The 115343-nt window shown below is 40.1% G+C and carries 104 protein-coding genes and 1 tRNA gene (1 of these 105 running past the window's edge); 61 read left to right on the top strand and 44 right to left on the bottom strand.

The window, feature by feature from the left end; genetic code table 11:
* Window positions 1-111, top strand: the end of a protein-coding gene (locus ACYZ0U_RS00525; RefSeq protein WP_461448703.1) for a peptidase associated/transthyretin-like domain-containing protein. Its footprint begins 666 nt before the window's first position; the window shows 111 of its 777 coding nt (coding positions 667-777); its start codon lies off the left edge, out of view; it ends in the stop codon at window positions 109-111.
* 94 nt (window positions 112-205) lie between these two features.
* On the opposite strand, the gene ACYZ0U_RS00520 is transcribed toward ACYZ0U_RS00525, so the two are convergent.
* From ACYZ0U_RS00520 to ahcY, 3 genes are all read right to left on the bottom strand, one after another.
* Window positions 206-769, bottom strand: a complete 564-nt coding sequence (locus ACYZ0U_RS00520) for a dihydrofolate reductase family protein (RefSeq protein ID WP_461448701.1) — start codon at window positions 767-769, stop codon at window positions 206-208.
* A 65-nt stretch (window positions 770-834) separates the two neighbouring features.
* Window positions 835-1389 (bottom strand): YceI family protein, encoded by a 555-nt coding sequence (locus ACYZ0U_RS00515; RefSeq protein ID WP_461448700.1) that lies wholly within the window; start codon window positions 1387-1389, stop codon window positions 835-837.
* Window positions 1390-1922: 533 nt separating this feature from the next.
* Window positions 1923-3239, bottom strand: coding sequence for an adenosylhomocysteinase (ahcY, locus tag ACYZ0U_RS00510; protein WP_461448698.1), 1317 nt, complete (start codon window positions 3237-3239; stop codon window positions 1923-1925).
* A gap of 312 nt (window positions 3240-3551) precedes the next feature.
* Here ahcY and ACYZ0U_RS00505 point away from each other — a divergent pair, with 312 nt between their 5' ends.
* Window positions 3552-3878 carry a hypothetical protein gene (locus tag ACYZ0U_RS00505; RefSeq protein ID WP_461448696.1) on the top strand — a complete coding sequence of 109 codons (327 nt, stop codon included), beginning with the start codon at window positions 3552-3554 and terminating at the stop codon, window positions 3876-3878.
* Here ACYZ0U_RS00505 and ACYZ0U_RS00500 read toward each other — a convergent pair.
* Both ACYZ0U_RS00500 and ACYZ0U_RS00495 read right to left on the bottom strand, forming a co-directional pair.
* Window positions 3875-4291 carry a bactofilin family protein gene (locus ACYZ0U_RS00500; protein ID WP_461448694.1) on the bottom strand — a complete coding sequence of 139 codons (417 nt, stop codon included), beginning with the start codon at window positions 4289-4291 and terminating at the stop codon, window positions 3875-3877. The genes ACYZ0U_RS00505 and ACYZ0U_RS00500 overlap by 4 nt on opposite strands.
* Window positions 4292-4303: 12 nt before the next feature.
* Window positions 4304-5176: a peptidoglycan DD-metalloendopeptidase family protein gene (locus ACYZ0U_RS00495; RefSeq protein ID WP_461448692.1), complete on the bottom strand. Its 873-nt coding sequence runs from the start codon at window positions 5174-5176 to the stop codon at window positions 4304-4306.
* Between the two features lie 234 nt (window positions 5177-5410).
* Between ACYZ0U_RS00495 and ACYZ0U_RS00490 the strand changes: the two genes are divergently transcribed.
* Together ACYZ0U_RS00490 and ACYZ0U_RS00485 are read left to right on the top strand one after the other, a co-directional pair.
* On the top strand, window positions 5411-5821 hold the full coding sequence (locus tag ACYZ0U_RS00490; protein ID WP_461448690.1) for a BrxA/BrxB family bacilliredoxin: 411 nt from the start codon (window positions 5411-5413) through the stop codon (window positions 5819-5821).
* A gap of 598 nt (window positions 5822-6419) precedes the next feature.
* Window positions 6420-7610 carry a class I SAM-dependent rRNA methyltransferase gene (locus tag ACYZ0U_RS00485; protein ID WP_461448688.1) on the top strand — a complete coding sequence of 397 codons (1191 nt, stop codon included), beginning with the start codon at window positions 6420-6422 and terminating at the stop codon, window positions 7608-7610.
* A gap of 64 nt (window positions 7611-7674) precedes the next feature.
* Here ACYZ0U_RS00485 and ACYZ0U_RS00480 read toward each other — a convergent pair whose 3' ends face one another.
* The 3 genes from ACYZ0U_RS00480 to ACYZ0U_RS00470 are packed head-to-tail and all read right to left on the bottom strand — an operon-like array spanning window position 7675 to window position 10050.
* Complete coding sequence (locus tag ACYZ0U_RS00480) at window positions 7675-8952, bottom strand: hypothetical protein (protein WP_461448686.1); 1278 nt, start codon at window positions 8950-8952, stop codon at window positions 7675-7677.
* Complete coding sequence (locus ACYZ0U_RS00475) at window positions 8933-9493, bottom strand: hypothetical protein (protein ID WP_461448684.1); 561 nt, start codon at window positions 9491-9493, stop codon at window positions 8933-8935. Before ACYZ0U_RS00475 ends, ACYZ0U_RS00480 begins: the two co-directional genes overlap by 20 nt.
* The gene (locus tag ACYZ0U_RS00470) at window positions 9490-10050 is read right to left on the bottom strand and encodes an RNA polymerase sigma factor (RefSeq protein WP_461448682.1); all 561 of its coding nucleotides are present in this window, start codon (window positions 10048-10050) and stop codon (window positions 9490-9492) included. Before ACYZ0U_RS00470 ends, ACYZ0U_RS00475 begins: the two co-directional genes overlap by 4 nt.
* A 311-nt stretch (window positions 10051-10361) precedes the next feature.
* Here ACYZ0U_RS00470 and ACYZ0U_RS00465 point away from each other — a divergent pair, with 311 nt between their 5' ends.
* A complete protein-coding gene (locus tag ACYZ0U_RS00465; protein WP_461448680.1) occupies window positions 10362-11051 on the top strand; it encodes a hypothetical protein in 690 nt (229 codons plus the stop codon).
* 2 nt (window positions 11052-11053) lie between these two features.
* On the opposite strand, the gene ACYZ0U_RS00460 is transcribed toward ACYZ0U_RS00465, so the two are convergent.
* A complete protein-coding gene (locus ACYZ0U_RS00460) occupies window positions 11054-11698 on the bottom strand; it encodes a hypothetical protein (protein WP_461448678.1) in 645 nt (214 codons plus the stop codon).
* Between the two features lie 102 nt (window positions 11699-11800).
* On the opposite strand from ACYZ0U_RS00460, the gene ACYZ0U_RS00455 reads away from it, so the two are divergent.
* The gene (locus ACYZ0U_RS00455) at window positions 11801-12115 is read left to right on the top strand and encodes a hypothetical protein (RefSeq protein ID WP_461448676.1); all 315 of its coding nucleotides are present in this window, start codon (window positions 11801-11803) and stop codon (window positions 12113-12115) included.
* A 93-nt stretch (window positions 12116-12208) separates the two neighbouring features.
* Entirely contained in the window at window positions 12209-12796 is a 588-nt protein-coding gene (locus ACYZ0U_RS00450; RefSeq protein ID WP_461448674.1) for a DUF4142 domain-containing protein, read from the top strand.
* A gap of 102 nt (window positions 12797-12898) precedes the next feature.
* Here the strand turns inward: ACYZ0U_RS00450 and ACYZ0U_RS00445 are convergent, their stop codons facing one another.
* Window positions 12899-13756, bottom strand: coding sequence for a sigma-70 family RNA polymerase sigma factor (locus ACYZ0U_RS00445; protein ID WP_461448672.1), 858 nt, complete (start codon window positions 13754-13756; stop codon window positions 12899-12901).
* Between the two features lie 289 nt (window positions 13757-14045).
* Window positions 14046-14528, bottom strand: coding sequence for a PRC-barrel domain-containing protein (locus ACYZ0U_RS00440; RefSeq protein ID WP_461448670.1), 483 nt, complete (start codon window positions 14526-14528; stop codon window positions 14046-14048).
* Window positions 14529-14593: 65 nt separating this feature from the next.
* Here ACYZ0U_RS00440 and ACYZ0U_RS00435 point away from each other — a divergent pair, with 65 nt between their 5' ends.
* From ACYZ0U_RS00435 to xth, 15 genes are all read left to right on the top strand, one after another.
* Window positions 14594-15085 carry a DUF1003 domain-containing protein gene (locus ACYZ0U_RS00435; protein WP_461448668.1) on the top strand — a complete coding sequence of 164 codons (492 nt, stop codon included), beginning with the start codon at window positions 14594-14596 and terminating at the stop codon, window positions 15083-15085.
* Between the two features lie 170 nt (window positions 15086-15255).
* On the top strand, window positions 15256-15786 hold the full coding sequence (locus tag ACYZ0U_RS00430; protein ID WP_461448666.1) for a YceD family protein: 531 nt from the start codon (window positions 15256-15258) through the stop codon (window positions 15784-15786).
* Between the two features lie 17 nt (window positions 15787-15803).
* Window positions 15804-15995, top strand: coding sequence for a 50S ribosomal protein L32 (rpmF, locus tag ACYZ0U_RS00425; protein ID WP_158990824.1), 192 nt, complete (start codon window positions 15804-15806; stop codon window positions 15993-15995).
* 14 nt (window positions 15996-16009) lie between these two features.
* Complete coding sequence (gene plsX / locus ACYZ0U_RS00420) at window positions 16010-16945, top strand: phosphate acyltransferase PlsX (protein ID WP_461448664.1); 936 nt, start codon at window positions 16010-16012, stop codon at window positions 16943-16945.
* A 12-nt stretch (window positions 16946-16957) separates the two neighbouring features.
* On the top strand, window positions 16958-17956 hold the full coding sequence (locus ACYZ0U_RS00415) for a beta-ketoacyl-ACP synthase III (protein WP_461448662.1): 999 nt from the start codon (window positions 16958-16960) through the stop codon (window positions 17954-17956).
* 146 nt (window positions 17957-18102) lie between these two features.
* Window positions 18103-18585, top strand: a complete 483-nt coding sequence (gene accB, locus ACYZ0U_RS00410) for an acetyl-CoA carboxylase biotin carboxyl carrier protein (RefSeq protein WP_461448660.1) — start codon at window positions 18103-18105, stop codon at window positions 18583-18585.
* Window positions 18586-18705: 120 nt separating this feature from the next.
* The gene (gene accC, locus ACYZ0U_RS00405) at window positions 18706-20046 is read left to right on the top strand and encodes an acetyl-CoA carboxylase biotin carboxylase subunit (RefSeq protein ID WP_461449982.1); all 1341 of its coding nucleotides are present in this window, start codon (window positions 18706-18708) and stop codon (window positions 20044-20046) included.
* 71 nt (window positions 20047-20117) lie between these two features.
* On the top strand, window positions 20118-20969 hold the full coding sequence (gene tatC / locus ACYZ0U_RS00400) for a twin-arginine translocase subunit TatC (protein WP_461448658.1): 852 nt from the start codon (window positions 20118-20120) through the stop codon (window positions 20967-20969).
* Between the two features lie 662 nt (window positions 20970-21631).
* Window positions 21632-23359 (top strand): OmpA family protein, encoded by a 1728-nt coding sequence (locus tag ACYZ0U_RS00395; RefSeq protein ID WP_461448656.1) that lies wholly within the window; start codon window positions 21632-21634, stop codon window positions 23357-23359.
* A gap of 143 nt (window positions 23360-23502) precedes the next feature.
* Window positions 23503-23892 carry a hypothetical protein gene (locus ACYZ0U_RS00390; protein WP_461448654.1) on the top strand — a complete coding sequence of 130 codons (390 nt, stop codon included), beginning with the start codon at window positions 23503-23505 and terminating at the stop codon, window positions 23890-23892.
* Between the two features lie 170 nt (window positions 23893-24062).
* Window positions 24063-25445, top strand: a complete 1383-nt coding sequence (locus ACYZ0U_RS00385; RefSeq protein WP_461448652.1) for a TolC family protein — start codon at window positions 24063-24065, stop codon at window positions 25443-25445.
* A gap of 12 nt (window positions 25446-25457) precedes the next feature.
* Window positions 25458-28697, top strand: coding sequence for an efflux RND transporter permease subunit (locus ACYZ0U_RS00380; protein ID WP_461448650.1), 3240 nt, complete (start codon window positions 25458-25460; stop codon window positions 28695-28697).
* Window positions 28694-29773, top strand: coding sequence for an efflux RND transporter periplasmic adaptor subunit (locus ACYZ0U_RS00375; protein ID WP_461448648.1), 1080 nt, complete (start codon window positions 28694-28696; stop codon window positions 29771-29773). The genes ACYZ0U_RS00380 and ACYZ0U_RS00375 overlap by 4 nt, the downstream gene beginning before the upstream one ends.
* Before the next feature lie 126 nt (window positions 29774-29899).
* On the top strand, window positions 29900-30862 hold the full coding sequence (locus ACYZ0U_RS00370; RefSeq protein WP_461448646.1) for a Gfo/Idh/MocA family protein: 963 nt from the start codon (window positions 29900-29902) through the stop codon (window positions 30860-30862).
* Window positions 30863-30901: 39 nt separating this feature from the next.
* The gene (gene xth / locus ACYZ0U_RS00365; RefSeq protein ID WP_461448644.1) at window positions 30902-31678 is read left to right on the top strand and encodes an exodeoxyribonuclease III; all 777 of its coding nucleotides are present in this window, start codon (window positions 30902-30904) and stop codon (window positions 31676-31678) included.
* A gap of 467 nt (window positions 31679-32145) precedes the next feature.
* Here the strand turns inward: xth and ACYZ0U_RS00360 are convergent, their stop codons facing one another.
* Entirely contained in the window at window positions 32146-33084 is a 939-nt protein-coding gene (locus ACYZ0U_RS00360) for an SDR family oxidoreductase (protein ID WP_461448642.1), read from the bottom strand.
* A 268-nt stretch (window positions 33085-33352) separates the two neighbouring features.
* Between ACYZ0U_RS00360 and ACYZ0U_RS00355 the strand changes: the two genes are divergently transcribed.
* The gene (locus ACYZ0U_RS00355; RefSeq protein ID WP_461448640.1) at window positions 33353-35095 is read left to right on the top strand and encodes an ATP-binding response regulator; all 1743 of its coding nucleotides are present in this window, start codon (window positions 33353-33355) and stop codon (window positions 35093-35095) included.
* A gap of 2 nt (window positions 35096-35097) precedes the next feature.
* On the opposite strand, the gene ACYZ0U_RS00350 is transcribed toward ACYZ0U_RS00355, so the two are convergent.
* The 3 genes from ACYZ0U_RS00350 to ACYZ0U_RS00340 all read right to left on the bottom strand — a co-directional run bounded on the left by ACYZ0U_RS00350 (window position 35098) and on the right by ACYZ0U_RS00340 (window position 38951).
* Window positions 35098-36066: a zinc-binding alcohol dehydrogenase family protein gene (locus tag ACYZ0U_RS00350; protein ID WP_461448638.1), complete on the bottom strand. Its 969-nt coding sequence runs from the start codon at window positions 36064-36066 to the stop codon at window positions 35098-35100.
* 109 nt (window positions 36067-36175) lie between these two features.
* Window positions 36176-37486: a BamA/TamA family outer membrane protein gene (locus tag ACYZ0U_RS00345; RefSeq protein WP_461448636.1), complete on the bottom strand. Its 1311-nt coding sequence runs from the start codon at window positions 37484-37486 to the stop codon at window positions 36176-36178.
* Window positions 37487-37886: 400 nt separating this feature from the next.
* Window positions 37887-38951 (bottom strand): glycoside hydrolase family protein, encoded by a 1065-nt coding sequence (locus ACYZ0U_RS00340; protein WP_461448634.1) that lies wholly within the window; start codon window positions 38949-38951, stop codon window positions 37887-37889.
* Window positions 38952-39102: 151 nt separating this feature from the next.
* Between ACYZ0U_RS00340 and ACYZ0U_RS00335 the strand changes: the two genes are divergently transcribed.
* Entirely contained in the window at window positions 39103-40425 is a 1323-nt protein-coding gene (locus ACYZ0U_RS00335; RefSeq protein ID WP_461448632.1) for an APC family permease, read from the top strand.
* A 254-nt stretch (window positions 40426-40679) separates the two neighbouring features.
* Here ACYZ0U_RS00335 and ACYZ0U_RS00330 read toward each other — a convergent pair whose 3' ends face one another.
* Window positions 40680-41195, bottom strand: a complete 516-nt coding sequence (locus ACYZ0U_RS00330; protein ID WP_461448630.1) for a pyridoxamine 5'-phosphate oxidase family protein — start codon at window positions 41193-41195, stop codon at window positions 40680-40682.
* A 44-nt stretch (window positions 41196-41239) separates the two neighbouring features.
* Here ACYZ0U_RS00330 and ACYZ0U_RS00325 point away from each other — a divergent pair, with 44 nt between their 5' ends.
* The 4 genes from ACYZ0U_RS00325 (at window position 41240) to ACYZ0U_RS00310 (ending at window position 44875) form a co-directional block, all read left to right on the top strand.
* A complete protein-coding gene (locus ACYZ0U_RS00325; RefSeq protein WP_461448628.1) occupies window positions 41240-42097 on the top strand; it encodes a universal stress protein in 858 nt (285 codons plus the stop codon).
* 6 nt (window positions 42098-42103) lie between these two features.
* Window positions 42104-43696 (top strand): oleate hydratase, encoded by a 1593-nt coding sequence (locus tag ACYZ0U_RS00320; RefSeq protein WP_461448626.1) that lies wholly within the window; start codon window positions 42104-42106, stop codon window positions 43694-43696.
* Window positions 43697-43709: 13 nt separating this feature from the next.
* A complete protein-coding gene (locus ACYZ0U_RS00315; RefSeq protein WP_461448624.1) occupies window positions 43710-44438 on the top strand; it encodes a YoaK family protein in 729 nt (242 codons plus the stop codon).
* Window positions 44439-44527: 89 nt separating this feature from the next.
* Window positions 44528-44875: a hypothetical protein gene (locus tag ACYZ0U_RS00310; protein WP_461448622.1), complete on the top strand. Its 348-nt coding sequence runs from the start codon at window positions 44528-44530 to the stop codon at window positions 44873-44875.
* A 58-nt stretch (window positions 44876-44933) separates the two neighbouring features.
* On the opposite strand, the gene ACYZ0U_RS00305 is transcribed toward ACYZ0U_RS00310, so the two are convergent.
* Window positions 44934-45329, bottom strand: coding sequence for a lactate dehydrogenase (locus ACYZ0U_RS00305; protein WP_461448620.1), 396 nt, complete (start codon window positions 45327-45329; stop codon window positions 44934-44936).
* Between the two features lie 90 nt (window positions 45330-45419).
* Between ACYZ0U_RS00305 and ACYZ0U_RS00300 the strand changes: the two genes are divergently transcribed.
* The 6 genes from ACYZ0U_RS00300 (at window position 45420) to ACYZ0U_RS00275 (ending at window position 50824) form a co-directional block, all read left to right on the top strand.
* Entirely contained in the window at window positions 45420-46268 is an 849-nt protein-coding gene (locus ACYZ0U_RS00300; protein ID WP_461449980.1) for a universal stress protein, read from the top strand.
* 181 nt (window positions 46269-46449) lie between these two features.
* The gene (locus tag ACYZ0U_RS00295) at window positions 46450-47055 is read left to right on the top strand and encodes a YceI family protein (RefSeq protein WP_461448618.1); all 606 of its coding nucleotides are present in this window, start codon (window positions 46450-46452) and stop codon (window positions 47053-47055) included.
* A gap of 2 nt (window positions 47056-47057) precedes the next feature.
* Entirely contained in the window at window positions 47058-48401 is a 1344-nt protein-coding gene (locus tag ACYZ0U_RS00290) for a hypothetical protein (RefSeq protein ID WP_461448616.1), read from the top strand.
* A gap of 2 nt (window positions 48402-48403) precedes the next feature.
* Window positions 48404-48976, top strand: a complete 573-nt coding sequence (locus tag ACYZ0U_RS00285; RefSeq protein WP_461448614.1) for a YceI family protein — start codon at window positions 48404-48406, stop codon at window positions 48974-48976.
* A gap of 11 nt (window positions 48977-48987) precedes the next feature.
* On the top strand, window positions 48988-50025 hold the full coding sequence (adhP, locus tag ACYZ0U_RS00280; protein WP_461448612.1) for an alcohol dehydrogenase AdhP: 1038 nt from the start codon (window positions 48988-48990) through the stop codon (window positions 50023-50025).
* Entirely contained in the window at window positions 50018-50824 is an 807-nt protein-coding gene (locus ACYZ0U_RS00275; protein ID WP_461448610.1) for a L,D-transpeptidase scaffold domain-containing protein, read from the top strand. The genes adhP and ACYZ0U_RS00275 overlap by 8 nt, the downstream gene beginning before the upstream one ends.
* 156 nt (window positions 50825-50980) lie before the next feature.
* Here ACYZ0U_RS00275 and ACYZ0U_RS00270 read toward each other — a convergent pair whose 3' ends face one another.
* Complete coding sequence (locus ACYZ0U_RS00270; RefSeq protein WP_461448608.1) at window positions 50981-51130, bottom strand: hypothetical protein; 150 nt, start codon at window positions 51128-51130, stop codon at window positions 50981-50983.
* Window positions 51131-51294: 164 nt separating this feature from the next.
* Window positions 51295-51368: transfer RNA gene (locus tag ACYZ0U_RS00265), tRNA-Met, on the bottom strand.
* Between the two features lie 136 nt (window positions 51369-51504).
* Here ACYZ0U_RS00265 and ACYZ0U_RS00260 point away from each other — a divergent pair.
* The 3 genes from ACYZ0U_RS00260 (at window position 51505) to ACYZ0U_RS00250 (ending at window position 54725) form a co-directional block, all read left to right on the top strand.
* Window positions 51505-51885: an START-like domain-containing protein gene (locus ACYZ0U_RS00260; RefSeq protein WP_461448606.1), complete on the top strand. Its 381-nt coding sequence runs from the start codon at window positions 51505-51507 to the stop codon at window positions 51883-51885.
* Window positions 51886-51982: 97 nt separating this feature from the next.
* Window positions 51983-53419, top strand: a complete 1437-nt coding sequence (locus ACYZ0U_RS00255) for an LptF/LptG family permease (RefSeq protein ID WP_461448605.1) — start codon at window positions 51983-51985, stop codon at window positions 53417-53419.
* Window positions 53420-53522: 103 nt separating this feature from the next.
* Window positions 53523-54725, top strand: a complete 1203-nt coding sequence (locus ACYZ0U_RS00250) for a bifunctional 3,4-dihydroxy-2-butanone-4-phosphate synthase/GTP cyclohydrolase II (RefSeq protein WP_461448603.1) — start codon at window positions 53523-53525, stop codon at window positions 54723-54725.
* Here the strand turns inward: ACYZ0U_RS00250 and ACYZ0U_RS00245 are convergent.
* Entirely contained in the window at window positions 54722-59188 is a 4467-nt protein-coding gene (locus ACYZ0U_RS00245) for a translocation/assembly module TamB domain-containing protein (RefSeq protein ID WP_461448601.1), read from the bottom strand. The genes ACYZ0U_RS00250 and ACYZ0U_RS00245 overlap by 4 nt on opposite strands.
* A gap of 216 nt (window positions 59189-59404) precedes the next feature.
* On the opposite strand from ACYZ0U_RS00245, the gene tsaD reads away from it, so the two are divergent.
* The 6 genes from tsaD (at window position 59405) to ACYZ0U_RS00215 (ending at window position 63455) form a co-directional block, all read left to right on the top strand.
* On the top strand, window positions 59405-60406 hold the full coding sequence (tsaD, locus tag ACYZ0U_RS00240) for a tRNA (adenosine(37)-N6)-threonylcarbamoyltransferase complex transferase subunit TsaD (protein WP_461448599.1): 1002 nt from the start codon (window positions 59405-59407) through the stop codon (window positions 60404-60406).
* 70 nt (window positions 60407-60476) lie between these two features.
* Window positions 60477-60668 (top strand): hypothetical protein, encoded by a 192-nt coding sequence (locus tag ACYZ0U_RS00235; protein ID WP_461448597.1) that lies wholly within the window; start codon window positions 60477-60479, stop codon window positions 60666-60668.
* 223 nt (window positions 60669-60891) lie between these two features.
* Window positions 60892-61470, top strand: coding sequence for a LemA family protein (locus ACYZ0U_RS00230; protein WP_461448595.1), 579 nt, complete (start codon window positions 60892-60894; stop codon window positions 61468-61470).
* Window positions 61471-61562: 92 nt separating this feature from the next.
* Window positions 61563-61997, top strand: coding sequence for a TPM domain-containing protein (locus ACYZ0U_RS00225; protein ID WP_461448593.1), 435 nt, complete (start codon window positions 61563-61565; stop codon window positions 61995-61997).
* Window positions 61998-62008: 11 nt separating this feature from the next.
* Window positions 62009-62800: a TPM domain-containing protein gene (locus ACYZ0U_RS00220; RefSeq protein WP_461448591.1), complete on the top strand. Its 792-nt coding sequence runs from the start codon at window positions 62009-62011 to the stop codon at window positions 62798-62800.
* Window positions 62801-62909: 109 nt separating this feature from the next.
* Window positions 62910-63455 carry an NUDIX hydrolase gene (locus ACYZ0U_RS00215; protein ID WP_461448589.1) on the top strand — a complete coding sequence of 182 codons (546 nt, stop codon included), beginning with the start codon at window positions 62910-62912 and terminating at the stop codon, window positions 63453-63455.
* A 323-nt stretch (window positions 63456-63778) separates the two neighbouring features.
* Here the strand turns inward: ACYZ0U_RS00215 and dnaA are convergent, their stop codons facing one another.
* From dnaA to ACYZ0U_RS00200, 3 genes are all read right to left on the bottom strand, one after another.
* Complete coding sequence (gene dnaA, locus ACYZ0U_RS00210; RefSeq protein WP_461448587.1) at window positions 63779-65206, bottom strand: chromosomal replication initiator protein DnaA; 1428 nt, start codon at window positions 65204-65206, stop codon at window positions 63779-63781.
* A gap of 377 nt (window positions 65207-65583) precedes the next feature.
* Complete coding sequence (locus tag ACYZ0U_RS00205; RefSeq protein WP_461448585.1) at window positions 65584-67131, bottom strand: acyl-CoA mutase large subunit family protein; 1548 nt, start codon at window positions 67129-67131, stop codon at window positions 65584-65586.
* Between the two features lie 5 nt (window positions 67132-67136).
* Window positions 67137-67667, bottom strand: a complete 531-nt coding sequence (locus ACYZ0U_RS00200; RefSeq protein WP_461448583.1) for a DUF7935 family protein — start codon at window positions 67665-67667, stop codon at window positions 67137-67139.
* Between the two features lie 93 nt (window positions 67668-67760).
* On the opposite strand from ACYZ0U_RS00200, the gene ACYZ0U_RS00195 reads away from it, so the two are divergent.
* Window positions 67761-68108, top strand: coding sequence for a HesB/IscA family protein (locus ACYZ0U_RS00195; RefSeq protein ID WP_461448581.1), 348 nt, complete (start codon window positions 67761-67763; stop codon window positions 68106-68108).
* Window positions 68109-68240: 132 nt separating this feature from the next.
* Here ACYZ0U_RS00195 and ACYZ0U_RS00190 read toward each other — a convergent pair whose 3' ends face one another.
* The 4 genes from ACYZ0U_RS00190 to ACYZ0U_RS00175 all read right to left on the bottom strand — a co-directional run bounded on the left by ACYZ0U_RS00190 (window position 68241) and on the right by ACYZ0U_RS00175 (window position 74073).
* Window positions 68241-71993, bottom strand: coding sequence for an ATP-binding protein (locus ACYZ0U_RS00190; protein WP_461448579.1), 3753 nt, complete (start codon window positions 71991-71993; stop codon window positions 68241-68243).
* 51 nt (window positions 71994-72044) lie between these two features.
* Window positions 72045-72932 (bottom strand): ACP S-malonyltransferase, encoded by an 888-nt coding sequence (gene fabD, locus ACYZ0U_RS00185; protein WP_461448577.1) that lies wholly within the window; start codon window positions 72930-72932, stop codon window positions 72045-72047.
* 76 nt (window positions 72933-73008) lie between these two features.
* Window positions 73009-73647, bottom strand: coding sequence for a GTP cyclohydrolase I FolE (folE, locus tag ACYZ0U_RS00180; protein WP_461448575.1), 639 nt, complete (start codon window positions 73645-73647; stop codon window positions 73009-73011).
* A gap of 9 nt (window positions 73648-73656) precedes the next feature.
* Window positions 73657-74073: a 6-pyruvoyl trahydropterin synthase family protein gene (locus ACYZ0U_RS00175; RefSeq protein ID WP_461449978.1), complete on the bottom strand. Its 417-nt coding sequence runs from the start codon at window positions 74071-74073 to the stop codon at window positions 73657-73659.
* A 79-nt stretch (window positions 74074-74152) separates the two neighbouring features.
* Here ACYZ0U_RS00175 and mqnB point away from each other — a divergent pair, with 79 nt between their 5' ends.
* Both mqnB and ACYZ0U_RS00165 read left to right on the top strand, forming a co-directional pair.
* Window positions 74153-74824: a futalosine hydrolase gene (mqnB, locus tag ACYZ0U_RS00170; protein ID WP_461448573.1), complete on the top strand. Its 672-nt coding sequence runs from the start codon at window positions 74153-74155 to the stop codon at window positions 74822-74824.
* Between the two features lie 53 nt (window positions 74825-74877).
* Entirely contained in the window at window positions 74878-75732 is an 855-nt protein-coding gene (locus ACYZ0U_RS00165) for a menaquinone biosynthesis family protein (RefSeq protein WP_461448571.1), read from the top strand.
* A gap of 100 nt (window positions 75733-75832) precedes the next feature.
* Here ACYZ0U_RS00165 and hflX read toward each other — a convergent pair whose 3' ends face one another.
* The 7 genes from hflX to ACYZ0U_RS00130 all read right to left on the bottom strand — a co-directional run bounded on the left by hflX (window position 75833) and on the right by ACYZ0U_RS00130 (window position 84503).
* Window positions 75833-77017, bottom strand: coding sequence for a GTPase HflX (gene hflX / locus ACYZ0U_RS00160; RefSeq protein ID WP_461448569.1), 1185 nt, complete (start codon window positions 77015-77017; stop codon window positions 75833-75835).
* 95 nt (window positions 77018-77112) lie between these two features.
* Entirely contained in the window at window positions 77113-77898 is a 786-nt protein-coding gene (gene trpC / locus ACYZ0U_RS00155) for an indole-3-glycerol phosphate synthase TrpC (RefSeq protein WP_461448567.1), read from the bottom strand.
* Entirely contained in the window at window positions 77895-78467 is a 573-nt protein-coding gene (locus ACYZ0U_RS00150; RefSeq protein WP_461448565.1) for an anthranilate synthase component II, read from the bottom strand. Before ACYZ0U_RS00150 ends, trpC begins: the two co-directional genes overlap by 4 nt.
* 1 nt (window position 78468) lies before the next feature.
* The gene (locus ACYZ0U_RS00145) at window positions 78469-79878 is read right to left on the bottom strand and encodes an anthranilate synthase component I family protein (protein ID WP_461448563.1); all 1410 of its coding nucleotides are present in this window, start codon (window positions 79876-79878) and stop codon (window positions 78469-78471) included.
* A 208-nt stretch (window positions 79879-80086) separates the two neighbouring features.
* The gene (locus tag ACYZ0U_RS00140) at window positions 80087-80533 is read right to left on the bottom strand and encodes a cytochrome B (protein WP_461448561.1); all 447 of its coding nucleotides are present in this window, start codon (window positions 80531-80533) and stop codon (window positions 80087-80089) included.
* A gap of 152 nt (window positions 80534-80685) precedes the next feature.
* The gene (gene recA, locus ACYZ0U_RS00135; RefSeq protein ID WP_461448559.1) at window positions 80686-81696 is read right to left on the bottom strand and encodes a recombinase RecA; all 1011 of its coding nucleotides are present in this window, start codon (window positions 81694-81696) and stop codon (window positions 80686-80688) included.
* 218 nt (window positions 81697-81914) lie between these two features.
* The gene (locus ACYZ0U_RS00130) at window positions 81915-84503 is read right to left on the bottom strand and encodes a ligase-associated DNA damage response DEXH box helicase (protein WP_461448557.1); all 2589 of its coding nucleotides are present in this window, start codon (window positions 84501-84503) and stop codon (window positions 81915-81917) included.
* Window positions 84504-84557: 54 nt separating this feature from the next.
* On the opposite strand from ACYZ0U_RS00130, the gene ACYZ0U_RS00125 reads away from it, so the two are divergent.
* A complete protein-coding gene (locus ACYZ0U_RS00125; protein WP_461448555.1) occupies window positions 84558-85148 on the top strand; it encodes a hypothetical protein in 591 nt (196 codons plus the stop codon).
* A 49-nt stretch (window positions 85149-85197) separates the two neighbouring features.
* Here ACYZ0U_RS00125 and ACYZ0U_RS00120 read toward each other — a convergent pair whose 3' ends face one another.
* Complete coding sequence (locus ACYZ0U_RS00120; protein ID WP_461448553.1) at window positions 85198-88065, bottom strand: M16 family metallopeptidase; 2868 nt, start codon at window positions 88063-88065, stop codon at window positions 85198-85200.
* Window positions 88066-88131: 66 nt separating this feature from the next.
* Entirely contained in the window at window positions 88132-89397 is a 1266-nt protein-coding gene (locus ACYZ0U_RS00115; RefSeq protein ID WP_461448551.1) for an acyltransferase family protein, read from the bottom strand.
* 120 nt (window positions 89398-89517) lie between these two features.
* Here ACYZ0U_RS00115 and ACYZ0U_RS00110 point away from each other — a divergent pair, with 120 nt between their 5' ends.
* Together ACYZ0U_RS00110 and ACYZ0U_RS00105 are read left to right on the top strand one after the other, a co-directional pair.
* Complete coding sequence (locus ACYZ0U_RS00110; protein ID WP_461448549.1) at window positions 89518-90711, top strand: anhydro-N-acetylmuramic acid kinase; 1194 nt, start codon at window positions 89518-89520, stop codon at window positions 90709-90711.
* An 81-nt stretch (window positions 90712-90792) separates the two neighbouring features.
* Window positions 90793-93087 (top strand): GH92 family glycosyl hydrolase, encoded by a 2295-nt coding sequence (locus tag ACYZ0U_RS00105; RefSeq protein ID WP_461448547.1) that lies wholly within the window; start codon window positions 90793-90795, stop codon window positions 93085-93087.
* 672 nt (window positions 93088-93759) lie between these two features.
* Here ACYZ0U_RS00105 and ACYZ0U_RS00100 read toward each other — a convergent pair.
* The 5 genes from ACYZ0U_RS00100 to ACYZ0U_RS00080 all read right to left on the bottom strand — a co-directional run bounded on the left by ACYZ0U_RS00100 (window position 93760) and on the right by ACYZ0U_RS00080 (window position 100177).
* Entirely contained in the window at window positions 93760-96318 is a 2559-nt protein-coding gene (locus ACYZ0U_RS00100) for a phosphocholine-specific phospholipase C (RefSeq protein ID WP_461448545.1), read from the bottom strand.
* A gap of 46 nt (window positions 96319-96364) precedes the next feature.
* Window positions 96365-97489 (bottom strand): TIGR03364 family FAD-dependent oxidoreductase, encoded by a 1125-nt coding sequence (locus ACYZ0U_RS00095; RefSeq protein WP_461448543.1) that lies wholly within the window; start codon window positions 97487-97489, stop codon window positions 96365-96367.
* Window positions 97486-98790, bottom strand: coding sequence for a DUF5690 family protein (locus ACYZ0U_RS00090; RefSeq protein WP_461448541.1), 1305 nt, complete (start codon window positions 98788-98790; stop codon window positions 97486-97488). The genes ACYZ0U_RS00095 and ACYZ0U_RS00090 overlap by 4 nt, the downstream gene beginning before the upstream one ends.
* A gap of 9 nt (window positions 98791-98799) precedes the next feature.
* Window positions 98800-99483 (bottom strand): HAD hydrolase-like protein, encoded by a 684-nt coding sequence (locus tag ACYZ0U_RS00085; RefSeq protein WP_461448539.1) that lies wholly within the window; start codon window positions 99481-99483, stop codon window positions 98800-98802.
* Between the two features lie 115 nt (window positions 99484-99598).
* Entirely contained in the window at window positions 99599-100177 is a 579-nt protein-coding gene (locus ACYZ0U_RS00080) for a helix-turn-helix domain-containing protein (protein ID WP_461448537.1), read from the bottom strand.
* Window positions 100178-100342: 165 nt separating this feature from the next.
* Here ACYZ0U_RS00080 and ACYZ0U_RS00075 point away from each other — a divergent pair, with 165 nt between their 5' ends.
* From ACYZ0U_RS00075 to ACYZ0U_RS00060, 4 genes are all read left to right on the top strand, one after another.
* Window positions 100343-100927: a phosphonate degradation HD-domain oxygenase gene (locus tag ACYZ0U_RS00075; protein WP_461448535.1), complete on the top strand. Its 585-nt coding sequence runs from the start codon at window positions 100343-100345 to the stop codon at window positions 100925-100927.
* Between the two features lie 186 nt (window positions 100928-101113).
* The gene (locus tag ACYZ0U_RS00070) at window positions 101114-104398 is read left to right on the top strand and encodes a SusC/RagA family TonB-linked outer membrane protein (protein ID WP_461448533.1); all 3285 of its coding nucleotides are present in this window, start codon (window positions 101114-101116) and stop codon (window positions 104396-104398) included.
* A gap of 20 nt (window positions 104399-104418) precedes the next feature.
* Window positions 104419-106059 carry a SusD/RagB family nutrient-binding outer membrane lipoprotein gene (locus tag ACYZ0U_RS00065; RefSeq protein ID WP_461448531.1) on the top strand — a complete coding sequence of 547 codons (1641 nt, stop codon included), beginning with the start codon at window positions 104419-104421 and terminating at the stop codon, window positions 106057-106059.
* Window positions 106060-106128: 69 nt separating this feature from the next.
* Window positions 106129-107223: an alkaline phosphatase family protein gene (locus ACYZ0U_RS00060; RefSeq protein ID WP_461448529.1), complete on the top strand. Its 1095-nt coding sequence runs from the start codon at window positions 106129-106131 to the stop codon at window positions 107221-107223.
* A 291-nt stretch (window positions 107224-107514) separates the two neighbouring features.
* Here ACYZ0U_RS00060 and ACYZ0U_RS00055 read toward each other — a convergent pair whose 3' ends face one another.
* The gene (locus ACYZ0U_RS00055; protein WP_461448527.1) at window positions 107515-108765 is read right to left on the bottom strand and encodes a sensor histidine kinase; all 1251 of its coding nucleotides are present in this window, start codon (window positions 108763-108765) and stop codon (window positions 107515-107517) included.
* 1 nt (window position 108766) lies between these two features.
* Window positions 108767-109438: a response regulator transcription factor gene (locus ACYZ0U_RS00050; protein ID WP_461448525.1), complete on the bottom strand. Its 672-nt coding sequence runs from the start codon at window positions 109436-109438 to the stop codon at window positions 108767-108769.
* 186 nt (window positions 109439-109624) lie between these two features.
* Here ACYZ0U_RS00050 and ACYZ0U_RS00045 point away from each other — a divergent pair, with 186 nt between their 5' ends.
* The 8 genes from ACYZ0U_RS00045 to ACYZ0U_RS00010 all read left to right on the top strand — a co-directional run bounded on the left by ACYZ0U_RS00045 (window position 109625) and on the right by ACYZ0U_RS00010 (window position 114432).
* Window positions 109625-110350 carry a hypothetical protein gene (locus tag ACYZ0U_RS00045; protein WP_461448523.1) on the top strand — a complete coding sequence of 242 codons (726 nt, stop codon included), beginning with the start codon at window positions 109625-109627 and terminating at the stop codon, window positions 110348-110350.
* A 19-nt stretch (window positions 110351-110369) separates the two neighbouring features.
* On the top strand, window positions 110370-110858 hold the full coding sequence (locus ACYZ0U_RS00040; RefSeq protein ID WP_461448521.1) for a VIT1/CCC1 transporter family protein: 489 nt from the start codon (window positions 110370-110372) through the stop codon (window positions 110856-110858).
* A gap of 14 nt (window positions 110859-110872) precedes the next feature.
* Window positions 110873-111541 carry a cytochrome b/b6 domain-containing protein gene (locus tag ACYZ0U_RS00035; protein WP_461448519.1) on the top strand — a complete coding sequence of 223 codons (669 nt, stop codon included), beginning with the start codon at window positions 110873-110875 and terminating at the stop codon, window positions 111539-111541.
* A 153-nt stretch (window positions 111542-111694) separates the two neighbouring features.
* A complete protein-coding gene (locus ACYZ0U_RS00030) occupies window positions 111695-112645 on the top strand; it encodes an FAD:protein FMN transferase (RefSeq protein ID WP_461448517.1) in 951 nt (316 codons plus the stop codon).
* Window positions 112642-112863, top strand: a complete 222-nt coding sequence (locus ACYZ0U_RS00025) for a DUF4266 domain-containing protein (protein WP_461448515.1) — start codon at window positions 112642-112644, stop codon at window positions 112861-112863. The genes ACYZ0U_RS00030 and ACYZ0U_RS00025 overlap by 4 nt, the downstream gene beginning before the upstream one ends.
* Before the next feature lie 18 nt (window positions 112864-112881).
* Window positions 112882-113220 (top strand): hypothetical protein, encoded by a 339-nt coding sequence (locus ACYZ0U_RS00020; protein ID WP_461448513.1) that lies wholly within the window; start codon window positions 112882-112884, stop codon window positions 113218-113220.
* Window positions 113186-114169, top strand: a complete 984-nt coding sequence (locus ACYZ0U_RS00015; RefSeq protein ID WP_461449976.1) for a DUF3570 domain-containing protein — start codon at window positions 113186-113188, stop codon at window positions 114167-114169. Before ACYZ0U_RS00020 ends, ACYZ0U_RS00015 begins: the two co-directional genes overlap by 35 nt.
* 8 nt (window positions 114170-114177) lie before the next feature.
* Window positions 114178-114432, top strand: coding sequence for a thioredoxin family protein (locus tag ACYZ0U_RS00010; protein ID WP_461448511.1), 255 nt, complete (start codon window positions 114178-114180; stop codon window positions 114430-114432).
* A gap of 401 nt (window positions 114433-114833) precedes the next feature.
* Here ACYZ0U_RS00010 and ACYZ0U_RS00005 read toward each other — a convergent pair whose 3' ends face one another.
* Window positions 114834-115169, bottom strand: a complete 336-nt coding sequence (locus ACYZ0U_RS00005) for an ATP-binding protein (RefSeq protein WP_461448510.1) — start codon at window positions 115167-115169, stop codon at window positions 114834-114836.
* Window positions 115170-115343: the final 174 nt, after the last annotated feature.

The raw sequence follows: 115343 nt of genomic DNA, 5'->3' as shown, positions 1-115343 counted from the left end.
ACACTTAAACAAATGACGGATTACGAAATATTGATATATATAAAAGAGAGCTATGCGCAGTTTATTAAAGATTATAAACCGGGGGAAAGTTCGGTTTTTAAGAAACCTTAACTGGCAGGCGCCGAGTTGTTTTAAATGATCCGTGAAATGCTTCCTATGCCATAAGATCTGCTTACTATTATTCAGCGGATGTTAATGAAGCTATTCATTCTTTCGTATACCGAAGCGCAACAGCCCCCGAATCAAAAACCTTCGACCCAACAAATTTTAATTGTAATTTCTGCTGCAGTTTGATGCCATCAAACAATCTTTTCCCTTCGCCTGCAATTAGCGGGTGAACCACAATATGGTATTCATCTATCAAATCTAATTCAGCCAGTTGCGAAGCGAGATCTATACCGCCGGCTAAAATATTTTTACCGGGTTCCTGTTTTAGTTTAAGTACTTCGTTTTGCAGGTTTGTATGAAAAATTGTGGTTTTTTCGTCCTCAACATTTTGTAATGACCTGGAGAAAACAACAATTTTATCGACGGCAATATAGGCTTGGGCATATGCGATGTCAACCTCTCTATCCTCCGTGCCGGGGCTTTTCGCTACATCGGGCCAGTAGGGAACCATCAGTTCATAAGTTTTTCGGCCGTAAAGGAATGTACCTGTATCTTGCAGAAGCTTCATAAAATAGGCCATCGTATCTTCACTGGGAAAAAACTTGGTATGATCGCAGCAACCATCCAGGGTGGTGTTGATCGCGAAGACTAATTTGCTCATTACTTTAAGTTTTGAAAAAGTATTATGTTCTTTCGTGTATATCTTCAGGTCGTTAAACTAGAAAACTATTCCTGTTTAGTGGAAACCGAAAGCTGGATTAAAACATCCTTGTCGATGGAATTTTCGGGGCCAACCTCGAAATCTAACCTGTTAATGTTAAAATTCCCCTTAAATTGATAGCCGCCGGGTATGGCCTTGATAGTGAAAGGGAATGAGATGGCTTTTGTAACACCTTTCATGGTTATTGTTCCTGTAAACAGATAAGCGTCATCCCCTTTTTCTTTATTTATTTTTTGCGATTTAATAACGATTAAAGGATATTTCTGCGCGTTAAAATAATCTTCATCTTTTAAATGGCTATCCCTCATGCCTATCCCGGTATTGATGCTTTCAGCATTTACAGATACATCGAAAAAAGACTGGCTTACGTCCCTGGTATCAAATACAATATTCCCTTTCAGGCCGCTAAACGAACCTGTTACCGTGCTGCGAAAAACCATCTTGTGCGATACCTGGAATTGCACCAATGAAGATTGCTGTATTGGCGTTAAATGCTGCGCGTAACTAAAAACAGATAAGCAAAGTAGTAACGCTATTATAGAAGTGGATTTCGTTTTCATAAGAGCAGGTTTAAACTAATTGATTTTTTATTTGAGTATAGAAAGCATAGTAAATATATAAACGAATATTGATTATAATTTGAAGTTGCGTTGCCAGGCTGTTTTATACTAGTTTCAGTCTCAGACTGAAACCAGGGATGATAACAGTTTGTAACTGTCTATTAAATATCCTGAGTTATAAAAACTGATGCCAGTGGGGCATAGTCCTAAATCCATATTCTTTTAAATCTTTACTGTTTAACTACGCATTCAAAACGGCACAAAAACCCTTGTTTTCTCATCAAAACCTATCAAAAAGTGCACAAAGTTTATCATTTTTCAATCGTTTTCAGGTCAAAAACAACTGTTTTTAGCCCAAAAAGTATTCTAAATTAATCTAATAACGCTCATTTTCCCTCTATTTAGGGCTTTTTATGCCCAAAAAGTGTACTAAGTATACACCTGTTTCATCCGAAACATGAAACAGTACGGCACAAAAAAAGGGCATAATCCTAAAACCATGCCCTTTTGAATTTTGACTTTTAACTTTTGAATTAATACCTGTAGTATTCAGGTTTAAACGGACCTTCAACCGTTACACCGATGTATTCAGCCTGGTCGGTATCTAAAACTTCCAGCTCAACACCAATTTTGGCAAGGTGCAAACGTGCAACCTTTTCGTCAAGGTGTTTAGGCAGGGTGTATACTTTGTTTTCGTATTTGTCGCCATTGTTCCAAAGCTCCAGCTGGGCCAAAGTTTGGTTGGTGAACGATGCGCTCATCACAAAGCTTGGGTGGCCTGTTGCGCAACCTAAGTTAACTAAACGACCTTCAGCCAAAATAATAATGTCGCTGCCTTCGATGGTATATTTATCTACCTGTGGTTTAATTTCAATTTTGGTATTGCCATAAGCGTCGTTTAACCAAGCCATGTCAATCTCGTTATCAAAGTGGCCGATGTTACAAACAATAGCTTTATCCTTCAAAGCGCGGAAATGTTCCTCGCGAACAATGTTCATGTTGCCGGTAGCAGTAACCACTATGTCAGCTTCTTTAATAGCCGTGCCTAATTTTTTCACTTCGAAACCTTCCATAGCTGCCTGTAAAGCGCAGATCGGGTCGATCTCGGTAACGATAACACGTACACCGGCATTGCGCAATGAATCTGCCGAGCCTTTGCCCACATCGCCATATCCGCAAACAACAGCAACCTTACCGGCCATCATAACGTCAGTAGCACGACGGATCGCATCAACCAACGACTCGCGGCAGCCGTATTTGTTATCAAATTTTGATTTGGTAACCGAATCGTTCACGTTAATAGCCGGCATCGGTAATGTGCCAGCTTTCATGCGCTCGTATAAACGGTGCACACCGGTGGTGGTTTCTTCTGATAAGCCTTTAATACCGGCAATCAGCTCAGGATATTTATCCAAAACCATATTGGTTAAGTCGCCGCCATCATCAAGGATCATGTTTAATGGCTGGCGGTCTTCGCCAAAGAATAATGTTTGCTCAATACACCAGTCGAACTCTTCCGCATTCATACCTTTCCAGGCATAAACCGAAGTTCCGACAGCAGCAATAGCCGCGGCAGCATGATCCTGGGTTGAAAATATATTACATGACGACCAGGTAACTTCAGCACCCAGCTCGATCAATGTTTCGATCAAAACAGCGGTTTGAATGGTCATGTGCAGGCAGCCTGCAATACGCGCACCTTTTAACGCCTTTGATGGTCCGTACTCTTTGCGTAAGGCCATTAACCCCGGCATTTCTGCTTCGGCTAACTCAATTTCCTTGCGGCCCCATTCAGCTAATGAAAGGTCTTTTACTTTGTACTTGGTGAATGCAGTCTCTACTGATGACATATTGTTTTGATTATTATTTGGTTGCAAAATTAAGTAATATATATGTGAAATAAAATTTGATAAAAGCCCCTCTAAATTTGTTACAGTAGGGCAGACTGTATCTCTATTTTTTTTGTTCTCCTTTTCAGGAGAGGGTTCTGGTGTTAAATGTATACGTCCCCAACCTCAACGCAGTTTTCACAAACAAAAAAATGACAGTTATCACTTATTCCTCCAATTTAGGTTCAGATAATTTCACTATCCCGTCAAAACCGAAAACAAATCAAACCTTTTCAGCCAAAAAACATTTTCCTATTGAATAACAAACATATTATGCCATCACTCATCATCGAACACGCCTTCATTATCGCCATGACCGTACTTTTTATTCATGCCTGTAGCTGGAAAGGGATGATATTTGAAGGGATAAAAAAACTGATTAAGCCGGAGGGGCATCTGTACAAACCAATTTATGGTTGCCCCATTTGTATGACGCCCTATTACGGGACAATTATGTATCTGTTATTTTTCAGGTTGTCGTTTGTAGACTGGCTGCTTACCATTGGCACAGCAGCTGGCATGGGTGTGCTATCCGTGCTTTTTATTGATATTAAGGACGGTATTTTTACTAAAGGAAATGATCAGAATAATGGTAACTAAACTTCTATCAGTTTAGGTTTTGCTGTTTTGGTTGATGATTGGCTTTGCGCTAACTTGTTATTTTGAGTCATGGATAGGCTGCCGTTATACACAGCGCCGTTGTCGACCTGTAAAGTTTGAGTGCGGATTTCGCCGGTTACTTTTCCGGTCGCCTTAATTTCCAGCGAATTTACTTGCAGGTTGCCGTTGATAACCCCATAAACCACTAACTCTTTGGTAACCACATTGCCTAAGATTGATCCTTTTTCACCTAAGATCAAGCCTTCATCAACCATTACATCGCCGGTAATTTGTCCGTCTATGCGGGCAAAGTCGGGCGCTTTAAGGTTGCCGTCAAAAATGCAACCTTCGCTAATCAGGGTTGAAATGGATTGCATATCCAGGGAAACTTTTTCTTTTTTGAAAAGAGACATATTCAGAGGTTTTTAGTTGTTTAAGGACAAGTAAGCGATCGGATTTACCGGCTTGCCATTTTTACGTACTTCGTAGTGCAAATGGTTACCTGTTGAGCGGCCTGTTGAGCCAATTTCGCCTATTTTTTCTCCGGCGGTCACTTCCTGTCCAACCCTTACCACAATTTTTGAAAGATGGCCGTATAATGTCTCGAAGTTGTTTTTATGCTGAATGCGGACGCAATTACCATAACCGCCAAACCAGCCTGTAAAAACCACCCTGCCGTTGGCGGTACATTTTGCTGCGTCGCCACGTTCGCCTTTAAAATCAATCCCCGGGTGAAATTCAGCATGCCCGGAATCAAAAGGGTCGCTTCGGTAACCGAAATAGGAGGTTAATGAACTTATACGTGGGTAACCCATTGGGGTAAATGCAACCGCGTTTAAAAAGCGGCTTAAATAATCATCGTACAGCGAGTATTTTTCTTCGTCGGTAAATTTGCCGGTTTCGGCATCGCCATTACCACCGACGCTTTTGGTTGAAAAGCCTTTTAAACCGCGTTTCTTTAAATAAGTATTAATGGTTTGTAGCTTGGCTTCAATTTCCTGGATATAAGTTTGTGCTTTGTTTTCAGGAGCCTTTACCTGTGTGCTGACAGGCGGAGGAACCTGCGTTTTAAGCTGTGTTATTTGCTTTAATAAGATTGCTTTTTCAGCTTGCTGCTTATTGTTTTCGTTATTTAGGTATATGATGGAGCCTGCAAGTATCACAATTAATGATAACACACCTGCTGCATAATGCTTTAAACGGCTAATGTGCTTTGTTTTTACCTGCAGTGTTTTGGAGGCGCCTTTGTTTTTGTCAACAATGATCACCGTACTTACACCGGATGGTTTAAATTTCATTTAAATTAGTCAATTAGGGATTGCAATATATAAAAGCCTTTGTATCAATGCAAATACAACATGCATTTAACCCTGGCTTAAATTTATACGTAAAAATCAGGAATTTTGTTCCTGATGCTTTCTAATAACTGTTATAAAAAAGGATTATTGCGTCAGTAAATTGTTATTATTCTTATTTGTAGGTGTTAAGCCAATAGCATTTATTATTTTTGTAGCCAATTAAATTAGATAAAGATGTACCCAGAATATTTAGTTGCCCCTATGCGGGCCGAATTGACCAACGTTGGTTTTGAAGAATTAAAAGATTCAGAGTCGGTAAAAAAGGCTATTGAAAGCGAAGGAACTGTATTTGTTATGGTAAATTCTGTTTGCGGATGCGCGGCTGCCAACGCACGGCCGGCTGCACGTATGGCTACCCAAAGTGATAAACACCCGGATAAATTTGTTACTGTATTTGCCGGTATGGAAGCTGATGCAGTAAACACTGCCCGTAACTACATGTTACCTTACCCGCCGTCATCGCCTGCTATGGCTTTGTTTAAAGACGGCAAATTGGTACATATTATTGAGCGCCACCAAATTGAAGGCCGCCCTGCACAAATGATAGCTGATAACCTAATCGGTGCATTCGAGCAATATTGCTAAGTATTAAGATAACAGAAATAAAATACCAAAAGCCTGCACTAAACATGCAGGCTTTTTTTATAAACCCAATTTTCCACCATGCAAAAGCACACCAGCCGTTCCCCTAAAAAGAAATCGGCATCAGGGCTGATCCGGCAACCACTGTCCCTGCCAAAGCACAACCCAAAGTAGGATCAGAACGTAGCCCGGAGTTTTCTTTGGTTACTTTCTTTTGACGGCCAAAAGAAAGTAACGCTTAGCGCAGCGATACCAGAGACGGGCATTCGGTATTATTACATGAGATAAGCGAATGGTATCTCCAAATGGCCCCAACCTCTATTTATCAACACATACACTTAACATAAACAACCATATTATTAATCTGAATATGAAATCAGGCCACCTTACTTAACTATGTGGAAAACTCCAAATGGAATTATATTATGCAGAATATTATATTTGATTGAGCCCTTGATAAATTCTAACCACAATTTCCCGCGGACTAATATTCAGGTTTCAACCCCTGGATATAGTGTTCAGTTTATAAGTTAATTATTTGAGCCTTGCCCGGTTGCCATCGGAGCAGGGCTTTTTTATGAAGTTTCTTACCTTTGCACCTATGTTCGAGGTAATTCTAAAAAAAGGCAAAGAAAAAGCGGTGTTGCAACGCCATCCGTGGGTGTTTTCCGGAGCGATCGAAAAAGTGAAAGGAAATCCGGCTAATGGAGATATTGTACGGCTGATTAATGCTAAAGGCGACTTTATGGCCTACGGTTTTTATAATGATCAGTCGCGCGTGGCTTTGCGTTTGTTAGAATGGGATGAAAAAGCTGTGGTTGATGATAACTGGTTCCGTGAAAAAGTTGCTATCGCTGTAAATAGCCGCGGCAATATTTTAGCTGATGGCTCAACCAATACCTGCCGATTGATTTTTAGCGAATCGGATTATTTGCCGGGGCTGATTGTGGATAAATACAACAATCATTTAGCGGTGCAGATCCTTACTTCGGGTATTGAAAAAGTAATGCCGGTAATTATTGATGAGTTGAACAACCTGTTAAAACCCGAAAGCATTTTTGATAAAAGCGATGCCTCATCGCGCGAGCATGAAGGTTTGCAAACTTCAAACGTTGCGCTAACTTTAACCAGTCCGCCTGAAAATGTGGAAGTTAAGGAAAACGGCATCATCTATAATATCAACATCGCCGAAGGCCAAAAATCAGGCTTCTATTGCGATCAGCGTGGTAACCGTAAAATACTGGCAAGCTATGCCAAAGGCAAAAAAGTGCTGGATTGCTTCAGCTATACAGGCGGCTTTACATTAAATAGCTTAAATAATGGCGCGTCTTCAGTTACCAGTGTGGATAGTTCCGCACTTGCGATTGAAACATTGCGAGAAAATATCAAGCTAAATAACCTGAATGCAGCCAAACATATCGCCATACAATCCGACGTTAACAAGCAGTTAAGGGCCTTTAGGGAGCAGGAAGAAAAATTTGACATTATTGTACTGGATCCGCCTAAATACGCGCCATCGCGTTCTGCATTGGATAGGGCATCCCGTGCTTATAAAGATTTAAACCGCCTTGCTATTTTGTTGTTAAATGATGGCGGGTTGCTGGCTACCTATTCTTGCTCCGGCGCTATGAATATGGAGACCTTTAAGCAAGTTTTAGCCTGGGCCGCGCTTGATGCCGGTAAACAGGTGCAGTTTATTCACCAGTTTTGCCAGCCAGAAGATCACCCGGTAAGGGCATCTTTTCCGGAGGGGGAATATTTGAAAGGTTTATTGTGCCGGTTAGTTGGTTAAGTGTTTCATTAAGCTGATTAGTAACTGGTTAAACTATTCACTTAATCAACATACTCACCAATAACTAATTGAATTTCACATTACCATAGTTGGAGCTTATAGTAATATTTTTATCGTTGTTGCCTTTGCCTATATAACCTTTGTAGCTTTTAGTAGGATGAAATCCTCTTTCATCATCACCGGTTTTGCTGGTAATTGTTACCGGGTTATTCCCATAGCCAAAATCGGCGTAATGTGTTACAACGGAAAGGGTTGCATTTTCATCACCGCTTAAGCCAATATCAACGTTAGTGTAGGACGCGTTTATAGCTAAATTTTTTACGTTCTTGTCTAAATCACCAATCTGCAAACTGCCGTATTTTATGTTAACGGTACCGGCGCTGTGTAATTTGCTGATTTTAACAGGACTATAGCCAACATCGGCAGTAAGTGAGTTTACTGATCCAAGATTAAGATCGCCATAACCCAAATCAAGGGTACAGTTCCCCAGGTTTTCAATAACGGCATTGCCATATTTAACCCTGATTACGCTTTCATTAGTTAATGATTTGGCACTCAGGCTGCCATAAGCACTGTTTATTGTTACTTTTCCCATCAAATCAGGCAGGATGATAGCGCCATAACGGTCATCAACAACAAAATCATTTTTCACCGGCATGTAAACAGTATAGTTTATTTCCATCTTTTTTGCCCCGCTGCCTGTTAAGGATGAGAACCATGAACTTTTAACTTCCTCAATAATTGTTCGGAAAGCAACGGTCGAGCCATTTTTAGCATCGCTGATCCTGACATTATCCAATATTTTTTTTGCCTGGTCATCGCTTCCTGCCGATACCTTTATTTGAACCTCAACCTTAAACTCATTCCTGTTCCAGGTATTTACGGTAACATTACCATACTTGTTTTCAATTGACAATACATCATTTGCATCAGCAGAATATGTTTTAGCATAGGTTTTTACAGCTTCGGCATCATCGTATTTGTCACTATTAACGCTTACGGTTGCATTCCTTATAATAGAATTGATTTGCGGGGCAACAGCATCTACATCAGCATCAACATTAATATTATTAAGCGCTGATATAACCTGAACATTTGTTTGCACACTGATTTTTTGTAACTGTGTTTTTAACTTGTTAAGCTGTACTTTAAAGTTTTTAACATTAACAAGAGAGCCAGCATTGGTTAATTCAACAGGTTCGGTATTAATTTGTACGGATGTTACAGTTTGGGCAGAAGAATCTGCAAGGGCAACAGTATTAACTGTAGTTTGCCCAATTACGATGTTGCCTGCCAGGCAGGCCGCGATTAAAGTAATAGCCTTATATGCTTTTAGTTTCATTTTTCTGTTCGATTTTACTTTGGTTATAGCGTTCAATTACGCTTAATTGCTGGTTTAGCACTTCTGTTTGTGTTTCCAGGTTCCTGATCATCGCGCGAAGAACAAGTTCCTGGTTAGGGCTGGTCGCTAAATCATTATTCAGTTTTTTATAGGTTGAATCCATTTGGGCTATTTCTTTGCTAAACTCCTGGTAAAGAGCGGGGTCTGTTTTTGCCAGTTGTTTAAGCTCGGTGCGTTTGGTTTCAACCAATGATGCGTAGTGCACTTGTTGCTTAGCATATTCCGGGTTTATCCGGGCCAGGTCTACCCCGGGTTTATTGACACTTTTTAAAAACACAGCGAAGCTGATCCCCATTACAATAATTACCGACGCAGCCACGCGCAGCACAAAGCCTAACGAAAATGTTTTCGCATCAGCTTTTTTTTTCTCTTCCTGCGGAGAAAGTTGTTTTTCAATTTTTGCCCATATTTCCGTATCAGGTTCCAGTTCATCAAAATTTTCCCGGTTAGCCCTGATAAAATCTTCTAATCGCTTGCTCATTGTGCTATCCCTTTTCTTTTTAAAATCTCTACCAATTTCCTTTTTGCTCTTAAAAACTGTGTCCTTGAGGTATTTTCTGATATATTTAATACCTGCCCAATTTCCTCATGATCATATCCCTCTAATAAATAAAGCGACAATACCACGCGGTATCCATCAGGCAATTCATTCATAGCATCCTTAACTAATGCCGCTTTATATTGTATTTCTTCATCATCTTCAAATTCCTCATCGGCTATATTTTCAATTTGTTCACCTTCCAGGTCAACCAGGTCCATTTTGCGCTTGCGCAATAAGTTAATGGCTTTGTTAACTACAATTTGTTTTAGCCAAAGGCCAAAAGTAGTTTCCTGCCTGAAATCTTTTAATTTATTAAAAGCATCCAGGAATGATTCCTGTAATACATCTTCCGCCTCGGCAATATTGCCAACAATCCTAAACGCGATGTTCAACATCGCCTTAGAATATAATTTATAAAGCTCGTAGCAGGCTTTTTTACTTCCCTGCTTACACTCAACCACCAGGTTATAATGCTTATCGATGTATACGGATTCCAAATTTTGCAGCTTTCACGTTATATGACGCAATCATTTTAACAACGTTGCATGAATGTAAATAAATTTCATTACAAAAGTTAAATCAACACTAAGAGCCATATCTAAAAATGCTTAAAACGAAAAATTTAACTTTTAATTTAATTGATTGTCAGGCAGTTATAAATCCAAAAGTTGTAACAATTATATAATACCAAGGCTCAAATTATATGAAACTTTGTTGCAATCACCTATATTTGCAGCGGGTTAAGTAGAGATGTGTGTGGTAAGATTGAACCCTTGGATAGTGAAATCGCCATAATACTGAGTTATTAATGAAACTGCTTGCCTTTGTTATAGGATTATGCTTTATAATAGGATGCTCGTCTGTTAAAGTTCAGCACGGCGGTAACTATTCTGCAAAAGTGCAGGACCATCCTTCTGCAGCTGACAGATTAGAAAGCTTCGATACTTCCAGGCTCCACAGAACCAGGGATAAAAAAGTTATCATAGGCGGCGATACGATCATCGCGCATGCCCAAATACGTATTTATACAGAACAGAGCAAAGGTAAGGGCTTAAAAGAGTACATTCAGGCCGGATCACGTATGCCTATTAATGAATATGATTATAACCTGAACGAGGATGTTTACAGTTATAAGCAATTTTATCCTAATGGCGCCCTTAAACAAAAAGGAAAAAGGTGCTGGTATGGCTTTTATGTTGGTAAATGGTATTATTATGATAATAAAGGCAAGTTAACCAATACTGCTGATTTTGATGATGACTATGCTTTTACCTGGGAAGATATTTTAAAATTTTGTTTAAAGCGAAATATTTCCTTAAACAAAACCACCAGTGGGCCTGCTACTACAGTTTATAAAAAAATAATAAAGGGTAAAAAACTGTGGATAATAACCTATCCTGATTTTAGTAAAGATGAATATGTAACCCTAATGATTGATGCATATGATGGCAACGTATTAGGTAAGCGGCATGCCCCATTCCCTATAATTAATTCCTGAGCTTAATTATCACTTAATATTGCCGCCCGCTTTCTGCGCCTGTTAGTGCTATGTTTTTTCAAAAAATTATAGGTTAAAGAGAAACCAACGTATTGCGTGCTCCGGCTATTATTGGTACCGTCAAAAAAGTAATAACCTTGTGTAATTGCAACAGTTACCGTTGTAGTAATGTTAAAGTTTATACTATTACATATTTCCGTCATAAAGGCTTGTTTGGCATTAAATATATAACCTGCGCCAAGGCAAAGCCCCTGGTTAAAGCGGCCTTTGGAAAATATGTTTATAGTGGGCCTTAGTTCTATATAATGTGTGGTATCGTTGCCTTTGGCAAGTGAATTTGTTACCCCGGAAGCCAGCCCAAGGTCGAATATACCATAAGTGCGCCCAAATTCTATAGCAGGTGAAAAGCGATTTGCTACACCGCCTTTTGCAGCTACAAAAATATCAGTATTGGCAGATATATAAAAATATTGGGGTTCTTTGTTCTCGCGGGTAGTATCTGATTCTATAACAGTATCCTTCGTAGCGCTGTGTTTAGGAGTTGATCCATGCGAAAAAATCGCCCTGCCTACAGAAGTGCCAACAGCACTTTGAGCAAATAATGTACAAGTAAATAAAACCAATAGTAAAGTAAAGGTTGATCTCATAAATAGGGGATTATTGGATACGATATAATAATTAAAAGTAAAAAAACTTTTCAATGTAGAAAGAAAACATTCGCCATCAAATATACTTTAATATTTATGAGCATGACCGACGAGCAATTTCGTGAAGAATATAAACCGATACATATCCCCGCGCATTATAATGATGCGACTACCGAACAGGACAAAGTGATGTACGCGCTGGCGCAAATTGGCGAAGGCACAGCTTTAGATGTAAATAACGAGCTTAAAAAAAAATCGGCAAATATTGACTCCGCTATAATATTAAAGCAATTGTTTGATACCGGCCATATAAAGGGATCGGTTATTAATGGCGATATGCACTATAATTTAAGTAAAATAACACATGCAAATGATGGCGAAACAGATCCTGGTCTGTTGGCTCCGGGTTTAGATTGATAGATCACGCACCCAATTGTTTTTAGCAGGTATTAATAACTGAAACTTATTATACTTTAAGTTGTTAATTATAAAAACCAATAACATAACACCATGAAAAAATTAAGTTACGTAATGATGATCGCCGTATCGGCTTTGGCTATCCAATCATGCAACCATGGCGCAAAAGACGCCAAATCAACTGCGGATAGTTTGAATAAAACTAAAGATACAACAACGAATGTTGCTGCAACAGGCGGAATAGCTGTAAGCAGTGATGATGCGAAATTTGCTACTGCAGCAGCCAACGGCGGGCTTGCCGAAGTTGCTTTGGGTAAATTGGCCCTAACTAAAACTACCAATGCAGCTATTAAAGATTTTGCGAATATGATGGTTACAGATCATGGTAAAGCTAATGACGAATTGATGGCGATTGCAAAAGCTAAAAACATTACCCTTCCAATGCAACCGGATAGCGCGCACCTGAAAAAAGCGGATGAGCTAAGTAAATTAAGCGAACCTGATTTCAATAAACAATACGTTAGCGCGATGATCGATGGCCACAAAAAGACCTTAGACCTAATGAACAACGAAGCTAAAAATGGTAAAGACAGCACATTAAAAGCTTTTGCTGCTAACACAGCACCTGTTGTACAAAAGCACCTGGATGCTATCAATAAAATAAAAGACAATATGAAATAGGCAAAAGCCTGCTCAATAAAAAAAGCCAGACAATATTGTCTGGCTTTTTTGTTATCTCAGTTTCCCTCTTGAGAGGCAGGATTATGTTCTACACCAAGCTTCTTACAAATAAGATTGTAATAGCCTCGATTTTGAATTTTGCCTTAAGCGTAATAATGCTTTATCTTTTATCTGGCGAACACGTTCGCGGGTTAAGTTAAATTTCTCGCCGATCTCTTCTAAAGAATGTGGCGCGGTACTGTTTAATCCAAAGAATAGTACTAATACTTGCTTTTCGCGTTCAGCTAAAATGCCTAATGAACGTTTAATCTCTTGTGATAATGAATCAATGATCAGATCGCTATCTGTACCGGCATCGCCGCTTTGCAAAACATCTAATAAAGTGTTTTCCTCGCCGGTAATGAAAGGTGCATCTACTGATACGTGACGGCCTGCATTTGATAGCGCGTCCGAAATTTTATCAGCAGTAGTTTCCAAATCCTCAGCCATTTCTTCTGGCGTTGGTTCACGCTCAAATTGCTGCTCCAGTTTAGAGTGCGATTTACGTATTTTACTTAATGATCCTACCTGATTTAGTGGCAAGCGCACAATTCTTGATTGCTCTGCAACTGCAGAAAGAATTGATTGGCGGATCCACCATACGGCGTATGAAATAAATTTAAAACCTTTAGTTTCGTCAAAGCGCCTTGCTGCTTTAATTAATCCTAAGTTGCCTTCATTAATAAGGTCGCCAAGGGTTAATCCCTGGTTCTGATATTGTTTGGCTACTGACACCACAAAACGCAAATTCGTTTTGGTAAGGCGTTCCAAAGCGGCCTGGTCACCCTCGCGGATCTTTTGGGCCAGAATAACTTCTTCCTGCGCAGTTATCAAATCTACCTTTGCAATCTCACTTAAATATTTGTCAAGTGATTGTGATTCGCGGTTGGTAATCGATTGGGTTATCTTTAGTTGTCTCATATTATTCCTGCAAAGGTACTGAAAGTTATGTTGACTGAAGGTAAATTAATGACGTACAGTCGAATTAATGAAAAATTATTCCGAAACTCGCTGTTTGGTCCTGTTATGCCTGCCTATAATCCTGCTGTATGCATAATTTCTGTCAAACGGATTATCTTAAAATATTTTATTAAACGTATAAATCCCCTATAAAGTACCCGCTTTTGTACGGATTTTGTAAAATATAGTTTGCATAATAGTTAAAACATTGTTTAACAATTTGTTCTGATCAATCCATTTAATTAATATTCTAATTGATCGAAACTCGTTGTATCTTTTCATTACGATTTTCATCGTTATGATTCCTGAAGAAGCCGCTTTCGGTAAAATGATCATGCTCGTAAAAATCCTTCCACTGCTCAACCGAATCTACAGCTATGTTTTCTTCAATAATATTCCTTATGGCCATCTCGTACTCAGGCGTAACTATGCCTCTTTCATATTTTGGCAATTCATTTAATTGCTTTTCGGTAATATCAGTAAGTATCACCTTGTCCTCTTCTTCATCAATTTTTGCCAGGCCTATAGGTATCAAAACCTGGTAAGGGTTATCCAGCATTAGCGTGTTTATTTCCATATCGATGATCAGGTAACGCACTTTACGGCTTTCGGGGTCAAATAAAACATCGTCCACATCGCCTATTTTTTCGCCCTGCTCATTCATTACTTCCCAGTCAGTAATATCCGGCTCGCCGGGTACTATTTCAAAATCACTGTATTTTAGTTCTTCCATCACCTTGGTTTAATTAATAAATTGGTACTTAAACAACTTTAAAAGCTAAACTATGTTTTAGTTATATGGCTAAGAGAAAGATCCCTACAGAAAAAGAGCTGAAATCGGCATTAGAGTTCAGGCATACCCGGACTGACCATTTTTCGGGCTTTACCACTAACGTATTGGGGAGCGTGGGCTTTTTGATCGGCAGCATAATGTTTTTTGTGATCTGGATCACCTGGAACCTTTTTGGCGCTCATCCGTTTGATCCATTTCCGTTTCCCATACTGGAGATGGCCGTCTCGTTATTTGCCATTGTACTATCGGTAACCGTATTGATCAACCAAAACCGGCAAAGCCGGATGGACAAAACTCGCCAGCAGGTTGAGTTTGAAGTTAACGTGCGCGCTGAAAACGAAATTACCATGATGCTGAAAATGCTGCATGAGATCCACCAAAAACTAGGTTTAAAAACCGAATCGGATAAAGAGCTGGAAGAAATGAAAGAAGTTACCGATGTAAAACAAATTCACCAAACAATTGATGAAAATCAGTCGGAAAATAAAAGCGAATAGTTTTTTGAAACTGGATTCATAGAATTACTAATGGCCAGGATTATAAAAATCATATAAATTCTTGAAATTCGAGTTCAGATAACAATTGTTAATACTTATCCACACTATTTTTAAAAACCCTTTTCACATATCCATTTTTTCCCTTACATTTGCGGGCTAATTGTTGCTCAGTGAAATCGCTTAGGATATATACTATACCTTTTACGGGTTTAAAGTTAGGCAAGCACCAATTTGAGTTTGATGTTACAGATAGTTTTTTTGATGAGTTTGATTACTCGTTAGTAAAAAAAGGAAATCTGAAATGTGTTGTTGAATTAGAAAAACAGGAAACATTAATTATCCTGAATTTTCATATCACCGGCTACATCGATTTAAATTGCGACCGTTGTTTAGCGCCTTATCCGCAATTGCTGGATATTAAAGAGCAGCAAATAGCTAAGTTTAGCGAGGAAGAAATAGACGAGGATGAAGAAATCATCACGTTAGGTAAAAGTGATCACGAGATCAACATAGCCCCGCTGATATACGAGTATATAAATGTATCGGTACCATTTATAGCTACTTGTGGCGATGAGGGTAACACCGAATATTGTGATAAAGAAATGCTGGACAGCCTTGAAAAGCTTGCCGCTAATAATAATAACGAACAAGAAGATGAGATAGCTGACCCACGGTGGGAAGCGCTCAAAAAAATTAAATAAGATTAATAAAATAAGTTATGCCACATCCAAAGCGCAAAATATCCAAATCAAGAAGAGATAAACGCAGGACCCATTACAAGGCTGTTGCCCCTACTTTAACAACTTGCAGCACTACCGGCGCGGTACACTTGCCACACAGAGCTTATACTGTTGATGGTAACGTTTACTACAATGGTAAACTACTGATTGAAAAAGCAGCCGTAGCCTAAGTAATTTTCTGCAAATGAAGATCGGCTTAGACATTATGGGGGGTGATTTCGCTCCCGAGGCAGCCGTTTTAGGCGCGATATTGGCCCATAAAGCCTTATCCGGCCCAAAGCTTGTGCTTATAGGTGATAAGGACAGCGCCATAAAAATTCTTCAGGAAAACAACTATAGCCCCGATAATTTCGAGTTTGTACATACAACCGAAGTTATTGGCATGGGCGAGCATCCCACAAAAGCCATTGTTCAAAAACCCGATTCAAGTATTAGTGTTGGGTTTAAACTATTGAAGGAAGGTGCCATACAGGCCTTTTCATCAGCTGGTAATACCGGTGCTATGCTTGTTGGTTCCATGTTTAGCATAAAAGCTATACCGGGTGTGTTGCGCCCATCAATTACTTCTATCGTACCACAGCTTAAAGGTGGATTAGGTATCCTGCTTGATGTTGGCGCCAATGCCGATTGCAAACCTGATATGCTGGTTCAGTTTGCCATGCTGGGATCTTTGTATGCAGAATATGTTTACAAAATTGCCAGCCCACGGGTTGGTTTGGTAAACATAGGCGAGGAAGAAGAAAAAGGTAACATCCTTACACAAGCTACATTCCCGTTATTAAAGGCAGCAAGCCATTTAAACTTTGTGGGCAATGTGGAGAGCCGCCATCTGTTTGATGATGTGGCTGATGTAATGGTTTGCGACGGTTTTACGGGCAACACCATCATCAAACTTTCAGAATCATTTTATGAGATTGCGCGTCAAAAAGGTATCAATGATGCTTTTTTTGATATGTTTAATTACGAGCAATATGGTGGTAGCCCAATTTTAGGGGTTAATGGCGCTGTGGTTGTAGGCCACGGAATTTCGCCGCCAGAGGCAATCAAAAATATGGTACTTTTGTCGAAAACAGTATTTGAAAGCGGTGTGGTTGATCAAATCACGCAGGCGTTTCAATAATATAAAATATCTATGAGTAAAATTCATGCCGCTATTACCGCAGTGAATGGTTACGTACCGGATTACATCCTTACTAACGATGAGCTGGCAACAATGGTTGATACCAATGATGAATGGATTGTAAGCCGTACTGGAATTAAAGAGCGGAGAATACAAAAAGGCGAAGGCCTTGGAACATCCGATATGGCAGTCCCCGCTGTTGAGGGTTTATTAAAAAAACGCGGCATCAATGCAGAAGAGATCGATTTGATCATCTTTTGTACTACGACACCTGATATGCCTTTCCCGGCAACGGCAAATATTTTAGGAGATAAGATAGGCGCTAAAAACGCCTGGGGATTTGATCTGCAAGCAGCTTGCTCGGGCTTTTTATTCGGTTTAACTACCGGAGCCCAGTTTATTGAGAGCGGCAAACACAAAAAAGTATTAGTAGTAGGCGCCGACAAAATGTCGTCGATGATAGATTACCAGGACCGTGCTACCTGCATTATTTTTGGTGATGGCGCGGGCTGTGCGCTGCTTGAGCCGGATACTGATGGTTATGGCTTGATTGATTCTGTTTTAAAAAGCGATGGTTCAGGTATTCCGTATCTGCACCAAAAAGCGGGCGGATCATTAAAACCGGCAAGCCATGCCACTGTTGATGCCCGCGAGCATTATGCTTACCAGGAAGGCCAGGCCGTGTTTAAATTTGCGGTTACCAACATGGCCGATGTTGCTGCCGAAGTGATGGAGCGCAACAACCTTGTAGCCGATGATATTGCATGGCTGGTACCACACCAGGCAAACAAACGTATTATTGATGCAACCGCTAACCGTACAGGTGTAAGCGCTGATAAGGTGATCATCAATATTGAAAAATACGGAAATACAACCAATGCAACCATCCCATTGTGTTTATGGGAGTGGGAAACTAAATTTAAAAAAGGCGATAACCTGTTATTTGCTGCCTTTGGTGGCGGCTTTACCTGGGGATCACTTTATTTAAAATGGGCCTATGATGCTGTTTAATACAGCCTTTTGTTATAAACATTATTAAAATTGCATTGTTAAATGCAATACACTAATTATTAAACTATTTAAAATTTGCACATTTGCTTATGCACATTTGCAAATCATTATAGCATTTTAACTAAAACCAAATTCAATTCCTCAGCATGGACATTAAACAAATACAAGACCTAATTCGCTTTGTTGCCAAATCTGGAGTAAACGAAGTTGCTATTGAGCAGAATGAGTTTAAAATTACCATTAAAACTAACCAGGCCGCTACTATAGTTAATGCTACTGTACCTTATGCCCAGCCTTTAGCTGCGGCTGCCGCGCCTGCCCCCGTTGATCCGATTGCGCATGTTGCTGCCGCCGCACCGGCAGCCCCTGCTGCTGATGACACATCAAAATACATTACCGTTAAATCTCCGATGATCGGTACTTTTTATCGTTCAGCAAGCCCGGAAAAACCAATGCTGGTTAATGTTGGCGATGAGATAAGCGAAGGAAATGTACTTTGTATCATCGAAGCGATGAAACTGTTTAACGAGATCGAATCTGAAGTTTCAGGCCGTATTGTTAAAATTTTGGTCGATAATGCTTCGCCTGTTGAGTATGACCAACCGTTGTTTTTAGTTGAGCCTAAATAAGTATTGTCCTTTTATTTGAGGATGAACAACATCTGCTTATTGGTAATATAATTTCATTTAGTTCTTAAAAAAATAGCTATGACATCAATAACCGTAGATGATGTAAAAAATGATCAAACTATGTTTAAAAAAATATTAATAGCTAACCGCGGTGAAATAGCCTTACGAATTATTCGTACCTGTAAGGAAATGGGTATTAAAACTGTAGCTGTTTATTCTACTGCAGATCGCGATAGCCTGCACGTGCGTTTTGCCGATGAGGCTGTATGTATCGGCCCGCCGCCAAGCCGTGATTCTTACTTAAATATTCCTAATATTATTTCAGCCGCTGAATTAACCAATGCCGATGCGATCCATCCTGGTTATGGTTTCTTGTCAGAAAATGCGAAATTTTCAGCTATTTGTGCCGAATACGGTATCAAATTTATAGGAGCTACCGCCGCGCAGATCAATTCTATGGGTGATAAAGCTTCGGCTAAAGATACCATGAAAAAGGCTGGTGTACCTATCGTTCCTGGTTCTGATGGTTTGTTAACCAGTGTAAAAGAAGGTATCGCTATCTCTAAAAAAATAGGTTACCCTGTAATATTGAAAGCAACTGCTGGTGGCGGTGGCCGTGGTATGCGTATTGTTTGGAAAGACGAAGAATTTGAAGCTGCCTGGGATTCAGCCAGGGCAGAATCAGGCGCGGCATTCGGAAACGATGGCATGTACCTTGAAAAATATGTTCAGGATCCACGCCATATCGAAATACAGGTCGTAGGTGATCAATATGGTAAAGTTTGCCATTTGTCTGAACGCGATTGCTCTATACAACGCCGTCACCAAAAATTGGTTGAAGAATCTCCTTCTCCATTCATGACTGAAAAACTTCGTAAAAAAATGGGTGAGGCTGCTATTAAAGGTGCTAAAGCTGTTAAGTATGAAGGAGCCGGTACTGTTGAGTTTTTGGTTGATAAAGACCGAAACTTTTATTTTATGGAAATGAATACCCGTATTCAGGTGGAACACCCGGTTACTGAAGAGGTGATCAACTTCGATTTAATAAAAGAACAAATTAAGGTTGCCGCCGGCATCCCAATATCAGGGAAAAACTACGAGCCCACCATGCATGCTATTGAGTGCCGTATCAATGCCGAAGACCCGTTTAATAACTTCCGCCCTTCACCGGGTAAGATCACTAATTTCCACTCACCTGGTGGTCACGGCGTGCGTATAGATACTCACGTATATACTGGCTATGTTATCCCGCCTAATTACGATTCCATGATAGCAAAGGTTATTTGCGTGGCACAAACCCGCGAAGAAGCACTGAGCACGATGGAACGCGCCTTAAGCGAATTTGTTATCGAGGGTGTTAAAACAACTATTCCTTTCCATTTAAAATTACTGCAGGACCCTAACTTCCGCGCGGGTAATTTTACGACCAAATTTATGGAAACATTTGAATACTCGGAATAATTAAAACTGAAGCGTTCAGTTAAAACGTAAGTAACGTTTTAACGTTATACAGAAGAATTCAACAAAACCAAATGGCCGGACAAGATCTGATAAAAGCAGTAAAGGAAAAAGGTACTACGTTAGAGGCAGAAATGTCTTTCTTCGATCATTTGGAGGCTTTACGCTGGCATTTGATGCGCGCCGCCATAAGTGTTGTTATTTTTACCGGTTTAGCCTGGTATTATTACGATTTTATCTTTAACAAGATCATCATGGCTCCGTTCAGTGGTGATTTTTGGACCTATCGTATGATGTGTAAGTTCGGCAACTCATTTTGCATTACGCACATTAATGGTAACATCATCAATACCGATATGGCGGGCCAGTTTATGATGAAGCTGAACTCAACCATACTAATGGGCATTATTGTAGCTGTGCCTTATATTTTGTGGGAACTATGGCGCTTTATAAAACCAGCCTTGTTGGATAAAGAACGCCGGGCAGCCAGCGGTTTTGTATTTTATGCCTCTATACTTTTTGTTGTCGGTATTTTATTTGGCTATTATGTTATCGCGCCAGAGTCAATTGCATTTTTAGCCGGTTACAGTATTAGCCCTATTATTCAAAACCAGTTCACTATTAGTTCCTACCTATCCATGGTAGCCACCATTACGCTCATTATAGGCATTGTTTTCGAGCTTCCTATCCTTATCTATATCCTGGCTTCCATTGGCATACTAACAGGTACATTTATGCGTAAAACGCGCCGGTATTCTGTTGTGATATTGCTTATCATTGGTGCCATCATATCTCCTTCACCAGATTTTTTAACTACGATGATCGCGACGGTGCCATTATTCGCATTATACGAAGTAGGGATTGTTGTAGCCTCTGTTGTTGAAAAACGCCGCCTTAAAAAGCACGAAGAGATCATGGAGTCCTAATCCGGAAATCTTTTTTTAAATTATACTCCGTAATAAATGAGGGCTTGGCCTCATTTATTTAAGCCAAGGGTTTTGGTTATTCAAATACAATGGCCGAAGCTAAAAATCTAGAGATAAATAAAATAAAATCTGAGTAACTAAGCTGTTACATTTTTCGTTTAAATATCTGTAAGGCATGCTGATGCAGCCACGCTATTGTGGTAATATTAAAAATAGCACTTGTTTAGCTATAGAGAAGGATTTATTGATAAAGATATGTTGCTGACCATTATTTTTTTGTACAAATACATGTGCCCACGGATATTAAAAATGAGCCATATTCAAAGAATAACCGGTAATTTTTAATGATTTTTATTCAAACGGATTCCGCTTCACATTTCATTACTGAAATTTATCCCAATGTTTTTAGCTTCGCCCGGCTTTAAATAAATTACTGTCGGCTATATTTCAAGTTTTATGTTAGAAGTTTTTAACATTTAAATTCTATTGATGTGTAAGGAAGAATCAACGTTTACAGCAGGTTTTATGTGATCATATTACGAAAAGTTAAAGCCATGTTAATTTGTTAGTAACTTTTGAGTTTGTTAACACGTAGAAACGAGAAATTTAATACATCGTAAATAGATAAGATAATTGCTTATTGCGTACCAACCAACTTTAACATGAAAAAAATTTACTTTTTAACGGTCTTATTATTCACACTCTTTTTGGCTGTCTGCAAGGCAGATGATTACCAGCCGGGTTACATCATCTTAAAAGATGGTAAACAAGTTAGTGGCTTAATTAAGCTCTATAAAAATGCGCCATGGAAAAACCAGCGTTTTATTTGGTTTAAAGATTCTGCCGCATATGCCGCTGATCCTAAAACTCATGCAAAAAAATATTTTTCATCTCAGATGAAATCCTACCAGGTTGGGTCGCGCACATTTGTACGTGTACATTACATTGATCAGTCTTATATCAATCTAAGAACATTGGTTAACAACTACCACATGTTAGAGCGTGTGTCAAACGGCCGTATTGTATCTTATATATATTATTCTTATCCTCCTGAAATATTTGATTTTGGCGATAAAACAGGCGAACGAACAGAAGTTGCTAACGATGGCCAATCAATCAAATACAGAATATTATTTAAAAAAGATGGTGCTAAGCATTTCCACAACGCGTATGGTTATGGCTTATCAGCATATTTTAAAGATACTCCGCAGGTACTGCAAAAATATCATGACGGATCATACGGCAACGAACCAACTGTTGACGGCGCTTCCTTATATGACAGGATCGCAACGCTTTGCAAGCGTACGATCTTCACTTCTCAAAAAGAATCTAAAGGTATTATAGCTGCATTTAATGATTACGATCATATCAATAATCCGGAGCTTGACCAGCCAACTCCAAACGCAATTGCTCATTTTAAACCATATATATTTAAAGGTACTGTAATCAACAGTACATTACACACACCTGAGACAGATGTTACTATAACTTATGTTGATTCATTAACACAACAAACAGTTAAACAAACCTTAACAGATGTAAATGGTGTATATCAGTTCCTGGTAGAAAATAATCGTCCATTTAGCATCAGGGTTGAGAAAAAGGGCTTTATCACTAAAAGCTTAGCACAAGGCGCAGGTGTAGGTGCCAATTCAATTAATGGTGCTGCAATTGGTGCAGGCCAGGGAGTTGGTTCAGGCTTTGCTGCAAACAACGGTTCTGCTACTGGAAATGGTTCAGGTTCGTCAGCAGGTAATTTGAACAATGGTTCAGTATCTGGTAATGGAAACAGTTCTGGTTCATCGACAGGTAATTCAAATACAGGTTCAGCATCAGCAATGAATTCGGGCGCATATGCCACGAGCGGCATGTCTGCTGACGGTATGGGTTCGGGATCAGCTACAGGCGGTACATTTTTAAGCCCGGCTGTTAGCCTGGAGCCAATTATGTCACAACAATCGTCAATGGCGGCTAATCCGGGCATCGATGGCAACGGCCAGTCAGTTGTTATGGAAAACAAAATCCTGTATGATTTTGGCCACGCAAGCTTAAGAGCAGAAGCCATACCTGTACTTGACTCATTGGTTAAGCAATTACAAGATCAGCCTAAATTAACAGTTATACTTACAGCGCATACAGATTCAGTAGGCAGCGACGCTTACAACTTGAAATTGTCACAGGAAAGAGCTAAACTATGCTCTGAGTACTTGATCAGAAAAGGCATCAGCAATGCGCGTATCTCGGCAATAGGTTATGGAAAAGCTAAACCAATTGCTCCCAACACATTGCCAAATGGCCAGGATAATCCAGACGGCAGGCAGTTAAACAGGCGTGTGGAATTTACAGTAAAAGAAACCGACACCAGGATGACTAAATTAGCTCAGAACTAATAGTAGTTAAAAAAAATAATTGAGGCCTTCCGTATTACGGAGGGCTTTTTTTTGGTCTAATTTATATGTAACTTTATTGATACAATTGGTTAATTAGCTGATTTGGTAACACATTTGTACATCAAAGTCGTTTAAAAGGCGTAATGAAAAATAAAGGCATAAATGGATTTAACTGGCAAGTAATGTTTTTGCTGCTTGTTTATGTTTTTATAACTGCAACGCATATTTTGCTGCTGGCTCCGCATGGCGGAGGCGATTATTCTGTAAAAATTACTCACGCTGCCGTTGTTAAAAATAACGCTGTTGCTTCAGCAATACCGGTTATTTTCCAGATCAGGCGCATTGATAAATGCACAATTGATGAAAAAACGCTGTCGTTTGCTGCTGTATGTTTTGTTTTAGGCAACTCTTTTTTACTGCTTATTTTATTTTTTGATGCTTTAAAGCGTAAAAAAACTCTTTTTGCATGGGATTCTTATAAATTCCAAAACAAACAATACGCTTACTTAACACTCTGCACCTTCCGGATCTGATATTTTATTTCTGCCGATTAAACAATCCATGCGCAGAAAAACTCCAAAGATTTATCAGAACAGGGCATTAAAAAACATGCCTTTAATTTCCATAACAACTTTATTTATCCGATAGTTTATAAGCATAATTAAGCTTGTAACTAGCTGTAAGTGATTTATTTAACAAAATCATGCATATTTTAAAAAAATGCTTTTGCGCGCTGCTGTTATTTACTATGGCTTTAGCCTCAAATGCACAGCAACCTGCCATAACGCTAAGGCAATTATTAAACAGCGTTGATCAAAGGGCGCCGCAACTGATCACCGATTCAGCGGCAATAAAAATAAGGCAGGACCAGGCGGCTGAAACGCGCAGCAACTGGTTGCCCGATCTTAATTTAAATTACCAGGCCGATATTGGCTCCAGCAATAACGTAACCGGGCCATATTTTGGCTTTGGTGTTATTCCTTCAAGTTCTGGTGGTATTCATAGCACAAGCGTTAACACTGCCATGTCAGATAACCTGGGTATAGCCGAATTGAACTGGGAAGTTTACAATTTCGGCAAATATGGCGCGCAAAACAAGGTTGCCAATTCGGATGTGACCGTTCAGCAAAACCAATACGCGCAATCAAAATATGATCTGCGGGCTTATACCATCAGCAATTATTTGCAATTGCTGCGTTTGCAGGATTTATTAAGCATTCAGTTCCGGAATGTAGATCGCACACAGCAAATCTTACGCTCCATCATGTCGCTGGCTAAAAGCGGTGTGAGGGCCGGTGTTGATACCAGCATCGCGCAAGCTGAACTATCCAAAGCACGGTTAAATTATATCGAAGTGGTTAACCAGCTTAAACAAGTACAATTGCAGCTTTCATCGGTTAGCGGTTTTCCGTATCAATCAATTTTGCCGGATACCACAGTTGAGGTAACCTTAATTGGTCAGCCCAGCGCTAACTTATTCCCTGTTGATACCAGTAATCATCCATTGATTAATTACTACCGTTCTGTGTATCAAAATAACCTGCAACGCGAGGATTTGGTTAAGAAAATGTATAATCCTAAGATCTCGCTCCTGGCTGCAGCGTGGGGACGGGCTTCAAGTGTGGATGATGCCGGGCAGTATAACAGCCTTTCATCAGGCTACGGTTATCAGCGAGGTAATTACCTGGTAGGGATCGGTATATCCTATAACCTGTTTGATCTTCGCCGCAGGCAATTAAAATTGCGCACGCAGCAAGCCAGCACCGATTACTCGCTTAAAAAATTGCAGGAACAACAGCAGTTGCTGGATGTTAGCGCCAACCAGGCAGATGTTGAAATGGAAACAGCTATAAACAGGTTGAAGGAAATTCCTAAACAGCTTAAAGCGGCGAATGATAGTTATAGACAAAATCTATCGCTTTATAAAAATGGATTGTCAGATATTATAACGTTGGATGCTTCGCTGAATATTCTTTATCGTGCTGAGACGGATTACATGCAGGCCAAATATGATTACTCGAATGCGCTTTTCCAAAAAGCCATTACCGAGAACCAGGTAAATACAGTTTTAAACTTATTAAAATAATTAACTATGTCAATGGTCACATCCGCACTGAAAAGGCCTATCACCGTTATTGTGATAACCGCGAGCCTTTTAATTTTTGCAGTGCTCAGTGCAATCAATATACCGATAGATATTTTCCCGAAGCTTAACCTTCCTACAATTTATGTAATCGAATCATACGGTGGCATGTCGCCGCAGCAAATGGAGGGCTTTTTTGCCACCGGTTTGCAAAACCAGTTTTTATATGTTGATGGAGTAAAAAACATCAGCAGTAAAAGCATACAGGGTTTAACTATTGTAAAGATCTCATTTTACGAAAGCACCAATATGGCCGAAGCCTCGGCACAGGTAGCCTTGCAGGTCAACCGTGCGCAAAGTTTCTTTCCGCCGGGGGCATTGCCACCCCAGGTGATCAGGTATGACGCGTCATCCTTACCCGTTGGTGAATTGGTTCTGGATAGTAAAACAGAGAACCTGAAGGATATTTACGATTTGGCGGCAACACGCATCCGCCCGATGTTTGCTACTATTCCGGGTTTATCAGCTCCGCCGCCATTTGGCTCCAATGCCCGGTCTATTATCCTCAGCATCGACCCTGATAAATTGCGCAGCTTTAATTTAACGCCGGATCAGGTGGTAGATGCTTTAGCCAAATACAACGTAATGGCACCATCAGGCAACATCAGGATAGATAACACGATGTTTTTAACCACGATGAACTCGCTGATCAAAAGCTCGGACAACTTTGGTAACATCCCGGTTATCACTAAAAATGGGGTGCCTATCTACATTAAAGACCTGGCCCGTGTTACCGATGCTGCAGATATTACCGTGGATTACGCGCTTATTAACGGCAAGCGCTCGGTTTATATCCCGGTTGTTAAAACAGCTTCGGCTTCAACCTGGTCGGTAGTGCAGAATTTAAAAAGCAAATTACCCGAAATGCAAAATTTGCTGCCGAACGATGTAAAGATTTCTTATGAGTTTGACCAATCTGTAGCGGTGGTAAACTCCGTAAAAAGCTTAATGACTGAAGGTGGCCTGGGCGCTTTACTAACCGGCTTAATGGTGCTGCTTTTTCTGCGCGACTGGCGAAGCAGTTTAATTGTGGTGATCACGATTCCTGTTTCTATATTAATAGGTGTTTTATTGTTAAGCTTATTCGGGCAGACGATCAATATCATGACTTTGAGTGGTTTGGCGCTTGCCATTGGTATCCTCGTCGACCAGGCAACGGTGACCATTGAAAACATTCACCAGCATTTGGAAATGGGGAAACCCAAACGAAAAGCCATTTTTGATGCCTGCGAAGAGATCTCGTTCCCTTTATTACTGATATTGCTATGTATCCTCGCGGTATTTGCACCATCATTTATGATGAATGGTGTACCTAAAGCCATGTTTTTGCCGCTTTCCATGTCGATAGGTTTAACGATGATCGTATCGTACATATTAGCGCAAACCTTGGTGCCGATATTGAGTAACTGGATGATTAAGGCTGAACGTTACCAATATCATCATGGCAAGCCGCATGCGCATGCCGGCGAAGATTTTAACGTGATGGAACAAGCCCAGATCAATGAGCACTTGGAAAAAGAAGAAAAAGAACCCGAGAATAACGATTTTTTAGAACGGGTAAAACTTCGATTTATCCTGATTTTGGATAAGCTGATGCCGAGGAAAAAATCTATTATTCTGGTTTATTTGGTTGTGGTTATCGGTTTGGCCGCAGTTGGCTTTGTGATCATTGGTAAGGATATGATGCCAAAACTGAACAACGGGCAATTCCAGGTTCGGCTTGATGAACCGCAGGGTACTCGCCTTGAAGTTACCGAAGATAAGTTTAAAGAGGTTTTACAGATCATCGATAAAACAGTAAATCATCATGTAAAGATCACATCGGGATATATTGGTTTGGTGCCGAGCAGCTTCGGTAGCAGTAACCTATATGTATTTAACACAGGCACGCACGAAGCCGTTTTACAGGTAAACCTTGACGAGGATTACCATATAAATATGGATGACCTGAAAGATGCTTTGCGTAAAAACATCGCCGCCGCTATACCTGAAATGACTATTAGCTTTGAGCCCATCGACATGACGGAGAAGATAATGAGCCAGGGTGCGAACACACCAATTGAGGTGCAGGTTGCCGGGAAGGATCTGCAACAGATAAAAACCTATAGTGATAAGGTTTTGGCCAAGTTGAAAAAGATCCCATACTTGCGCGATGTGCAGATCAATCAGCCATTGGATTACCCGGTGATCGCCATAACGCTTGACCGTTTAAAGATCTCACAACTAGGGTTAAATGTAAGTGATGTAGCACGGTCGGTTACGGCGAGTACTTCCTCAAGCCGTTATACAACCAAAAATTTATGGCTGGATGAGAACAACTCCTATACCTACCAGGTACAGGCCGAAATACCGGAATATGCCATGAATTCGATGAGCGCTTTGCAAGAGATCCCGCTGGTAAAAGGCCAAAGCAGCCCAACATTAGCTGATGTTGCTACCTTTAAACAGGTTTACACCCCTGCTGAATATGACCGTACCGGCCCGCGGCGATATATTACCATTAGTGCCAATATCAGTAAAAAAGATTTGGGTACATCAACCACCGATGTGCAGAAGGTGGTAAAATCATTAGGCACACCGCCAAAGGGATTAGTGGCAACCATTGAGGGTATGTCGAACTTATTGACGGATACCTTAACCAGTTTGCAAAACGGCCTGGCGTTCGCCATTTTGGTCATCTTTTTGCTGTTGGCGGCAAATTATCAGTCGTTCAAATTATCACTTACTGTTTTGGTAACTATTCCGGCGGTAATTTTAGGTTCTATAACCGCGTTGCTGCTTACCGGGTCAACCCTAAATCTGCAATCCTATATGGGGATGATCATGTCAACCGGAGTATCGGTTGCCAACGCGATATTGATTGTAACCAACGCCGAGTACCTGCGGCTTGAGTTTAAGGATTCCACCCGTGCCGCGGTAACCAGTGCATCCATCAGGCTAAGGCCGATACTGATGACCAGTTTTGCTATGATAGCGGGGATGATCCCGATGGCATCAGGTATGGGCGAGGCAGGCGAGCAATCAGCGCCATTGGGGCGTGCGGTTATTGGCGGTTTGGCAGCTTCAACATTGGCGGCATTATTTATACTGCCATTGCTATTCGCCTGGATCCAGGAAAAAACAACATTTGATGAACCATCATTAATGCCGGAAAGTAACACAGAAATTGAAAATTTAAATCCTATTGCATCATGAAATATCTGATCTTTTTAATAATATCATGCTTATTGTTAACAGCTTGCGGCGGAAACCAAAAACCGGTTGACCTTACAGCGCAATCTGCATCGTCAACCAATAAATATCAGTACGGAAATGTATCTGAAAAAACAATGTCAACATCGGCGCAGTTACCGGGCCAGTTGGTGCCATTTAACGAAGTAAATATTTTCCCGAAAGTAAACGGCTTTGTAAAACAGCTGTTTGTGGATCGCGGATCGATCGTTAGAAAAGGCCAGTTGCTGGTAATTTTAGAAGCACCCGAAATGGAATCGCAATTAGCGGCCGCAGCCTCGCAATACGACCAGGCTAAGGAAAATGCAGAAGCCAGTAAAGAAAAATATGCCCGTTTAAAAGAAGCGGCCCAGGAACCAGGTTCGGTATCACCATTAGATTTAGATAATGCCCAGGCCAAAATGAAGGCCGACCAGGCCATGGTTAAGGCGCAAGCATCCAATGTGCAATCGGTTAAAACCATGAATTCTTACCTGCGTATTTCTGCTCCTTTTGACGGGATGATCATTCAGCGTAATGTATCTCCCGGCGCATTGGTTGCACCCGGCAAAACAACTGATCAACCGATGCTGGTTTTGCAGGATATCCATAAAATGAGGCTTACAGTTTCTATCCCGGAGGATTATGTAGATAAGGTTGATCTTACAAAACCGGTATCCTTTGTATTTAATGCTATGCCGGGCCAAACGCAAACAGCTAAGATAAGCCGGTCGGCAAATTCGCTGGGCAGCATGCAACAGGAAGCCATTGAGATTGACGTTGAAAACAAAAACGGCCAGCTAAAACCGGGCATGTACGCCGAAGTGAATATTCCTATGCTTTCCGGCGCACAGTCACTGGTTGTGCCTAATTCAGCTATAATCCGTTCAACAGAGCGCGAATATGTTATTAAGGATAGTTTAGGAAAAGCAAGTTTAGTAAATATTAAAGAAGGTTTGGCAGGCAACAATGCTACTGAAGTATTCGGTGACCTGAAACCTAATGATAAGATCTTGATCCACGCCTCAGATGAGATCAAGCAGGGCGATCCTGTTGAATAATCGAGTTTTTGTTTTTTTTACCAGGGCGGCCCGTTAAGGGCCGTTTTGGTTTTTATTGAATTAATGCAAATCATTTAAGATATTAGATGGCTGGTTTAACTATCAATCTGTCAAAATAAAAAAATAATGATCCGTTGGGGAGTAATAGGTTGCGGTCGGATTGCGCACCGTTTTATGCAAGGCTTAAAAGAAGTACCAGGTACAGAATTTACAGGTGCGTGGTCGCGGCGGCAGGAAACAGTAGATACCTTTATTGAGCAATACGGAGGCATTGGTTTTGAGAGTGTAGAAGAGTTGTTGAATAACGATATAGATGCTGTCTATGTCGCTACATTACCTGATAGTCATCATCTATATTGTATTTTAGCGCTTATTGCGGGTAAGCATGTTTTGTGTGAAAAGCCCGCTGCACTCAATTTGCTAACGTTGGAAAGTGTGCTGGAAGTAGCAAAAGAAAAGAACCTGTTGTTTATGGAGGGGATGAAACCACCATTTTTTCCACTCTATAAAAAGCTAAAAGAATATTTAGAAACAGATCCTATTGGCGAGGTGGGCTATGTGCGGGCGGGATCATCGGTCGCCGATATCAGTCCTGATCATCCAAACTTTAGTTACGACCTTGCAGGAGGCGCTGTTATGGGTATAGGTATTTACGAAGCGTACCTGGCTGTAGAATGGTTAGGCAATACCAAACAGGTACAGGCGATGGGTAGGTTTGGCGAAAATAAGATCGACATGTTCACGATATTTCAAACCGAGCATGAAAAAGGATATGGACAATTTTATTGCGGCTTTGACCTGCATGGCAAAGGTGACGCGCTGATCTGCGGAACGCTTGGCAATATAACCATCCATAAAAACTGGTGGAACCCGGCTAAGGCAACTATTAATTATTTAGATGGACGTGTTATGGAATTGGATGTTCCGTTTACAGCAGGTGGGTTAAATTATGAAACTGCGCATTTTTGCGAATTGATTAAAGCGGGTTTAACCGAGAGCCCGGTGATCACTCATGAAATGTCGCGACAAATGATAGCAATGCTGGACAGTGCCCGGGGAATTATTGGTTTAAAATTTAAGGGTGAATAAGATCACCACACAAATTTGATGTAAAAGCATTTATAGTATATGAAGATAGCCACTTACAATGTAAACGGTGTTAATGGCCGGTTGCCGGTTTTACTGCGCTGGCTGGAAGAAACGCAGCCTGATGTTGCATGCCTGCAGGAATTAAAGGCACCGCAGGAAAAATTCCCGGAGCAGGCAATAAAGGATGCAGGTTATAATGCCATATGGCATGGACAAAAAAGCTGGAATGGGGTAGCAATACTTGCCCGTAATGCACAGATCAGGGAAGTAAGACGCGTATTGCCCGGCGACCCGGAAGATGAGCATAGCCGGTATATAGAAGCAATTGTAAATGATATTACCATTGGTTGCCTTTACCTGCCAAACGGTAACCCTGCGCCGGGGCCTAAATTTGATTACAAGCTCCGCTGGTTCGAACGGTTGAAATTACACGCTGCGGATCTGCTGGCGTCAAACAAACCGATAGTGATCACCGGTGATTATAACGTTATGCCAACCGATCTGGACGTTTACAAGCCGGAAAGATGGGTTGAGGATGCTTTATTCCGCCCGGAAACGAGGGCGGCTTTTCATTCTTTAGTTGCTCAGGGATGGACGGATGCTATCCGTAAACTTTACCCGGATCAAAAAATTTATACATTTTATGATTATTTCAGAAATGCCTATAGCCGTGATGCAGGTTTAAGGATTGATCACTTTTTGTTAAGCCCGGAATTGGATAAAAAATTGTTAGCCGGCGGCGTTGACAAGAATGTAAGGGGATGGGAAAAAACAAGCGATCATGCGCCCGTGTGGATCGAATTGGCAGATATTTAAAAATAAGGTTAAAAAAATAAGGCCTCCTTACACTCGCTGTTTGGAGGCCTAAACCTAAACCTTATCACAATAAGCAGGCAAGAACGCCTGCTGTATGAAGCAACAAAGTTAAGATATTTTTTTTAAAATCAATATTAGAAAATGATTAAGATTGAAATGAACACCATTATAATGAATTGAGGTTGAGAATGTTGTAATTTCGTTTAGCGAAATATTTGCGTTTTATTAGCTCATTTTATCTTTTTATTATCAGCATTTATTGGAAAGTAGATAAAAGGATAAATAATTTATTTTATTAGCTGCTAAAACGATAGATAGTTGTTCGTTTTAGGATTAAAAGGTGTAAAAAGGTTATTTTAAGACAAAAATTTGATTTTTTTTACTGAGAAATGCCAGATATTTATAAACTTTAAGTAAAAAAGCCCGGTGTTTTTATGAAACACCGGGCTTTTTTTGTTGTGATTTATTTATGGTTGCCCGCTTCCGCCAGCTGATCCATATACCTGGCCTGTAGCATAACTGGCATCTTTAGCAGCAAGCTGAACATAAATAGATGCCAACTCGGCGGGCTGTCCCGGTCTGCCCATTGGCGTTTGGCCACCAAACATCTTTAATTTATCTTGCGAAGCACCGCCGCTTACCTGTAATGGGGTCCATATTGGTCCCGGGGCAACACCGTTTACCCTTATACCTTTAGGTCCCAGTTGTTTGGCTAATGATTTAACATAATTCATGGTAGCAGCCTTTGTTTGCGCGTAATCATACAAATCCGGTGTAGGGTCATACGCTTGCTCAGACGTGGTTCCAATAATAGTAGAACCAGGCTTTAAGTGAGGCAAAGCTGCTTTTATAATCCAGAAAGGTGCATATATATTGGTTTTCATGGTCCAGTCAAATTGTTCGCTGGATATATCCAATATGGACGAATGCGACTGCTGCCTGCCTGCATTGCTCACTAAAATATCAAGCCCGCCAAGCTTATCTACTGCTTCAGCTACCAGGTGCTTGCAAAATTCTTCATCGCGTAAATCACCCGGGATAGCAACGGCGTTTCGTCCTTCCGCCCTAATCAAGGCTATTACTTCCTGGGCATCGGGTTCTTCGGTAGGGTAATAGTTTATTGCCACGTCTGCACCTTCACGGGCATAGGCAATAGCCGCGGCGCGCCCCATGCCAGAATCGCCGCCTGTTATTAAAGCCTTACGGCCTTTTAAGCGGCCAGAGCCTTTATAACTTGTTTCACCGTGATCGGGTCTAGGATCCATTTGGCTGGCTAAGCCTGGCCATGGCTGTGATTGGCCGTTAAATGGTGGTTTTGGGTATTTGGTGGTTGGATCTTGAATAACTTCTTCAATTTTAGTGCTATTCAAATCATTTTTTTCTGCGGTACTGTTGTCATAATTCATGGTGGTATTAATTTAATTTCATCCTTGTTAATAACGGGATATTATGCAATAGGTTTGCCTGTATTCATCTTTTGGGAAATTTATTTTCTTTTTTAGAAATTTTTATTATGTTTGACTATGGCTTTAAATATTTTTTATTTATTTAAAACTATATAACCATTATTTTCGATATATACCGAACCTTGAAAAACAACCGGGCCGGATATTACAATAAAATTATACCTCATTTTTTGAAAACTATATTTATAAGTTTTCGTAAAAGCATACTGTGATTTACAACGAAACAACTAATAACGAACCATTTAAGTTTAAAGGCATTGCCAAACGAACAAGCCAGTTAAGCTTTATTACCCTTTTGGTAAGTATAGGCATTGCAGCTTATTACCTTTCTTTAGGGCTTACTGTTTCGTCAGTTATGGTGGGTTGTTTCAGTATTGCGGTTTTAATTATCCTGTTAATCCAGTTAACGCATGTAATTGACAACGTTCAGCCATTGATGGTAACATCTATATGCATTCTTTTAGTAGTAAGTTCATTTGTTGAAGGATCAAACACAGGTCAGTATTTCTATTTTTTTCCTGTTATCGTAGTGATACCCATTGTAGTAAATTACAAGGAGTCGTCATATATTGAACTCGGTTCGTATTTTTTATTGGGCCTGGGCTCTTTCTTTATAAATTTTTATGTAGGGCATAATATAAAACCAATTGAGCAAATACCTGCAGATGTTGCCCACAGAATGTTATTCACTAATGCAAGCTGTGCTATTTTACTTACGCTTTGTTTTGCCCTCGCTTATATTTATTACGAGCGCAAATATATAATGGCCTTGATTGCAGAGAAAAACAGGGCTATTGCTGAACGCACCAAGTTTTTATCGACTATGGGTCATGAGCTGAGAACGCCGCTTAATGGTATTATTGGCGCTGTAAATATTTTTACTGATGATCATCCCGAATACACCACCAATGAGTATTTCCAGATATTAAAATACTGCTCAAACCATATGCAGCAATTGGTTAATGATATACTTGATTTTAATAAAATAGAGGCCGGGAAACTTAACATCCATCCGATTGAGATAAACTTAAAAGAGTTGTTAATTAACTCAACACTTCCGTTTTATAACAATATTGAACAAAAAAACCTGCAGCTAAAAGTGGAAATAGACCCGCAGCTTGATGCGGTTGTAATGGCAGATGACGTGCGCATCATCCAGGTTATAAATAACCTGCTATCAAATGCTTTAAAGTTTACAGATGAAGGGCATATCCGTTTAAACGTAACATGCAAGCATTCAACACCATTAACATTAATAGCGAATTTTATTGTTGAGGATACCGGTATTGGCATTGATAAAGCAGACCAGCAGCGAATATTTGATGGGTTTGAGCAGGTATACAGCGAGAATACACGTAAATATGCCGGTACAGGTTTAGGCTTAAATATTTGCCTTCGCCTATTAAGCCTGATGAATGGCAGCCTTACCTTAACCAGCGAAAAGGGTAAGGGAAGTACTTTTGAGTTTACATTAACGTTTAACCGGGCCCAAAAATCAGCTGATAAAGTTGTACGCAGCTATAATGAAAGTGAAGGCTTAGCCGGGCTTAATATACTGGTTGTTGAGGATAACCAAATAAACATGACGATAGCGCGTAAAATGCTCACCGGTTATAAGGCTGCTTGTATACCGGCCTATAACGGAAAAGAAGCGCTGGAAATATTAGCGCAAGATGCTAATTTCAATATTATATTGCTTGACCTGGAAATGCCGGTAATGAATGGGCACGAGGCTATCGGGCAGCTTAAAAAGCTGTATCCAACTATACCTGTTATTGCATTTACAGCATCATTAATTGATGCAGAAATGCTGGAAAGCCTGGTAAAAGAAGGTTTTGAAGATTGTATCAGTAAGCCATTTCACCCTAAGCAATTATTTTCCCAGGTTAAAAAATACGCTCTACAGGCCCAGGGAGTTAAGAGCCCTGATCAGCACGTTTCGCTGCGCTAAAATCAAATTTCAACCACCAATTTTCCTTTACTTTGGTTGCTCTCCATATAAGTATGTGCCTGAACTATATCATCAAGTTTAAACACTTTATCAATTACTATATTAATACTTCCGTTAGCAACTGCATCTATAAAATCCTGTAACAGGGCTTTATCTAAATTGCCGGCCTCACCCATATAAACGGTCAACCTGCCCATCGATGGTATGTCGCCCATTGGGGTAAACTCTTTCATAGTCCATTTGCCGCCTAAAATTCCTGTCATGCATACGGTGCCTTTTGGGCGAATACATTTCAGTGAATCTTTTAAGCTTGCAATGCCAATTAACTCTAAAACTTTATCTACCCCATCGGGAAAAATCGCTTTTAGTTTTGAACTTACTTCGCCATCATCAATCAAAACATGATCAGCGCCGTTATCTTTCAGGTGCTGTTCTTTATCTGCATTACGGGTAGTTGCAATTACGGTTAAACCATAATGTTTAGCTAACTGGCAAGCCAGCATACCAATGGATGATGTTCCGCCGCGGATAAGCAATGTTTCACCTTTTTGAACTTCCAGGGCTTGGTTTAAAGAGCCGGATACCGTTTGAAACATTTCAGGAATTGCGCCTAAAGTTGCCCATGGCAAATCACTTTCAAACGGGAAAATTATAGTTAGCGGTATTGCTGCATACTCTGCATATCCACCATCAAAATTGCGGCCCATACCGCCCATTAACGCAGCAACCTTTTGGCCCTTTTTATACGTGCCTGATGAATCTTTCTCAATTTCGCCAACGCATTCTATCCCTTGTATCCTTGGGAATTGCACATCCGGCGAATGGCCCTGCCGGGTAAACATCTCCGAGCGGTTAAGCCCGAAAGCCTTAACTTTTATCAATACCCAGCCGTCTTTTAAGGATGGAATGGGTTTATCCTGTATTTGTATAACTTTGGGCTCGCCTGCTTGTGTTGTAACTGCTGCTTTCATCTAAAATTTATTGTTTAATAACGATACAAAGATGTAGTATATACACATCAGCAACCTATAAGATATCTTAAGAAATACCTTTAATATAGTTTAATTTTAAAGGATAATTTTAAAATGCCTCGTTCAAATTAAGGAAGAAACCTTTGTTGCCAAACTTACCGAAAGCATAATCAAGTGCTAAATTTGTGCGTGTTGCTTTGTTAAACAATACCCGTAATCCTGCACCATAACCCGGCTGAAATTGCTGGAAAATCTTGTCGCCATGTTCATCATTAACGGTTTGTAAATTGCCAAAAAGAACGCCGCTTATAAACTTATTAGCTAATATCGGGAAACGGTATTCAGCCTCGGTATCATTATACTCAGTGCCTTTAAAATATTGAGCCGTATAACCCCTGCCGCTCCTATATGTGCCATCTTTAGCGGTTCCGGGCAGTTCAAGATAAGGTACATTGCCACTTACCAGGTACGATCCCCAGTTCCAGAATGCTAAAACTTCCTCGGGGTAAGTGTCCGATAAGCTAAAATATTTTCTAAAATCGCTATTTACCTGTACCGCGTTTTTGGTACTACCGATCCAGGTTTGATTAATACGAACGCCAACATCGGCATAAATACCTTTATAGGCCCGGTTAGGGTTATCGCGGGTTACGTACTCTGCATCAAAAAGAAAACCATCGGACGAATAGTGATTCTGCGGAAAACCATGCTGATTATTATATACGCTTATAGGAGTAGCATTGTTAACGGTATCTTTGCTGGTAATATCCCTTCGCACAGCAAAATCAAGACCGGCACCTAAAAATAAATCCTTCGCGACTTCTTTATATACCTTTTCTTTCAGGTCGAAATAATAAGAGTGAATAGAATATGGTTGACGAGTAGGATCAGCCAATATTTTATCTGCCGCATTAGAACCTGTGTACGGCAAACCTATGCCCAAGCCATAATCAGGCAATACGGATTTAGATACTGAAATATTGCCCTGTATATTATATTTATTGCCCGGCGTAAAAATATTATGATTAAGGTAAAAATTGATGATTCCCTTGGTTGTAACAGCAGCCGATGTCGCTGCGACAGACAAATAGGTTATTGAGTCGTTGGCCAGCCTTTTACCTGCAACCGCTTTAATACCAAGCTGCTCGCCAATGGTAGGGTTTGCAGATACGTTGGGAACCACAATAATACCCGAACGTTTTTTTAAGGTATCAGCTTTTTTATGCGGATGAAGAAGGTTTCGGGTTAAATCGCCAAAATCATACTGTTTGTTAATATCATAAGATACGTTTTTCTTTCTGATAGCTTTGCTGTGCGCCGAGTCAATTTTAGCCGAATCAACACTTGCGCGCACTTGGGCGTAGGTTAAACCGCAAATAAAAACTAATAAAATTGATAGTAAAAATTTCCTGAAGTTCAAATCTGTTGTATTAAGTTAAAGTACTTTAACCTACGAACTTATCAAATGTTTTAACTTATTAACAACCTTTGATTATAACGAAGTTAGCGTGGCGCAATAATGATTTGTATTAACTGCTTTAAATTATTTGTTTTTTTTAAGCGTTATTAGCTTTTTGTTCCGGATGACCAATGCTATGTGGCGGTAACAGGTTGGCGAACGTAAGTTAAAAGATGAGCTTTATGCTTATGTTGGTAAACTTTCTGATCCTGAGCTTTTTGCTTAATGTTATTTTTAACGCATTTTGTGTTACTCGTTTTTGGCTACAATGACAGTTGATTTGGCTAATTGTGTTTCCGCTTTTCAAAACAAAAACAAGCCTTTCGCCGCTGGGGTTCAGGAATTAAAGATGATTTACATACTATTTGATATTTACGGGCAGTTCTATCCACGCCAGGCCAATATCGCGACCCATGTGGCTAGTGCTTGTGCCTGTAACTCCATCGTACAATAACGCCAGCTTTTTACCAACTTTTATTACTGCAGGCATGCCGATGGTGCCTTTTGCCCAGCTACAGTTGGTTGTATCCAGCACAATGGCTTTATCTTGCTCATTCCAGTTATAAATATCTTTGGTCCAGTATACCCAAATCGCATCCGTATATTCTCCATTCTCTTTAGTTATACCAATATGATTTGTGAATAAATACCAGATCTGAGTTTTTTTATCGTAATACAATGATGAGTTCTCAACCTGTTCAGTAGGTGGAAAAAGCGGTTTAGGATCGATGGTCCAGGTAGAGTCGAGGTTTTTTGTGCGTGCTAAGCCAAGTGTTCTCCAGGTATGGATACTATCCTGCGATGCGCCGCTAAAGAACTGTAAAAATTCACCTTTCTTTTTAATTATGAACCCCGGACTCGAGGTTATGGTATAAAAACTTTTTTCGTGAACTTTAAATGGATGAACATTGTATTGTTTTACCCATGGACCTTCAACTGATTTTGATTGAGCTTTCATGGTTAGGTAGGGGAAGCCCGGGATACGATCGGGCGCGGGAGTGGTATGCGGCGTGCCTAAATAAAACATATGCCATACCCCTTTACTTTTTATGATCCAGGGCGATGACGCGCTTTTATAATCGCTGTGGGTTGAATCGCCCAGTTTTAAAATCGCGCCCTTTTTTTGCCAGTGAATTAGATCGGTGCTTACAGCCAAACAACTTTGCCAGCCATATTTTCCGGCTCCGTCATAAAAAAGATAATATTTATGCCTAACCTTAACTACATTGGCTTCGCGTGCGCCATAAGTATCGCAACTATCGGGTCCGTTGCCATGTTTTAAAACTATCCCTGCATCTTTGCAATTGATCCTTAAGGTAGCGGTAGGCCTGCCATCCAGGTATTTAAATTGTTGGGCAGATATTTTAGGCGATATCATCTGGCAAAAAATAACCAGGGCCAATGCGGCGATATATAACGTTTTCATTCAGTAGCCAATATTCTATTTTTTATTTGAATTTGCTAAATTAATTTAGGTAACATCTAAGTTATAATAGCATATGCTGCTTTGTAGTAAGCTAAAAAGCTGCGTAGAATATATTATATTACAACACCTTAATAATTAGCTATAGGCATCAATGGCAGAAAAAGTAAGAAGGATAAAGTTAAAAAAGGTTTTAGGCCTTGCATTCGGAATATCGATAATTGTTGGCAGTACCATTGGTGCCGGTATTTTGCGTACACCCGGCGCTATTGCTGCGCTGTTACCCGATAAATTTTTAATCCTTTCCTGCTGGCTTTTAACAGGGTTATATATTTTACTTTGTGCAAGCTCCTATGCCGAATTAACTACTATGATGCCCAAGGCAGGTGGCGCTTTTAATTATATAAAAAGAGCCTTTGGTAATTATGCCGGTTTCACAACCGGCTGGTTTGATTTTATACTGAACATTGGTGCGCCATCATTTTTCTGTATTGTTTTGGGTGAATATACAGCCTTGTTTTTTCCTGCGTTGAAGGGCTATGACAAAGCTGTAGGGATTGCCTATTTAACCGTATTTACCTTACTTAATTTACCGGGAATCAGAAGTGGCAGTAACGCCCAAAAAATAACCAGCGTTTTAAAGGTTGTATTATTGCTGATACTTGTAATTGGTTGTTTTATTGCAAAGCCGCAACATCAGGTATTGTCAGCCCCGCAAGTTTTGGTATTAAACGGGGCATTAATAATTGCTTTTTTTAAAGCGATGCAACTAATTTTAACCACTTACGATGGCTGGATGGCAGTATCATTTTTTGCGGAGGAAGATGAAAGCCCCGGCAAAAATATTCCCCGCTCTTATTTTATTGGCGCCTTAACTATTATTGGCCTTTACCTGTTAATTAACGCGGCTGTTTTGTATGTGATGCCTGTTAGTACAATTGCCCAATCGCCTTTGGCGGCGTCCGCGGCGGCGGCGATTGCGTTTGGTAGCTGGGGTTCAATGCTGATCAACGTCATGTCTGTATTTATTATCATCAGTATATTAAATGCTTATATGATGATACCGCCACGCATACTTTTTGGTTTGAGCAGGGCCGGTTTTTTTGTTAAGCAAGCTGCGCAAACAAATGAGGGAGGAACGCCCTATATATCTTTACTGGTTTGTTATGCGTTAACCATCATTTTTATCATGTTTAATACTTATGAGCAATTGTTTGCCTTGGCTGCAGTGATGTTAACAGTTGTTACCGCCTTCTCATTTGCGTCTCTTTTACAATTACGCAGAAAAAAGCCTGAGCTTCATCGCCCATATAAAGCCTGGGGATATCCTTATGTTACCATTCTTGCACTTAGCGTTACGCTGGTGTTGTTTATTGGTTTTTCAATAAGTGATACCCGAAGCTTTATTATTGTTGCTGCTCTTTTTCTTTTATCATATCCTTTATACCGGCTGGTTACCCGAAAGGTGACCGAATAAGATTATAAAAAAAACATCCGAAAGTGGCTTTTTGCAAAAGTAGAGGGGACACGCAACCGGTCGACTTTTATCACTGATATAGCGTTAATTATAAACGCCAAAGATATAATTGATAAAATTAATGAGATTTAACCTTATTTGCAGATGGAGTATCACAATCGAACATCGTATTCCGTTTTTAGGCCTTAGATGAGTTAAAATTTATAAATAATGAAATATTGTGAAATCTCGTCTTTAAGCTATTTGTTTTTTACTTAACTCTTCTCAAATCTCCCGGTCTTTTTATTCAAAACTATCTTATACAGTATCAGCTCCAAAACATTTCCTACTTCACTTGCATCTGCTATAAACCCATGTGAAGGTTGGGCGTTTTTACCTTTCATGAGTGGCATTACTTTATTGATGATCTTTTGCATGGCATGTTCTCGTTCCAGCATATCGGTTATTTCTTTAAAGCTGCCCCAGCAAATTACGCTTTTCCAATTTTGCAGATCGATAATCGCATCCGCCTGAAAGCAAACCTCATTATTTTTGCGCATCATATCTATTTTCATGCCCTTTGCCGAATGCGCGTATATGTTTATACCATCGTAAGCATAATTAACCGGTACAACATAGGTTAACCCATCGGTATTGCAGCCGATGCGCCCAACTGGTAGCTCTTGTAGCAGATCCTCAATCTGCACTGCATTTAATTCCCCTAACATGTTTTCAAATCTCTGCAATTCAAACCCGGAATAAATGACGATCAGCATGATAAATAGTGACATTTATCATTCCCTGGTAGTGCAGCTATAAGCAATTTTGTATCACCATGAAAACATTCCTGTTCCCCACCGATTTTTCAGCCGATTCAAAGCATGTATTGGCGTATGGCTATAGCCTTGCCAGGCAAGTGAAAGCCAATGTGATAATTTGCAACGCAATTATTGAGCCGGCCGAGATCCCGCAGACAGGTATGGTAAGCTGGCCGATGGAGGAATCGGGTTTACTGCTAAAGGATAGCAAGCATGAGCTGGATATTTTAAAAGAATATCTTGAAGACAAGGAAGAAACCATCAGTTTTAATCCCACTATCAGTTGCATAAGCGAAGCCGGGGAAGTAACTGATATAATTAATGATGTGAGCCACAATCATGGTGTTAGCCTGGTGATTGCCGGTACACACGGCAACAGTGGCTTAGGCACTTTGCTATTAGGCAATCATGCGGTTAAGATAATTGATTTTGTAAAGAAGCCTTTACTGCTAATTCCGCCATCTGCTAAAATCCTGCCGATAAAGAAAATTGCTTTCGCAACGGATATTAAAAACCCTGAGCATGACCTGGAATGCCTATTAACATTAATTACCATTGCCCGGCCAATTAACGCAGAAATTCTGATCACACATATAGTTGACGAAGGTGTAAATGATCCTAAATTTCAACATCCGGTTGATCAATTTTTGATTAATGTAAGTGACAAGCTAAATTATCCGCACATTTACTACCGTGCAGTTACTTCGCAACATACTATTAAAGGATTGGATTGGCTGTGCGATCACGGCACCATTGATATAATGGCCATGGTTCATCGTTCGCATAGCTTTTTTGATGAGCTTTTTAATGGGAGCCATACCCAAAAAATGGCTAAGCATATTGCTATTCCACTACTTGTATTTCCTTCAAATTAAGCTATCATGAAAAATCAAAATGCAACAAACCCTTACCGTAATATTTATTTGGTTGGTGGCGGCATAGCCTCATTGGCCAGTGCTGCTTACTTTATCAGGGATGGCAAAATTCCTGGTGAGCAAATCACCGTTTTTGAGGAATCGCTATTGATGGGTGGCAGTTTGGATGGTTCAGGATGTCCTGAGGACGGTTATGTTTTGCGTGGCGGGAGAATGCTTAACTTTAGCTATGTATGCACTTATGATCTTTTCTCGTTTATTCCGTCACTCAATAACCCGGCTATAACGGTTCATGATGAGATTGTCGCTTTCAATCAAAATATAAAAACGCATGCCAATGCCCGGGTAATTTCTAACGGGCTTAAGGTTGATGTCACCTCGATGGATTTTAGCTACAAGGATAGGCTCGACCTGATTGAGATGATGGCCAGTAGCGAAGAAAACCTGGGTCCAAAACAAATAAACGAATGGTTTGATCCGCGATTTTTCGAAACTAATTTCTGGTACATGTGGGATACCATGTTCGCTTTTCAGCCATGGCATAGCGCGGTGGAATTTAAGCGTTACCTGCACCGTTTTATCCACGAGTTTGAACGGATAAATACCCTTGCCGGGGTTGACCGTACGCCTTTTAATCAATATGATTCATTGGTAAGACCGCTAATTAAATGGTTAAAAGAACAAGGCGTTAAATTTGAGATGGGAGCAGAGGTTACCAAATTAGATTTCAGGCGGTTGGATGATAAGGAAAGGGTTGAGCGTATCCACTACAAACAAAACAGCGTCAAAAAAGAGACTGAACTCAATACACATGACTTAGTATTGGTAACCATTGGCTCCATGACTGCTGATTCCAGTTTAGGATCGATGCATACGCCGCCGGATGTGATTTTAAATAAAGCAGGTGGCAGTTGGAAATTATGGCACAGCATTGCCGAACGCAATCCGCAATTTGGCAACCCAGCAGTGTTCGACAGCCACGTTGAGCAATCCAAATGGGAATCATTTACCGTAACCTGCCAGGGAACTGACTTTTTCGACCTGATGGAAGAGTTCACAGGCAATGTTGCAGGTACGGGCGGGTTAGTGACCTTTAAGGACTCTAATTGGTTAATTTCTGTTGTATTACCTCATCAGCCGCATTTTATCGGTCAGCCTAATGATGTAACTGTTTTTTGGGGTTATGGCTTGTTCCCAAACCGTGAAGGGAACTTTGTAAGGAAAAGTATGAAAGATTGTAGCGGCGCCGAGATCATGACGGAGTTATTATCGCATCTGCATTTTAATGATATGACGAATCAGCTATTAAAAACCAGCAATTGCATACCTTGCATGCTGCCCTATATAACCAGTCAGTTTTTAGTAAGAAAAAAAGGCGACCGTCCTTTGGTAGTTCCCGATATATCGCATAACCTGGCATTTATTGGGCAGTTTGTAGAGGTGCCGGATGATGTTGTATTTACTGTTGAGTATTCAGTTAGAACGGCGCAAACTGCTGTATACACTTTATTAGGATTAGATAAAGAACCAACCCCAATCTACAAAGGTGGCCATAATTTAAGCGTTTTGTTCGATGCCGCTAAAACGCTATTGACCTAAAATTTAGTTAAGTATGTTAAGGCACCTGGGCACTAAACGAACCTATGCGCATAACGTAAAATTAGCATCGCTGCTTTGTGTAACGGCGGGCTTTGTAAATGCGGCCGGCTTTTTAGGCTTTTCGGTATTAACTACCAATGTAACCGGGCATGCTGCGCTTTTTGCGGAAAGAATTGCTATGCAGGATTGGAAAACAGCGAGGGTAGTAGCCCTATGGATGTTTCTTTTTTTAGCTGGAGCGTTTGTATCCAGCTTAATAATCTCATTTATCGGGCGAAATCAGCGCTTTTCATATGTTATCCCTATAATAATAGAAATGGCAATATTACTTGGTGTAGCCATATGGGGCTACCGGTATGACCAGAGTTTGGTTGATAAGGAGATTTTTGCAGGAAGTTTGTTATTTGCCATGGGTTTACAAAACTCCTTGGTTGCAATTGTCTCAGGTTCTGTTGTGCGTACTACCCACCTTACCGGCACATTTACCGATCTTGGGATAGAACTGGCTCAGATACTTCGAGAAAAGGGCGAGGACCGGCAGGCTTTAAAGTCGAGGATAAAACTGAGGCTGATCATCATATCATTTTTTATGGCCGGGGCTTTATCAGGCGCTTACCTGTTCAAAATATTAAGCTTTCATGCTTTTTTAATTCCGCTTTCCATTCTTGTTTTTACTTTAATAGCAGATGTTTACAGGATAAGTGTTAAACGATATTATCGCAATCATAACCCATTCAATTAGTGTTCATAATCATTTTTGGAATGATAGTCATCATTTTATAGCAGCCTCATTTCCTTGAAATTTGTAGTACAAAAACTAAAAAAATCAAAATGGAAACTGCAATAAACAAATCAATCGTAATTGAAGATCACAACTGGTTAACCGTTAAGGAAACCCATATATGGGCAAACTTTATGGCAATATTAGACAGGCAGGCCGAACATAAAACTATCTGGTTCTTGTTTTCCTTAATATTTCAGGGCGTGCTTTTTTTGCCAATACCTGCAGTATTAATGTATTATTACAATGCATCTATCATTGTATTGCCAATAACCTTTGGCTTGTACCTATCTAATATTATTGTGGGTATGGGCGGGTACGGTATACGCGTAGTGATCGGGTTTTTTATGTTTACCGCGTTGGTGAATCTAAGCATGCTGGCAATTTATATTCTTTAATACCCTTACATAAAAAAAGCTCTTGGATAATATTATCCAGGAGCTTTTTGCTGCTTTTCTATTTCTTGCAGGCCTTAGCGCATATACATGCCTTGCCTACGCATTTGTTCAATTCCCACAAATCCAGGTTCCTGATGGTTTGTTGGGCTATGCCGAGCTCGTTTGGGGCATTAGCCAATTTAATTCCGTGGATACCTGCCGCGTTTTTATCAATATTCGCAGCAAGTGCGGACCGGGTGGTGATATAATTAACGCCTAATTCTGCCAGCTTATTGATAACTGCTGCCGAAACATCATCGGCGGCAGATACGATGACGGCCTGTTTATCCGTGGCAAAGATCGCCGTCTCTAAACTCAGCGAATTAAAGATCAATGTAATATCATGTTTTTTTTGATTGGCCTTGGCCAGGTGTTCCCTTTCAAAAGGTTTTACACTATAAGCTACTACTTTCATTTTGCAATAGTAGTGCTACAGACATTCCCTTGCCATGAGCATAGTCAAACCGAAAAATGATGTTTGTCAGTTTTTCATTTTGGTTAGTTTATTAACGCCGATTATGTTGCGCACTACGCTTTGAAACTGGCGCAGAAGATTGAAGCCAACCTGCTGTTGTGTAATGTTTATGAAGTGCCTGCCGATGAAAAAAATACCGATCGCAAGGCTTGGCCGATGCGTGCTTGCGAGGAAAATAGCATAAATGACCTGAGCGATTTGGCTATGCGTTTAAAAGCGGAATTAGATAAGGAAGATGATATTAACTTTAAACCCGACATTCAGCAGTGTAGTGAAGAAGGCCTGGTTGGCGATAGGTTGAATGATTTGGCAGCAAATCATGAAGTGCTTTTAGAATTGATCAGCATGCACAGTGCCAATAACCTTACTAACTTTTTAAAAACCAATAATGCCTGGAATATTATTGAAAATGCAACCTTCCCGGTGATGGTTATTCCTTACCAGGTTAGGTTTAAGGATTATAAACTTATAGCCTTTGCAACCGCAATCAATGATAATAATGACGTGAATATTTTAGAATCATTGTCTGGTTTGGCGAAATATACCGATTCCCAGATAATGCTTACCCATATTTCCAACGAAAATTCGGATGACTATAAAGAAGAAACTATGATCAAACAATTTTTTAGTCAAATCCCTTCAAAAAATAATTATACCAAAATCATTTATCACAACATAAAAAGCGATAATGTAACGGTGAGCTTAAAATGGCTCAGCGTCCATACTGATATAGACCTGTTGGTTTTAGTACACCAAAAACGCAGCCTTTTTCAAAAAGTGTTTAACCGGAGTGTAACCCAAAAACTGGCAGAATACCCGGGTAAGCCGTTACTCATTTTTCCTTGCGCATCGGTTAACGAAACGCTTACTGTTTTTTAGAACGACAGATCTATTTATCAAATGCCCATCCTTATGATATGAGGATGGGCATTTTTTTAACTGTAAGCCAGGGCAATTATCATTAAACGTAATTTATTGATTTGTATCATCTTTTCAGTTAATCCTTATCACTAATTACCCGTGGTATCAGCAATACATTTGACCTAAACAAATACATACCATGAAAAAATTAAAACGATCATTTGCCGCTATCAAGCTAATCATAGCCGCAATCATTTTCTTAGCCGTTCCGCAATTAGTAACGGCACAAGCAACGTACAAACTGGCAATAAGCCCGGATGTAACTATTAAGGTTTTAGGTTCATCAAATGTGCACGATTGGGTAATGACCTCAACCGCCATGGAAAGCCAGGGCGATTTTATAATAGATGGTGATAAACTACGAAGCTTACACAGATTTACTTTTCGCCTGGCAGTAAAAAGCCTCCATAGCGAACACGCTTCTATGAATGACAGGACTTATAAATCGGTTAACGCCAGCAAATATCCAAGCATCAGCTATAAGCTTACTTCCGCTATAGTTACTGCAACTGCACCTGGTAAATACCTGATCGCAACCAAAGGCGACTTAACTATCGCAGGTGCGACACAGCCTATCAGCATGGATGTTACCGCGATAGTTGGTGCAGACCATGTAATAACCTGTATAGGTGAAAAGAAGATCCAGCTTACAGACTACGGTATTAAACCACCCACATTTATGCTGGGTACTATGAAGGTTACCAATGACCTTACTATCCAGTTTAACCTGATTTATAAAAAATAACCATGAAAGCTATATATCTATTATTAGCCGCAGCATTATTGCCTTTAAGCCTTAAGGCCCAGGAAATGCAATTCTTTCGCCCCAATAATCAACTGGGCGTTAACATGTTCGAAACCTCTAAAATTGATACGGTTCCATTTAAAGCTATGAAGGTAAAAGTGGGAGGAAATTTCGAGATGGCTTTCCAGGCACTTAGAAATTTCAATACCGCGATACCCGAAACTAAAACCGGTTTTACCGGCAATGTGAATAGTCTTGAAAAATTAACCAATGGCTTCGACCTGCCAATGGCCAATCTGAATGTTGACGCGCAATTGGAAGATGGTATTCGCATGAACATTACCATGTATTTAGCATCCCGTCATCATGAAGATACCTGGGTAAAAGGTGGTTATATCCAGTTTGATAAACTACTGTTCCTTAAAAGTGATATCATTAATATGCTGATGAAAAACATCACCATTAAAGTAGGGCAGTTTGATGTGGATTATGGCGACCAGCATTTCCGTAGGTCGGATGGGGGCAACACCATTTATAATCCTTTTGTAGAGAACTATATTATGGATGAATTTGCTACCGAGATTGGTGCCGAGGTTTATATCCATACCAATAGCGGCTTTTTTGTAATGGGTGGCATGACTAACGGCGAACTGGATGCAACAGTTGTTGCAGGTACTAAAATTGATTCTGCAACCCATCAGCCTAACCAATTCGACCCGGCCTTCCACGGAAAAATAGGATTTGACAAACAGGTGAACAAAGATTTCAGGGTGAGGATTACCGGTTCTGGTTATATTGTACATAGTGCTAACAGCAGCACGCTTTTTGGCGGCGACCGTACCGGATCGCATTACTTTAATGTGATGGAAAATCAAAATGTAGCCAATGGTACCACACTATCCGACGAGAATGATTACAGTCCGTTTTCTGGTCGTTTAAACCCTGGGTTCAGCGAGGAAGTAAATACGGTAATGGGAAACCTATTCCTTAAATATAAAGGATTAGAGTTTTTCGGAACAGCCGAAGATGCGAAAGGCCGCGCTATTACAGAAGTTAACGAGCGCAAGGCAACACAATATGCAGCAGATCTGATCTATCGTTTCCCGCAGGGTAAGGAAAATTTTTGGGTTGGTTTCAGATACAATACTGTAACTGCTCTATTACAAGGCTATACCTCGAACATTACCATTGATCGCGAAGCGGGTTCATTAGGTTGGTTCATCACTAAAAATATACTGGCTAAGGCCGAATATGTGAACCAATCTTACGAGGGTTACCCGGCAGCCAATATTTTGAATGGCGGTAATTTCCATGGTGCAGTATTAGAGGCCTCTATCGGATTTTAATCATGTACAGCAAGACAATGATCATAATCGCTTTAATAAGTATTCTTGCAAGGCCCCAAGCCAAATGGCTCATCAGCGAAAGCAGCAGTCTTAGCGTTAACGGCAGTACTAACGTGAGTAAGTTCTCCTGCGATATCGCGAGTTGCGACCAGGCAGATACCTTAACGGTTTGGCATGGCGAAAATGGTATCAACCTTACCGGCAGCATTGACCCGGCAGTATTAAGTTTTGATTGCCATAAAGCCATGATGACTCATGTTCTGCGCAAAACATTAAAAGCCAAACAATATCCGAGGCTTCACATTCGCTTTTTGTCTTTGAGCGAATTACCCGAACTTTCTACCAGGCCAACGCCAATTACCGGGCAGGTTGAAATAGAAATCGCAGGTATAAAGAAGCTGTACACAGTAAACTACAGGATCTCTGATACAGCCAAAGTTATCCATTTGGTTGGTTCACAACACCTTAATTTTTCTGATTTCGATCTGGTACCGCCACATAAATTAGGCGGTATGATTAAAACTAAAGACCAATTAACCGTTTCGTTCCACCTTAAAATGAAAAATATATTATGATACCTAAAACTATGAAAGCTGCTGTTGTCCATGAATTTGGAGGTCAGCTAACCATTGAAGAAATGCCGGTTAAAGAACCGGGTGAAAACCAAATATTGGTAAAGGTGATTGCCTGTGGTGTTTGCCATACCGATCTCCATGCCGTACAGGGCGATTGGCCCGTACAACCCAAAATGCCCTTGATTCCCGGCCATGAAGCATTAGGTTATGTGGTAGCTTTAGGCCGGGGAGTGAAAAATGTAAAAGAAGGCGAGATTGTTGGCGTACCCTGGCTGTACAGTGCCTGTGGTTGCTGCGAGTTTTGTATAACAGGTTGGGAAACACTTTGCGATACCCAGCAAAACGGCGGGTATAGCGTTGACGGCGGGTTCGCTGAATATGTGGTAGCTGATTCAAGATATGTGGCCCACTTTCCGCCCAATATCAATTTTACCGAAATGGCACCTATTATTTGTGCCGGAGTAACCGTTTACAAGGGCATAAAACAAACTGAAGCCAAGCCGGGTGAATGGATAGCTATATCTGGTATTGGGGGTCTAGGGCACTTGGCTGTTCAATATGCTAAGGCAATGGGTTTGCATGTGGCAGCTATTGATATTTCAAACGATAAGCTGGACTTAGCTAAAAGGCTTGGCGCTGAATTGGTAGTAAATGCCAAGGAACAAGATCCAGGTGAATATTTAAAGAAGCAAACCGGCGGTATGCACGGTGTATTAGTGACCGCGCCATCACCGATTGCTTTTAAACAAGGCATATCAGCGCTAAGACGTAAAGGCACCATTGCACTAAACGGCTTACCAAAAGGAAGTTTTGACCTGCCAATTTTTGAAACCGTTATTAACGCTTATACCGTTCGCGGCTCTATAGTTGGTACACGTAAAGATATGCAGAAAGCTATCGAATTTGCGTTAGAAGGTAAAGTAAAGGCTACCGTTCGCCCAACTAAACTGGAGGATATCAACGCTGTTTTTGATGAGATGAAAAAAGGTGAGATCGAGGGTCGTGTTGTGCTGGAAATAGCAGAACCGGAACATTATCACCGTGGTTAAGTTAGTGTTGTTTGTTATGTTGCTGGCGCCTTTTCAACTAAAAGCTGCCAGCGACACAACAATTTACCATGCTTTAAAAAGGAGCAGAGCAGGTTTGTATTATCCGCTATCCGTTGAGCGGTTTTACAAAGCGAATGGTTATAAATTAGCCTGGATAACATCCAATATCATTAAAACTCATGTATGGGACGCTATGTTATCATTGGATTGCATAAGGCAATACGGGTTGAATCATGAAGACTATCACCCGAAACAATTGTTATACCCTGAATTGCACAAGCTCATTCAGCAAAATAAACAAAACGAAGCGACGGTGTTGTATGATATTTTTTTAACAGATGCCATTATCCGGTTTATAAATGATTTACATTATGGGAAATTAAACCCGGTTTACACCAATAGAAAAATTGATCTGGGCCTAAAGTTTGATGCATGCACGATATTGATACTGGCATTGAATAATAATGATTTTGATAATGTAATAACTAATGTACAGCCAAAATCGAAATTGTACTTTGGTCTTCAGGATCATATGCGGCTGTTGGTAGGCCAGCGTAGTGGCGACTGTTATGTAATTTCTCCGGAACTAATTCGTAAGATGGCTATTAATATGGAGCGTTTGCGTTGGATAAGTACAACCGGTAAAAAAGTGCGTCTTACTTTGATTGTTAGGGAAGGAATAGTGATTAATTATCAAGATATTCATTATCAGGACAGGCTATTAGAAAGGTTATTATACGATAAACATACTTCAAGGTGTCTGCTAATGAATGTTAAAGAAGAACAAAATAAATTATAATATTGGCCGGCTTGAATTTCCATTTTTTTGAGTTTTTAGAATAATAGTTAATCATGCTAATACAACTAGTATCGCTATGGTAATTAAGCGTAGTAAGTCTAACTAACTTATAAAAAGATATCTACGGATTAGCTAAAAATATAGGTGCTATAGAGTTTAGAGGTGATCCAAAGCAAGATCGAACTGGTAAGAATGATGCTCCAGGCAAATTTCGTCCTTGTTTTGATTGTAAATATTTCTCTCTATTACTACCTCGGTTTTAGTTACAAATTCTTTGTTGTGAGCTATTACCCACGGGCAGTACATTATGGTGTGCCTTTGGTTGCGAGTTGATATGTGAAAGCAAACGGTTAGCTATGTGTGATGTGTAACCGATATAAATTTGATTAATGTTGGTGAGTAAAGAATATAAACTGTGAACATAATTTAGGTTTAATAAAAAAGCCACCCAAAGGTGGCTTTTTGCAAAGTAGCGGGGAGCAGGATCGAACTGCCGACCTTAGGGTTATGAATCCTACGCTCTAACCATCTGAGCTACCCCGCCGGGTTATTTTCTTCAGTGCATTATCAATGTTAATAACCCAGCCGAAAAAGGTTTGCAAATATAGCAGAAATTCGTTTCCTTTAGAAAAAATGTTAAACATTTGCACCTAATGCTTTTAATCTATCGATAAACCTCTATGTCTGAAAAGAAAAAATTTACTATGGAGTACGAGATAAAGTCGTCTCCGCGCATATTATATAGCTTTTTAAGCGAATCAAACGGTTTAAGCGAATGGTTTGCAGATGAGGTTAGTGTTAGGGACCAGGTTTATACTTTTACCTGGGACGATGAGCAGCAGAAGGCTAAACTACTGATGCTTAAAGAAAACAAGCTGGTAAAATTTCGCTGGATTGATGACGACCCTGAATATTTTTTTGAAATGGAGATATTGCAGGACGAGTTAACCAATGATGTGGCCCTTGCAGTAACTGATTTTGCTCCCGCTGATGTTATTGAAGAGCGAAAACTTATTTGGGATAACCAAATAGAGTACCTCATTAGGGTATTAGGTGCCTGAGCTAATACAATTTTCCTTAATTTTACGTTTTTAAATTTGCGCCGCGCATTTGTTGCATTGGTACAGGTTTTTATTCTTAATACGCTGAAATCTTCTGATGAAAAAAATTCATCTTCTTATACTTAAATCATTTATAAGGCCTTTTTTAAGCACTTTCATCATCGTGATGTTTGTATTGCTGATGCTTTTTTTATTCAAGTATATTGATGACCTGATCGGTAAAGGCTTCGCCTGGTATGTGATTTTAGAATTGATGATGTACGCCTCGGCAACAAATGTTGCCATGGCGCTCCCGCTTTCGGTACTGCTTTCCACCATCATGACCTATGGCAGCCTCGGCGAAAACTATGAGCTGGTTGCTATTAAAGCGGCAGGTATATCGTTAACCCGCGCTATGTACCCCATGATCATCATCGTGTCCATTCTCAGTGTTTCAGCATTTATTTTTTCTGATTACATGCTGCCGGTTGCCAATTTAAAATACTTTTCACTTTTGTATGATGTGCGGCAGCAACGCTCGGCAACATTATTACCCGAGGGTGTATTTAGTAACAGCTTCCCGGGTTATACCATCAGGGTTGAAAAAAAGGGTGCTGACGGCCAGGCATTGTATGGCGTTATTATCTATGCGAAAGACCAAAATGATAACAATAATTCAGTAATATTTGCTAAAGAGGGTAAAATGTATCGTACGCCCGGGGATAAGTACCTGGTTTTAAAACTGAATGATGGTATCCGTTATGAAGAGTCGGCAGGTGATATAGGGTACAATAACCGCCAGCGTATGATGCGTTTCCGGTTTAAGGATATGGAGCAAAAGTTTGATCTGTCAGCTTTTAAACTATCCCGTACAGACGAGAATGGATTTAAGTCAGCATTTCAAATGATGAATTTAAAGCAGCTAAGGGATTATAAAAATACAACACAGCACCAGATAGATAGCTCCAAGGAGGCAAGTTTCAGAATGGTGGCTCCTTATATCAAGTTTTTTGTATTGCCTAAAAAATCTGCGGTAGCAAAAAATGTTATCCCTGTACCGGCACCTCAACTTAAGGTCGCCACACTTATTGAACAAATATCCGCCATTACTAATGGGGCCAGTGAGGCAAAGTCTGTACAAAGCCTGCTTAATGATAATATTACCAAAAATGCCGATAATGCCAGTAATATAAGGCACTCATTGGTGGAATATCAAAAAAAATATACCCTCTCGGCTGTTTGTATAGTGTTGTTTTTAATAGGAGCACCTTTAGGGGCCATTATTCGTAAAGGTGGTTTGGGTTTACCTGTCGTTGTATCTGTAGCATTTTTCCTGATCTATTATATTATTTCAACAATAGGCGAGAAATCTGTAAAAGATGGTAATGTATCGCCAATATTAGGTATGTGGATCGCCATCATCATATTAACTCCAATTGGAATATTCCTATCATACAAGGCCATAACCGATTCAGCTATTTTTGATGCAGATTCTTATAAAAAGTTTTTTGATAAGAAAATTTTCAACCGGTTTCTTCGCCGAAAACCTGCCTGATATATTTTACAAAGCACCGACCCTAATAATTTTATTATCCTTTACCTTTGATCAAATTTAAATACGCGGCGATATTTATAATGCTGCTTTGTGAAATACTACCATGTTAAATACAATACCTGAAGCAATAGAGGCTATAAAAGCCGGTAAAACCATAATTGTTGTTGATGATGAAAACAGGGAAAACGAAGGTGATTTTTTAACCGCCGCCCGTAATGCCACCCCCGAAGCTATAAACTTTATGGTGAAATACGGCCGTGGCTTGGTTTGCGCTCCCATTACACGCCAGCGTGCCCGTGAGCTTGATCTGGAACCAATGGTTAGCCATAACACAACATCACACGAAACAAATTTTACAGTTTCAATCGATTTAATTGAGGGTTGTACTACGGGTATTTCCGCGTCTGATCGTTCAAAAACTGTATTGGCCTTGATCAACCCCGCTATTAAACCGGAGGATATCGGAAGGCCGGGACATATATTTCCGCTTATTGCAAAAGATGGTGGCGTTTTACGCCGTACAGGCCACACCGAAGCCGCTATTGACTTGGCCGTTTTAGCTGGTTTTGAGCCTGCGGGAGTAATATGCGAAATTATGAAGGAAGATGGCGAAATGGCCCGCTTACCTGAATTGCTTATAATAGCTCAAGAACATGACCTGAAGATCATATCTATAAAAGACCTTATTGAATATCGCCTGGCAACGGAGTCAATGGTTACACGGGAAATTGCTGTTAAAATGCCAACTGAATGGGGCGATTTTGATATGATCGCCTATACCCAAATTGATACCGGTGAAAATCATTTGGCGCTTGTTAAAGGTACATGGGAGCCTGATGAACCTATATTAGTGCGCGTGCATAGTTCATGCGTTACAGGCGATATTTTTGGCTCATGCCGATGCGATTGCGGGCCCCAGTTGCATAAGGCAATGGAGATTATCCAAAAAGAAGGCAAAGGCGTAGTTGTTTATATGAACCAGGAAGGCCGTGGAATCGGGCTGATCAATAAACTAAAAGCTTACCATTTACAAGAAAATGGTTTTGATACTGTTGATGCCAATATTAAATTAGGTTTTAAAATGGATGAACGGGATTATGGCATCGGCGCGCAAATATTGCGTAGCCTGGGTGTATCAAAAATGCGTTTATTATCTAACAATCCTAAAAAACGTGCGGGCTTAATTGGTTACGGGCTTGAAGTGGTAGAGACATTGCCTATTGAAATAGCGCCAAATCCACATAACGAAGCTTATTTAAAAACGAAGCGTGACAGGATGAGCCATACTATATTGCGCGATCATTAATTGTCATCGCCTTCGGCTTTTTCGCTGCCGGTGCCGGCGGCTTTGCTTGGCTCAGTTAATGTTGGGATATCATTGGTGGCAGGTGTGGGTGTTTTGCTCTTGTTTTTATTCTTCCTGAATAAATTCCTGAAAAACTCGCCAAAGGTGTCAAAATCTCTTTGATAGGTTAGGCCCACGCCATTTACGTATTGCACGCTCAACTGGTCGATCGTATTAAGTGTGGTGGTGTTCAATACGCGATATGAGTATTTGGCTGTCAGGTCACCAGCCGGGCGTAAAAGGTATTGCGCCTCAAAATCCTTAGTTAAACTGTTGAAATTAGAGTTAAATATACTGGTCTGAGCAGCATTGTTAAATAGGTCATTACTGCCAGTTGTTGTAAACAAGCTTCCGTTAAATATCAGTCTGTTGTTAAATAACCTTAAGGAAGCGCTCGCGTCATTAAAGGAGCGTAAGTTCAAATCAAAATTCTTGATGTTTGATTGCGAAATAAAAGTATTCAATTTATTAAAGGCAAACTCGCTCACTGCTTCACCAGCTGTGCCCAAAACCTGGTTGGTTAAATTACTTGGCGTACCCGAAGCAAATTGCCTGCGAACAATAACACTTAATGCTTGCTGGCTACGGTTGTTATAGTCAGTTAAATAAGTACCCAAATCATCCTTGATTGATGGATCAGTAGGGAAGTTAAAGTCAAAATCAATAGTTGGGTGTAATAACGATTTCGTGATGATCAATTCTGCCTGTACCAACACGTTTTCAGCTCCTTTTGGTGATTGCAGGCCTGCTGCCTGGTAAAGCGGCGAAACGTCGGTACGTACTTCGTAAATGGCATTAAGGTTTATTTCAGCATTGGCCGGGTCGCCCGTCCAGCGTATGGTACCGCCCTGGTTAACCGTAAAGTTTTTACTGATGAAATTCTTTGCTGTAAATTCAAATTTACCCGATGAGATCAGGAAATCGCCATACATGTTGAAATCGCCCAGGCTGTTAATGTTCAGGTTAAGGTTATTGGTAGTGCCGCTGCCTTCCAAAACACCGTAATCGGTTGATATTTTTACGATGGTTTTTTCATCAACTGTAAGGTTAAGGTTTAAGGTAACACCATCAAAGTTGTTTTTAGGTATTACAACCTTAGTACTATCTTTATGGCTTACAAAACGAATAAAATCATAATCACCCGCAGTTGACGAAGTGTTTAACGGAATATTGAACACGGTACCGGCTTGTGTTTTAGCGGTAATATTAATATTCATGGTATTTACCGGGCCATTAAACGCGAATGTTCCCGTACCATAAGCTACACCATAATAAAGGTGGTTGTCTTTAAATTTGGTGTTTAATGCCTGCAAGTTTTTGGCTGTAATGGTAGCCTCAATATCCGGGTTATCTAAATTGTTCAGGTCTACGGTGCCTTTTACCTCACCCGTACCGCCATGCGAGTCTTTCAGGGTCATGCCATCAACATCAATTACGCTGTTTTTTACGGTCAGCTTATCATTAACGGTGTAGGCAGTTTTAAGATAATTAACGGTTAGGCCGGTATTTTCAAGCGTAACGGTGCCGTTCATTTGCGGTTTTGACGCCGGCCCGGATATGGTCAGGTCACTGGATACTGTACCCTTTGGATCGGAAACAAGGCTGCGGATAAACGGTTCAAAAATGATGGTTTGCGCATGGTCCATTTTCGCGTTGAAATCAAGCGCGTCTGCCGTCGAATCCTGCCCGAGCTTATAAACGCCGCCAATATTTACAGTTTCTAAACCGGCATTGTTTATGCGCATTTTTACATCGGCTTCCTTGCGGTCATTACCTAGTGTTGATTCAAGTTGCACATTGCCTACCAGGGTTTTGTTCATGTTAAGCGAGTCGATATTTAAATGCGCGTCGATACCCGGCGTATTGGTTATCGAAGTAAATACAATATTACCGTTTAGCGCGCCTTTTAATCTTACCCCTGATACTTTGGTCAGCTGATCAAAAGTCGCCATGCTGAACTTCTCAAACTCAAGCTTGAGCTGGTCCTGCGGGTTAGCGGATACAAAACCATTAATACGTACTTTCTGCGGCCCGTTTGATAATTGAAAACCGGTAACCTGTGTTCGGCCATCTAAAAACCTGATCCTAACCTGGTCTGTTAGCTTCCAATCCTGGTGTTCCAGTATTACATCCGATGGCAGTAATTTTAATTTTGCGGTAGTATCCCGCCCAAATTCAACCAACCCGTAAAGATCCAGCTGGTTGGTAGCGTCTTTATCAGCTAACTTGATGTTGAAGTTCAAGCTGTCTCTTTTTAACTGGTTTGATATGTCGATGTTCTTAATAAAAAGGCTATCTGTAATATTGATCTTACTTAGCGAAATGTTGACGGCTAATTGCCCGTTAGATGTGCTTTCATCCAGGATGAAGTCATGAAATACAGTTTTGCCATACTGGATAGTTTTCACATAGCCATTAAGTGTGGCCGTTTCGTCAGTAGAATTAAACTTCCCTACAAATGTACCCTGGTCAGGTATTTTTAGGTCCGGATCAAAGAGCGCGGTAACCGGCGCTATGTTTTTTAATGTCAGGTTAAAATCAAAGTGTTGTGGCTTGGGTGTAACAATGGTTGTTTTTAACGAGGGGATATATTTTTTTGCGATCTGTTTAAAATAGGAAGGTAGGGTGGCGAGGTCAAAAGTGCCCGTAATTGCTGCATCGGCGATATCTGATTTCAGATCGAGGATACGAGAGTTTCCTGTGCCATTTGCCGTCAGTTTTATCGAATCAACCACATAATTATTCCTTGGATCAACAACTCTTATCGGAGAAAGATCAATACTACCCTGCATGTTTTCAAGGCTGTTGCCGCTAAAGTTGGTGCGTACTTTAGTACTTAATGTGATCGTATCGGCTAATAATTTTAGCGTATGTAAATGTGCATCCTGAATATCGGCAGTAAGATTATAAACCGGTAAAGCCGGGTTTAAATTTACCGTGCCATTTATATTCAGTTTTATGTTCTTATCATTGATGCTGATCCTGGCATCGGCAATTTTTTTGATGAACGTACCATTTATGTTCAGATTATGGTAATCATAGCCATTATAGCCTAAATAACTGATCTGTGCATCAACTTTCTCATTCAGGTTCTTCAATGCATCACCACTGCCGTTTACGTTGGCTGTTAGCGTTGCCCGGCCAATGGCTGCGTTATCAAGCAGGCCGCCTAAATAGAAGTTTGAAGTGGTGATTTTTCCGCTGTAAGAGGGGATGCCGTTTTTATTTATCTTCAGATTAATATCAGGATCAAAGCGGCCCAGTTTAGTTTTAAAGGTTCCGAATGCTATAAAATTATTTTGCATGCCGGTAAACCTGCCTGTGAAGTTGATATTGCCAAACTTGCCAACAATATCGGGCACTTTAGCGTTTTTGGAATCGGTAAAGTTGCTGTACAGGTAATCCAGGTCCTTTTTATTGGTAGCCAGCTGATCAAATTTTAGTTCGAGGAAGGTATTATCCCAGTCCGGTAATCCACGCAAACTGAAATCACCGCGGATGTAAGTCGCCTGTCCGCCTGTTATCAATAGATTTTTGGCTGTAAGATGGTTCACCTTACCATGAATAGCTCCGTCGACACCGAGGTCAAAACGCACATGGTCCAGCCCATCTGTAAAGAATGAAATATCCTTTGATGATACGCGTGATGATTTAAAATCAGCATCCATCATCACCTTATCTTCAATATCAGCAAAGTCATCAAAGGATTTAAATTTCATCCTGAAATAATCCTTAACCAATGAGTTTGGCGTTTGCAAAAACAGGTGTTTAGTTAAAATCAGGTTGGTATCAACCGTGGCATCAGCGGTTAGGTTTTTGATGATAGCACCACTTTTTTCATGCAGGGTAAGGTTGTGTACATAGCCTTTAAAAAGGTGGTGCACAACGTCCATGCTGTCTATCACTGTACTTAAATTTTTTACGTCAACATCATCAAAGTTTACGCCTTTTTCGAGTGAATCGACCAGGTAATTCTTATAACGGAACCGAAGGTTGTTAACCGCGATCTTCCCGAATATAACGCTCCAGGGCTTGCCGGTTGATTTCTTTTTCGAAGTATCGGGAGAACTGAAAAAGTCTTCAATAAATTTAACGTTGCTGGTGCTGTCCTTGTATTTTTTCAGGTAAACGGAGCTGTTATCCAGTTTAATCAAACTTAGGTCGACAGTACGTTTTTTGATGCTGCTCAAAAGCGAAAAGCCATTGATGTCGACAGTCAGTTTTGATAAATTAACCAGCGTGTCCTTTTGCGGATCGAGTATACAAAGCTTTTCGAGCACTATTGAAGTAAATGGCTCAAAATAAAGGCTGCCTATAGTGACTTTGGTATGCAGTTTTTTGGAAAGATAGGCTGCACCCTTTTTTGCGGCCCAGGTTTGTACCGGTTTGTACTGGAAAATTAACAACAGTATGCTAAGCGTCAAAAAAACGACCAACACCAACCCTAACGCTATTTTGAGTACTTTTTTAATAACTTTGTATTTAATTCAAAAATTAAAAGTGAAAATTCAAAACTTTGAAGCTTATACGCGGATGTTTTGACTTTGTTTTTAACCCAAGGTTCAAAATAAAGTTTTATTATCCCGCCAAATAATCTCTTGGCTTTTGACTTTTAACTTTTGACTTTTAACTTTTTAACCATGTCTGTAATACTTGCCATAGAATCCTCTTGCGACGATACCTCCGCAGCCATTTGTGCCGATGGCGTTATCCTGAGCAATGTTATTGCCAGCCAGGCTGTTCACCAGGCTTATGGAGGCGTTGTTCCTGAGCTCGCTTCGCGCGTGCATCAGCAAAATATCGTTCCGGCTGTCCAGGAAGCATTACTGAGGGCAAAAGTAAGTAAAAATGATGTTACTGCCGTAGCTTTTACACGCGGCCCCGGACTTTTAGGCTCACTTTTAGTCGGCGTGTCATTTGCCAAGGCTTTCGCGCTGGCTAAAAACCTGCCATTGATTGAGGTTAACCACATGCAGGCACACGTTCTGGCCCATTTTATCGGTGACAAAAAGCCTTCGTTCCCGTTTTTATGTTTGACGGTTTCCGGCGGCCATACCCAAATCGTTTTAATAAAAGATTACTTTGACATGCAGGTGATCGGCCAAACCACGGATGACGCTGCCGGCGAGGCAATGGATAAAACCAGCAAAATTTTAGGCCTGCCATATCCCGGTGGCCCGCTGATTGACAAACATGCCCGCACCGGTAACCCGGATGCCTACAAATTCCCCGAGCCTCAAATTCCGGGATTCGATTTTAGCTTTAGCGGCTTAAAAACCTCTATCCTATATTTCATCCAGAATAACGTTAAGGCCAATCCCAATTTTATTGAGGAGAACATGAATGATATTTGCGCCTCGGTCGAAAAACGTATCGCCACCATCCTCCTCAACAAACTCAAAAAAGCTGCTGCAGAATATGGGATCAAGGATATTGCCCTTGCAGGTGGCGTATCTGCGAATACTGGCTTACGCGAAGGACTACTGGCGATGGGTGCAGAAATAGGCTGGAACTGCTTTATCCCAAAATTGGAATATTGTACCGATAATGCTGCTATGATAGCCATTGCGGGATACCACAAATACCTGAAAGGCGAATTTATTGGCCAGGATGTTGCGCCCTTGGCGAGGATGCCATTATAATGCTGAAGAGTTAATTTAAAACTATAATTTTGGAGCGATGGCTTCAAACCATCAACCATGAACTAATAACATGAACGGAGCCACCTACATATTTTGGATAATTTTTGTAATCCCATTGATCGCTTTTTTAATATGGCTTGTTCGCCAGGATAAGCGTACTGGTAAAATAGGTATTGCTGTTGTTATAGGCCTGGTTATAATGGTTATAATTTATATGTACGTTAAGCATATGTTCGCGCCGTATACTCCAGTGTATGATTAATACCTACTGACAAAACAGTGTCAGTACTTTTTCCAGTTTAATTCCCGAAATTTGAAAGTAAAGGTAATCCTTCCGGTTGCCTGTTAATCAATCCGTTTAACTATATTTATCGGGTAAAGTAATTAATGCCTTGCCAATATGGCATTAAGCAGCCAAATTGTAACAACGGTATACGTTTTGTACTCTAAACACCAAACAACAATTAACCAATCTACAAAAAACAATGAAAAAGCTATTCACAGCAATATTATTAGTAATGTCTGTTATGGGTTTAAGCTCGTGCAGTTATAACAGCATGGTACAAATGGACGAAACCTGCAAGGCCAAATGGAGCGCGGTTGAAAGCCAATACCAGCGCCGTGCGGATTTGATCCCCAACTTAGTAAATACAGTTAAGGGTGTTGCAAATTTTGAAAAAAGCACTTTAGTTGATGTAACCAATGCCCGCGCCCGTGCCACATCAATACAAGTCGACCCAACCAAACTTACGCCTGAAACCATCCAGAAATACCAGGCAGCACAAGGTCAGTTAAGTACTGCTTTGGGCCGATTATTGGTTGCATCAGAAAACTATCCGCAATTAAGGGCCAACGATAATTTTACCGCTTTACAGGCACAGTTGGAAGGCACGGAAAATCGCATTAACATTGCCCGTTTGGATTTTAACGCCGCCGTACAGGAGTATAACAGCAAAATCCGCTCGTTCCCGGCTAATTTAACCGCTAAAATGTTCGGCTTTACCGAAAAAGGTTATTTCCAGGCGGACGCAACTGCAAGCAAAGTGCCTACTGTACAGTTTTAATAAGGATTGCACCCATTAAGATTTGATTACACCGATAGGTGTCGAATACAATCGGTGCAATCATCCTAAAATCAGTGTAATCCCAAAAAACCATGGCTTTATTTAACGACGAAGAACAGCAACGCATCCGCACGGCTATTGAAGATGCCGAAAAGCATACCTCGGGGCAGATCCGGGTTTGCATTGAGAAAACTTGCAGCGAGCCAACGCTTGACCGCGCCACCAAATATTTCCATAAACTGAATATGCATAAAACCAAGCACCGCAACGGTGTATTGGTTTACCTGGCGACAGTCGACCGTAAATTTGCCATTATTGGTGATGGCGGTATAAATAAAGTAGTGCCTGCAGATTTTTGGGATAGTACCAAAGAGGACATGCTGGAGCATTTTAAATTAGGTGATTTAGTTGAGGGGATTGTAACCGGGCTTAAAATAGCCGGTGAGCACCTGCAAAAATATTTCCCGCATAATGCTGATGATACGAACGAATTATCCGATGACATTGCCTTTATGGACGGCGAATAAAAACAAATATCATGTTTAAAAAATTTATACTTTTCTTTGTTCTGCTGGCAGGTAGTGTTACTGCCTTTGCCCAGGATTTTCCGCCCAAACCGGCTGCGCTTATAACGGATTATACCAACACGCTATCTCCCGGCGACCAGCAATTGCTGGAAAATAAACTGGTAGCTTTTGACGATACATCCTCTACACAGATCGCTATTGTGCTGATGAAATCAGTCGGCGATTATGATATAGATCAATACGCCGCGGCGCTTGGGCGTAAGTGGGGCATAGGGCAAAAGGGAAACAACAATGGTTTGCTGATACTGGCAGCCATGGATCAGCATAAGGTAACCATCCAGGTTGGTTATGGGTTGGAAGGTGCTGTGCCAGATGTAATTACTCATGTTATTATCCAAAATGATATTACCCCGCGGTTTAAACAAGGTGATTATTATGGAGGATTAAATTCAGCTGTGGATGATTTGATCAAATACAGCAAAGGTGAGTTTAAAGCTGCTGAAAAGGCACAGCATCGCCATGATAACGGCGGTGGCAGTGCGGGAATAATCGTCTTCATCATTATAATTTTCATCTTGATCATTATCTTTCGTAATCGTGGCGGCGGCGGGGGCCAGATCATTGGTGGTCGCGGTGGTGCGAGCCCGTTCTGGTGGTTCTTAGCAGGCGATATGTTAGGGAATGCAGGTCGCGGCGGCGGCGGCTGGGGCGGCGGCGGAGGAGGTGACTCCGGCGGCGGAGGAGGATTCGGAGGTTTCGGCGGCGGCGATTTCGGCGGCGGCGGCAGCAGTGGCAGCTGGTAGTTATTTATTTAGTGAATGAGTGATTGTTTTAATGAGTGATTGTTTGAACATTAAATGATTTATCTTCGCCCGAAAGTAAATCACTTATTCAATCATAAAAAATCACTCAATGGATCTCACCTGGAAATTACTTGATTCCCATTATATACACAAAGGCCCATGGGCTACTTTGCGCACTGACAAATGCGAAATGCCCGACGGGCGTATTGTAGACGACTATTACGTACTTGAATACCCAAACTGGGTAAATGCCGTAGCCATAACCGAAGACAACAAAATACTGATGGTGCGCCAATACCGCCATGCGGCAGGCATAGTTTCCTTAGAGATTCCCGGTGGTGTTATTGATGGTGATGAAAAGCCGGAAGCCGCCATGCTTCGTGAATTGCTGGAAGAAACAGGCTATCAGTTCACTGATATTGAATTAATTGCTACAGTTTATGCCAACCCGTCTACCGCAAACAACCATACTTATTGTTACTTAGCTAGAGGTGGCAAAAAAATACAAGGTCAAAGCCTGGATGAGCATGAAGAACTAATTGTAGAAGAATGCACTATCGCCGAAGTAAAACAACTCTTAGCGGATAATAAAATACCACAAGCGCTACATTGTACCGGGTTGTATTATGGGTTGATGAAGTTGGGTGAATTGTAGTGGAATTTACTCCCCGCGTCATTGCGATGTACGAAGCAATCTTTATACTATATATAACAAATCGCAGAAATACCTTTGGTATCTCTGACGCTAAGTCGTCCTTCTTTTTCCGAAAAAGAAAGTGACCAAAGAAAACTCCCGGCTGCGCCTGCTTCTATGAAAGTTAGTGCCAATTGTTCTGTTGTGCTACCCGAACCAGACGATGCCGGTTTTTGCGTTTAACGAAGGGGTTGTACTTAAGCGTTGCTTATAAACAAAAAAGGCGCAATCTCTTGCGCCTCTATATTTTAAATTCCAAAATCGAATATCCGAAATCCGAATTACTACGACATCTTCAACTTCTTCTGAATATCAGCTACGTAGCCTTTAAATTTTTTATCGGTATCGATTAAATCCTCTACAGTTTGACACGCATAAATCACGGTTGAGTGATCGCGGCCGCCGAAGAAATGGCCAATTGATTTTAATGAGCTTTTGGTGTGTGCCTTAGCCAGGTACATGGATATTTGCCTGGCCTGTACAATTTCGCGCTTGCGGGTTTGTGATTTCACCATATCGATTGGTACTTCAAAATACTCGCAAACTAAATTCTGTATGTACTCCATCGAAATTTCTTTCGATGAATTTTTTACAAAGTTTTTCAACATTTGCTTGGCCAGGTTCAAATCTATCTCCTTACGGTTCAGGGTTGATTGGGCTAGTAAGGATACCATGGCGCCTTCCAGCTCACGTACGTTGTTATCAATGTTGTGGGCAACGTATTCTACCACATCGTTTGATAACTCGATACCGTCCTGATAGATCTTGTTTTTCAGGATCGCCATACGGGTTTCCAGGTCAGGGATCTGCAAATCGGCAGAAAGTCCCCATTTGAACCTTGAAAGCAAACGCTCTTCTAAACCAGCCAGATCCTTAGGCGCTTTATCTGAAGTAATGATCAGTTGCTTGCCTGATTGATGCAGGTGGTTAAATATATGGAAGAAGAAATCCTGTGTTTTTTCTTTACCGGCAAAGTTGTGCACATCATCCATAATCAGCACATCAATCGCCTGGTAAAAATTCACAAAATCATTAATGTTATTGTGTTTAAGGGCGTCAACAAATTGCTGGGTGAATTTCTCGCATGATACATAAAGCACCAGCTTATCAGGCAATGTTTGTTTTATCTGATTACCAATGGCTTGTGCCAAGTGGGTTTTACCCAAACCAACGCCACCGTATATCATTAATGGGTTAAATGAAGTGCCGCCCGGTTTTGCAGCAACAGCATAACCTGCAGAGCGCGCTAAACGGTTACAATCGCCTTCAATAAAGTTTTCAAAGGTGTAATTGCGGTTTAATTGCGGGTCAACATTCAGCTTTTTAAGTCCGGGAATTACAAACGGGTTCTTAATATCCTTATTAATAGAAATAGGGATCGGCATGGATTGATTTTTGGATTCCGCTCCGTTTCCGTTTGAAGGCATATTAGTTGTATATGGTTTGCTTGCAGACGACTGTTCAACTACAATGTTATACTCTAAACGCCCGTCGTCGCCTAATTGTTTTTTTATGGTTTTACGCAACAGCCCAACATAATGTTCTTCAAGCCATTCGTAAAAGAACAAACTTGGTACCTGTATGGTCAATACACTACCTTCCATCCGCAAAGCTTTTATCGGCTCAAACCAAGTTTTAAAACTTTGAGCCGGTATGTTATCTTTTATGATCTGGAGACAGCTATTCCAAACGTTAGTACAAGTTTTTTCCATATAAATTATTATAAAAAGTTGATTTCCAACCCCCAGTGAACCATCCTTTGAGGCTGCTACGGAACATCGAATATTCTAAAAAAAAGCGGATAAAAAAATTAAATTTTAACTTTTTTATGAAATAAATACACGATTATTTAACCTCATTTTTATTGTAAATTCAACTTAAATGAGTATACTTCGTATCAAATATGGGGTGATATTCTTTTTACGAAAGTTTTTTTGCTTTTAATTATGCCTTCAATAAATCCGGTAAAATGCATTGCGCATTTTCACCCATTACTACGTTTTAAATGGCCGATGGTTTGGCGAATTTTCTCATTAAATTTTAATCTGATGCTAATGAGCGAAATAAAATTAAAATAGCTAAAATGCCTTTAATATTCGCCAAAAATGCTACGAAGTATATCCGAAATCTCGCCGAGCGTGGCGTAACATTCAACTGCTGTGAGGATATAGGGCATTAGATTCTCTTTGCCAGTGGCTACCTGCTTTAATTGTTGCAGGGCTTTGTCAACAGCGGAATTATTCCTGCTGTTTTTTAACAATACTAATTTCTCGATCTGATGCTTTCTGATCGAATCATCAACCCTGAAAACATTAGTTTGCGCTGGTTCTTGCTGCGTGAATTTATTTACGCCGACAATAATCAGGTCGCCGCTTTCGATATCGTTTTGATATTGGTAGGCTGATGAGGCGATCTCCTGCTGCATATAATCCTGTTCAATTGCTTTTACCGATCCGCCCATGGCATCTATTTTATCTATATAAACTTGCGCAGCTTTTTCCATTTCGTCAGTCAGCGATTCGATAAAGAAAGAGCCCGCCAATGGATCAACCGTATCGGTAACGCCACTTTCAAACGCGATGATCTGTTGGGTTCGCAAGGCTATCTTCGCAGCAGCTTCAGTAGGTAAAGATAATGCCTCATCATAACCATTGGTATGCAATGACTGTGTTCCGCCCAATACAGCTGCCAAAGCCTGGTTGCTTACGCGAACAATATTATTCATGGGTTGCTGAGCGGTAAGGGTTGAACCGCCGGTTTGGCTATGGAACCTTAATTTCTGTGCACCAGGATCTGTTGCACCCAGCTCTTTAGTAATATGTGCCCACATCCGCCTGGCTGCCCTGAATTTAGCTATCTCTTCGAAAAAATTATTATGACAGTTGAAGAAAAACGAAAGCCGTTTGGCGAATATATTAATGTCAAGCCCTTTGGTTAAAGCTGCCTTTAAATAGGTTTTACCGTTCGCAAGGGTAAAAGCTAATTCCTGTACTGCCGTTGATCCCGCTTCGCGGATGTGGTAACCTGATATGGATATAGTATTCCATTTTGGTACTTCCTTGCTGCAATATTCAAACACATCGGTTATTAATCGCATAGATGATTCAGGGGGATATATATAGGTACCACGCGCGGCATATTCCTTTAATATATCGTTTTGTATAGTTCCTGAAATCTGCTTCAGGTCAGCACCCTGTTTTTTTGCCAGTGCGATATACATGCATAACAATATAGCCGCCGTAGCATTAATAGTCATGCTGGTGGTTATATTTCTTAGTTCGATACCATCAAACAGGATCTCAATATCCTTTAATGAATCGATAGCTACTCCGACTTTACCAACTTCACCCTCGGCTAATTCATGATCAGAGTCATAACCGATCTGTGTAGGCAGATCGAATGCTACCGACAAGCCCATAGTACCCTGGCTCAGTAAATAATGGTAACGTTTGTTTGATTCTTCAGCAGTTGAAAAGCCGGCATACTGGCGCATGGTCCACGGTTTGCCGCGGTACATATCTTTTTGGATGCCGCGGGTGTAAGGGAATTCGCCAGGCAGTTCATTCATTGCGGATGGCCCTGTGTATACTTCCTTTATCTCAATTCCGGATGTGGTCGTAATTTTTTTATCGGGCATTGCGCTTAAAATAATTGTTCGATGTCTTTACGGATCAGTTCAGCGCCAATCTCGTAGGGATCGTTCTCTAACTGGCTTAGCGAAACCAATATCGCTTTACCGTATTCGAGTCCGGTTGCATTCTCCGGTAAACTTTTAAGGGTATTGGTCGCAATATTCAGCGTGTCATCTTTAACGCGTTTGGTAACACCCCAAGCCCTGCTGGTAACATATATTTGCTGCGTGATGTTATGCTGATACTCATTTCTAACCTCGCTTATAATGATCCCATGGAGTTCGGCAGCGGAATAGCTGCCGGCATTAAGCCTCACCAGCATATTTTGCGGGTTGATGCGTTCCATAAATAATACGATTCGTTCGTAGGCCTGTAAACGTAATGGCAGCGTATGATTAGCAACCGATTTTTTAAATTCTAGCATTTGGATGCGTTCAGATTTATCCAGGTAGGGTTTTACAAGGTAAAAAGCTATCCATACCACCCCCAGGCCTGCAACAGTATATTTTACAATATCTAACAAATAAGAATACATCACCATACGAATTGAATGTTATGCAGAGGTCATAAATAATTGGCTCTGCAACAAAAATCTGCATTTTACATTATATTTGTGTAGTTAATTAAAAATAAGATGAGTACTGTTGTTGAAACCGCACCGGTTACCTTTACTGAAGGCGCCGTTAAAGAATTGAAGAAACTGAAAGATCAGCAAGAATTGGGTGATGATTTTGGCCTGCGCATAGGTGTTGAAGGCGGCGGCTGCTCGGGTATGAGCTACGTTTTAGGCTTCGACCAGCAAAAAGACGGCGACCATATTTATTACATTAATGATATAAAAACATTTATGCACAAAGCGCACGGTTTATACCTTGCCGGCATGCAGATTGATTTCTCCGATGGCTTAAACGCCCGCGGGTTTACGTTTAACAACCCGAATGCCGCGAGCACTTGCGGTTGCGGTACCTCGTTCTCAGTATAAATCTGAACCTTGATTAAATGGACTTAACGATTTTCCTTATATTTAAAAAGCTTACGAAATTAATTCGTGAGCTTTTTTGTTTGAAATTATAATTGATATTTAAACTTACTAAGTCTTCAGTTTGGGAGATCTTTACTCCGCCGCAGGCAAACTCAAATAAAATGTTGTGCCTACCCCTTGTGTGGTTTCAAACCAAACCTTACCACCGGCATTTTCAATAGAGTTCTTCACGAAGGCCAAACCAAGCCCGGTACCTGAGCTTTTGGTAGTAAAGTTTGGCTCGAAGATCTTTTCGCGCATGTTTTCGGGAATGCCGTTGCCGTTATCTTTTAAACTAAGGAGTATGCTTTTAGCGCTGATGAGGTAATTAATGTCAATGATCCCTAACTTATCCTGTTGTGCTGCTTCGATGGCGTTTTTTAGCAGGTTGTTAAAGCAGCGGAGTATCTGGTCACGGTCGGCGTTGATAATGAATGGCTCGGCCGGGGCTTCGTAATTTATTTTGATGTTATCCATATGGTTAAAAATGGTAACAGCCTGGCTTAGCATATCAAAAATATTCATCCGCTCCAAACGGGTATCAGGCATTTTAGCAAATGATGAAAACTCGGAAGCGATTGATGATAAACTCTCAATTTGCTCCACAAATGATTTACTAAAGCGTTCAAATTTCGCATCGAACTTAGGGTCTTTATCACGCCATGATTTTTCGAGTAATTGCAAACCCAATTTTAATGGGGTTAGCGGATTTTTGATCTCGTGCGCTACCTGCTTGGCCATTTCGCGCCATGCGCTTTCACGTTCGGATTGAGCCAGTTTCTGGGCACTATTTTCCAAAGCCGAGATCATCTTATTGTATTCATTTACCAATGCGCCAATTTCATCATCGCGTTCCCATTTAATGGGTTCATTCTTTCTACCGTAGATGATCTTGCTTAAATTTAACTGCATAAAGCTAAGCGGCGCAGTTATTTGGCGGGCTATGATCACCGCAAATAAACCTACCACAATAAATATCAACGCGTAAACATTGATCATGATGTTCAATAAGGAGATGATCCGCGCATCGTAATCTGCCTGTTTCGAGAAATAGGGTAGCTCCAGGTAAGCTACCGTTTGATTTTTATTGTTGATCAAAGGCGCGTAAGCCGCATTATAATGCAACTCGCCAATGGTTTCCTCGTTAACAAATTCCGATTTTTTAAATTTACTCAGGTATATAAATGCCCGTGCATTCATTCGCCTTAGTTGCAATCTGTCATCATATATTTTAGGCTGTGTGGTAATAATCGGAACGCCGTTCCTGTCATACAAAACAAGGTCTGTTGAGTAAGTGCTGGCTAATTCGTCAAAGTTAACCTGGCTTTCATCGTTTATGTTACCTAAATATTTATCAAACAAGCCACTCTCAAATGCCGTAGTAATATGGGTTATTTTATCACGGATCATGTTTTCCTGCTGTTCGTCGTATTGTGTGCTTAAAGACAGGAAGGTAATAAAGCCTACAAATATCAGCGTAATAACAACTGCGGCTACAATGGAAAACTGGATACGTGTTTTATAGAGGATTTTTTCAAAATTTATCTTAAATATCCATCTCAAGCTATCCTCGCTAATGCTTAATATTTTTATCCGTAACCAAAGCCAGCGTATAGAAATAACTACTAAGCTGAATAAGAGCAACAGGATAAAAAAGAATGTAAGCGATGATACATTGTAAAAAAACGTATTCTCCTCTTTACTTACCACAATTAATGTACGATCACTTGGCTGATACAATAAATGGCTGTAGGTGATCAGGCTCTTATACCATTCAGGGTAGCTGCTTTGTGTGGTGGTAATGGTGTATTTTTTCAATGAGCCTTTAAAGGCGGTATTTACGAGGTCGTAACTATAAGTACCGCTTTTGCTTACCAGCTTATTATCGATATAAAAAGCAAATGAGTAATTTTTAAAGCGGTTATCATCCTGGATAGTGCCATCCTTTAACAAGTCGGGAAAAGAACCGGAAGGCTGCAATGGTTTTGATTTTAGTTCGACAACGATTGTACCTAATACTTTTCCACCCTGCGTAACAGGTAATATGGCAAAGTAATTTTGAAAACCGAAAGACTCGTTTTCACGGTAAAAATAGTTTGATACTTTAAAAGAACTATATAGCACCAAGTCTTTAAAAACATTCAGCGTATAGTTTTTATCGCTGGCTATGGGTTGCCCGGCCTCGTTAAAAACGTGAATATTATAGGCGTACTTTGATAAGTATCCATCAAAATACAGCTTTTGAAACCGGTTTTTAAGGTTGGCATAATGCAGGCTATCATTAAGGCCGGAAACTATCAGCGGATCTTTTATGATCTGTTTTTCTACCTGGTTAAAAATAATATCAGCTACAATATCATCTGGCGCTATTAATTTTTGGATTAGTGCTACACGTGTTTTGGCTTCATTACGTGTTTCTACATGCTGATACTTGGCAAATGCAATCAACGCAAAAACAAACACAATAATAATAAAGCTGGTTGAATCTACCTTGCCATCATTGTGTTTGTAAGCATATGCTCTTATAAACACGGGTATAGCCAGGAAAACATAAAACAAATTGAACCCGTAATAAAAAATGGTAGTAACCAGTGTGGCAATCACTATCCCCGATAAAAATATAACAGCCTTTTGCTTATCAGGAACGGATAATTTGTTTATTAGAAATAGATAAGTTTCGTTGGTTAAAAATAAGATCAGGAAACAAAAACACAGCATTAACAAGCCAAGGAGGCTTAAACGCGACAGGTTGAATACATTGTATACATCAAAGCTGATTTTAGCATTTGCTATTAACCCATAAAACAGATTAAGCAGCAGCGTTGATATTAAAATAATAGCAATAGTTAATACTATAAAAATAGCGTAACTCTTCTTTCTGCCTTTAACCGTTATTCTTAAAGAGCGGCGCTGATTGTAAATGAAGCCTGCAAACCAAGAAAGAAACAATATATTCAGGCAAAAATCGCCTAAAGACAGATGTGAATATCCCGGAGCGTAAATAGATGAGTTGAAGATCTCTAAAGTATAGATAAAATCGGGCCAGTGGTAACACAGTGAAATGAAACGCACAATTATAATAAACAAAGCAAGTATGGCCAGCGCTGCATAAACCTGCCCCTTATTTACAAAATACTTACATATGGCGTGTATTAAAACACATAGTGTTAAAAAAGTTAGCAGCCAGGCTATCAACTCAAAATAAAAAAATTGGTGATTAACCTGGTTATGAGTAAGCTTAACCGAAAAAAGGTACTGATTATTAAAACTGCTGTGGATGCCGTAAACGTTGCTATCTGTAAAATCGGCTATGTCGATATTGCTATCATTCAGCATGTTTTTTGCAAACCTGTTTTGCAAATACTGATTTTGAAAAGGGTAGTTTACCTTAACTTCGATATAAAATACTGCTGAAAAGTTACCCTGGCTTTTTTTTATGGCTTCGTAATATCCGTTTGACGCAGATATAAAAGATACCCCCTCTTTAATTTGTTTATTCGGCTCAGGCACTACTTTTACCCCGCTCCAAAAGCTTACAGTATCATTAGTATAGGTTATAACCCATATACTTTTGCCCTGTGTATAATCGGTGATGAACTTTAGCGCTTCGGTGGGATGATCCTGTAAGGTTTTTAGATTATTAAAATCTGCCCGATTATTTATGAGTATGGCTACCTCTTTCTCCTTTTGCTGCAGGTTGTCTTCCAGCGTTTTAGCTGTTTGATCGAGATTATTTACCGGTGTATAGGTACTTTGAACAATGGATGCCGTAAACAGTAAACTGGCAAACAATAAAGCTAACAATAAACGTATCTTTCCGGATGTGCTCAAAACGCCTGTTTTCAATAAGGTAAAATTACATTTACAAACACCTGTATGCTACAGATGTTTGTAATATTATTGCGGTATTTCTGCGCTCTCGGTAGGAATTTGCCTGTTTACTTTTTTAACAAGGCCTTGCAACACGCTTCCGGGGCCAACTTCTGTAAAATGTGTGGCACCGTCTTCCAGCATATGCATTACAGTTTGAGTCCACCTAACCGGGCCGGTGAGCTGTGCGATCAGGTTATGTTTTATCTTTTCAGGATCAATATATGGTTTGGCATCAATGTTTTGGTAGATAGGGCACATCGGCGCTCTAATTTCGGTATGAACAATGGCATGTTCCAGTTCAACCCTCGCAGCTTCCATTAACGGTGAATGAAACGCGCCACCAACATTAAGCTTTAATGCACGTTTTGCACCGGCAGCAGTCATTAGTTCGCAAGCTTCATCAACTCCTGCAATCGTACCGGAAATTACCAACTGTCCGGGACAGTTATAATTTGCCGGAACTACAATATTGCTGATTCGGTGGCAAATATCCTCAACCGTAAAATCATCCAAACCTAAAATTGCCGCCATGGTTGATGGCTGTATCTCGCAGGCTTTTTGCATAGCATTGGCACGTGCCGCTACTAAACGTAACCCATCCTCAAATGATAATGCACCTGCAGCTACCAAGGCGGAAAATTCGCCTAAAGAGTGACCGGCAACCATTTCGGGTTTAAAATCATCTCCCAAAACTTTGGCTAAAATAACCGAATGCAAAAATATGGCAGGTTGGGTAACATTGGTTTGTTTAAGGCCTTCGTCGGTACCTTCGAACATAATTTCAGTTATCCTAAAATCTAAAATTTCGTTAGCTTTTTCAAATAATTCACGGGCTTCGGCTGATCTTTCGTAAAGGTCCTTACCCATTCCAACAAACTGGGCACCCTGCCCCGGGAAAATATATGCTTTCATGTTTTTGGTTGATTGGTTTTATTGGTTGATTAAGTTAAGTAGTTAATTGAGTTAAAACTACGCATTAATTAACCACTTAACTTAACTTAGCTGAGATCAAATTTAAAAATTCTGTCCTTGTTTTTTCGTTTAAAAAAGCACCTGTAAACGCCGATGTTGTGGTAACCGAGTTTTGCTTTTGTACGCCACGCATACTCATGCACAAGTGGCGGCACTCTATTACTATCCCAACGCCAAGCGGGTTCAGGGTGCCCTGTATGCAATCTCTTATTTCATTGGTTAAACGTTCCTGTACTTGTAAACGGCGGGCAAATACATCAACCACACGGGGGATTTTACTCAAGCCCACTACATGCCCGTTGGGGATGTAAGCAACGTGCGCTTTACCAAAAAATGGTAGCATGTGATGCTCGCACATCGAATATACTTCAATATCCTTTACAATTACCATCTGGCTGTATTCCTCCTTAAACATAGCCGACTGCAATATTTCCTTAGCATCAAGGTCGTATCCCTGTGTAAGATATAGCATGGCTTTAGCCATACGTTCGGGGGTTTTTACTAAACCTTCGCGCTCAGGTTTTTCGCCGATGTGCTTTAATACATCAAGGTAATTTGCCGATAAGCTGTTAATGAGTTCAGGATTGTACCTGTCAATTTTTACATATCCTTTGATATCGTCCTCACGATCAGGAATGTTGTTTTCGTTAATCATTGCGGTAGGTTAGCCGCCGAAATATTCAGCGGAATTATTTTCGGTTTCGTATAATTTAACGGAATGTAGAAACACACCTTTGTGAGCCTCTATAGGGCCTTTCAATTGCTTGAAGATCTCAATACAAAGCAACTCGGTCGATGCCATTTTACCGGCCATAAAGTCAACATCCTTATTAATGTTTTTATGATCAAGTTTTTCGATCACGTAATCATTAATAATTACTTTAAGATCTTTAAGATCGATTAAATAGCCGGTAGCGTGGGTAACTTCACCTTTAACCGTTACAAACAAGTTGTAATTGTGGCCATGCCAGTTTGGGTTGGCGCATTTGCCAAATACTTCATCGTTTTTTTCAGCGCTCCATTCCTCGCGGTACATCCTGTGGGCCGCATTAAAATGTTCTTTGCGTGTTATATGTATCATCATAACAATTGTGGGTGCAAATATACAAAACAAAAACAAGGCATATGTTTTATCTTAGCTGTCTAAAAAATATTTGACAATGCGGATATTAATTGTGGCAGCCACTTTATTTGAAGTGAAAGATTTGATTTCGGATTTAGGACTTTCAATTTCGGATTCCGGCCAACCGGAAATATATCGCTCTTCGCTATCGTCACAAGTTACGGTATTGATCACTGGTGCCGGAATGGTTGCGACATCATTCGCTTTAGGCAAACAGTTGGCAACAAATCAGTACGACCTCGCTATTAACTTAGGAATCGCAGGCAGTTTCGACCGCAGTATTAGTCTGGGTGACGTGGTAGAAATAACCGAAGATACCCTTGCTGAACTAGGTGCCGAGGATGACGAGGATTTCATTAGTATTGATGAATTAGGTTTCGGCCAGAGCGTTTTCAACTCAACCTACAAGCTATCCGCCCGTTTTGGACTGAGGAAAACAAATGCTATTACTGTAAATACCGTTCATGGCAACGAAGCCTCCATTTATAAATTAGGCAGCCGCATTAACGCCCAAATTGAGAGTATGGAAGGTGCAGCTTTTTTTTACGCCTGCCGGCAGGTGGGACTACCCGCTATGCAAATCAGGGCAGTGTCAAATTATGTAGAAAAACGCAACCGCGATGCCTGGCAAATAGGGCTAGCGATAAAAAATCTGAATACATTTGCCCTTGAATTTTTGGATTGGGGGCGAAGTGCGAAGAGCCGGTAGTGTGTATATTTTAACTGACAGCTCGCTCTCCGCTCCCGGAACTATAAAAAACTATGGAACTAACGCTCGGCTTTTCGCCATGCCCAAATGATACTTTTATTTTTGACGCGCTTATTCATCATAAGATCGATACTGAAGGTTTAACGTTTGATGTGTCCTACGATGACGTAGAAACGCTTAACCAAAAGGCTTTTCACGGCGATTTGGATATTACTAAGCTAAGCTATCATGCCTTTGCCTACGTAGCCGATCAATATGTGCTGCTGGATTCAGGCAGCGCGCTGGGTTTTGGTGTCGGGCCTATGCTGATCTGCAAAGGTGATCCTGAAAAATTGCGTGAGGAGTTATCAAAGCCAGGTACACAATTGAAGATCGGAATCCCCGGTAAATACACCACGGCTAATTTTTTGTTAGGTTTAGCTTTCCCCAATGCATTGAATAAAGAAGAGTTGGTTTTTTCGGATATTGAAAATGCAGTTTTAGAGGGCAGGGTAGATGTCGGACTGATCATACACGAGAACCGCTTCACCTACCAGGATAAAGGACTGAAAAAGATCATCGACCTGGGTGATTTTTGGGAAAAGGAAACTGGCTTAGCCATCCCGCTTGGCGGCATTGTTGCTAACCGTAGTTTACCGATAGATATTCAACATAAAATAAACAGGGTATTGCGACGCTCGGTTGAATATGCTTTTGCCAATCCAAAATCCGGACTGGAATTTATCCGTTCCCATGCCCAGGAAATGAGCGAGGAAGTGATGTACAAACATATCGACCTCTACGTAAACACATACTCCGTAGAATTAGGCGATGAAGGCAAAAAAGCCATTAAGCTTTTATTTGATACGGCAATTGAAAAGAATGTAATACCCGAGATTAAGGAGGAGTTGTTTTTGACTGGGATATAAATCAAACTTGTCATTCCGGGTAAAGCGAAGAATCTATGGAGCAAATGCCTATCGATAGATTCTTCGTTTCACTCGGAATGACAATAATTATCATAAAGCATTAATACAACAAATGATCATACGGATACCTCGCCGCATGTATCTCCACTACCATATCATACAACAGTTTCCTAAACTCGTCAATATTCTCCCGTTTAGTAGCCGAAATAAATATTGCCGGGCTATTATTCTTCGCCATCCAGCTGTGTTTAAAATCGTCGAGTGTCAATGGTTCAACTTCTTCCTCCGCATAATTTTTTATCGGTTGGTAAGCGTCAATTTTATTAAATAGTGTAATGGTTGGTTTATCAATCACTCCCAAATCCTTCAACGTTTCATTAACCGTCCTGATCTGATCTTCAAAGTTCGGATGCGAAACATCTACCACATGGATCAAAATATCAGCCTCGCGCACTTCATCCAATGTAGATTTAAAACACTCTATTAAATCATGAGGTAATTTGCGAATGAATCCAACCGTATCCGAAAGCAGGAAAGGCACATTCTCAATCACTACTTTCCTAACGGTGGTATCCAAAGTAGCGAACAACTTATTCTCCGCGAAAACATCCGATTTAGAGATCATATTCATGGTGGTGGATTTACCCACGTTGGTATAACCCACCAACGCCACCCGAACCATCGACACGCGGTTTTTGCGCTGGGTTTCGTTTTGCCGGTCTATTAGTTTTAGTCTTTCTTTTAACAACGAGATCTTTTCCAGGATCAAGCGTCTGTCCGTTTCAATCTGCGACTCACCCGGGCCACGCATACCGATACCACCTTTCTGGCGCTCTAAGTGAGTCCAAAGGCGTGTTAATCGTGGCAATAAATATTGCAGTTGCGCCAGCTCAACCTGGCTTTTAGCCTGGGCGGTTTGCGCGCGGCCTGCGAAAATATCCAATATCAGGTTATTACGATCAAGGATCTTAACCTGCAATTCATTCTCAATATTTCGCAATTGCGATGGTGTAAGCTCATCATCAAAAACAACAATATCGATTTCCTCTTCCTTAACAAATACCTTAATATCTTCTAACCTGCCTGCGCCTACAAATGTTGACCTATCCGGTTTTTGGAGTTTTTGAGTAAAAATTTTAACAGTCTCCGCCCCGGCGGTATCCACCAAAAATTGTAATTCCTCTAAATATTCTTTTGACTGCTCATCAGTTTCATATTGTTTAATCACCCCAACAAGTACAGCCCTTTCCTGCTTCACAGCAGTGTCATAAAATTTTTGCTTCATTAATTAATGTATATCAAAACAATTGCCAAGTTAAATTTAGATAAAATAATAACCTAATCTGTCATTAAACCTAATGGATCCCTGACAGATTGCACTTATTTCAAACCTTCAACAAATTCTCTCATCGCCAGGCCCGGATCAGCTTGTTTCATAAAATTTTCACCAATTAAAAATCCATTAAATCCTGCTTTTTTCAACTCCTTAATTACCTCAGTATTGCTGATGGCACTTTCAGATACTTTTAAAAATTCGGATGGAATGTGCTCAGCTAATTTAAATGAAGTGTCTACCGAAACAGTAAAATCAGCCAGGTTACGATTATTCACACCAATGGCATCTACATTTGTATTGATGCTGCGTTCCAATTCTTCTAAATTGTGCACTTCCAGCAATACATTTAATCCCAGGCTTTTTGCAAGTGAACCTAAGTGCTGAATTTGTACAGGCGTCAATATCGCCGCGATCAATAAAATAATATCAGCGCCTAACGCTTTGGCTTCTATAATCTGGTATTCGTCTATCATAAAATCCTTACGCAATACCGGGATAGTGTTTGCTTGTCTCGCCCTGATCAGATCCGCCTTGCGGCCCATGAAGAACTGTTTGTCAGTCAATACCGACAGTGCAGATGCCCCAGCCTCTGCATAAGCATTGGTTACCGCGGCAACTTTTACTTTATCATTGATGATGCCTTTAGATGGTGATTTGCGCTTAAACTCTGCAATGATACCTGTACGAGCAGGATCCAACAAAAAGTCGCGGAATGAATAAGTCTCGCGGTCAAAATACTCCGACTCTTCAAGTTGGGTAAACGATGTTTTCTTTTTAGCCGATGCTACTTCCTTAAGCTTGTTGGCTACTATTTTATCTAATATGTTCATACGCCTATCCAGTTAGCCATCATTTCTTTTCCAAACTCTGTTAATATCGATTCCGGGTGGAATTGTACACCGCGTACATCGTATTCCTTGTGCCTTAACGCCATGACAGAATTATCTTCTTCATCAATCGCGGTAACGGTCAATATCTCAGGTACCGATTTTTCATCAACTACCCAGGAGTGGTATCTGCCAACTTTAAAACGCTCAGGCAAGCCAATAAAAAGCTGCTCCTTGTCATCAGTTACTTTTATTGGCGTGGCTATGCCATGCATCGGCTGTTTTAAATTATACAGTTCACCACCAAAAACTTCGGCTATAGCCTGTTGGCCTAAACAAACACCAAAAATACTTTTATTGGGTGAATACTTTCTGATCACATCCAGTAATAAGCCAGCTTCCGATGGTATCCCCGGTCCTGGTGACAGGATTATCTTATCAAACGCATCCACATCATCTATATCAAATTTGTCATTCCTCCAAACGTCACATTGCAACCCGATCTCATTAACTAAATGCACCAAATTGTAGGTGAAGGAATCGTAGTTATCTATTATTAATATATTTTTCATCTTATAATTCCTCCGCTAATTCTATTGCTTTTCTTAATGCAGCGATTTTGTTATCCACTTCTTTTAATTCACTTTCAGCAACTGATCCTGCTACAATTCCGGCACCTGCCTGGTAATGCAGGGTGTTGTTCTTGCTAAGGAAAGAGCGGATCATAATAGCATGGTTAAAGTCGCCATTAAAACCTAAGAAGCCTATGGCGCCGCTGTAAAAGCTGCGTTTTGTTTTCTCGTTTTCGTCGATGATCTCCATAGCGCGATACTTAGGCGCACCGCTCAATGTACCAGCCGGGAAGGTATCAGCAACGATTTTAAAAGAAGCTACACCCGGCAATAACTTACCGCTTACATGCGATACCAAATGAATTAGATGCGAATAATATTGAACTTCCTTAAATGCCTTAACTTCTACCTGCTCACAATGCCTGCTTAAGTCATTACGGGCAAGGTCTACAAGCATCACATGTTCGGCAGATTCCTTTGGATCCTCAATTAGTTTTTGCGCTAATTCGGCATCCTTGGTATCGTCGCCTGTACGTTTAAAAGTTCCGGCTATCGGGAATATGCTGGCAACGCGATTTTTAATAGTGATCTGTGCCTCCGGCGATGAACCGAAAATTCTAAAGTTACCATAATCAAAATAGAAGAGATACGGTGACGGATTAATGGAGCGCAATGCGCGATAAACATTAAACTCATCACCCAAAAACTTTTTTGAAAACGCCCTTGAAGGCACGATCTGGAAAACGTCGCCGCGATAAATATGCTGCTTCATCTTCTCTACAATATCCATAAAGCCCTGGTTAGTTAGGTTGGATTCTTCGGCTTCGCTGCTTTGGAAAGTATACTCAGGGAAGTTTTTGTTTTTGATCAGGTATTCAATCTTTTCGATACTGCCATTGGCCTCTGTTCCCTCAGGTTGATTGTAGGAGATATACAACTCATTTTTGAAGTGATCAATAGCAATAATATAGCGATATATGTTGTATTGCATCTCAGGTATTTTCTTGCTATCGTCGTCGGTGGTTTTTAGTTTGATAGTTTCAAAATGTTCAACCGCTTCATGGGTAAAATAGCCAAACAAGCCGTTGGAGATGATCTTTAACCCGGTATCGTTTGTTTCAAACGAATTGATGAAAGCATTTAGCTGACTGATCAACTCAAATTCGCCTGCTTTATAATGTTCTTCTGTGCCATCAGGGTATTTCTTTTTAAGCTCACCGTTATTCAATAATACGCCGCTGATCGGCTCGCAGCAAATATAGCTGGTGCTGTTTTCACGGCTGTGATAGTCAGAACTTTCCAGTAGTAATGAATTAGGGAATACATCCCGTAAGCGCAAGTAAATGCTTACAGGTGTGGTAGTATCGGCAAGTAACTTTTTATGTGTGGTAACTATTTTAAACTTTTTCATTTCTTATATAATGCCTTAAAAACAAAAAAACCCGGTGAAGTATCTTCGCCGGGTTCCAAATAGGTTTACAATTGGTTAATCTATATATCAAATAGTATCCGGCTGCCAATTTTGTTGGTGCCACCACAGGTTAGTTTGGTTGATTTTGATCATAGCGAGGGCAAATTTATAAAGAAAAATGAATTTGCAAACTTTTTCTCAATTTATTTTAATGGCTTACACCAAAAAATGGGCGCATGCTCTGTACAATAGCTAAAACAATGACTAACAAGGCCAAAATATAAAATATAGCTATGGCACGGTGTTTAGCTGCAGGGGCCACCATTTTCTTAGATCGGATGTGTCCAACAGTTATTAACGCGATTGCAAATATCATCATGGTGATATGCTCAACAGTCCAATAGCGGGTATCATGATCCTGCATAGCGGTTTTGCTGAACTGCACCAATGGACTAACAAAATATAAGCCTAAACCCAATAATAATTGGATATGTGCCGATATCATGGTAAATAAATTTATTTTTCGATCGGTGTCAGTATAAGGACGATTACCGAACCAGCCTGCCAAAGATTGCAGGATAGCAACCAGCAATAATACCATTACGATAAACCTGAAACCCGAATGTGCCTGTAGTAAAATTGAATATAAGTTCATGTTGTTAAATAATTATTCGAATATACATTTTATTGAATTTATAAGGTATTAATTAAATCACCACATTGTTAAAAAGAAAAAACCTGCTCCTTTAATGAGCAGGTTTCTATATTGTTCTAATCAGACCTAAAATCGTTTTAATCTAAAATAAACTAAACTTCAGCTAAATCTTCGCCGGTAACTTCTACCTTAATTTTATTTTCTAATTCTTCCATTAATTCAGGATTATCAAGCAATAATGTTTTAACTGCATCGCGGCCCTGGCCTAAACGGGTTTCGCCATAACTAAACCATGAACCTGCTTTTTTAATGATATTGTGTTCAACACCTAAGTCGATAATTTCACCAACTTTCGATATACCTTCGCCGAACATGATATCAAACTCAGCAATACGGAAAGGCGGAGCTACTTTATTTTTAACTATCTTAACTTTTACACGGTTACCTGATACTTCGTCAGTATCCTTAATTTGTGATATACGACGTACATCTAAACGTACCGAAGCATAAAACTTTAATGCGTTACCACCGGTAGTAGTTTCTGGGTTACCGAACATCACACCAATTTTTTCACGTAACTGGTTAATGAAAATACAACAGCATCCGGTTTTGCTGATGGTACCGGTCAACTTACGCAAGGCCTGCGACATTAACCTTGCTTGTAAACCCATTTTTGAGTCGCCCATTTCGCCTTCTATCTCACTTTTTGGAACCAAAGCAGCAACCGAGTCAATTACCAAAATATCAATAGCGCCAGAGCGGATCAGGTTATCGGCGATCTCTAAAGCTTGCTCACCGTTATCAGGCTGAGAGATCAACAGGTTTTCTACGTCAACGCCTAATTTCTTAGCATAAAAACGGTCGAATGCGTGCTCCGCATCGATAAATGCAGCAATGCCACCTTTTTTCTGCGATTCTGCAATAGCGTGAATAGCCAAAGTTGTTTTACCGGATGATTCCGGGCCGTATATTTCAACTACACGGCCTTTAGGCAATCCGCCAACACCCAAAGCAATGTCAAGCCCTAATGAGCCGGTTGATATTACTTCTGTAGCTTCAATGGCGGTATCACCCAATTTCATGATGGTACCTTTTCCGTATGATTTTTCCAGCTTATCTAAGGTTAGCTGTAATGCTTTTAATTTTTCTGCGTTTGCGTTCATTGTCTTTGTAATTCAAAACAAATATAAAATGAATTATTTGTAAATGCTAATTTATTTAGTAAAATGTTTTTATTTATTTTTTGTCAGTTTGAATGGAGCTAAGCATCTGTAAAGTAGTTTACGCTCCTACAGATGCTTCGTACCTCAGCATAACAAGGGTTTTTGTATACGAGTAAATGTAATTGATTATTCTAAACTGTTATTAACAATTCTCAAGACTAAAGTCCCTTTTTCCTAACAATCCCCGGTTTGCGGCTGCGTTTGTTTTCGGCATCGGCAACACCGTCGGCGCCGTAACGTCGTGCCATTTTGGAGATGCGTTCTTCGAGCGATTCTGTAGTGAATTTTTCACGGCCCAAACTGTCCACCATAATCGGGAACGCGAAAGGAGTGGGCCGTTCAATGGTTTTTAGCACGATGCTTTGTTTCTCGATACGCTGCAAAGCCATGCGCAAACGGAACTCCTCTAACTGAAAAGCCAAAGCCTCATTATAAGCTTGCCTAACCAATAAATTATCCGGTTCATACTCACTGAAAACCTCGAATAATAGCGATGTGGATGCTTGTAAATGCTTATTCTTAACCTGCTGACCGGGATAGCCGGTAAATACTAACCCTCCAATGTGAGCGATATCCCTAAAACGGCGGCGGGCCATTTCGTTCGCATTCAAGCTGTGTTGAATATCCTCCAATAAATTATCTATAGAAAAAAAGCTGGCATCTTCCAATACTTCTTCAATGGGCACGTCATCATCGGTGAGCAACTCAAACCCATAATCATTCATAGCGATAGAGAAACTCGCGCTGCGGAATTTACTAATACGATAAGCCAGCAGCGAGGCCATACCCTCATGTACCAACCTGCCCTCGAAAGGATAAAATAACAAATGATGCCCTTCGCGGGATTTAAAAGACTCGATCAAAAACTCATGGCTCTGGGGTAAATGTGATAATTTCTGTTGGAGTTTAAATAACGGCTTTAACGCAATAACCTCTTCATCTTTTTCAATGCCATGCGCCACCTCGTCTAATTTGTCGCGAAATACGGCTGCTAATTGTGATGATAAAGGCATCCTGCCGCCATTCCAGCTTGGGATAAGACCTTTGGTGGAATTTGATTTCCTGACATAAGCCGTCATTTCCTTAACGCGAACAAATTCTAAGCTTCTGCCGGCAAACCAAAATGTGTTGCCGGGTTTTAATTTAGCTATAAAACTTTCCTCAAGTGTGCCCAAACTACCGCCGCTCAGCCATTTTACTCTAATACTTAACTCACTGGTAATTGTACCAATACTTAACCGATGCCGCATAGCCACCCTGCGACTATTTACCTTATATAAACCATTCTCTACTTCTACCTTTAAAAATTCATCATATTGGGCGAGGGTTTTGCCACCGTTGGTGATAAAGTCCAATAACTGGTTAAATTCATTACGGGTCAGGTCGGCAAAAGCGAAAGTGGTTTTAACTTCCTTAAACAATTCATCAGCTCTGAAACCGTCTGATACCGCGAGCGTAACCATGTACTGGATCAACACATCCATGGTAAGCAACATCGGGTCGCGGCTTTCAAAAATTCCTTTCTTGATGGCTTCCTTTAACGCGGCACCCTCGAGTAATTCCAAAGAGTGCGTGGGAACAAAATAGGCTTTAGATACCGCTCCCGGATGGTGGCCGCTTCGTCCGGCACGTTGCATAAAACGGGCAACACCTTTAGGGCTGCCAACTTGCACAACCATATCTACCGGCCTAAAATCCACCCCCAAATCCAAGCTGGATGTACAAACCACAACCTTTAATGCTTCGGCATGTAATGCAGCCTCCACCCAGTTGCGCAGTTCATTGTCTAAAGATCCATGGTGCATCGCCATTACACCGGCGTACTCCGGGTAATTATCTAAAATGGCATGATACCAGATTTCTGATTGTGAGCGGGTATTGGTAAATATCAAGGTGGTTTTACTTTTCGCTACCAAATCCATAACCTGTGGTAGCAATTTTATGCCGATATGCCCCGCCCAGGAATAGGTTTCAATATTTTCCGGGATGATGGATTTTATTTCCAGCTTTTTCTCCAAATTAGCCCGAACCATCGTGATTCTGTCTGCCGGAAAATCATTGCCTAATAAAACCTCACCGGCTTGCTCCAGGTTCCCGATAGTAGCAGAGATACCCCAAATGCGGAGCGGGTGGCGAGGAACGGAGAACGAGACTTTTGCCGATTGATCAGCACTCCCACCCCGCTCTTCGCTCTCTATCACTGATCTTAATTTTGACAGCCCCAACTCCACTTGAACTCCTCTCTTAGTTCCCAATAATTCATGCCACTCATCAATCACCACTACCTGCAAGGCGCTGAATATTTTTGGATATTCTTTTTGGGCGAGCATGAGATGCAGGCTTTCGGGAGTGGTTAATAATACTTCTGGTAGTTTCTTTTTTAAGGCTGCCTTTTCCGCAGCAGAAGTATCGCCGGTACGGGTGGCTATTTTCCAGGGGATGCCTATTTCGTCACACACTTCCTGCATGGCTTTTCTGATGTCGTTAGTTAGTGCACGCAGTGGCGTTATCCAAAGCATTAGTAAACCATTGTTCTTATTTTTCGTATAGCTATCCGGATGCTTGTTGATGTAATCAGCCAAAAAAGGAAGGAACAGCGCGAATGTTTTACCGCTGCCTGTTGGCGCATTCAGCAAGCCGGAGAATCCGCTTAAATAAGCTGCTTCCATTTCGCGTTGAAAAGCGAACTGTTCCCAGTTTTTTTGTTCGTACCAATTGCGGATAACTTGCTGCCCTTCAGAAATCATATTGCAAATAACAAAAATGATTAGATTTGGTTATAGTATTAATTATTTAATAAAATGATGTTCAAGTACCTTATTATTCCGGCCATAATAACGCTGATGTGTGGCTGCGATTCCCTGTCATCCCACAAAAGTTTAGCCGATAGCTTACATGCAGCAGATACCGCCTTAAAAGTTATTCCCAAGGCAAAAATGATCATTCCGGGTAAAAGCATAGGTGATATTTACATTAATGAAGATGTGGATAGTGTTGTTGCTAAGTTGGGAAAACCCGACTCAAGCGATGCTGCAATGGGTGCATCTTGTTTGGTTTGGTTTGATAAGACTAGTAAGGTTGTACGCCAAACTGATGTATATGCTCATAAAAATATGGGCAATGCTGATGAAAAAATAAGTCACGTAAAAGTAATAAGAGAAACAGCCACGTCATTTAAAACGGCAGATTATGGCGGAGCAGGTTCTGCGATTAAAGATGTAATGAAACTGTATAGATTAGAAAAGCATAAGGCACCAGGCAATAAAAAGCTTTGGTTATACGATAATTATCAAATGGGCATAGGCTTCGAAGTAGATTCAACAGGAAAATGCCTTGCTGTATATGTACATGCCCCCGGTGATAGCTCGGCAACTTATTTGAATATTCACTAAAAAAAATTAAAAAGGCCCCCGCATTTGGAGGGCCTTTTTAATATGATGCCTATTTCTTTTCAGGCAATAAAGTCATTTTTATAAAGTTAGTACCGCTTAAATATTTGTTAGCGGCATCTTTGGTGCTTTGCACCGTTACCGTATTTAAATTAGTAACGTATTTTAATATGCGGTGCGGGTCGCTTTGGTTTTGGCTGCCGCTCGCAAGGTAGCCAGCCCAAAATACATTTTGCCTAACCTGTACCTCTGTTGAACGCAGGTCTTCAGAAGTGAATTTCTGGATGTCGGTTAGCTGGGCACCGCTCTGTTTAATTTTGTTAATCTCATCCAGTGTAGCGGCAACAAGTTTATCTACGTTTGCCGGTGCACAGGTAAAGAAGATGGTAAAGCTGTACCTGCTATTAGGTATTTTTACATAGCTGGCCCTGACTCCCGGCGAGTAAACACCGCTTTCCTCCTGGCGTAAACGATCAGTCAGCTTAATTTGTAATATAGCCTCAAGTGCGTCTAACTGCACGTTGTTCAATTCGTTATAGTTATAATCGCCGCTAAACACCATATCAACCGAGGCTTTGTCACCAATGCCTTTGTAAACGGTTTTGGTAATTACACCTGCAGGCGGATGGATATTCAGATTTTTATAAGTTTCCTTACCCTCATTACTTGATGGCAAACCGCCTAAATAAGTCTCCAGCAAAGGCGTAATAGTTGGAATATCAAAACTACCTACAAAGGTGAAAGTGAAGTTACTGGCATCCGCAAATCTATCTTTGTAAAAACTATAAGCTTTATCAAGGCTGGCAGCATTTAACGCCGCCATGGTGGTTACCATATTACGCGGATTATGGTTATTTAATATGGCTGTTACGGTATCACTGAACACTGTATTCGGATCGACCCCGCGGTTTGTGAGGAATGCTTTTCCCTGGCTGATGCTGGCTTGCCATATATCAGCATCTTTACGTGGTTGTGTAAAATACATATATAACAATTGCAATGCAGTTTCAAGATCTCTTGGCGATGAGTTTCCGGTTATTCCCTGCGCTATTTCGCTAATGTATGGAGCGATAGAAACATTTTTTCCCGCCAGCATTTTATCTAACTGTATTTGCGTAAAATCGCCAACACCACTGCTGCCTATGATATCCGCTGATAAATTAGCCGAGGTAAAGTCTTCATCACTGGCTAATGATGTACCGCCGAAGCTATAACCATTAATCAGTATCTGATCGTTTTTAAAATCAGTAGGTTTTAAAATGATTTTAACGCCATTACTTAAAGTTATTGTTTTTACTGAGATAGAATCATCTACCCGCTCTCTTACAACCACGCTGCCTCTCGGCCTTTTTTCCATTAAAGGCTTAGTACTTACATTATCAATATAAGGTGTTAAATTATTGGCGGCAGCATTCAGCCAGCTCAATACTGTTTGTTGATTAGGTAACCTGTCTTTCTCCTTATCCGGCGCTTCGATCACGATAACTCTGTTTTGATCACTGATAAACTTTCCGGCCATCGCATTAATTTCTTCGAGTGTGATCTTGCCGATATTGCTCAGGTAAAAGTTGTATTCAAAATCAATACCCGGTATGGCCTCTCCTTTTAAAAAGTTTTGCTCATATTCTTCAACGTAGCTGCTTGATGCGGTTTTATCCCGCTCTTTATAAGTATTTTGTAATTGCTCCAGCACATTTTGTTTAGCGCGTTCCAGCTCTGTTACTGTAAACCCGAATTTACGTGCGCGCTCAGTTTCCGAGGCTACGGCTTTAACTGCTACTTCCAGGTCTGTGTCTGATTTAGATACAGCTATAGTGGTAAAAGCATCCTGCCTGCCTAAAAATGTGCCGTAGGCGGCCTGCCCAAATAAAAATGGTGGTTTACGCCTTTGCGATAGTTCACCAATACGGGCATTAAGCATCTGGTTAAATAACTGAACCCTGACATTTTGTAAGTATTGCGGCCCTGTTTTTACAACAGTTTCCGGTTGCTTAACTATAATCTCTGCCAAAGTATAAGGGAATTCCTTATCAGTCGCTACAACCATCGTTGTACCGGGGCTAGCCGGATCGTTATAAATAGTGCGGGGCTTTTCAACCGGAGGATTTTTTAATGATGAAAAATTTTGTACTATTAATTGCTGTACACGTTTTGGATCAAAATCACCAACCGCGATCACTGCCTGCAGATCAGGGCGATACCAGTCATGGTAAAAAGCCTTAATAGCTTCAGCATTAACATTTTTTATAATTTCTTCCTTGCCAATTGGCAAGCGTGTAGCATACCTGGAATTATTGAATAATACAGGGTAAACTATTTTTTGTAACCTTTCCTGCGCGTTTTTACCCCGCAGGCGTGCTTCTTCTAATATAACACCGCGCTCGCGATCTAATTCAGCAGGGGCAAAACTTAAATAGCCAGCCCAGTTAGCTAAAATATTGAAGCCCTTTTCAAATACGCTTGCAGAATCTGTTGGTAATGGCAATTCGTAAACTGTTTCATCAAAAGTGGTACCTGCATTAAGGTCAGCGCCAAATTTTACACCCGATTTTTGTAAATAATCTACCAACTGATTTTTAGGAAAATCACGGGTGCCGTTAAATGCCATGTGCTCGGTAAAATGGGCAAGGCCTTGCTGTGCGTCTGTTTCTAATACTGAACCCACTTTATTAACCAGGTATAGCTGAGCCCTATTTTTAGGCTCGGCATTAGCACGGATGTAATAGGTTAAACCATTAGGCAATTTGCCGATGATCACGTTAGGGTCAGTCGGTAAAAGGTTGCCGGTAGATTGTGTGGTACTGGTTGTGCTTGCAGGTGTAGTATGAGCTGCGGTTTTTTTCTTTACCTGGGCGAATGCACAGGCCGTAGCCATGAGAAAAGCCAAAGCTGTTATAGAAAGGTTTTTGTTAAAATTCATTAGTTTATTTATAGGACTATTTGATATTGCGAAACGTATTTTCTTTTTACAAAGTATGTTGCTGAGTTATACTTTAATAATGATCTTAAATTTATATAATACCCATACCATCAAAAATATTAATAATGTAAAGGCCAATCCACCAGCCAGCGAAGCGTTAACCGGTGTAAAATAAGGTACAAAGGCATGCTGATAAATATAACTGTAAGCATCTGTTTTATGCGAGCCAATTTTCACTAAAGCGATCAATCCCGGTACTACATCAGATAAAATATAAGCCGTAATTGCATTTATACCAAAAGCCACAAAAAACATGGTGTATTTTTTATATCCCTGCACATCTATCAGCCAGTACAATGTCGCCAGTGTCATGGTAGCCAAGCCGCCGGTATACAATACAAACGAACTTGTCCATAATGCTTTGTTGATTGGGAAGAACAGGTCCCATATTAACGATGCTGTTACTGCTAAAAGACCGTAAACAAACATCCAGGTTACTTTAATGCTGTCATCACGGTCGCGGCGTTTTAGCCAGCTGCCAACCATCAACCCAAATAAACCTGTACCTATTGATGGTAGTACACCTAATAAACCTTCAGGGTCCCAGGTATGTGCCTCGTTCCACAGATGGTTGGTGGTAAATACGATGCGATCAATGTAGGCCCCCATATTTGTTTCCGGGTTTAGATTAGCATAACCAACTCCAGGCACGGGGATAAAGCACATAATAATCCAGTAGCCTACAAGTGCCAAAATAAAGGTCCATTTTATGGTTTTGGCTGATGTTTTTAAATAAAGGCAAGTACATACGAAATAAGTAAGTGCAATGCGTTGTAATACGCCCGGTATCCTAAGGGTAACAACCTGTGTGTGATAGAAGAACCACGACAATCCACATATTGCAAGAAGGGTAAGCACCCAAACAAATGTTTTTTGCGTAGTGTTTACATATAGCAATGCTCCCATTAATACAACAATGCCTATGCATTGTATGGTGCCAGGGAACGGATGATAAAACAATTGAACCATCCAAGACAGGAACATCAGCGTAACCATACGTCTGAATGCATGCAGAATAATCTGCCCATGATTCGCAATCTCCGCTTTTTTGCTTTCCATAGCATAAACTATGGATACGCCCACCATAAAAAGGAAGAACGGGAAAATAAGATCTGTTGGGGTACAGCCATCCCACTTGGAATGTTCCAAAGGTGAGTAGATGTGTCCCCAGTCACCAGGATCATTTACCAAAACCATGGCAGCCATTGATGCTCCGCGAAATACATCGAGCGAGAGCAGGCGGGGCTGTTTAACTTTTAATTCAGCGGTCATCACTAACAGGTTAAATTTTTAGAGCGATTAAATTTATAATTATTAATAAACTTATGTTGTGTTATGATGAAAAAAAAGCATTTTTTTAAAAGATAGCGCTTATTTAATTAATTTAGGCTTATGTCACCGTTCAACTCCAACCTGCAAAAGCTTTTTATCATTGCCCAAAAGGATGAGAAAACAGGGATTGGTTTGATGTCAGGCACTTCGCTTGATGGCTTGGACATTGCCTTATGCAGGTTCAGTGGCAATGGCCTGGCAACTAAATTTAAACTGCTGGATTTTATTACAATACATTATCCCGGAGATTTTAAAACGGCTATTAAACAAGTTTTCGCCCAACGCCATGCCGATCTGGAGCAGGTTTGCCTGTTGAATGAATACATCGGAACCTATCATGCTGGATTGGTTTTACAGGCGCTTGCAGAGTGGAATATTAAAGCAGCTGAGGTCGACTTTATCGCCAGTCACGGACAAACCATTTACCATGCGCCAAAGCGATTACATGGCAGAGCTGATTATTCAAACGGCACACTGCAAATTGGCGATGGCGACCATATCGCCGTAAAAACCGGGATATTAACGATCAGCGATTTTCGCCAAAAACATATTGCAGCCCATGGCGAGGGCGCACCTTTAGCTTTATATGGCGATGTAATTTTAGGCAGCAAACCCGGTGAAAACAGGCTGCTATTAAATATTGGTGGTATTGCTAATCTTACTTATTTGCCTGCGGATGGCGATTATAAGAATATATTGTGTACAGATGTTGGCCCTGGTAATACGTTGATAGATGCGGCTTGCCGGGAATATTTTGGTAAACCTTATGATGAGGATTCACGGATCGCATACTCAGGAAAAGTTAACGAGGTTTTATTAAGTGAATTATTAAATCATCCTTTTTTTAAGGAAGATGCACCTAAAACAACCGGCCCGGAATTATTTAACCTGGAAATGGTTAAATATGCAAAACAGAGATCGGGTACAGTAAATATTTCTCCCGAAGATCTGATATCGACCTTAAGCGCATTTACTGCAATGGCTATTAGCGATTTTATTGTTCAGCATTTTGAGGTCATTGGCCTTCGGGTGTTTGTAAGTGGCGGCGGTGCCAGAAATCCTTTTATTGTAAATAAACTTAAAGAAACATTACCCAACGCAGCTATAAATAACACCGGTGCTTTAGGAATTGACCCGGATGCTAAGGAGGCAATTTTATTTGCTTTATTAGGCAATGAGGCTTTGTGCGGTGAACCGATGAGTATCGGTGATAATCCCGCTATTTTGATGGGAAAATTCAGCTTTCCAGAATAGGTCATATTTGTGATACCTAATACTTATAAAATCGATTTACGTTATATATTTGTGGTTAACTGATACACGACTCCGCTCAAAATGAAAAAAACGCTGACCGTACTTTTCGCCTGCGCTGCTTTGATGGCTAATGCGCAAAAAAAATCTGATAACAACTTAGTACAATACGTAAAACCGATCATCGGTACCGAGCGTATGGGCCACACTTTTCCAGGTGCAACGGTGCCATTTGGCATGGTCCAACTTAGTCCAGAAACAGACACCCCAAGCTATGATCTAAACGGACATTACAATCCCGATGTATATAAATATTGCGCGGGTTATCAGTATGAGGATAAAACCATCGTAGGTTTTAGTCACACCCACTTTAGCGGTACAGGGCACTCCGATCTGGGTGATTTTTTAGTAATGCCAACTGTTGGTGAATTAAAACTTAATCCCGGCATGGCAGATAAACCTGGCAGCGGCTATCGCTCGGGCTACTCGCATGAAAATGAAGTAAGCGAAGCCAATTACTATAAAGTAAAACTGGATGCCAGCGGTATTATTGCCGAAATGACCACCAGTGCAAGGGTTGGTTTTCATCAATATACTTTTCCGAAATCGGATAACGCGCATATTATTCTCGACCTAATGGCGGGTATTTATAATTATCCTGATAAAAACGTGTGGACTTACGTCCGAATGATCAATGATAGTACCATCGTTGGTTATCGCCAAACTAATGGCTGGGCACGTACGCGTACGCTTTATTTCGCCATGACGTTTAATAAGCCATTTATCCAGATGGGTTATAAGAATTTTTCAAAGCATGAAGTTTATGGAGGGTTTTGGGGCAAGTTTAATCACGTAAAAAACTTCCCGGAAACTGCTGCCATGCAACTTAAACTATGGTTCGACTTTAAGACCGAAGAAGGCGAAAAGATCAAAATAAAAATGGCATTATCGCCGGTAAGTATGGACGGCGCACTAAATAATATGCAGGCTGAAGTACCGGGCTGGGATTTTGACAAAGTAAAAAATGATGGGCAGGCATTATGGGAAAAAGAACTGCATAAAATTGTGATCGAGGGCAGCCATGATGATAAGGTGAATTTCTACACTTCGATGTACCATGCCATGATCAACCCAACTATTTATATGGATGAGGACGGGCAATACAAGGGGCTTGACCAAAACATACATAAAGCGGATGGTTTTACTAATTATACCACTTTCAGTTTATGGGATACCCACCGCGCGTTGCACCCGCTATTTAATATTATCGAGCCGGACCGCAATGCCGATATGGTAAAATCTATGTTAGCTCATTATGATCAAAGCCCTGAGCATATGCTGCCGGTTTGGAGCAATTCGGCAAATGAGAACTGGTGTATGAGCGGTTTTCACAGTGTATCGGTAATTGCTGATGCAGTTGTGAAAGGAAACGCGCCATTCGATGCCAATAAAGCGCTCGATGCTTGTATAGCCACGGCAACGCATCGTGATTATGAAAGCGATGGTTTGTTTATGGATATGGGTTATATCCCGGATGAAAAGGATGATAATTCTGTATCGTCAACATTGGAGTATGCTTATGATGATTGGTGCATTGCCCAGATGGCCAAAAAATTGAACAGAATGGACGTGTATGATCGTTTTATCAAATATTCTCAAAACTGGAAAAATGTATTTGACCCGGCATCAGGCTTTATGCATCCTAAAGAAGCAAATGGTACCTGGAGAAAAACAAAGTTCGATCCGTTCACTACCATCGGGATGGGTTTTATTGAGGGCAATGCCTGGAACTATACTTTATATGTACCGCAAGATCCCGCAGGATTAATAAAAGCCATGGGGGGCGATAAGCGCTTTATTATTTATGAAGACAGCTTGTTTAGCTATAACCTACCCGACAAATATTTTGCGGAAACGGAAGATATTACCAAAGATGGTATCATCGGTAACTACGTGCATGGTAACGAACCATCTCACCATGATGCTTATTTGTATGACTGGACAAACGAGCCATGGAAAACGCAGGATAAAATACGCATGATATTGCCTAAAATGTACAAACCAACCCCGGATGGTTTAGGTGGTAACGATGATACCGGCCAAATGAGTGCCTGGTATATTTTCAGCGCGATGGGCTTTTACCCGGTTGCCCCTGGATCAGATCAATATGCTATCGGCAGTCCGGCTGTCGATCATGCGGTTATCAATTTAGAAGATGGCAAAACATTCACCATCAATGTTAAAAATCAAAGCCCGAAGAATGTTTATATCCAAAAAATACTGTTAAACGGCAAGCCGCTTAACGGTTATTTTATTAGCCATGCTGATATTATGAATGGCGGCGAGATCACTTTCTTTATGGGAAGCAAGCATATTTAAGTCCAAAACAAAAAGCCGGTTAAATGCCGGCTTTTTGTTGGAACTGAATTTGGCGTGATACAAGATTATGCTGAAGGTAATTATAATTCCAACAATCTATCCATATTAATCAACATCGTTAGTAGTCAGCGTGATCATTTAATGATAGGAGGGGTTATTTTACTAGTTAAATTCTTGAATCAACATTATGTCAGGCTAATAGTATAAAGTTGCAGCTTTTATGTGTTATTATTTAGATTTTAGAAAGCAATAAGTTTTTAGGATTAAGACTGCAACAGTTGTTACGGATATTAAATAATCATGGGTTCCCCATTTTTGTGGTAACTTTTTCTCCTATACTATTGGCATATGAAAGAAGTTTGAAGTGTGTTTGTACTTCCAATGCTTGATACACCCAAAGTAATAAATGACCTAGCAGTTATACTATAACTTTGACAGGTTATTGATCCAGTAATGCCTGCCGCTATAGTAAAGCTGACACTTGTTGCAGATGTCATTGCTGGTGCTGTACCTACACGAAGCGTTAATGTTAATATACCAGTTCCTGTCCAGTAAACATAAATTGCGGTTATTTTATAAGCTACAGTCACATAAGTATCCAGTATGCCGGCGTCTGCCGTCCGGAATAATACTGTAATTGTTAATTAAGTTTAAGATTTCTATTGTATGAATCTAAACTACTTTACCCATAAACGGATCGCTGAAACTTGGTTTGCCATTTTCAACCCTGCCTGCATATCTTTTTTCAAATGCATCATGGCCGCCAATTTTTACACTGAAATCGTACCAGTTAAAGTTTTTAGTTAAATCAAGTACTATTTTTGTTTCGCTTGATGTAGGGATAGATTTGAGGATATTTTCGCTTTTATATGCATTATCATGTATTTCAATATGCTGCGGTTTTCCTGTTTTATTAACCAATGTTACAAGTACATTACCGGTTAATTTATTACTGGTAAGTTCATGCTGATACTCAAAATGAACTTTCACTGCCGGATCATTGGCGTCTCCTTTAAACTCCCGGTAAAAACCATTCGGGCCGTAAACCCTCAAATGATAATGCTCATCGGCAAACTCATTAAGCGGCCATGTATCAGCAATGGTATCGCCAGCTGTTAAGCCATAGGCCCATGTACGTACACTATCAAATGTTGGCTTATCCATATTTGCCTGTAAGTATTTGCCTGGCGCATACACGTTAAAGGGTGCTCCAACGGATTGATTGCCGAATACTTTATTACCTGCTTTAAAATTTATTCCGAATGATTTTTTATCCGCACTTAATTCACCATCGGCATATAACTCATAAGGCAATGCACATGATGGCTTTATGCCCTTTTCCTGTTGTGGCATAAGTTGAGAAGATGCCGGGTTATGGTTAATTTGAGTGATCTCTTCTGTAGAAAGTAATTTATAATCCGACGGTAGTTTTTTAAATTTGGCGTTAGTAATATTCTCAACAAATGCGTCTTTTTTTACAAACTCAGGATTTTCAATTTCGCCCCCGTTGTATGGCCTGAAAATCGAGCTCAGGTTACCGCAAACAGTTCTTCTCCAATCACTGATGTTTGGCTCAATAACTTTTTTACCTGTTTTTTTGCTCAGGAAATCTTCCAGGAACTGTAGGGTTGAGGTGTGGTCAAAAACTTCGGAGTTTACCCAGCCGCCCTTGCTCCATGGCGAAGCAATTACCATAGGCACGCGGAAGCCTAAGCCGATAGAACTTTCGCGGTCATATTTTTCAGGGAAATCTTTTCTTTCGTTTTCCTGATCAACTGTTACAAACTCTACGCGGGTATCAATGCCTTTAGATACCAAACCTGTACCTGTTTTGTGCGAGTGTGGTGCTATGAATGGTGGCACGTGATCAAAGTAACCATCGTTTTCATCATAAGTAAGAATGAATATGGTCTTTTTCCAAACTTCAGGATTTTTGGTAAGGATGTCCATTACTTCGGATACATACCACGCGCCGTACCACGCCGAAGCCGGATGATCGCTAAAATTCTCCGGGGCTGTTACCCATGATACAGTTGGTAGTTTGCCATTATTTACATCATCCCTAAATTGATACAAGACATCGCCCTTTGGTATTTGTACCTCGCGCTCTGTTCCGTTATCATCATATTTTAAGGCGATCAAACTATGATAATCAGGATCATTTTTATTGGTATCGAATGCTTTCAGGTGGATGCTTTTTGCACGTTCAGAGAGGTTTGCAAAATCCTCTGGCTTAGCGTTTGCTTTTTCTTTTTTGAAGCCATCGAGGTATTGTTTCATTTCTTTCAACTTGATCTTATAATGATCTATGTGCGCATCATTTGCAGGCAGGGCATCAATCTTTTTTTGCAAATCATCAATCATTACCGGCAATTGAATCAGTCGTTTGTCTAATGCTTCAATATGTTTCTGATGCAGGCGGATATTGTATTGCTCAAAAAATTCCAGCGGGTTATCCTGGAAATTTGATAACCATGGGTCTTGCTCGCCCTCAAAGCCTACGTCGATACTCATTTCATTCTGATAGCATTTCCATGATATTCCGTGGTCTTCCAGGCGTTCAGGAAAAGTGGTCCACTTTAAAGTACCATAGTCCATATCGTCATTCCACACGTTTGCCCTTGAGTTTTCATTTTGTTCTTCTCTAATAGTTCCGGTCCAGTAAAATAATCGGTTGGGATTGGTGCCTGTTAAAGCCGAGCAAAAGTTTTGATCACATACGGTAAATGCATCAGCCAATGAATAGTAGAAAGGAAGATCTGCCCGGTTATGATAACCTAATGTTAAAGGCATGTGGCTATATTCTTGAATACTGTTCTTTTTTTGGATCAGCCACTGGTCAAATTTTCCATCGTTCCGCGAATTTACTTGGTTAGCCCATGAATGCGGTAAAGAGCTCATCCATGTAGCTTTTGTATTGTTAATATCCAAATGAAAAGGTGCGTATGTCTCGCCCTTTTCGTTGGATTGCAACCAAACTTTGTTGCCATTTGGCAAGTCAATAGCCCGCGGGTCATTATACCCTCTCACACCTTTTAAAGTGCCATAGCAGTGGTCAAAAGAGCGGTTCTCCTGCATCAGGATTACAATATGTTCTGCGTCTAAATAAGTGCTGCCTTCAGGCGCATTTATTGCTAACGCTTTTTGTATTGAGGCCGGCAACATACCAGCTGCACTTGCAGCTCCGGTTAATAATGCTGCTTTTTTCAGGAAATCTCTTCTGCTATCCATTGCTAAAGTTTTAAAATGGGGATTTAATAAGATTCAATATTCTCTACTATCGGGAGCCAATAAATTGTTCGCACAAACCAAACGACAGGGTCATACCGTTACCGCCTACGCCATTGATCACTGTTACTCCCGGTTCAATTTCTTTAATCAATTCAGTTTCTCCGTTCATCATTTTTGGGTATATGCCATGCCATGATTGCAGCAATGTCCAGTCCTTAAAATTAGCGAAGGTGTGTAAGTAGTCTGTTATCATGGTATTAATAAATTGCTTATCAAAAGGGTCGTGCACCAAACCATATTCATGCGAATCGCCAATAGTAAGCTCACCGCTGCCATTTTGCGAAACCATTACGTGGATACCCCATTTTAAATAAATTGCATATTGTTCTTCATAGCGTTTGCGTAAAGCCGGTAGCGATGCCGCCGCCTGGAAGCCCGGGTAATGGATCATGGATAAACCACCGCATAGCGACGGACCAATACGCCATTCATCGGGTTGGGTTACTAAGCGCATCATTTGCAGTTTGCATTTAGATATATCCAGGCTCAAAAATAATTCGGGGTAAAGTGTTTCGAAATCAGCGCCGCTGCAAACAAAAATTTCATCTGCTTCCCATGATCTGTTGCCTGAAAAAACTATAGGGTGGTTGATATTACTTATGGCTGTATTCCAATGAAAGTTTACATCATATTTTGCAGCCAGGTATTTGGCTACCTGCCCTACTGCAACTCTTGATTCGATGATCATTTCCTCGCCGCTCCATAAGGCTCCTTTTAAACCATCCGGATTTATTGCAGGCGATTTAAGCATGGCCTCTTGCGGGCTAAGTGAACAACAATCCCTGTGTGAGTGATTCACCTCAACATATTCGTTTATAACCTGCAACTCATCATCATGATAGGCAAGGTGTAAAGAGCCAACCTCGTTATGCCATATTTCGGCTTCGGTGCAAATTTCTTTCCATATGCTGCGCGATAACATCGCCCTGTCAAACAAAGGGCCTGTTGCCTGCCCAATTGGCCAAACCATACCAAAATTGCGGATAGATGCGCCTACAGCTTGCTCATTGCGCTCAAAAACGGTTATGCTGTAACCACGTATAGCCAAGGCCCGTGCTGTAGCCAAACCCACAATTCCAGCACCAATAATTATTGCCGATTTTTGTTTCATACTATTGAAATGTCAACGTTTTTATAGTCTTGTTTTTGTTTACGGGCGATGTGTAAAAAGTAAAGTAATGATAATACCGCACACAACCCACCAACAACAGCCACAGACATTACACCTTCTTGAAAAAAAGTTCCCCAGCTTATATTAGGGCGGCCAAGTTCTTTTATTAATAAAATGCTTACACTACCTAAGTATCCCATCGAATCAGCAACGTAAATTAAAAAGCCAACATTGCCTTTGTAGTGGTATGATGCGAGTAGGCGTTCAAAAAATACAGCATTATAAGGTACATAGCCAAAGTATAAGCCTAAGCCCGCAAGTGTCATCCACATCATTGGGTCAATTAGTTTCAGGCTGAATAATACTGTGCCGACACCAATAAGTATACAACCACCAATTATCATAAAATGTATAATGCTGAAAGCCTTAAGATTTTGTTTTACCAGGATGAGCAAACTCATGGCAACTAAAACCACTACGGATATTATTGAATCGATCTGCGTGAATATGGCGTTGTTTTTAACACCAAGGCTAGTCCATATTTCCACTTCAAAGTTATCCCTTACATCCCGCATAATGGTTAGCAGGACATAAATAATTAATGTTAAGATTATTCCCGGTAAAAAGCGGATCAGGAAATCTTTTCGCTCTGCAGCATCCATTGGCATACGCTTAGTTCTTAATTTCACGTCTTCGGCACTAGGAGGAGGCATTAGTTCAAGACAAAAAACAAATAGCAGTAATGGCAGCACAAACAATGCCCCGGTTATAAATGGCATCTGAAATTCGTTTATACGAAATGAACTCATCAATGTACGCGCTATCGTTTTTACAAATCCCGAAGCAAAGATGAGACTGATAGATAAAACAGCGGCCATAAACTCAGTTGATTTTCGACCTTCCAGGTAACCAAAAACAAGCCCCCAGATCAGCCCGAGCGGAAACCCATTTATAAAAAGGAATATGATATTGTATGGTGCCGGCACTATCGCGAAGCATAATAATGCCCCCCAGGCGATACCAATTAACATCAATATACTTTTTGCCCGCTGCCCCGGTTTTAATTCCGAAATAAATTTTATACCGTAAAACTTACTTAACGTATAGCCGATAATTTGTGCTATTACCAGCCAAACTTTATAGTCGATATGAAAATATTGCTGACCGGGGAATGTGCCTGCAGCGTATGCTTTACGAAAAGCATACATACACGTATAAGCACCGAATGATGACAAAGCAGCAAATACCGATACTAGTCCGTAAGGCCATTTTGCAACCAGTGCACGCAGCTTTTCCATCATTGACCGATATTATTCGTTAATAATTGTTAGCACATCGGCTATATCATCAATAATATGGGTAGGGTTGTAAGGCTCAAGTGCTTCGCGTGTAAAACTACCTGTTGTTACCCCGATAACATATTTGCAACCTGCATTTTGGCCTTCATGTATGTCAACTTCTGTATCACCAACTTTAGCAACTTCATTGCTGTCAGTAATATCGAACGCACTCATCATTTTTTGTATCATGTATGGATGTGGTCGACCCTGTTCTACTTCATCTGATGCAATCACATAATCTACTAATCCTTTTTCCTGCCATTGCAGGCGGTTAATAATCGTATCTGCAATAGCACGGGTAAAGCCTGTGTTAAGGCCAACCTTTACTCCTTGTTCATGTAAGTTTTTAAAAGTTTCTTCAGTATGGGGGAAAACTTGTATTTCGGCAGAATCGCTGTAAAACGATATCATGTGTTTAACAAAATCATCGTGGATCTTATTAATCAACTTGTCGGTTATGGCGCTTTGATCAGGTGAATTTTTCAGTAAAACTCTAATAGCCTCTATTTTTTTATAACCCATTACAAGGGCTACTTCATCTATTGGCACTTCGTAGCCATGGCTTTTTAACGTTTCTCTAAAAGCGTTCATAACGCCGATCTCATCCTGAATAGTGGTGCCGGCTATATCAAAAACAACCAATTTTATTGACATAAAAAATTTAATAATTGTTCAGCAATACTAAACTTTGTTTATTAAGAATAAACTAAATTAGTATTAATAAACTATTAACAATTGGTCAATATCTAATTATTCTGAAGCTGTTTAATTACTTTTTTTCTTCGAAAAAATAGATTACTAAAACTGATGCGGTTTGTAAGCCTAAGTTTTTAGGGGTGTGCGGAAGCCTTCCATCAAATAACATAGAATCGCCTTTTGATAAGTTGATTATCTGGTCATCAAAGTGGTAAGCAATTTCGCCGGATATCACATATTTGTATTCAAATGCTTCGGTTTCAACCATAGGCCTGTTAGCATCAGGCTCAAGTTCAAGTATTACAATATCAACGGTTGACTGGGAAATAAACTGCGTAAATATCCGCTGGTAATGAAAGCCTATAGCATGTTCTTTTTCAAAATGCTCGTATTCGTTTTGTTTCTTTACCAATATAACTGGTTGGTTGCTTTTGGTGTGTATATCCTTAAAAAATATATTCAGATCAATATCAAGCGCCTTTATAATATCAATCAATACCATAAGTGATGGTACTGTACGGCTATTTTCAATTTGCGATATAAGCCCTTTGCTTACATTTGCACGTGCAGCAAGCTCCTGTACTGTAATGTTTCTTTCGCGGCGTTTATCCTTTATGTGATTGCTTATTTGTAATATAATATCTTCTTCCATTGCTGTTTTTAATACCGCAAATTAATTATTCCCTTGAGTTTTGCCAATTGAAACTTGTTAATTTTAGTTAAATGGCGAATGGAAAATTAAACTTTGTTTAGTATTTGTATAAAAAATTATCCTAATTTAACAATTATATAATTTAAGGTGAGTTCTTTTGGTTAAATGAAAGCAAAAGAAACAAGCATATTGCAAAACGTAAATAAGGTGTTTTCATTATATGAAAGATTTGGAGATGAAGACTATATAGGCGAACCTGTTTCACAACTCGAGCATATGTCTCAGGCAGCGGCGCTTGCACAAGCCGAAGGATATGATGATGAAGTTATACTCGCTGCTTTTTTTCATGACATTGGCCATTTGTGCGCCGAAGATGGCGAAGTTGAAAGTATGGGCGGCATGGGCAATGTTGATCATGAACAACTTGGCGCAGATTATTTATTGAGCATGGGATTTTCTGAACGCTTGGCGCAACTGGTAAAAAGCCATGTTGTAGCTAAGCGTTATTTAACTTATAAATATCCTGAATATTATAACAAACTATCAGATGCCAGTAAATCCACTTTGGAATTTCAAGGAGGCGTAATGAATTCAGATGAGGCATCTGCATTTGAAAAAGATCCGGATGCTGAGCTAATTATTAAATTACGCCTCTGGGATGATGCCGCAAAAGAAATACAAATACCTGTAGATAATATTCCTTATTTAAAATCCTTAGCCATCAATCACTTAAATATTAAAAATGCATGATTTTTCTTAATAAGATTAATTTATTGTAAGTGGTTTGTAATTAATCTGTTATTTTATTCAATTCAGCTTAACATCTTCTAAACAAAATATTGACGATAGGATAATGTAAATTTAGTTTAGTAATAATAAACAAAGTTTAGTATTGCTAATAAATATTATCCTTAACTCACATTAAACATTTAGCAGATGAAACAAAGTTACAAACTATTACGAGCCGTTTTTACGGTGATGTTATTTTGTATTGCCCCATCACTTCTGTGGGCGCAAACTAAAATTTCCGGCACAGTTACCGATGACACTAAACAGCCTCTGCCAGGCGTAACAGTTAAAGTGGAAGGTACAACTAAGGCCGCAACTACAGACATTAACGGCCGTTACTTAATGTCTGCCGAAAAAGGTCAAACACTATCTTTTACTTTTATAGGTTTTGAAAAGCAAAGTATTGTTATTGGCGATGAGCCTGTGATCGACGTGGATCTTAAAGCTAGTAGCAGAGCATTAAACGAGGTTGTAGTAACCGCGTTAGGTGTAAAAAAAGAAGTGCGCCGCGTAGGTTATGCAACCCAGACAGTACAAGGTAGCGACCTTACAACTGCACGTGATCCAAATCCTATCACGGGCTTAACGGGTAAGGTTGCTGGTTTATCAGTTGGTGCTTCAGCAGAGTTGCTTGGGGTGCCAAGTGTTTTAATGCGGGGCGATGCGGTAACGCTTTATGTAATTGATGGTTTCCCGATCAATACCGATACCTTTAATTTAAGCCCTGACGATATTGAAACCATTACCGTGTTAAAAGGCCCGGCAGCTGCCGCATTATATGGTAGCCGCGCACAAAACGGTGCAATATTAATAACTACCAAAAAAGGAGATAAGGATAAAAAGGGTTTTACTGTTGAATTGAATAGTAGTACCGAAATAAGCAAAGGATTTCTTACCTTTCCTAAACTTCAGCACTCATACGGCCCCGGAGAAAATGAGTTTTATGAGTTTGTTGATGGCAAAGGCGGTGCACCGGGCGGTGTAGATAGCGATTATGATATTTGGGGCCCATATTTTGCAGGCCAGTTAATACCACAATTTGATAGCCCTGTTGTTAATGGCGTTCGCCAGGGAACACCATGGGTAGCCAGAGGTGCTAATAACCTTGCTGATTTCCTTCAAACTGGTTTTCAAACTAATAACCAGGTTGCTTTTACAGCAAATGGGGACAATTACACAACCAGGTTCTCATTTTCACAGCAACATCAACAAAGCTATATTCCTGATGAATACCTGGATATTGCCAACGTGAATTTATACGCTTCATTCAATCCAAGCCCACGCTTTAAAATTGAAGGAAATATTGATTTTAACAGGCAAAGCACAGATAACTATCCCGACGTTACTTATGGCCCAAATAGCTTAATATACAATTTAGCTATCTGGACAGGTGCTGACTGGAGCGTTAATCAACCTATAATTAAAGCTGTGTGGCAGCCGGGAAAAGTAGGTGTACAATCAGAATTTGAAGAATATACCAGGTACCAAAATCCATACTTTATGGTGCAGGATTGGACACGCGGCCATTACAAAAATGACTTTGATGGTTATTTATCAGGAAACTTTAAAATTGATAAACATTTAAATGTTACTTTAAAAAGCGCTATTGATACATACAACCTTTTACACACCGAAGATTTGCCGTATTCGGCACACCCTTACGGCCGTGAAGGTAACATGGGTGACTATCGTGAAGATCGCCGTGATTTATTTGATAACAATACAGAGGCTTTATTAAATTTCGATTACACGGTTAAAAAGTTTCTTAACCTATCGGGTTTGGTGGGTGGTAATTTCCGCGATTTTTCATATAATTCGAGCTGGGTTTCAACAAATTATTTGAATGTACCCGAAGTTTACTCGTTCAGCAACTCCGAAAATGCTTTACAGGCTACCAGCTTTAGTTCATATATGATGGTAGCGAGTGCGTTTTACTCGTTAGACGCAAGCTTTGGCAAATATGCTACGCTTTCAAGCACAGGCCGTGTAGATAAAACATCAGCGTTCCAGGTTCCAACCACTTATTATTATCCAAGTTTATCTTTAGCCTCGGTAGTATCTGATTATATCGACCTGCCTAAGTTTATTACTTTTCTAAAAGTAAGAGCCTCATATTCAAACGTACGTGCTGACGAAACCAGCCCAACTATTGGCCCTGCACCATTTAGTTCAATAACTGCATTTGGGGGCAGCACAGGTGCTTCATTGTATGACAATCCGCTTGATTACGGCGCAACATATTTGTCGCCTTACAATGGTCCTAACTATGCGTTAAACCCAACATATTCTACAAGTAAGCCATACAATAACCAAACAGCCGGTTATTCAACTACATCATTATATCAATCAAATATTCAAACATCAACCCGTGTTAACTACGAGGAAGGTTTTGACGCTAAGTTTTTACAGAATCGCTTAAGTTTAAGTGCGACAGCATTTCAGTATGTTGATGGACCACAAATTTTGGCAAACCCGGTTGCAACATCAACAGGTTACTCGATAGAATACCTAAATGCTTTAAAAACCAGGAAAACAGGTCAGGAAGTTTCTTTAAGCGGAATGCCGGTTAAATCTTCAGATTTTAGCTGGAATGTACTTGTAAACTGGTCGCGTTATCAGCAGTATTTTGAAAAATTGCCTCCGGGACAAACATCGTATGCTTATAATGGAGGATATGTTAGTGTTGGTGACCGAACAGATGAATTTTTTGGAACTGCATTTGTAAAAACCGCTTCGGGACAAATTATAAATAATGCCAATGGAACACCAATGGTTAACCCGGTAAACCAACTTTTAGGGCATGCAAATGCTGATTACAGCTGGACTATTGCGAATAACTTTACTTATAAACAATTTAATTTCGGTTTCCAGTTTGATGGTTCAGTGGGTGGCGAAATGATTGATTATATGCACCTTAAAACTACGGTTGGCGGTTCAAACGCAATAACTGCCGAAGGCGCAATTGGAGCTGCACGTTACCAGGATTGGTTAAATTATGGCAAACCTGGCTATAATGGTACTTATGTTGGCCCGGGTGTAGTAATTTCCAATGGTGTTGCGCCTAACTATGATTCAAAAACCGGGCAAATACTTAACTATAGCAGCCTGCAGTTTGCACCTAATACGCAAACAGCATTTGTTCAGGGCTATGTTAGTTCATACTATAACGTTGATGAAGCTAACCTGATGAGCAAAACCTATGCAGAACTTCGCGAAGTGACATTTGGTTATACTTTCCCTAAAAAATGGTTAGCCAAATCCTTTATCTCTACAGCTTCAGCATCATTGTATGCTCGTAATTTATTGTACTTCTATGCTGATAAGGAATTTAGAGATGTAGACTTAAACCAATACAACGGTACCTCGGGAGAGTCTGTACTTCAATCACCAACCGTACGTAGCTATGGTATCAACTTTAAATTAACATTCTAATCAAAAAGATGATAATGATCATGAAAAAAATATCAATGATTTATTTACTGCCCGTATTAATTTTGCTGACAGTAAGCAGTTGCAAAAAAAGCTTTAACGATGATGCAACAAATAATAATTTACCAAATAATGTACCTGCCTCGTTGCTTTTAACAGGCGTATTAACAAATATGGTTGATTTACCCGATGGCGCTTACTCAAGCAGTACAGAAAGCACTATGGTATACCCTAACGCATCAAATAAAGACGAAATTTGGGGGCAGTATTATATTTATAATTATGATTATTATGGTAATAACACCTATGATTTTGATCCCGGAGCTGATTACTATTCCACATTAACAAATGTTATCGCAATGGAAAAACAGGCTATTGTAGCCGGTTCACCTTCACTTAATCCATATTCAGCAATAGGCAAATTTTTCAGGGCTTATTTTTTCAGCAAAATGAGTCTGGAAAGAGGGGATATACCTATGTCACAGGCATTGCAAGGCCTTTCTAACTTGACACCAGCATATGATACCCAAAAGGCTGTAATGTTGCAATCATTATCATGGTTAGAGAGTGCAAATAGTGATCTGACATCATTAATTGCATCGGGCGGCACCTTAACAGGGGATATATTTTATAATGGCAGCCTTACGCAATGGCAAAAGGTTGTTAATACATTTAGAATCAGGTTATTGCTGGAGTTGAGTATGCAATCTGCCGATCCTGATTTAAATGTTCCGGCTCAATTTGCCATGATACTTGGTAACCCAACCAAATATCCATTGATGCAAAGTGCCTCAGATAATTTGCAGTATACATTTATTGCTTCAATCAATACAAATTATTATCCTCAAAACCCCGACAATTTTGGTCAAAGCGGTTCAAGACAAAACATGTCTCAAACCTATGTTAAATTACTTGACCAATTACAGGACCCAAGGATTTTTGCTGTCGCCGAGCCTTCGCGCTACCAGGTTGATACTTTAAAGCAAAGCCCTACTGCATTTTCATCATTTATTGGGGCAGATCCTGGCCTGGATTTAGGTACGATGTACAGCAATGCAGGATTGCAACGATATTCATTTCTTAACAGGAAAAGATATTATTCAACCTATGTAGGTGAACCAAGTATTCAGATTGGTTACCCTGAACTAATGTTTAATATTGCAGAAGGGATTAACCGCGGATGGGCTAGTGGGAATGCAGAAACTTATTATATAGCCGGTATACAGGCCTCAATGGCTTCATACAGCATTCCAACCACAGGAATATATACAGCATATTTTTACCACCCGCCTGTAGGTTCAACTACAGGTGTTGCTGATTTGGGTAACTATAACACTTATAATATAACTGTTAACTGGAATACTTATTATGCACAACCAGCAGTAAAATATGCAAGTGGAACGACAGGTTTAACACAAATTTTACAACAAAAATACATCGCTCTTTTCCGTCACTCTGGATTAGAAGCCTATTTTAATTACCGGAGAACAGGTTTACCTGCATTTACAACAGGCCCCGGTACAGATAATGGCCAGCGTATAGCTACAAGATTCCTCTATCCTTTAAGCGATAGAACTGGTAATACAGTAAATTACGAAAAGGCTTTAGCCAGCCAATACGGCGGGAATGATGATATAAATGGCATCATGTGGATACTTAAATAAGTTTTTGAGTTTAAAATTTTTTAACAGAAGCGGGCTTAGTCCCGCTTCTGTTTTAATAAACATATTTTTATGAAAAAATCGATCTTATTAATACTGGCAATAGTTTTTAACAGCTTACTGTTTGCTCAAAATCACAAAACTAAAAATGTTATTATTATAACACTTGATGGTTTTCGATGGCAGGAACTTTATCGGGGTGCTGATTCAGCGTTGATTAATTCGCATTACACACAAGACAAAGCCGAAGTAAGTAAAAAATATTGGGTGCCATCATTACACGAACGCCGTAAATTATTAATGCCGTTTATGTGGTCGGTAATTGCTGTGCAGGGCCAATTATACGGTAACAGAGATTTAGGTAATAAAGATGAGGTAGCCAATCCGTATCATTTTTCGTACCCGGGATACAACGAAATATTTACCGGATTCCCAGATAAAAGGATGAATACTAACGATCCGATAACTAATCCAAACATGAATGTATTGGAATTCATAAACAAGCAAAAAGGTTTTCAAAACAAAATAGCTGTTTTTTCATCCTGGGAGCGGTTTCCACAAATATTAAATGTTAGACGTTCGGGATTATTAGTTAATTCAGGCTATATGAATTTTACTGCTCCTGATGCCAATGACCGCTTAAAATATTTAAATGGATTACAACATGAGGCACCCCATTATTTAGGCGATTCTACCCGGTTAGATTTTTTAACTTATGAATTTGGTAAACAATATCTGAAACAATATAAGCCCAGGGTTCTCTATATAGCATTTGATGAAACGGACGATATGGCGCACGAAGGTGTATATAAACTCTATCTTGACAGGGCAAACCAGGAAGATGGTTTTGTTCAGGAATTATGGTCATACCTGCAAACCGCCCCGCAGTATAAAGGCTGCACTACACTAATAATAACCTGCGACCATGGCAGGGGAGATGTACCACAAGACAAGTGGCGCGACCATGGATCGGATGTATCACATTCAGAACAAACATGGGTTGCTGTTATAGGTCCTGACACTTCTCCAATAGGCGAAATGAATACATCTACAACAACTTACCATAAACAACTTGCCCAAACTATTTCAGAGCTTTTAGGATTCGATTTTAAAGCAGAAGCAGGCCACGAGGTGGGTGATGCTATAAAAACTATCTACAGGAAATAGATCAAAATTGAGCTACTATGAAGGTAGGGATTATAAAATTTGATATAAAAGGCGTATTGATGGGGACGTAATCGAACTATTGAATGTTAAAGCGATAAACGTTTTAACGTTCAATAGTCTTTCAAAGCTTCCGCTATCCAAGCTGTTATTTGGAAATACTCTTAGATTAGTATTATGGCCTGATTTTAATTGCTAATTGTAGTATGCGCATTAGAGCTTAAAACAAAATATATTTGAAATTAATCGTAAACAATCAGGGCAATGATTACGATCTGAATTTTCTTTCATTTATTAATTAAAATTGATCTGAAATATATGTAATTCATCGGAATATTTGTAGGAGATTTCAAATCCATAATTATTACAGATGTTTTTTAAAATCGCTAAACCTAGTCCTGTACCATCAGATGTTTTTCCTTTGTAGAATCTGTTAAATATTAACTCGCTGTCAAGTTCTGATTGATTACTTGAATTATGAAAATATAGCGTTCTTCCGGATATTCCTATTTTGATCTCGCCAGTTGCTTTGTTGTGCCTTATAGCATTACTAAATAGGTTATTAATCATTAAATCAATCAGATATTTACTTGCAGTTATTTCAAGTTCATGCAGTTCAGTAGTTAATGTGATATTTTTGTTTTTTATGATTTCTTGAAATTGTTGTGCTTTCTCAAATATTACTACCGATAAATCCAACGTTTCGTTATCCTGCAATAAGTCATTATCTATTTTTACCAGTATTAATAACGACTGATTTAATCGGGCTAATTTATTCGAGGCAGAATAAATATCTGTTATCTGGTTAAGTTGTTCTGAATCTAAACGCTCATCCTGAATAAGCAGATCGAGCTTAGAAGTTATAACCGACAAAGGTGTCATCATTTCATGCGAAGCATTCTCAGTAAAAGTTTTCAAACCCTGGTATTCGGTTATTGCCCTTGCCGACATTTTCGCTACCGCCTCATTTAACTCTCTAAATTCATCAACGTTTGTATTTATAATGGCAATTTTAGTGCTATCAGCAATAGTAAAACCTTTTAAAAAACTCAAAATATTGTAAAAAGGCCGCCATAAGCCATTTAATACGTATAGATTGGTAATAATTAATACAAATAATAAAATAGCAGTAAGTATAACTGTTATAAAAGATATGATTTGGATAAGATATTCTGTTTCTTCCCTCGATTCTACGATAGTGAAAATATAATTCTGCCCCTTCAAATTTATTAAAGCTGATACTGCTCTTCCAGGTTCCACCTTAGTATGGTTTGGGTTGGTATATGGGGCATCGTAAAAACGTGTATCAAAGGCGGCGAGGTTTGTTTTTACATATGTTGTTTGGTTTTCATCATATTGCGCAACCGGTAAAGCGTGATTAGTGTTTACATAGCTAATAAACTCGCCCACCTCTTCGGAAAGATCGTCGTCAAGTTCTTTACGCGCTATATGATTGATAATACTGTAATATATAAAACCAGAGATTATAAGCATGGATACGCTGATAATGATATTGGCTTTATTATAGTGATTGGCTAATTTCATTTTATATAAATTTGTAACCAACACCGTATATGGATGAAAAAAAGTCTGTCCCGGTAACTTCCATTAACTTCTTTCGCAGGTTTTTAATATGAGTATAAATAAAATCAAAGCTATCTATCATATCCATTTCATCGCCCCACAAATGTTCAGCAATGGCATTCTTTGATACTACTTTACCCTTATTAGCTATAAAATACAATAACATATCATATTCCTTTTTGGTGAATACAATATCTTTATTATTCACACTAACGCTCCTGCCTGAAAGATCAATATTAATTTGTTTGTAAACCAGCGTATTGGTGCTGCCAAAGGCCTTCCTCCTGAATACGGCTAACAACCGGGCTTTCAATTCTGCTAAATGAAATGGCTTGGTAATATAATCGTCCGCGCCAATATTAAGGCCTTTCAATTTATCTTCAAGTGAATTCCGCGCCGATATGATCAAAACACATTCATCCCGCCCGATTGACTTTAAATGCTCAAGAACTGAAAAGCCTTCACCATCAGGCAAACCTATATCCAGTAAAATGCAGTCGTATTCATAAAAATCTACTTTTTGTATGGCGGTTTTTAAATCACCGCATACTTCGCAAATACTTCCTTCTTCAGTAAAATATTTCTGAATTGATTCACGTAAAATTTCCTCATCTTCAATAATAAGCAGTTTCAACTTCCTCCATTTTTTATTAAAGATAGCTAAAGAAATTTGAAGCAATACTGAAGTTTAAGTGAATTGGAAATTGATAATAAATGTGCTTCAATATTGCTTCAGATTTAACAGATAATTTTATAGCACAACATACAATTACCCTTGAAAATATCTAAATTCCGAATATTCTTAACTTTGTTATCGCTGATGTCCTGCAGATTAATGGCGCAGGATAATTATGAGATCCAGGTATACGGATCAGAATTGGTTGATTCGGCACACACTATGGTGGAACTGCATAGTAATTATACGCTGAACGGAAGTAAAACTGTTATAGACGGCATGTTACCAACCAATCATGTAGAGCATGAAACCGTTGAGATCACTCACGGATGGACATCTTTTTTTGAAACTGGCTTCTATTTTTTTAACTCTGTAGGTAGCGATGGCCGCACTGCTTACGTAGGCTCACATATACGCCCTCGTTTTGCCGCGCCTTTGGCCTGGCAATGGCCGGTTGGTGTAAGTATATCATTTGAGTACGGTTTTCAAAAAGCACAGTTCTCACCCAACACCGAAACCTTGGAAATAAGGCCTATTATTGATAAAAAATGGGGTGGATTATACATATCTGTTAATCCGACATTGGACCAGAGTTTTAAAGGGCCGGATCAAAATCGTGGCTTAATATTCTCACCAAATGTCAAGGAAAGTTATGATATTACTAAGGTGATAGCACTTGGGCTTGAGTATTATGGCAGTACAGGGCCATTTTTTAATTATGACCCATATCAGGAGCAGCAGCACCAAATTTTTATAGCTGCCGATTTAAATCTTAGCCCTGATTGGGAAGTTAATGCAGGCTATGGGCAGGGATTAACAAAAGTGACAGATAAATCAATTTTTAAGCTAATTTTAGGTCGCAGGTTTTAACTTAACATCTACTTATATAATGACTAAAAAACGTACGGACGCGCAATTTGTAATACAAAAAGTACAACCCGGATTATTAGGTTTAATGGATGGATCGGTATCAACACTGGCACCCATTTTCGCTACTGCAGGATTGACCCATCAGCCTATAAAAGCATTTTATGTTGGCTTAGCAGCATCGTTAGGGGCTGGTATTAGTATGGGCCTTGCTGAGGCTTTATCGGATGATGGCAAAGTAACAGGCCGTGGTAACCCGATTGTGCGCGGTGCTATCACAGCTTTTGCTACCGCTTTGGGCGGCATGTTACATACTTTACCCTTTTTAATTGCCGATTTGCATCAGGCATTGCATTTTGCTTACGTTGTAGTAGTATGCGAGTTATTCCTAATCGCATTTATTCGTTTTAAGTTTATGAAAACACCTTTGCTGGCTACTGTTTTACAGGTAATTGTTGGTGGCGGGATAGTTTTTGCTGTTGGTTTGTGGTTAGGCAGTGCAGGATCTTAAAACTATAAAATATTATGAGCATAGTTGAACCTCAACGCCGGGATGTTGAGCATCCGGCAGAAATAAAAAAATATTCATCACCATTACGCTTATGGCATTGGCTTAACGCATTGGTGATAACCGGTTCGTTATTAACGGTGCTGCTCAATTCAACCTTGTTAAAAACACGAAAGAATGCAGCTGCTATAAAAGCAAGCCTGCAGGCATCAGGCATAACCGTTACTGATCAGCAGGCACGGTCAGTGGCGCATGAGTTAAGTGATAGGGTTTGGACTATACATACTTATCTCGGCTATACGCTTGCTGCATTATTGCTGTTCAGGCTGGTGTTGGAATTTTTCCAGTTTGCGGATCAGAAGTTTATCCGAAAGATCAAAACTGCTTATCATCAGTATCAAAAAGTCAAAGAACAGCGCGAGCTCGGCAAGCACGAGTTTTGGGTTAAAACTCTGTATGCTATTTTTTATCTGATGCTGTTAACTATGGTGTTAACCGGCTTATGCCTGGCATTTGAGGATGATGTGCCATTGCTAAAATCAATCCACGTCTTCAGGGAGATACATTCATTTACCATGTATCTTATAATTGGCTTTATTATTATACACATCGTTGGAGTGTTCTTGGCAGAACGTAAAGAAAGTAGCGGTATTGTATCGGATATGATCAATGGCGGCAAACAATAAGTAAACTGTTAAAAAAGTGTTAAAGCGATAAATTTCATACCAGCTACAGAATGTTATGTTAACATTGTATTAAGCTTTGGCGTTTATCAGTAAAGGTTAATCGTTTATCTATAATTAATTTTTTATCAGGTAGTACATAAGAGTTTCGCATCAATGGCAGAAGCAACAAAAGTTTTTAAAAAAGCCTGTAAGTTAATGGGCAACCGCTTTGAACTAAGCGCAGTTGCAAGTGATGAACAATGGGCTAACAAAAAAATTGATGCCGGTATAGCCGAGATACAACGTATTGAAAAACTGCTTACCACTTTTAGCGACGATAGCGAAACAAACCGGGTGAACGCCAACGCAGGTATTAAACCTGTTGAAGTAAGCCGTGAAACATTTGATTTAATACAACGCTCGCTGCGTATATCATCGCTTACGCAAGGAGCATTTGACATAAGCTATGGTTCAGTTGATAAAAGTCTCTGGAACTTCGACCAGTACATGACTGAGTTGCCGGATGAAGAAACAGCTAAAAAAATGGTACGGCTAATCAACTATAAAAACATTGTGCTTGATCATGAAAAATGTAAGGTGTATTTACGTGAAGAAGGTATGCGGATTGGCTTTGGAGGTATTGGTAAAGGTTACGCAGCCGAACGGGCCAAACAGGTAATGAAATTGCAGGGAGTTGAAAGCGGCGTGGTAAATGCTTCCGGAGATTTAACAACCTGGGGTTTACAGCCTAGCGGTAAACAATGGAATATAGCCATTGCAGATCCAAACTCATCAAATGAGGCTTTTTCCTACATGGAGATCAGCAATATGGCGGCGGCAACATCGGGTAATTATGAAAAATTTGTGATGATAGGCGGCAAAAGGTATTCACATACCATAAACCCGCACACAGGTTTACCGGTAACAGGTATAAAAAGTGTAACTATAATAACAGCTAATGCAGAATTAGCAGATGCTTTGGCTACACCGGTAACCGTTATGGGAATAAAGGCAGGGCTGGATATGATCAATCAGATGAAAAACATTGAAGCTATAATTATTGATGATGATAATAAGCTTTATGCTTCAAAAAATATAAATATTAAACAACCCCTATTATTATGATAAAGCGATTAGTGCATGTGATTATTTGCCTGGTATTGCTGCTTTCGGTTAGCTCTTGTGTACATCTCAAAGAATACCAAAAAAGCAGGCTTAACGATTCAGAAATGGTGTTAGGCAACCGCAAGGTTGAAAAGAACGAATTAAATTTTGAATCCTACCGCGAAGCAGCATCCGGGGCAAATGCAGGTAAAACAGGCGGTGGCTGCGGCTGTAACTAATTTTAGGGTAAATAACAGATGAAAAAAATATATTTATCCGTATTAGGATTTTCGATGTTGTGCCGGTTTGCCGGAGCGCAGGTAGCTAACAATTCACTTACTGAAAATAAATCGCCATTTACGATATCTTCACCAGCTAATGTTTCCGATACAACGGATTATAAACTGCGTAAAATACATGTTGATGAAGTTGATTTTGTATCCAGCTATTATAATCAAACCGGTGACCACTCTGCCGTAACAGGTGGTATAGGAACCGAGGCTGTAACAGATGTTGCCAACGGGTTAACCTTAAACCTGGTTTGGATAAACAAGGCCCAAAATAAAAAACACACTTGCTGTTGGTTTAGGTTTTGATTACCATACCGCTGCTTCCCAGGCTTATGTTTCCAAAACAGGAGCATCATCGCCAAGCGGCACAAGAATTTATCCATCATTAGATTGGACCGTTGAAAACGCTAAAAGTGGTAACACTTATGGCTTAGGTGCATATTATTCAAATGAATACAATTACAAATCATTGGGCGGGGATTTTCATTTCTCTCAAAAAACAGATGACAAGAATGGTGAGTTCAGCGCAAAATTTCAGGGCTATTTTGATCAGGTTACGTTAATTTACCCGTCGGAGTTTGAACCGGCATCATATTCAGAAACAAATTATGGAAATGGAAATGGTTACGGCGATGGTGGGGGCCATCGTAATTATGGTAGCAGCCCGCGTACAACGCTATCAGCATCGTTCTCCTACTCCCAAATGATAAACTCGCGCCTGCAAGTTATGTTTTTGGGCGATGTTGTAACGCAGCACGGCTTTTTAAGCCTGCCTTTTCACAGGGTGTATTTTAATAATGGTAAAGATACTATTGAGCGCTTGCCATCTTCAAGGTTTAAATTACCGGTTGGTGCAAGGCTGAACTATTTTCTGGGTGATAATATAATCATCCGTACTTATTACCGTTATTATGCTGATAACTGGGGAATCCGGTCGAACACTGCCGGTATAGAAGTGCCGTACAAGATTACTCCATTCTTTTCGATATCACCGTTCTACAGGTTTTATAATCAATCTGCAAGCAGGTATTTTGCCCCTTATGAAGAACACGCACCTACCGACGAATACTTTACCAGCAACTACGAATATGCCAAATTTGAAAGCAGCTTTTATGGTGTAGGTTTTAGGATAGCGCCACCAAATGGTGTTTTTGGCTGGCAGGGTTTGCATGAATTGGAAATACGTTACGGGCATTACACCCAAACAACCGACCTTGCATCAAACGTAGTATCAATTAGTTTAGGATTTAAATAAAATACAAAATGAAATTACTGGTAATTTTTATAACCATGCTGTTAGCGACAGGCGTAAACTGGTCGGGTGATTTTAGCGCGGCACAAAAACAAGCTCAACAGGAACATAAACTGATCATTATCAATTTTTCCGGATCAGACTGGTGCGGCCCGTGTATCCGTTTACGGAAAGAAATATTAGAATCGTCAACTTTTGAGGATTATGCAACTGATCATTTAGTTTTGGTTAGAGCTGACTTCCCTCGGCAAAAAAGAATCAGTTAAGCAAAGAACAGGTTAAATTAAACGAGGCGCTTGCAGATAAATATAACCCGGACGGGAAATTTCCCTACACACTTGTGGTTGATGAAAATGGGAAGGTGTTAAAAGCCTGGGATGGTTTTCCGGATGAAACACCCGATCAATTTGTTGCGCAGATTAAAGCTCAAACAAACAAATAGTTTTTATATTACCCTAATTCCGGCTCTTAAGCAATCAACAAAAAAATAACAGTACAAAATGATTGCTACTTATTCTTCATTATTTTGTGTGATTTAACAATATTATTCCTTGCATTCCTATTGCCTTTTCGCTGTTATAATGCTCGTTCCCTAACCTGAGAAATAATCTTATAATTAGCTTGTTATATTATCAAGAATTACCCAAAACATCAAATGAAGTTATTCTCAACTATTAAAACTTACAATAAATGAATTGTAGGGATCGGAATAATTATAATCCAGATAAAAATCTAAATTTTCACAGATCTGCCTGGATATTGTTAAACCAAGTCCACTTCCTTCTGATGCGGACGATTTATAAAATCGCTTAAATATGTCATCTGCTAACAATTTGCTGTTAGTTCCGGTATTGCTTATGAGCAGTTTTTCCTGATTTAAAATAACCTTTACTTCGCCACCAACATAGTTATGCCTAATGGCGTTGCTTATCAGATTGTTTAACAGTATTTCAATCAGATATTGATTTGCAAATATTAATTTTTCGCCAATCGTATGGCTCACTTTTAACTTTTTGTCCTGGAAAATTTCTTCAAACTGAACTAGTGTTTCTTCCAGTAACGAGCGTAAATCAATATAAGCCTGGTCACCTTGTAATTTGTTTTCAATTTAACCAATAACAATAATGATTGGTTGAGCCTTGTAAGTCTGTTAACAGAAGTGTACAAATCATTAAGT

Origin of the sequence: Mucilaginibacter sp. (assembly GCF_965225845.1) — a bacterium.
GTDB lineage: Bacteria > Bacteroidota > Bacteroidia > Sphingobacteriales > Sphingobacteriaceae > Mucilaginibacter.
Note: the sequence above shows the minus strand (reverse complement) of the source record. Positions and strands in the feature narration are given on the sequence as shown.

Coding starts and splice junctions, on each gene's coding strand:
- ACYZ0U_RS00085 (WP_461448539.1), bottom strand. CDS start 99,483: ATGTCAATAAAATTGGTTGTTTTTGATATAGCCGGCACCACTATTCAG.
- adhP (WP_461448612.1), top strand. CDS start 48,988: ATGAAAGCTGCTGTTGTCCATGAATTTGGAGGTCAGCTAACCATTGAA.
- ACYZ0U_RS00065 (WP_461448531.1), top strand. CDS start 104,419: ATGAAAAAAATATCAATGATTTATTTACTGCCCGTATTAATTTTGCTG.
- ACYZ0U_RS00030 (WP_461448517.1), top strand. CDS start 111,695: ATGGCAGAAGCAACAAAAGTTTTTAAAAAAGCCTGTAAGTTAATGGGC.
- ACYZ0U_RS00250 (WP_461448603.1), top strand. CDS start 53,523: ATGTTAAATACAATACCTGAAGCAATAGAGGCTATAAAAGCCGGTAAA.
- ACYZ0U_RS00195 (WP_461448581.1), top strand. CDS start 67,761: ATGAGTACTGTTGTTGAAACCGCACCGGTTACCTTTACTGAAGGCGCC.
- ACYZ0U_RS00375 (WP_461448648.1), top strand. CDS start 28,694: ATGAAATATCTGATCTTTTTAATAATATCATGCTTATTGTTAACAGCT.
- ACYZ0U_RS00105 (WP_461448547.1), top strand. CDS start 90,793: ATGAAAAAAACGCTGACCGTACTTTTCGCCTGCGCTGCTTTGATGGCT.
- ACYZ0U_RS00255 (WP_461448605.1), top strand. CDS start 51,983: ATGAAAAAAATTCATCTTCTTATACTTAAATCATTTATAAGGCCTTTT.
- ACYZ0U_RS00145 (WP_461448563.1), bottom strand. CDS start 79,878: ATGAAAAAGTTTAAAATAGTTACCACACATAAAAAGTTACTTGCCGAT.
- ACYZ0U_RS00110 (WP_461448549.1), top strand. CDS start 89,518: ATGTCACCGTTCAACTCCAACCTGCAAAAGCTTTTTATCATTGCCCAA.
- ACYZ0U_RS00455 (WP_461448676.1), top strand. CDS start 11,801: ATGACCGACGAGCAATTTCGTGAAGAATATAAACCGATACATATCCCC.
- mqnB (WP_461448573.1), top strand. CDS start 74,153: ATGCGGATATTAATTGTGGCAGCCACTTTATTTGAAGTGAAAGATTTG.
- accB (WP_461448660.1), top strand. CDS start 18,103: ATGGACATTAAACAAATACAAGACCTAATTCGCTTTGTTGCCAAATCT.
- dnaA (WP_461448587.1), bottom strand. CDS start 65,206: ATGGAAAAAACTTGTACTAACGTTTGGAATAGCTGTCTCCAGATCATA.
- ACYZ0U_RS00225 (WP_461448593.1), top strand. CDS start 61,563: ATGGCTTTATTTAACGACGAAGAACAGCAACGCATCCGCACGGCTATT.
- ACYZ0U_RS00490 (WP_461448690.1), top strand. CDS start 5,411: ATGTACCCAGAATATTTAGTTGCCCCTATGCGGGCCGAATTGACCAAC.
- ahcY (WP_461448698.1), bottom strand. CDS start 3,239: ATGTCATCAGTAGAGACTGCATTCACCAAGTACAAAGTAAAAGACCTT.
- ACYZ0U_RS00035 (WP_461448519.1), top strand. CDS start 110,873: ATGAGCATAGTTGAACCTCAACGCCGGGATGTTGAGCATCCGGCAGAA.
- ACYZ0U_RS00310 (WP_461448622.1), top strand. CDS start 44,528: ATGGAAACTGCAATAAACAAATCAATCGTAATTGAAGATCACAACTGG.
- ACYZ0U_RS00480 (WP_461448686.1), bottom strand. CDS start 8,952: ATGAAACTAAAAGCATATAAGGCTATTACTTTAATCGCGGCCTGCCTG.
- plsX (WP_461448664.1), top strand. CDS start 16,010: ATGAAGATCGGCTTAGACATTATGGGGGGTGATTTCGCTCCCGAGGCA.
- ACYZ0U_RS00465 (WP_461448680.1), top strand. CDS start 10,362: ATGAAACTGCTTGCCTTTGTTATAGGATTATGCTTTATAATAGGATGC.
- ACYZ0U_RS00315 (WP_461448624.1), top strand. CDS start 43,710: ATGTTAAGGCACCTGGGCACTAAACGAACCTATGCGCATAACGTAAAA.
- ACYZ0U_RS00125 (WP_461448555.1), top strand. CDS start 84,558: ATGATGTTCAAGTACCTTATTATTCCGGCCATAATAACGCTGATGTGT.
- ACYZ0U_RS00260 (WP_461448606.1), top strand. CDS start 51,505: ATGTCTGAAAAGAAAAAATTTACTATGGAGTACGAGATAAAGTCGTCT.
- ACYZ0U_RS00505 (WP_461448696.1), top strand. CDS start 3,552: ATGCCATCACTCATCATCGAACACGCCTTCATTATCGCCATGACCGTA.
- ACYZ0U_RS00120 (WP_461448553.1), bottom strand. CDS start 88,065: ATGAATTTTAACAAAAACCTTTCTATAACAGCTTTGGCTTTTCTCATG.
- ACYZ0U_RS00460 (WP_461448678.1), bottom strand. CDS start 11,698: ATGAGATCAACCTTTACTTTACTATTGGTTTTATTTACTTGTACATTA.
- accC (WP_461449982.1), top strand. CDS start 18,706: ATGTTTAAAAAAATATTAATAGCTAACCGCGGTGAAATAGCCTTACGA.
- ACYZ0U_RS00090 (WP_461448541.1), bottom strand. CDS start 98,790: ATGATGGAAAAGCTGCGTGCACTGGTTGCAAAATGGCCTTACGGACTA.
- ACYZ0U_RS00285 (WP_461448614.1), top strand. CDS start 48,404: ATGTACAGCAAGACAATGATCATAATCGCTTTAATAAGTATTCTTGCA.
- ACYZ0U_RS00330 (WP_461448630.1), bottom strand. CDS start 41,195: ATGTCACTATTTATCATGCTGATCGTCATTTATTCCGGGTTTGAATTG.
- ACYZ0U_RS00415 (WP_461448662.1), top strand. CDS start 16,958: ATGAGTAAAATTCATGCCGCTATTACCGCAGTGAATGGTTACGTACCG.
- ACYZ0U_RS00515 (WP_461448700.1), bottom strand. CDS start 1,389: ATGAAAACGAAATCCACTTCTATAATAGCGTTACTACTTTGCTTATCT.
- ACYZ0U_RS00150 (WP_461448565.1), bottom strand. CDS start 78,467: ATGAAAAATATATTAATAATAGATAACTACGATTCCTTCACCTACAAT.
- hflX (WP_461448569.1), bottom strand. CDS start 77,017: ATGAAGCAAAAATTTTATGACACTGCTGTGAAGCAGGAAAGGGCTGTA.
- ACYZ0U_RS00095 (WP_461448543.1), bottom strand. CDS start 97,489: ATGAAACAAAAATCGGCAATAATTATTGGTGCTGGAATTGTGGGTTTG.
- ACYZ0U_RS00520 (WP_461448701.1), bottom strand. CDS start 769: ATGAGCAAATTAGTCTTCGCGATCAACACCACCCTGGATGGTTGCTGC.
- ACYZ0U_RS00500 (WP_461448694.1), bottom strand. CDS start 4,291: ATGTCTCTTTTCAAAAAAGAAAAAGTTTCCCTGGATATGCAATCCATT.
- ACYZ0U_RS00435 (WP_461448668.1), top strand. CDS start 14,594: ATGGCTAAGAGAAAGATCCCTACAGAAAAAGAGCTGAAATCGGCATTA.
- tatC (WP_461448658.1), top strand. CDS start 20,118: ATGGCCGGACAAGATCTGATAAAAGCAGTAAAGGAAAAAGGTACTACG.
- ACYZ0U_RS00075 (WP_461448535.1), top strand. CDS start 100,343: ATGAAAGCAAAAGAAACAAGCATATTGCAAAACGTAAATAAGGTGTTT.
- ACYZ0U_RS00100 (WP_461448545.1), bottom strand. CDS start 96,318: ATGGATAGCAGAAGAGATTTCCTGAAAAAAGCAGCATTATTAACCGGA.
- ACYZ0U_RS00320 (WP_461448626.1), top strand. CDS start 42,104: ATGAAAAATCAAAATGCAACAAACCCTTACCGTAATATTTATTTGGTT.
- ACYZ0U_RS00445 (WP_461448672.1), bottom strand. CDS start 13,756: ATGAGACAACTAAAGATAACCCAATCGATTACCAACCGCGAATCACAA.
- ACYZ0U_RS00115 (WP_461448551.1), bottom strand. CDS start 89,397: ATGACCGCTGAATTAAAAGTTAAACAGCCCCGCCTGCTCTCGCTCGAT.
- ACYZ0U_RS00370 (WP_461448646.1), top strand. CDS start 29,900: ATGATCCGTTGGGGAGTAATAGGTTGCGGTCGGATTGCGCACCGTTTT.
- ACYZ0U_RS00025 (WP_461448515.1), top strand. CDS start 112,642: ATGATAAAGCGATTAGTGCATGTGATTATTTGCCTGGTATTGCTGCTT.
- ACYZ0U_RS00270 (WP_461448608.1), bottom strand. CDS start 51,130: ATGTACTGCCCGTGGGTAATAGCTCACAACAAAGAATTTGTAACTAAA.
- ACYZ0U_RS00045 (WP_461448523.1), top strand. CDS start 109,625: ATGTCCTGCAGATTAATGGCGCAGGATAATTATGAGATCCAGGTATAC.
- ACYZ0U_RS00295 (WP_461448618.1), top strand. CDS start 46,450: ATGAAAAAATTAAAACGATCATTTGCCGCTATCAAGCTAATCATAGCC.
- ACYZ0U_RS00040 (WP_461448521.1), top strand. CDS start 110,370: ATGACTAAAAAACGTACGGACGCGCAATTTGTAATACAAAAAGTACAA.
- ACYZ0U_RS00360 (WP_461448642.1), bottom strand. CDS start 33,084: ATGAATTATGACAACAGTACCGCAGAAAAAAATGATTTGAATAGCACT.
- ACYZ0U_RS00230 (WP_461448595.1), top strand. CDS start 60,892: ATGAAAAAGCTATTCACAGCAATATTATTAGTAATGTCTGTTATGGGT.
- trpC (WP_461448567.1), bottom strand. CDS start 77,898: ATGAACATATTAGATAAAATAGTAGCCAACAAGCTTAAGGAAGTAGCA.
- tsaD (WP_461448599.1), top strand. CDS start 59,405: ATGTCTGTAATACTTGCCATAGAATCCTCTTGCGACGATACCTCCGCA.
- ACYZ0U_RS00060 (WP_461448529.1), top strand. CDS start 106,129: ATGAAAAAATCGATCTTATTAATACTGGCAATAGTTTTTAACAGCTTA.
- ACYZ0U_RS00020 (WP_461448513.1), top strand. CDS start 112,882: ATGAAAAAAATATATTTATCCGTATTAGGATTTTCGATGTTGTGCCGG.
- ACYZ0U_RS00200 (WP_461448583.1), bottom strand. CDS start 67,667: ATGGTGATGTATTCTTATTTGTTAGATATTGTAAAATATACTGTTGCA.
- ACYZ0U_RS00350 (WP_461448638.1), bottom strand. CDS start 36,066: ATGAAAGCAGCAGTTACAACACAAGCAGGCGAGCCCAAAGTTATACAA.
- ACYZ0U_RS00175 (WP_461449978.1), bottom strand. CDS start 74,073: ATGATACATATAACACGCAAAGAACATTTTAATGCGGCCCACAGGATG.
- ACYZ0U_RS00325 (WP_461448628.1), top strand. CDS start 41,240: ATGAAAACATTCCTGTTCCCCACCGATTTTTCAGCCGATTCAAAGCAT.
- ACYZ0U_RS00475 (WP_461448684.1), bottom strand. CDS start 9,493: ATGAGCAAGCGATTAGAAGATTTTATCAGGGCTAACCGGGAAAATTTT.
- ACYZ0U_RS00380 (WP_461448650.1), top strand. CDS start 25,458: ATGGTCACATCCGCACTGAAAAGGCCTATCACCGTTATTGTGATAACC.
- ACYZ0U_RS00335 (WP_461448632.1), top strand. CDS start 39,103: ATGGCAGAAAAAGTAAGAAGGATAAAGTTAAAAAAGGTTTTAGGCCTT.
- ACYZ0U_RS00140 (WP_461448561.1), bottom strand. CDS start 80,533: ATGAACTTATATTCAATTTTACTACAGGCACATTCGGGTTTCAGGTTT.
- ACYZ0U_RS00395 (WP_461448656.1), top strand. CDS start 21,632: ATGAAAAAAATTTACTTTTTAACGGTCTTATTATTCACACTCTTTTTG.
- ACYZ0U_RS00385 (WP_461448652.1), top strand. CDS start 24,063: ATGCATATTTTAAAAAAATGCTTTTGCGCGCTGCTGTTATTTACTATG.
- ACYZ0U_RS00495 (WP_461448692.1), bottom strand. CDS start 5,176: ATGAAATTTAAACCATCCGGTGTAAGTACGGTGATCATTGTTGACAAA.
- ACYZ0U_RS00340 (WP_461448634.1), bottom strand. CDS start 38,951: ATGAAAACGTTATATATCGCCGCATTGGCCCTGGTTATTTTTTGCCAG.
- ACYZ0U_RS00205 (WP_461448585.1), bottom strand. CDS start 67,131: ATGCCCGATAAAAAAATTACGACCACATCCGGAATTGAGATAAAGGAA.
- ACYZ0U_RS00440 (WP_461448670.1), bottom strand. CDS start 14,528: ATGGAAGAACTAAAATACAGTGATTTTGAAATAGTACCCGGCGAGCCG.
- ACYZ0U_RS00165 (WP_461448571.1), top strand. CDS start 74,878: ATGGAACTAACGCTCGGCTTTTCGCCATGCCCAAATGATACTTTTATT.
- folE (WP_461448575.1), bottom strand. CDS start 73,647: ATGATTAACGAAAACAACATTCCTGATCGTGAGGACGATATCAAAGGA.
- rpmF (WP_158990824.1), top strand. CDS start 15,804: ATGCCACATCCAAAGCGCAAAATATCCAAATCAAGAAGAGATAAACGC.
- ACYZ0U_RS00010 (WP_461448511.1), top strand. CDS start 114,178: ATGAAATTACTGGTAATTTTTATAACCATGCTGTTAGCGACAGGCGTA.
- ACYZ0U_RS00305 (WP_461448620.1), bottom strand. CDS start 45,329: ATGAAAGTAGTAGCTTATAGTGTAAAACCTTTTGAAAGGGAACACCTG.
- ACYZ0U_RS00220 (WP_461448591.1), top strand. CDS start 62,009: ATGTTTAAAAAATTTATACTTTTCTTTGTTCTGCTGGCAGGTAGTGTT.
- ACYZ0U_RS00235 (WP_461448597.1), top strand. CDS start 60,477: ATGAACGGAGCCACCTACATATTTTGGATAATTTTTGTAATCCCATTG.
- ACYZ0U_RS00070 (WP_461448533.1), top strand. CDS start 101,114: ATGAAACAAAGTTACAAACTATTACGAGCCGTTTTTACGGTGATGTTA.
- ACYZ0U_RS00130 (WP_461448557.1), bottom strand. CDS start 84,503: ATGATTTCTGAAGGGCAGCAAGTTATCCGCAATTGGTACGAACAAAAA.
- ACYZ0U_RS00450 (WP_461448674.1), top strand. CDS start 12,209: ATGAAAAAATTAAGTTACGTAATGATGATCGCCGTATCGGCTTTGGCT.
- ACYZ0U_RS00055 (WP_461448527.1), bottom strand. CDS start 108,765: ATGAAATTAGCCAATCACTATAATAAAGCCAATATCATTATCAGCGTA.
- ACYZ0U_RS00290 (WP_461448616.1), top strand. CDS start 47,058: ATGAAAGCTATATATCTATTATTAGCCGCAGCATTATTGCCTTTAAGC.
- xth (WP_461448644.1), top strand. CDS start 30,902: ATGAAGATAGCCACTTACAATGTAAACGGTGTTAATGGCCGGTTGCCG.
- ACYZ0U_RS00080 (WP_461448537.1), bottom strand. CDS start 100,177: ATGGAAGAAGATATTATATTACAAATAAGCAATCACATAAAGGATAAA.
- ACYZ0U_RS00390 (WP_461448654.1), top strand. CDS start 23,503: ATGAAAAATAAAGGCATAAATGGATTTAACTGGCAAGTAATGTTTTTG.
- recA (WP_461448559.1), bottom strand. CDS start 81,696: ATGAACGCAAACGCAGAAAAATTAAAAGCATTACAGCTAACCTTAGAT.
- ACYZ0U_RS00485 (WP_461448688.1), top strand. CDS start 6,420: ATGTTCGAGGTAATTCTAAAAAAAGGCAAAGAAAAAGCGGTGTTGCAA.
- ACYZ0U_RS00215 (WP_461448589.1), top strand. CDS start 62,910: ATGGATCTCACCTGGAAATTACTTGATTCCCATTATATACACAAAGGC.
- fabD (WP_461448577.1), bottom strand. CDS start 72,932: ATGAAAGCATATATTTTCCCGGGGCAGGGTGCCCAGTTTGTTGGAATG.